Genomic DNA, 110,187 nt, shown 5'->3' on the forward strand with positions numbered 1-110,187 from the left:
GAGGCCGTCCAGTACGCCGCCGTGGTGGTCCCGTCGCCGACCGCGGCGCCGCCGGAGGTGCTGGGGAAGCTGCCGTTGAGGTGGTCGCCGCCCGAACCGGGGCCGGTGAAGTTGGTGGTGGTCACGCTGCCCCCGCTGATCGCGGCGCCGCCGCTGACCAGGTTCCCGTCGCCCTGGCCGCAGCCCACGGTCGCCGTCTGGCCGGTGCTGCCGGTGGTCGGGCCGCTGACCTCGGCGTAGCGGACCTTCACCGTGGCGCCGCTGACGTTGATGCCGCTTCCGCTGCAGATCGCGTAGGCGTAGGTGTAGTTGGCGCTGTTGGCGCCGGAGTCCCAGCCGACGGCCGACCAGGAGTCGGGGTTCGTCTCTGCGTCCGCCGCGGCCTTCGCGCCGAAGGCGTGCGCGGAGTTGTTGAAGGTGGGGAAGCTCGCGATCGTCTTGAGGCTGCCCGTGTTGCCGGGGGTGGTACGGGCTCCGCCGCCGAGGAGGCGGGTGTTGGCCGGGCAGGTCGCCGTGACGAGGCCCACGGTCGCTCCCGCGGTGGGTGCGTTGACCTTGTTCATGACGACCTGGGTGTGGTTGATCAGGTTGCTGGTGAAGCACATGGCGTACGGGGTGGTGGAGAAGGAGGCGTTGACCTGGCCCCCGCTTCCGCCGATGCCGAGCCAGTGCGTCACGTCGGTGCCGACGACGCCGGTGGAGCCGGTGTATTCGGTGGTGCCGTCGGAGCTGGGCGAGGTGCCGTTGACGTGGTTGCCGTTCACGCTCGCGCCGGTGCCGATCGCCTGGTTGATCCCGCCGCCGGAGACCAGGCCGCTGGAACAGTCCGCGTGGCTCGATATCTCGGAGTTGGCGGAGGCGGGACCGCTGGTTGCCCCGGGGGTCTTCACGGTCACGCCCACGGTGTTGGCGTAGGCGGTTCCCGGCACTGCCAGAGCGAGTACGGCACCGAGCATCAGCGTCCTGCCGGTGGCAAAACGGCGCAGAAGTCCTGCGTTCATGTGGATCTCCCCATCTGACGGGCGAAAGCGACGAGCGACGAGCGGTGAGCGGGCGATGGGCCTCAAAGGCGGCACGGGCGGTACGGAGCGGAAGAGGCGCACGGGCATCGTCGGTGCGGAATTGCCACGGCATCACAACGGCTGTCTGCCTCGCGGATGTACGCCGCACAGGGGCAGACCTGGGGGTTCGGACCGGCCATCTCGCCACCCTGTCCCGAGCAGCGCATGCGGACTCTAGCAGCCATCCAGTCATGCATCTACATAGGAATTTTGTACTTTCGAGTAGCAGATGCGTAGGTGAGCGAACGGCCTCCAGTGCGTCCGGAGCCATGGTGGTCGCAATGTGGTCGCACGTTCAGTCCGTGGCCGGTCGGCCATAGCGCCGAAGGCCGGCGGCGCGGGGGAGCGGCGTCGACAGCAGCGCCGGCCCGGCTCACCCGCGCCCTGCCGCCTCCGGCTCACGCGCGTTGGGGCCGGCTGCCGTCGTGCCCGTCCAGTGGCCGACGAGCTCCGCGTAGTGCGGGCTGCGTACGAGGAGTTCGGCGTGGGTGCCCAAAGCCGTCCGGTCGCCGTCGAGGAGCAGGACCCGGCGGGCCCGGGTGGCCGAGACGAGCCGGTGGGCGATGACGACGAGGGTGCCGGGGCGCTCGGCGAAGGCGGCCTCCGCGCGTTCCTCGGCGACCGGGTCCAGATGGCAGGTGGCCTCGTCGAGGACCACCACCGGGGCCGCGCAGGCATGGACCCGCGCCAGGGCGAACAACTGCCGCTCACCACTGGACAGTTCCGTGGCGGGGGAGCGGAGCCGGGCATCGAGCCCGCCGAGCCGGTCGATCACCGCGGAGAGCCCGACCGCCTCGGCGGAGCGCTCCAGGTGGGCCGGGTCGGCGCCGGGAGCCAGATAGGCCAGGTTGGCGGCGACCGTGCCCGGGAAGACGTACGCCTCCTGCGGGACGAGGGCGAACAGCCGGCAGCGCAGCGCCTCCTTGAGGTCCGTCACCGGGCGGCCGTCCAGGCCGACCGTGCCGGCGGTCGGGGGGATGATCCCGGTGAGCAGCGCGGCGAGGGTGGACTTGCCGATGCCGCTCGGGCCGACGATGGCGAGGTGGTCGCCGAAGGGGACGTCCAGGCTGAGCCGGCGCAGCACGGGCTCGGCGTGCGGGCCGTACGCGAAGTCGAGCTCCCGTACCGCGATGTGCGGAGCCTTCCGGTGCCACCGGGGCGCCGGCACCGGCTCAGAGGGCCCGGACGGCCCGGACGGCCCGGACGACGGGGACTGCTCCGATGGCTGGGACGGCCGGTCGGACCGGGACGGCTGAGAAGGAGGCTCCGGCACCGTGGCCGCCTCGGCCAGCCGGTGGAGCACCACGCCCAGCTGGCTCCAGTACCCGGACACCGTGCCGGCCAGCATCTGCAGGGCCGGCAGGAGGTGGGCCGCCACATAGGTGGCCGCGCCGACCACGGCACCGGGGCTGACCGATCCGTGCTCCACCAGGCCGGGGCCGGCCAGCAGCAGGAGCAGCAGCGGCAGTTGGCCGCCGAGCAGGACCACGGGGACCCGCAGCGCGGCCGCCAGTCCGACGGCGAGCTGTGCCCTGGCCGCCCCGGCCACCTCCTGCTCCACGACCGAAGCGGCGTGCGGCTCGGCCGCCAGCGCCGTGATGTCGCGGGACGCGCCGAGCGCCGCCCCGGCCCCGCCCGCGACCTTCTCCTCGGCGAGGACGAGCAGCCGCCGCCGCGTCGTCAGCCGGCGCATCGACCAGAAGAACACGGCCAGCGCCGGTACCAGCGGTGCCAGTACCAGCCCGGCGAGCATCGGGTCGAGCGCGGCCAGCCCGATCACGGCGGCCAGCAGCGAGACGCTGAGCGGCCGGGCGGTGCGCAGCAGTGCCCCGGTCAGGTTGCGGACGGTGTCCACCTGGCCGTTCAGCTGGGCGACGGCCGCGGATCCGCCACCGTGCCCGCCGGTTGTGGCCCGCTCCAGCACACCGCGCACCACGCGGCGCACCAAGGTGTCCCGCAGGTGCTCGACCACCTCGGCGAGGGGGGTGAACAGGGCGCGCTCGGCGGCGGCCCGGGCGAAGAACAGCCCGGCCAGCAGGGCGATCCAGGCCAGGCCGACACCGGGCCGGCCGGCCAGGAACCCGTGGTCGAGCGCGGCCGCGGTCACCCAGCCAGACGCCAGGGCGGGGGCGGCCTCCAGGACCGACCAGCCGGCGATCCGCCGCAGCGGTCCGCCGCTGCCGCGCAGCCCGTCGGCGAGCAGCCGCCCTGCGGGGGCGCTGAGCCCGAGGCCGATCCTCATCGGTGTTCGACGCGGCACCGCTCGTCCTCCTTCTTCATGGGTTCCGGCTCCTTCTTCACGGGATCCGGGCCGGCGAGGGAGCCGGTCGCGCCCGCCGGGCCGAAGACCGCCCGGTAGCCGGGGTCCGCCCAGAGCAGGTCGTGCGGGCCGAAGGCGCGGATCCGGCCGCCGTCCAGCCATGCGACGAAGTCGCAGCGGGCGGCGGTGGCGGCGCGGTGGGCCACCACGAGCCTGGTACGGCCGGCCAGCAGGTCGGTGACGGAACGGCTGACCTCGGCTTCGGTGGCGGTGTCCAGGCCCGAGGTCGCGTCGTCCAGGACGTGCACCAGCGCCGGACGCAGCAACGCCCGGGCGAGTCCGAGCCGTTGGCGTTCGCCGCCGGACATGGGGGTCTCCTCCAGCGGGGTGTCGTATCCGGCCGGGAGCCGTCGGACGAACCGGTCGGCCTGCGCCGCGCGGGCGGCCCGGACCACGTCCTCGCGGCTGACCCCGGGCCGGCCGAAGGAGATGGCTTCGTGGACCGTCCGCCCGTACAGCTCGGGCCGTTCGAAGGCGTGCACCACCAGGGTGCGCAGCCGGTCCAGGGGCAGATCGAGCACCGGGACGCCGCCGATCGAGATCTCGCCCTCGTCGGGGTCGGTGAGCCGGCCGAGCAGGCCGGCCAGCACGCTCTTGCCCGCGCCGGTGCGTCCGACCAGGGCGACGGCGGCGCCGGCGGGAAGGTTCAGGTCCAGTCGTTCCAGGACGGGTTCACCGGCGTGGCGGACGGTGACGCCGCGCAGCCGCACCCCGCCGTCCGCGGGCGTGGTGCTCCCCGCGCCCCCGGCGGGCGGCTCGTGCCGGAACACCTCGCCGAGGCGGCGGGCGCCGGCCCGGGCCTGGGCGATCCCGAGCAGGGCGTCGATCTGGTCGACCATGCCGGAAGCCAGGGCCAGGTATCCGGTGACGGCCAGCAGTCCCGCCGGGCTGAGCCGGCCGTGTGCCACCGCGAGGCCGGCCACCGCCAGGACCAGCACGTCGGTCAGGGGCAGCAGGAGTCCCAGGCGCCACACGACGTCCCGCTCGGTGCGCCACATCGCGCGTCCGGCGGCGGAGAGTTCGGGCAGCGGCTCCAGGACGCGGTCGGTCTCCGTGGCGAGGGTGCCCGCGGCCCGGATGGTGCGGACGCCGGCGAGCGCGGCTACCAGCCCGTCCGCGATCCGGGACTGGGCCCCGAGGTAGTTCTCCTGGGCCACGCCCGCCTCGTTCATGAAGCGCTGGGCGATCAGGACCGTCACCGGCATGGCCAGGGTGAAGGTCAGTCCGGCCTGCCAGTTCGTCCACCACAGGGCGGCCAGGGCCGCCACCGAGCACAGGAGCGACACCGCGCTCTCGGCGGCCCGGGCGGGCAGGCCCGCGGCCATCGGCGCCGACTGCACGACCTGGGTGACCGCCTCCCCGACGGCGTACGGGGACCGGGGCCCCAGCGCCAGGAGATGGCGGACCGTCAGCATGCGCAGCCGGTGGGTTCCGGTGGCGTTCGCGGAGGAGGCCAGCGGTCCCGCGGCCGCCTCGCAGAGCCCGCCGACGGCCAGCGCGGCCGCCAGGAGGGCGGCCGGGCCGCGGACGTCGGTGCCGTCGAGCACGGCGCCGACCGCGGTGGCGAGGAGTGCCGGCACAGCGACGACGACCGACATCCGCACCACCATGAGGACGGCCAGGACGGCCAGCCGCAGCCGTACGGGGGCCAGGGCGGCACGCACCGGCCGCCGGGCCGGGTGCGTGCGCCCCCCGGGCCCGGCGGCCGGTGCGGCGGCGCCGGTACGCTTCACTGGTCTTCCTTTCGGGGAGTTGACGCCCACCGGGCCGCCCCGGCGTGCGGGCGGCCCGGTGGTGGGACTGCGGCGGGGCAGGCCCGGCCGGGTCGGCGTGCCGCACTCGGCGGCCGCGGCGGTCGTGACCGCCGGTCCGGCTCCCGGCTCCGGCTGGGCCTGCCCACCGGCTGCTACTGGCCGGTGATGCCGCAGGTGTTCCGGCAGGTGGTTTCACAGGTGTAGCCGCAGACGCCGGCCTGCTCCTCTTCGGCGGGCAGCTGCTGCAGGGTGTCGAGTTCGAGCTCCATGACGGTGTTCCTCTCTGTTTGATCGCTACGGTCAGCGGGATTGCTGTCCGCGGGTTCGTGCGTGACTACCTGCCGGTGGCGGAGCAGGAGACGTCACAGCTGGACTTGCAGGAGATGCGGCAGATGGTCGTCTGCTCCTCTTCGGCGGGCAGCTGCTGGAGGGCGTCCAGGTCGAGCTCCATGGGTGATCACCTCCTTTCAGGGTGCGGCGGGGTGCGGCGGTGTCCCGGGGGAGGCGGCCGCGGCGATGGGACGGGAAGTCCCGTCAGCGGGCCGTCCTCACGACGCGGTGCCATGGCAGGAGGTGCAGCAACTCCAGCGGCAGACGGTCTCGGCCAGCGCCTCCTCGGCGGGGAGCTGCTGCAGGGCGTCGAGATCGAGTTCCATCAGTGATCACCTCCCCTCGCGTCCGGTGGTGCCGGTACGGACCCGGGTGGGGCGGGGTGCCCCTGCCCGGTGAGGAACCGCACGACCGATGCGACGACCGGATCGGCGGTTCCCGCCCCGAGCGCGGCGTGACCGCGGTCGGGAAGCTCGATGTAGTGGAAGTCGGTGCCGGGGCGGCGGCCGAGGGCCGTCAGCCGTGCGGCAAGGGCTCGTGAGTGGCCGACCGGCACCGAGTCGTCGCGGGCGCCGTGGACGAGCAGCAACGGCGCGGCCAGGGCGGGGGCCAGGCGCTCCACGTCCCGCGGGCCCAGCCGGTCCCGCACGGGGGTCAGCCCGTCCAGTCGCTCGATCATGCTGCGGACCTGCGCCGAGCCGTCGGCGTGCAGCCGCGGACCGGACAGGAACGGCGCCACGGCCGCACAGGCCGTCCAGCCGTCGGGCTCGGCAGCTGCGGTCAGCAGGGCCAGGAAGGCGCCGTAGCTGACCCCGTACAGGGCCGGCCGTTCGCGCTCCGCACCGCGCTCGCGGGTCAGGAAGCGTCCGATGGCGGTGATGTCGGCCAGGTCGGGACCGCCCCACATGCCGCTGATGGACAGCGTGTGGGCGGCGCCGTAGCCGGTGCTGCCGCGCTGGTTCGGCGCGACCACGGCCAGGCCGGCCGCCGCCAGCGCCTGCAGGAACGGATCGAAGCCGAGGGTCCAGCGGCTGTTGGGGCCGCCGTGCAGGGCGAGCACGACCTGCCGGGCGGTGCGCCAGTCGGGCCCGTACAGCACGGCCTCGACGGGACCGTCCGCGCCGGGGAAGGTCTCCAGGCGGGCCGGCCGGTGGCCGGACCGGGCCGGTTCGGGCAGTTCGAGACGGGTGCCGGCGGGCGGCACCCAGCCGAGGGTGCGCGGCCGGCCCGGGTCGGAGTGCGGCAGCCACAGCCCGTGCCCGGTCCACGCCGCGGTCGGCAGCAGGTCCCCCGGCGGCATGCCGATGTGACGGGCGGTGCCGGAGACCGGGTCCAGAACGGTGAGGAACGACCTGGCCCCGGAGGTGGTGAGCAGGGCCAGCCGGTCGCCGTCCGGGTCCAGCGCGAGCGGGTGGACGGCGCCGGGCAGACCGGTCTCGCCGTGGACCGCGCGCAGGGGCGAGTCACCGTCCAGGTCCGCCAGGGCGAGCCGGTTGCCCTCGGGGGTGAGCCGGGCGAGCAGCACCTGTCCGGCGGCCGCGGCCAGCACGTGGGCCGGACCGCTCTGCGCCGTCAGGTCGCGGAGCCCGCCGTCGCGCAGATCGAGCACGACCGGGCGCGGGACGTCGTCGAGCCGTCGGGTGAACAGGACCCGCCGGCCGAGCGCGATCCCGCCGAGCAGCGTGCCGGCCACCCGGGCCGTCACCTCGAACCGGGGCTCGTCCTCGCGTACCGCGACGACGAGGGTGTCGTCCGCCGCACCGCGGCTCACCCCGAGGGCCAGGAGCCCGGACCCTTCGGGCGCCGGGAGCAGCTGCAGCGGCCGCCCGCCGGGCACGGAGACGGTGTCCCGGTGCCCGTCGGGGGTCAGCCGCGCGAGCCACTGCGCGCCACGCGCCCCGTACCAGGAGGACAGCACGCTCGTGCCGTCGAGGGGGAGGAGCTGGGTCCAGGCGGGGTCGCTGCCCAGGCCGGTCCGCAGGTCCAGACGGGGACCGGACGGGCCCAGGCTCCAACTCTCGGCGAAGTCGCGCCCGTCGGTGCCGGTGGCCACGCACACGGCCCGCAGGCCGTCGGCGGAGAAGCGGAAGCTGCTACGGAACGTCACCTCGGCGTCGGTCGGTGCGGCCCGGCGGCCGTCCGGCGGCAGGACCGCGGTACGGGCGCTCACGGCCGCACCGCCGTACAGCCGGCCGGGTCGCCCTGCGCGGACGCCGGGGCCGCCGGACCGTCGGCCATCCAGGGCCGCGGGCCGCCGTGCCGCAGCCGGAGCAGGAAGCCGATGACGCCGCTCAGACCGACGTTCCAGTCGGCGGTGACGTCCAGCCCGCTCTCGTCGGCGATGAGCAGGCGGCCGTCCCGGACGGTGTGCCGGGCGTACAGCGCCGCCGCCAGCTCCTGCGCCCAGTCCCGGTACGGTCCGCCGACGGCGTCGGCGAGGTCGAGCAGGAACTCGCCGTTGCCGGCCAGGCCGTGGCAGGCCGCGGTGGGCGAGTTCCACCGCACGCCGCGGACCGCGACCGCGGCCTCCTTGGCGGCGAGCAGGTGGGCGGGGTCCTGGGTGTCCTGCCAGAGCCGGACCAGGAACGTACCGACACCGGACGCCCCGCTGCACCAGTGGTACAGCATCCCGCTGCCGGGCGCGTCGTCGCGGTCGGTGCGCCAGCGGGCCCCCCACGGACCCCGTTCGGCTTCGGCGACAAGGGTGTTGCCGGCGTCGACGGCGGCATCGAGGTACTTCCGCTCGCCGGTGGCCCGGGCTGCGGCCAGCAGCGTGTACCCGACGCCGGCGACGCCATGGGCGAAGCCGAGGTGCCGGATGCCCGCGAGGTCCGAGTCGAAGTCCTTGGGGACCGGCCAGTACACCCGGTCGCCGTCGTACTCGGCGGCGGCCAGCAGGTCGTCGGCGGCCTCGGCCGCCCGTCGGCGGAACTCCTCACGCCCGGTGGCGCGCCACAGGTGGAGCTGGGTGAGTGCGCTGCCGGCGGTGCCGTGGCAGACGTCCGGGTTGGGCCAGCGGACGGGGAGGTCGAGGGCCAACTCAGCAGCATGGTCGGCCAGTTCGGGATCGTCGAGGCGGCGCGCGGCGTCGTGCAGCGCCCACGCGGTGCCGGCGCGGCCGAAGTAGAGCCCGGGCAGCAGCCGGGGCACGTCGGTGCGGCGGCGGTCGAGCCAGCCGGCCACCTGCGACAGGGCGGCGCGCAGCTCGTCGCGGTTGCCGGCGGTGCCGGCGTGGGTGTCGGCGCGGGTCAGCAGGCCGAGCACGCCGGCGGCGCCGTGCTGCACGTTGCAGGCGTCGGTGCCGCTGCCGAATCCCGTACTGGGCCACAGGCGCGGGGTGTCGTCGCCCGGCTCCGGGAGGGTGGCCAGCAGATGGGCCAGACCGTCGTCGACGAGGAGCTGCTGCATCCGGGGGTCGAGCCGGTCGGCGGGCAGCTGCCCGTCCGAAGAGCCGTCACCCGAACCGCCGCCCGCGGGCCGGTCGTTCGCGGGCCGGTCGTTCGCGGGGCCGTCGACGTCGAGCCCGTCCAGGAACTCGCCCAGCCGGGCGAGGGTCCAGCGCGCTTCCGGCACGTCGCGGGTCAGTCCGAGCACGGCCGGTGCCATCAGACGGGCGGCCCGGTTGCGGACCCCGCTCATGGCGAGCAGGCCGGCGATCTGCGGCTGCCGGGAGGACGGCTCGGGGTGGTCCTCCGGGAACGCGGGTGAGGTGCCCACGACCAGGTAGAAGAGGGACGCGCCGAGGGCGTAGAGGTCCGACTCCAGACCGGGCGTCGGGCCGAACCGCGGCCCACGGGCCTGTTCGGGCCCGGCGAAGCCGTCGGTGTAGCCGCGCGTGGTCCACAGTCCGGGCCGGACCGCCATCTCGGGGTCGATCAGCCGCAGTCCGCCGTCGGGCCCCACGATGATGTTGTTCGGGGTGAAGTCCCGGTAGACCATCCCCCGGGCGTGCACCTGCGCCAGCAGCGCGGCGAGCCGGCGGGCCGTCTCCACCACCCGCGCCGGCTCCAGGCCCGCCTGGCGGTCGATGCGGTTCAGTTCGTCCTGCACCCACTGGGTGAGGGTGCTCCCGGGCAGGGACTCCTGGACGAGGAAGGTGTGGCCGTCGAGGTCGAACAGTTCGACGTGCCCGGCGGCGATCCCGTCGAGCTCCGTCAGTGCGGCGGACTCGCGGCGCAGCGCGTCCCGGGCGTCCTCGCCCGTCACCCGGGTGCCGACGTGCGCCCGGGCCTGCTTGACCACCACCTCCGCGCCGGTCCGGTGGTCGAGCGCCCGGTAGATGCCGCCCCGGGCCGAGTGCCGGATCGCCTCGCGGATCTCGTACCGGTCGACGAGCAGGGCCGGCCCCGGCGTCTTGGGCGCGGACGGTGCCGCGGTCCTGGCCGCGGACGCCGGCTCCTCGGGGAACGGCGTCACGGCCCAGGGCGGCGGGGTGAACCACGGCTTGCGGAGGTCCTCCACGGTGGTGCCGTCCGGCGCCTGGACCCGCAGCTGGCGGCTGCCGTCGTTGGTCAGCACCGGCACCCCGCGGTACACGCCGTAGCGGTAGTGCACCAGGCTGCCCGGGCGCAGCCGGCGGTCGGACAGGATGGCCGGGCCGGGCAGTCCGGCGGTGGCCTCGTCCAGGGCGGCGGCCAGCGTGCGCAACTGCTCGTCGTCCGCCGGGTAGCAGGTGACGATCTTGCCGCACTGGGCGCGGTCGTAGCGGTCCGAGGTCATCTCCTCGACCACCGCGATGTTCTTGGCGAACTTGAAGCCGCAGCCGGCCGCGACCAGGACGGTCGCCGCGCGGTGCACCACCTCGGGCGCCGACAGGCGGGTCGCGGACAGGTGCAGCTTCCAGCCCTGGATCCGCATCTCCCGCTCGGGCGGCATCACCCGGCACCAGACGTCGTCCTCGGTGACCGTCCAGTCGTGGGCACCGTGCTCGGCGAGGACCGCCTGTGCCAGGCCCTGCAGACGGAAACCGTCCGCCGCACCGGCCGTCGCGTGCTTCTCGCCCGCCCCTCCGACCTGCTGCACCTGCTGCCTCCCGTTCGTGTGCCGTCCCGGCGCTGCCACCGCGTCCGCCGGCCGGCGAGGCATGCCTTGCCCCGGCAGGTCAGCGTGTGGGGAGCCGTGTTACCCGGCGTCTGCCGGGCACAGGCAGGAAGCTAATGCGGCGGGTGCGCACCGCAGATCGTGGATTCCCGCAGCACGGACCCGTATTGGGCGGACCGCGGCGGGGGGTGCGGGAAACCACGACACGTACGTACGTGGGTCCGGGAAACGGGGCGGCCCCGGAGCGATCCCGCCGTGCTGCGGGAAGGCTCCGGGGCCTTGTGTGCCGGTCTGTGCGGTCCTCGGCGTTCTGGGCGGCTCTACGGCCGCTGCGCGGTCAGACGGAGTCCAGCGCCCGGGCGAGCGCTCCGCGCCGGGCGATGCCCAACTTGCCGTACACACGCGTCAGATGAGTCTCCACGGTGCGGACGCTGACGAACAGCCGGGCGGCGATGTCCTGGTTGGTGAGCCCTTCGAGGACCAGGCCCGCGATCTCGCGTTCCCGGGCGGACAGGACGTTGTCCGCCGGCCCGCCGGGCCGCAGAGCCAACGGGGGGCGTTCTGCTTGCCGTTCCTCGGCGAGGTGCTCCGCGCGGTCGGGCACGTACCCGTCCGGGCGCTGCGAGGGCGCTCCGGAGGGCGCGTAAGACTCCCGCAGCTGCGCCGCCGTGGCGCGCAGCCCGTGCGCGCCGGCCCGTTCGAACTGGGCCTCCGCAGCGGAGACCGTCCGGGCGAACCCCTCGGCGTGCCCCAGGGCGCCGGCGGAACGTGCCGCCACCAGGTACGCCTGGCCGGCCTTGACGGGCATTCCGGCCGCCGCCAGCTGGTCGCCGGCCCGGCCCGCGAGCTCCGTCGCCCACTCGTGCTCGGCGCGGACGCCCGCCAGCCGGGCCTCGGCGAGTTGCGCCACGGCGGCGGTGATCGCGAGCCCGGGCACCGGGACACCGGTGGCCTGCGCGACGTGCCCGGCGACCGCCTCGACGTCCCCCTCCCGGGCCCAGAACTCGGCTGCGAGCGCATGATGGTTCACGGACATCGGATCGGGCCGCCGCCCGTTCGGGGAGCCGAGGAGCCGGACCGCCTCGGCCGACGGGATCGGGGTGCCCAGGGCCAGTGCGGCCTCGATCCGGACGTGCCGGACGAAACCGGCCCACATCCAGGTCTCCGGCTCCGGGTAGCCCTCCAGCAGTGCCAGGGCCGGCGCGGCGGCCTCGGGGCCGGCTCCCCACAGGACGGCCCGCAGCCGCAGGCTCGCCGCCGGCGCCAGCATTTCCGTGGTGCCGAGCGCCTTGCCCAGTTCGAGGGCCGTGTCCGCGGCCGCCAGCGCGTCCTCCATCGGGCCGGACTGGGCCAGCAGGGCCGCGCGGACGACGTGCAGCTCCGGAAGCATGTAACGGTGCCGGTGGGTCTCGGCGAGCGCGATGGCCTCCTCGACCCGGCGCGCGCACCGGTTCGGACGCTCCAGCAGGATCTCCGCCCAGCACAGGTCGGGCAGTCCGCCCAGCAGTCGCAGCCGCTCGCTGCCCGTGAGGGAGTCGGCCAGACGCTCTGCCGAGTCGAGCGCGTCGGCGGCGCCCGTCACGTCTCCCTGGACGATCAGGCTGAGGCTTGTGAGGGCGTCGGCGGCCGCGGCGAGCTCCGGACGGTCCGACGGGACGTCGAGGGTGTCGAGTCGGCCCAGACATCGGTCCCACTGGGCGTTCATCATCTCCCGTCTGGCCAGGCTGATTTCGGTCTCCGCCGGGACGCACGTCCGAGCCGCCGCGGTCTCCTGCGCGAAGGCCGCCGGGCCTGCCGTACGCGGCCGCGGGCGCGAGACCAGGGCCGAGCCGGCCGGCGCGTCACCGGAGATGCCGGCCTCGCGCAGCAGACGGTAGGCGCGTTCGCCCCGGCCGCGCAGCCGCTCGCCCAGCGCCAGCAGGTCCGCCGCGGACGTCGAGCTCCCGCTCGAAGCGGAGAGCAGCGGGCGCAGCACCTCGGCGGCTTCGTCGAGCCGGCCGGTGACCGTCAGGCCTCGCCCCAACAGCACGGAGGCCCGCCGCAGTTGAACACTGTCACCCCGGTCGGCGAGCACCCGCAGCACGGAGCGCAGCCGCCGGATGCTGGTCTCGGGAGCCTGGTGCAGCTCGGCCCGGGCGATGTCGACGAGCCGGGCCAGCTCGTCCCCGGACGCCGTGTGCGCCAGGTGCTCGACGTGCGCGGCCCAGGCGGCCCCGGGCGCGGCGCCGCGCCGGTCGAGATGGGTGGCGGCCCGCCGGTGCGCCTCGACGCGCCAGGCCGGGCCCGCCAGACGGTAGCCGACGGCGCCCAGCAGCGGCCTGCCGAACCGGTACCACCCGGCGCTGCCGACCACGCAGCCGTGGTCGGCCAGCTCGTCGAGGGTGATGCCGACCCGGCGCTCCGGCAGGACGGCCACCTCCGCGACGAGTGCCGGGTCGAACTCCGCACCGGCGACGGCGGCGGCCTGCAACACCGCCCGGGCGCAGGCCGGCAGGCTGTCGAACTCGCCGAGCAGGTCGGGGTCCGGGTGCCAGCCGTCGAGGAGGCCCACCGGACGGGGGTCCCCCGAGGCCAGCTCGCCCGCCAGCTCGTCGGCCAGGTCGGCCGCGAGCCCGGCCGTCAGGGAGTGGAGGGCGCGCAGCTGGCGGGGGTTGCCGCGGCCCGCCACGACGAGCTGGTGCTCCCGGGCCGGCGGGGCCGCCGGCAGCAGGAGGGCGGCGTCGGGCGGGGCGAGCGGGCCGAGCACGATCCGCAGCGCGGCAGCGTCCCCGAGGGTCCGCGCCAGCCACGACGGGCAGCCCCCGGAACGGTGCGCCAGTACTAAGCCGAGGCGCTGGTCGCACGGCCCGCGCAAGAGGTGTTCGAGGAGTCGCAGGGACTCCTCGTCGGCCCACTGGAGGTCGTCCAGGACCAGGACCACCGGCGTACGGTCGGCGATCTCCAACAGGGCGTCCCGCAGCCTGCGGTGCCTGCGGTGGAGGTCGGACGGCCCCCCTGCCGGCTTCTCGCCGAACTCGTCCAGCAGGTCCAACGCCGGGGTGTGGTACAGGGCGTGCATCAGCAGTCCGTAGGGCATGTCGGTGTCGGCCGGCGTGGCCGCCGCCCGCAGTACCTCGCGTCCCGCCGACGCGGCCCGCTCGCCCGCTGCCGCGAGCAGCCGGGTCTTGCCGATACCGGCCGTCCCCTCGACCACCGCGACCCTGCTCGTCCTACGGCCTTCGGCCAACAGCCGTACGAGCCGGTCGAGCTCGGCGTCCCGCCCGACCAGCGGCACCGACGGCGCGCCAGCTGCGTCCGCCGTCATCCCCGCATCCGTCACCGCTCGAAACACAGGCATCTCCCTGATGTTGCGGGCACGGTGCCGACCGCCCGTCCAGGGCGATTGACACCAGACTTTCACGTCACGCCCGTAAGATCCCCCGAATCGAAGCTGATCATCGCTTCCGCCGCCCTTCCTGTCGAGGGGAGGATCAGCTACGGCTGACGGAGCCTCGTTGGGCAGGCAGCTGTGGAACGGGTCGGGCACCTGGTCCAGCGGCCGGCGGTCGTCGTGACGAGCTCCGCGGGCTGCCCCTCGGGACCGCTCACCGGCAACCGGCCTGATGGCCGCAAGCGCGTCGCCGAACCCCGGCGCCTTCTCCTCGCTCGCCTCCCGGCTGAGCGCGAGCCTGCCCTTCCGGGGCGGCGTCGCATCCGCCGCGCTCCCCAGCCGCGAGGGCCGGGCGGCCGTGCGGGGTCAGGACGCGCAGGTTCCGGCCGAGCCCCAGCGCAGGAACCGGGGAGCGCCGTCGTCGCCGATGACTGCGACCGCGTACTGGGCGTAGACCCACTCCTTGCCGGCGCGGGATTCGGTGAGGAGTGCCCGGCAGGCCACGTCAGCGGCGGCCTTGGCCCATTCCTCCTGTGTGTCCCGGTTCCACTCGGGCTTCGTGGCCCACAGGTACATCGCGCCCTCGTGCGGGGCGAACCCGATGCTGGTGTTCTCGTCGCTGATGTAGCGGGCGTCGTGGAAGAGACGGGAATTGCCGTTCCACTCCCCGAAGAGCCGGTGGACCGCATCGGTGGCCACACGGATCTCCGCCTTGTCGCTGCTGGGGATCCTCGCCGCCTCCAGGCCGGTTTCGGTGGGCTGCCAGTCCGGCGCCTGGCGGCCGTCGGTGACGTCGCGGTCGACGACCCGGGTGGCGCAGCCGGCGTTGGTGCGGAAGTTCCCCTCCCACACGACGGCGGGCGCGGCAGGGGAGGTGGCGTCCACCAGCACGTACTCGTCGTACGGGAGGCCCGCATAGATGTCCGCCATCATGCGGAGGGTGGTGCAGGCGTCCTTGGCCACCGCCTGGACGATGTACGGGGCGGGCGCGGCGCCGCTGATGGCGATGTAGACCTCCTTCCGCGGCGGGGCGAAGCCCACCTCGTACCGCCCGTCGTAGTCGTAGTCCGAGCCCACCCCCAGGCTGACGTCGTGGCCGAGTGCCGTCTCGGTTTCGAGCTCCGCTTCTCCCCGGGCGCGGCGAGCCGTGCGCCACGTGACGATCGTCGCCTCGGCGCTGTCCGCGGACGCCGGCTCAGGCCTTCCCGTACGCGTACCGGCCGGCCCCGCACCGGCGGAGGGCGTGGCGGTCGTCGCGGAACCGGCGGCGGCGCCGTGAGGGCGGCCGGAGGCGGGCGGGGAGGGCGTGTCCGCGGCGCTGAGCGCGAGCGCACCGCCCGCCAACCCGGCGATGACGGCCCCCGTGGCCAGGGTGATGCCGATGGCGCGACGGCCCGGGCGGGCGGGGGGACGCCACATCGGGTCGTCCGCGGCGGGTACGTCCCACTCGGCCCCGACGCGATCAACGGCCAGGGTCGGATCGGCGCCGGACGGGAGGATCCGTGTGGCCTGGGCGGCGAGGACCCCGGCGCACTCCTCGGCGATCTCGCGCGCGGCGGGGCGGCCTTCCGGGGCTTTGGCGAGGGCCCTTCCGACGACTGCGCGGAGTTCTCCGGGGAGGCCGACGAGGTCGGGGTCGGCGGACATGACGCGGTAGGCGACGACGTCCGGGGCTCCCGTGCCGAAGGGCAGGCGGCCGGTGGCGGCGTGCGCGACGAGGGTGGCCCAGGCGAACATGTCGCCTTCGGGGCCGACGGCGCCGGTGCGGTAGTGCTCGGGGCTGATCCAGCCGGGTGTGCCGGTCATCACGCCGGTCCGGGTGACGGACGTGCCGTCGGCCGCGCGGGCGATGCCGAAGTCCAGGACGCGGGGGCCGGCGGGGGTGAGGATAACGTTCTGCGGTTTGACGTCGCGGTGGACGACACCGGCGGCGTGGATGGCTGCCAGGGCCTGGGCGGTGCCGGCGGCGAAGGCGTACAAGGTGCCGCCGGTGAGCGGACCGTGGGCGGCGAGGTGCCGGTCGAGAGTGAGCCCCGGGGCGTAGGCGGTGGCCAGCCAGGGGGTGTCGGCGTCGGGGTCGGCTGCGAGCAGGGGCATGAGGCACGGCCCCTGGACGCGGGCGGAGAGCTGGACCTCGCGGCGGAAGCGGGCGCGGAACTCGGCGTCCGCGGCATGTGCGGCATGGACGAGCTTGACGGCCACCCGCAGGCCCCCCGGGTCGAGACCGGCGTGAACGGTGCCCATGCCTCCCGAGCCCAGGCGGCCGATGATCCGGTACGGTCCGACCCGCTTGGGGTCGCCCGGGCGGGCCGGCTGCACCCGTCCGTCAGAGCGAGCACTGCTCACAGGGTGTCCGTTCCTCTTCTGCGCCGGTGCGTGACGAGGCCGGAGGCATCCATCGCAGGAGTCCGCGCAAGCCCGCCGGCTGGATCGTATCCGCAGGCCGGTCAACGTGTGGCGGCAACCGGAGCATTGGTGCGCGCAGCGGTGCCGCTGCGCCTTCGGGTCGGCCATACGTTCCCACCGGTACCGATGCGGCCCCGGTCCCGGCCCGGCGACGCCCCTGCAGAGCCGTTCGCTCAGCGCGGGCCGGTGGCCGCGGCCGCGAAGGGGGCCGCGTGGGCCGGGGGGCTCGCGAGGACGGCGACCCACGAGCCGTCGGCGAAGACGATGTCCATGCGGCCCTTCTGGAGGATCCCCGTCGGATTGGCGCGCACGGCGGCCACGGCCGGGCGGGGGGCTTCCCAGTACTGCTTCAGCGCGGGCGCCGTCCGCCACAGCGGTGATACGTCGGTCAGGGCGAACAAGCGCCGGTCGGTGACGGCGAGTACGTCCGCTGCCGAGCCGCGGGCGCTCGCACGGCCGATGAGGAACCGCCCGGCCGCGCTCTGCCAGCCGCCCTCCATGCTCTTGCCGTGCATCAGCCGGGTGCCGAGGCGGTCTGCCAGGTCCGGCGCGCGGTCGACCGCGTTCGCGGCGGCGGCGAGCCCGGACTGCCGCGGATCGAGGATTCCGCCCGCCTTGAGCAACTGCCGCAGCGGGCGGGGGGCCTTCGCCTCGATCTGCCGGGCGAGTGCGGACGGCTCCGGCCGGGCGAGCAGGTTTTCGGGCGGATACGGCACTCCGGGGCCGAGTTCGAAGGAGCAGGCGGCGACGAGCCGCTCGCCCGGGTGCAGGAACTGCTGGGCCTGTTCGCGCCTCTCCTGGTTCAACGCGTTTGCTCCCGTTCTGTCGTGGGGTCGGCGGGGCCGGTGGGGACCGGGCGGTTCCGCCTCGGGCCGAGGGTGATTGTCTCCCGGAGGCGCTCGGGGCCGATGGCGGGATTCGGCCGTTCCTTGGGTGAGGGGTCCGGGGCCGTGGGCGGGGTGGTCGACGGGTGGAGAGCAAGCGCGGACTGCGTGGTCGGGGCTGCGCACCGGGCGTACCCGGCAGGCGGCGCGCACGGGTTTCGGCCAGATCGTGAAATGCCAACCGGCTTACCAGGCCCGGATGGTGACCTGTTGTCAAGAGACGCGCACATAGACGCTAAGATTCCGGGCCGTTGTCATATGATCATTCACTTTCGATCGTTTGAGGGTTCTGATGGTTCGCGTGGGATCGTCGCCCGGAAGTCCAGGGCCCACCTCACCCGTCGTTTGGGCGCTGCCCGCCCTGCTGACCGCCGCCGTCGCGGCGATCGCCGTGGCGCAGGTGTCCGCACCTGCCCGCACCCCCGTCGCCTGGGTCGGCGCCGTGGCCTTCGTCGCCGTCGCCCTCTCCTGCGGTGAGGCCGCCCGGCGCGGCAAGGTGGTCGCCGCGCTGCGGCTGACGGTCGCCGCGCAGGAGGCGGCCCTGCACCGACAGCAAACGGAGACCGTACGGCTCGCGCAGGAGCTGCTGCCCGATGTCGTGGAGCGCCTGCGCAAGGGGGAGTTCCCCGAGGAGGTGCTCGCCTCCCTGGAGGAGCTCGACACCCACGGGCCCGGCCTGTCGCCCGAGTTCAGGGCCGCCCACCATGCCGTGCTGAGCTCGGTGCTCGACGCCGTCGTCGCCGAGGAGGACCTGCGCGATTCCGCGCAGCGCGCCTTCGTCAACATCGCCCGCCGCGTCCAGGCCATCGTGCACCAGCAGGCCCAGGAACTGCGGGAGATGGAGGACCGGCACGGCCACAGCCCGGACGTCTTCGGCGACCTGCTGCGGCTCGACCACGGCACGGCCCTCATCGGCCGCCTCGCCGACTCCATCGCCGTGCTCGGCGGGGCCCGGCCCGGCCGCCAGTGGTCCAAGGCCGTCCCCCTGTACAGCGTGCTGCGCGGCGCCATGTCGCGGATCATCGACTACCAGCGCGTCGAGCTCCATTCGGTCTCGCAGGTCGCCGTCGTCGGCCCGGCCGTCGAACCGCTCATCCACGCGCTCGCCGAGCTGCTGGACAACGCCACCCGCTACTCCCCGCCCCAGACCAAGGTCCATCTGACCGCCGTCGACGTGAACTCGGGCATCGCCGTCGAGATCGAGGACGGCGGCGTGAGCATGAGCGAGGAGGCCCGCAAGCGGGCCGAGCGCATGCTGCGCCAGGCACAGCAGGGCATCGACCTCACCGACCTCGGGGAGACCCCGCGCCTGGGCCTCGCCGTGGTCGGCCGCCTCTCGCAGGCGTACGACTTCCAGGTCTCGCTGCGCTCGTCGGCGTACGGCGGCGTCCGCGCCGTGCTCGTCATCCCGCAGCAGCTCATCACCACCACCGCCGCCGCGACCGGCGTCGCCCACGGCATCGGCACCGCCTCGGGCCCCCGTGCCGCCCTGCCTGCCGGTACGGCAGACACCGGGACGGCAGGAGCGGCGGCCACCGTCACCGCCACCGCGACGGCCGGGGAACCGGCCGCCCGGCCGCAGCCGGCCCGCCCGGTCACCGGCCCCCGGATGCCGGCAGCAGCCGACGAGGTACCCGTCGTGACCGAACGGACCCCGAACGGCCTGCCCCAGCGCCGCCGCAAGATCCGCGCCGTGGCACCGGAAACGTCCGGTGCCGGGGTCGGCGGCGACCGGATCGTGGCGGCGGCCGAGGCGGCCGCCGACCGCGCCGGACACGGGTACGGATCAGCGCCCGCGCCCGAGCCCCGGCCCGAGGTGCAGCCCGGGATGTGGCTGGCCGCCTTCCAGGACGGCCTGTCCTCGGACAGCAGCAAGACCGCCGCGAGCCGGAGCGGCGCAGCAAGCCAGAACACAGACGCCTCGCCGGCCTCGGCGAGCAAGGGGGAACAGCCGTGAGCCAGCAGCAGACCAACATGGACTGGATGCTCAAGGACCTGGCCGAGAGCGTTCCGCAGACCCGCCACGTCATCGTCCTCTCCGCCGACGGCCTGCGCATGGCGCAGCACGGGGCGGAGACCGACACCGCGGACCGGCTCGCCGCCGCCTGCGCCGGACTGCAGAGCCTCGCCGGCGCCGTCGCCTCCGAACTCCCGGGCAGCAGCGGGCGGATGAGGCTGGTCGTGATCGAGATGGACGGCGGCTTCTTCTACCTGATGGCGGCCGGCGCCGGCGCCTTCCTCGCGGTACTGGCCGACGAGGGCGTCGACGCCGGACTGATGGGCCAGCGGATGCGCGACCTCGTCGCCCGGATCGGAGAGCACCTGAGCAGCCCGCCGCGCCGCGACGGGCAGCCGGCGTGAGCAACCCGGGCGGCGGGGACTGGGAAGACGGCACCCCCGAGCGGCTTTATGTGATCACCGGCGGCCGCAGTGGAGGGTCAACGCCCACCCACCTCGACCTCGTCACGCTGATCATCGCCAAGTCGGGGCCCAAGCCCGGGATGCAGCCGGAGCACGCGGCGATCATGCGGCTGTGCCAGTCGCCGCTCTCGGTGGCCGAGATCTCCGCGTATCTCGGCCTGCCGGTCAGCGTGGTCACCGTACTCCTCGGTGACCTGCTCGCCGACAAACACGTGCTCTCCCGCCCACCCGTCGCCCCCGCCAAACTCCCGGACCTGGCACTGATTGAGGCAGTCATCGATGGACTTCGAAAGCTCTGACCGGGCCACCGCGCCCCGGCGCGAAGACGCGCTGCCGGCCACGGCCGCCGCCGCAGTCAAGGTGGTGATCGTGGGCGGCTTCGGGGTCGGCAAGACGACCCTCGTCGGCTCGGTCAGCGAGATCCGGCCGCTCACCACCGAGGAGACGATGACCCAGGCCGGGGTCGGCGTCGACGACACGGCCGGCGTGGAACGCAAGACCTCCACCACCGTGGCCATGGACTTCGGCCGCATCAGCATCAACCAGGAGCTGGTGCTGTACCTGTTCGGCACGCCGGGCCAGGAGCGCTTCTGGTTCCTGTGGCGCGGCCTGTTCGAGGGCGCGCTCGGCGCGGTGGTCCTGGTCGACACCCGTCGGCTGGAGGTCAGCTTCGACGTGATCGGCCGGCTGGAGGAGCGCGGGGTGCCGTTCGTGGTCGCCGTCAACTCCTTCCCCGGCGCGCCCGAATACCCCCTGGAGGAGCTGCGCGCAGCCCTCGACCTGCCCGCGTCCGTGCCGCTCGTCTTCTGTGACGCCCGGCGGCGCGACTCCAGCCGCGACGTCCTGATGACGCTGATGCGCTACCTCCACTCCCTCGCCGCGACCCCGGAGGCACTGTGAGCACCACCCCCACCCCCCAGCCGGGTCCGGCCGCCCCGCCGCCCGGCTGCCCGGCCCACCGGCTCTACGGCCCCGAGGCCGAGGCCGACCCCATGGGCCTGTACGAGAAGCTGCGCGCCGAGCACGGCGCGGTGGCCCCCGTCCTGGTGCACGGCGACCTCCCCGCCTGGCTGGTGCTCGGCCACCGCGAGAACCTGGACGTGGCGCGCACCCCGTCCCGGTTCGCCCGTGACCCGCGCCACTGGCGGGACATGCAGGAGGGGAACGTCCCGGCGGACCACCCCCTGACACCGATGACCGCGTGGCAGCCGGCCTGCCACCTGGTCGACGGCGTCGAGCACGAGCGGCTGCGCGGGGCGATCACCGAGTCGCTGGAGCGCTTCGACCGGCGCGGCATACGGCGGTACGTCAAGCGCTTCGCCGACCAGCTGATCGACGCCTTCGCCCAGTCCGGGCGGGCCGACCTGGTCGACGACTTCGCCGAGCCGCTGCCGATGCTGGTGATGACCCAGCTCGTCGGGGCGCCGGAGTCCTACGGGCCGCGTCTGGTCGAGGCGGCCCGCGACATGCTCCGCGGCACCGAGACGGCCCTCGCCAGCTTCGAGTACGTCTCGGCCACCCTCCGCGAGCTTGTGGTGCGCAAGCGGGAGGAGCCCGGCCGGGACTTCACGTCCTGGATGCTGGAGCACCCCACGGCGCTCGGCGACGACGAGATCGTGGAGCACCTGCGACTGGTGCTGATCGCGGCCTTCGAGACGACCGCCAACCTCATCGCGAACACCGTGCGCATGGTGCTCACCGACCGTCGCTTCCGCGCGAACCTGTCCGGCGGCCACATGACGCTGCCGGACGCGCTGGAGCAGGTGCTGTGGGACGAGCCTCCGTTCATGACGATGCTCGGCCGCTGGGCCACCGGCGACACGGAGCTCGGCGGAGCGCAGATCAAGGCGGGGGACATGCTGCTGCTCGGGCTGGCGGCGGGCAACCTCGACCCCGAGATCCGGCCCGACACCACCGTTCCCGTCCACGGCAACCGTTCCCACCTGGCCTTCAGCAGCGGTCCGCACGAGTGTCCCGGACAGGACATCGGCCGGGCCATCGCGGACACCGGCATCGACACCCTGCTGGCCCGGTTGCCCGACCTGGAGCTGGCCGTCCCCGAGGACGAGCTCCGGTGGACGTCCTCGCTGCTGTCCCGTCACCTGGTGGCGCTGCCGGTCCGGTTCAGTCCGCGGGGCAGCACCGTCACCGGCTCCACGCCGGTGCCGCGTCCGGCCGTCCGGCCGTCCGGCACGGTCCCGTCGGCCGTCCCCGTTTCCGGGGAGCGGCCGACGGGCCGGGGCTCCTGGTGGGCGCGCCTGTTCGGCCGCCGCTGACCTCAGCGCGACGAGTCGTCGAGCTGCTGCCACCACCAGGCGAGAGCCGGTACGGGCAGCGGCTCGGCGCTCGGGTCGCTGGGCGTGTCGGTCCAGGTGATGTCGTACGAAGCCCCGTCGACGGGAAGTGCGTTGCGGTTGCGCGGACTGGCGTAGCGCGGCGCCCGGTCGTGGTATTGGGTGTCTCCCGCGATCCACTGCCCCAACGCGACGAGGTAACGCCCGAGCTGCTCGTCGGCGTCGCGCGCCACCTGCTCGCGCAGCCGGAAGAACAGCGTCACCGTCCGGTCCCGCAGCGCGTACGCGGCGGGCAGCGTCTCGCCGGGCGTACAGCCGTGCTCCCGGGCCAGCACGTTGAGCAGATTCTGCTCCGCCGGCTCGTGGTGATCGTCCTTGTTGTACGAGAACAAGTCGTTGTCGCAGGCCACGATGAACCCGGCGGCGTCGGTCAGGGCCTGGACGGGCGCGGAGTACAGCACCTCGGCCGGTACCTCGATGCCGTTGGCCGCTTCGCACCAGGTCAGCAGGAACCGGGTGCCGCCGACCCAGATCCGTGTCGCCGCGAAGTCGTTGAGGCTCGGCATCACGCCCCGCTCGGCGTTCGCGGCCTGCGCGGCGGCGCCGAGCACCCACTCCCCGACACCCTCGGTGAAGCGGCGCAGCTGGAAGGGGGTGAGCACCTCCCGGGTGCGGGCCACCAGGTCGTCCAGCGCGGCGGTGTGCGGCCCCGGCGGCAGCAGGCCGGAGCCGGGCGCCTGCAGGGTGCGGATGGCGCGGGTGCCCTGGTCGACGACGGACGCGGTGCGCGCCGCAGCGGTGCCGGAATCCTGCCAGTCGTCGGCGGCGAAGGCCCAGTAGCACCACTGGGCGAAGGGCAGCATCAGTTCCACGTCGCCGTAGGGGACGATCCGGCTGACGAAGTCGGCGCTGCGCGAAGCCAGACCCCAGGCGCGTTCGGTGGTGTTCGGGTAGAGGCCGAATGCGTCGATCCAGGCGATGGCCCGTTCTTCGATTTCGGCCGCCTTGGGATGGATCGGATCCCTTTCCCATGGCCAGAAGAACGGAGGCAGTTTCCAGCCGATTCGTGAGGGTGGCGCGTCTTCGCGGTACACGGGTGGCATCGGTCAGCCGCCCCCGCCGAGACGGAACAGCAGGAGCCGGGTCTCCAGGGCGTGGTCGCGCCATATGCGGAACAGCTTGCCGTGCGTGATGGTGGACTCCTGGAGCCGCTCGCGCGACCAGGCGGACGGGGCGCAGGAGCCGGAGCTCTCGACGCGGTCCAGCTCGGCGGTGTTCCAGGCCATGGACTGCACCCAGAACTCGGCGACCCGGTCGGTGACGTCCTCGTCCTGCTCCAGCTCGAAACCGGCCGCATCGGCGGCGGTGAGGTACTCGGTGAGGGTGCCCAGGCGCGTCTTGTAGTAGCCGTCGATGAACCCGGTCCACTCGGGCCGGCAGATGAAGTGCTCCTGGATGCCGAACCAGCCGCCCGGCTTCAGGGACCGGGCCACGACCTGGAAGAGCCGTTCGCGGTCCATGTAGCCGGAGCTCTCGTTGGCGTACGCGGCGTCGTACTTCCGGTCGGCCGTGAAGGTGTGCACGTCGGCCAGGAGGGGGGTGACGCGGTCGCCGACGCCGGCCTGGCGGGCGAAGTCCTCGATCACGGGTATGTGATCGGCCGCGACGGTGAGACCGGTGACCGTCGCGCCGTGCTCCTGGGCCCAGTAGAGCGATCCGCCGCCGACTCCGCAGCCGATGTCGAGGACGCTGCCCGGCGGGTTGGTGTACGCGCCCCAGCTGCGGGCCGCGTGTTCGACGATGGCCTCCTGGGACTCGACTATGCGGCGCTTGAGCGCGCGCTGGGCGACGGTGGTGTTCGGTGTCGCACCGGGGGCGAAAAGGCCCATGTGGAAGTGGACTCGGGGGCCTGGGCCGTACTTGTGGAGTATGTCCGCGGTCTTGCGGCTGTAATAGAGCGGTACTTGGCTGTCATCGAACCCCTGGCCACCAGCGGGGGTCTGGATGACTAGGTTTCTGTCCATCGGTTCTCCGGTCCTGCGGTCGCGTGGGGGTGTTTATCGGCCGCCCCACTCTGCCCAATTGTGATCGATAAAAGTCGTCAATCACTTGGGCCTTGAGCATAGCCACAGCTGAAACGGCAGCAATTCAGGCCATTTGATGCCACGTCAGGTATATGTGGGACGAGAACCGGACAGGAAGGAAGCGGAACCTGGCCGGACGCTCGCGCGTCAGCCGTCCAGCGCGGCCACCACCTCCGCGGTCGAGCTGACCTTGCCGATGCGCGGGAAGATCTTGCCGAACGAGTGGGCGTGGGACTCGGGGTCCGTGTCGGCGGTGGCGTCCTCGGCGAAGATGAGCGAGTAGCTGTGCTCCCAGGCCGTACGGGCGGTGGACTCGACGCCGACGCTGGTGGAGATGCCGGCGAGGACGATCCGGTGGATGCCGCGCCGGCGCAGCTGGAGGTCGAGCTCGGTTCCGGTGAAGGCGCCCCAGTGGCGCTTGGTCACGACGACGTCGCCGAGGGCGGCGAGCTCGGCGGGGATCTCCGAGAACGCGGCGGGCGGGGCGGCGGCCGGGCCCGGGCGGTCGACGTCGGTGGTGGGCAGGTCGCCGCCGTCGGGCGACCAGGCGACCCTGACCAGCACCACGGGCAGCTTGTGGGCGCGGAACGCCTCGGCGAGCGCGATGCCGTTCCCGAGGACCTCGGCGGCGGGCCGGGTGGTCGGCAGGGCCAGGATGCCCCGCTGGAGGTCGATGAGGACCAGGGCGGTGTCGTCGGCGAGAGTCAGGGGGGCGCGGTCGGCTGCGGCGGTCATTCGGACTCCTGCGGTCGGTCCGGGTGTCACGGGTCACCCCATGAAACCCGGACCGCGCGCCGCGGGCGGCCCGGCGGCCTCGACCGGCGTGGCGGTGACCGACCGGCCGCCTCTTTAGAATGGGAACGTGAGTACGAATATGAAGGAAAACCGCCCTGCCCCGACTCCGGCGCTTACCGGGGCGGAATTGCTGCGCTGGTACTGGACCCTGGCGGAACTGTCACGGCTCGCCCGGGAGATGGGCCTGTCCGCCGGGGGCGGCAAGGTGGCGCTGACGGCCCGGCTGGCCGCCGCACTCGACGGGGTCCGGGCGCCGGAGCCGGTCCGGGCGCCGCGCCGCGCCGGACGTCAGCTCGCGGCCCCCGTCGACGGCGACAGCGTGATCCCGGAGGGTCAGCGGTGCAGTCAGGTGCTCCGGGAGTTCTTCGTCCGGGAGATCGGGCCGGGCTTCCACTTCGACGCCTTCATGCGGGAGTACGTCGCCGGGAACGCGGGCCGCACCCTCGCCGAGGCCGTCGCCCACTGGCACGCCACCCGTGCCCGGGCGGCCGAACCCCAGGAGGTCGCCGCCCAGTTCGAGTTCAACCGCTTCCTGCGCGACTGGCACGCCCGCCACCCGGAGGGCACGAGGCAGCAGGCCCTGGCCGCCTGGCAGGCCCACCGGGCCCTCCCGAAAGACTGACCCGCGGGACCGCTCAGGCTGCCGGCGGTGCGGGCTCCGGGAGCCGCCGGGCCAGGGCCCAGGCCACCAGCGGGAGAACGGCCAGCGGGAGCAGGGCCGTCCGTACCGAAGTGGCGTCCGCGACGGCCCCGACGAAAGGGCTCGCCACCCCGCCGACGCTTACCGTGAGGCCGAGGGTGACCCCGCTCGCCGTGCCCATGCGGGCCGGCAGGTAGTCCTGGCCCAGGGTGACCTGGAGCGAGAACGGCACGTACAGGGCGGCGGCCGCCAGCGCCGCGCAGGCGTACACCAGGGGGAGGGGCAGGAAGAGCACCCCGGCGATGGCGGGCGCGGCCGCCGCGTACGCCCGGTGGACGGTGGTGCCCCGGCCCCAGCGGGAGGCCAGCCGGCCGCCGAGCAGGGTGCCGCCCGCGCTGCCCGCGAAGAGGGCGAACAGGGCCGCCGCACCGGCGGTTTCGCCGCCGCCGCGCTCGCGCACGTACAGCGCGATGAACGTGCTCAGCCCGATGAAGGCGACCGAGCGGACGACCACCACGAGGGAGAGCCGCAGGAAGGCCGGACGGTTCTCGGGGCCGGGTGCCGCATCCGGGCGCACCGCCCCGGAGACCCTCGTCGCCGTCGTGCCGGCCCCCCGGTCCCGCGCCGGCCGCGGGAGGTTCAGCAGGACGCCGAGTGCCGCGGGCAGGGCCAGCAGCCACCAGCCCGCGGGCCCGGACACCGACAGGGCCCCGACGACGAGCAGCGGCGCGCACGCGAAGCCGATGTTGCCGCCGAGCGCGAACCAGCTCATCGCCGTGTGCCCGGATCCGCCCGGGCCGGTGCGGACCAGCCGGGCGGCCGCCGGGTGGTAGGCCGCGACACCCAGCCCGGACAGGGCGACGGCGGCCACGGTGGCCGGATAGCCGGCGTCCGCACCGACCAGGGCGATGCCGAGGCCCGCGGCGGCCGTGCTCAGCGGGATCAGCCAGGGCATCGGCCACCGGTCGGCCAGCGCCCCGAACAGCGGCTGGACCACGGAGGACAGCAGCGAGGCGGCCAGCACGATGCCGGAGGCGGCGGCGTAGCCGTACGCGCGCTCGGAGACGAGGAAGGGGACGAGCGCGGCGACGGCGCCCTGGTACACGTCCACGCAGGAGTGGCCGGCCGCGTGGGCCGCGATGCGGCGGCGCCGCACGGAAGGGGTGTTCGTCGCGGAGAGCTGCTCCGGAGCGGTCTTCGATGGGTTCACCGGTCGAGAATCGCCCGTGCGGCCTGCGGCCCGCTTCCGATAAATTGCCGGGTGATGCAGAAAATCCGCCACACTCCCCGGGCCGCGACCAGCATCCGCGAGCTCGACACCAACGTCGGGATCGATCCGCACCGGCACGACGACCACCAGATCGCCTACGCCGGTTCCGGCGTGCTGTCCATCACCACCGACGCCGGTACCTGGGTGGCCCCCACGACCCGCGCCCTGTGGATCCCGGCCGGGACGGTGCACGAGCACCGCGCGTACGGGCGCACCGACCTGCACTCGGTGGGCCTGCCGACCCGCCTCAACCCGCTGTCCCTCGACACGCCCGCCGTGATCGCCGTCGGACCGCTGCTGCGGGAGCTGATCCTGGCCTACACGCGGGCCCCCGGCGACGGCAGCCCCCAGCGGCGCCGGATGCTCGGGGTGCTGCTCGACCAGCTCCGCGCCTCCCCGCTGCAGCCGCTGCACCTGCCCGCCCCCGCCGACCCCCGGCTGGCTGCGGTGTGCGCCCTGCTGCACGCCGATCCGGCGGACTCCCGCGGGCTGGCCGCGCTGGGCGCCGCGGCCGGGGCGGGGGCCGGCGAGCGCACGCTGAGCCGGCTGTTCCGCGCCGAGCTGGGCATGACCTTCCCGCAGTGGCGCACTCAGCTGCGGCTGCACCAGGCGCTGCGGCTGCTGGCCGTCGGCACCCCCGTCACCGCGGTCGCGCACCGGTGCGGCTGGTCCTCGGCGAGCGCGTTCATCGACGTCTTCCGGCGGGCCTTCGGGCATACGCCAGGAGCCCACCCCCGCCGTCTGCCGTAGGCGCGGACCCCGGGATGCGGGCCCTACGGGCGTGCGTACGAGAGCCGCACCACGCCGGTGCCGAAGGTGAGGGTGCCTTCGAGCCGGAGCGGCACCGGGGCGGCGACCGGCGGGAACAGAGGTGTGCCGCTGCCGATGCGCACCGGGTGCACGTAGATCCGGTACGCGTCCACCAGGTCGTGGTGCAGGAAGGCGGCGGCGATACCGGCCCCGCCCAGGACCAGGTCGCCGCCGGGGGCCGCCTTGAGCGCGGCGACCTCCGCCGGGACGACGTCCCGCACGAGCGTGGAGTTCCAGCCGAGGTCGGCCTGGCGCAGCGTGCGCGAGTACACGTACTTCGGTGCTTCCAGCCAGATGTCCGCGAACTCGGCCATCGGGCCGGTGATCGCCGGGTCGGCATGGGCGGTGGGCCAGGAACGGGCCATCAGCTCGTACATGACGCGGCCGTGCAGGAAGCCGCCCGCCGTCCGGAGCTCGTCGTTCATGTGCCGGTGGAGTTCGTCGTCGACTCGATGCCAGTCGATCTGCCGTTCGGGCCCCTCGATGAAGCCGTCGAGGGACACCGACATCATCAGAATGATCTTCCGCATGTCCGGCCACGCTACATACTGGCCGGTGTGAAATCCGAAGATGCCGTCGACGACACGGTCCTGCTTGCGGTCGAGGGCCGGACGGGGCTGATCACCCTCAACCGCCCCAAGGCCCTCAACGCCCTCACCCACCCCATGGTGCTGCGGATCGACGAGGCCCTGCTCACCTGGGAGCGGGACCCGGCCGTCGATCAGGTCCTCATCCGCGGCGCAGGCGAGCGCGGCCTGTGCGCCGGCGGGGACATCCGGGCCATCCACGACGACGCCAAGGCCGGAACCTCGGCCTCCGCCGACTTCTGGCGCGACGAGTACCGGCTCAACGCCCGGATCGCGCGCTTCCGCAAGCCGTACGTCGCCCTCATGGACGGCATCGTGATGGGCGGCGGCGTCGGCGTCTCGGCCCACGGCAGCGTCCGCGTCGTCACCGAGCGCTCCCGCGTCGCGATGCCGGAGACCGGCATCGGCTTCGTGCCGGACGTCGGCGGCACCTACCTGCTCGGCCGCGCCCCCGGCCAGCTCGGCACCCACCTCGCGCTCACCGGCGCCGCCGTGGGCGCCGCCGACGCGCTGCTGTGCGGACTCGCCGACCACTTCGTCCCCGCCGACCGGCTCCCGGAGCTGACCGCCGCCCTCGCCGGATCGCCCGCCCACGAGGTGCTGCCGCGGTTCGCCGGCACTCCCGCCCCCGGTGAACTGGCCGGGCGGCGCGACTGGATCGACCGCTGCTACGCGGCGGACACCGTCGAGGAGATCGTCGAACGGCTGCTGACCGAGGGCGACCCGGCCGCCAAGGAGACCGCCGAGACCATCCTCGCCAAGTCCCCGACCTCGCTCAAGGTCACCCTCGCCGCCGTCCGCCGGGCCCGCGGCCTGGGCCCGCTGGAGCAGGTGCTGGTGCAGGAGTACCGGGTGTCCTGCCACGCCCTGCGCGCGCCCGACCTGGTGGAGGGCGTACGTGCCCAGGTCGTCGACAAGGACCGCGATCCACGCTGGTCCCCGCCCGCGCTGGCCGACGTGTCCGACGAGGACGTGGAGCGGTTCTTCGCCCGGCTCGGCCCCGACCGCGAGCTCAGGCTGCCGTCCACCGCGGAAGCGGCGCACTGACGGGGGTCCGTGCGGCCCCGGCGGCCGGTGCGGCGCCCGCGGGGCCGGTCAGCGGTAGCCGGTGGTGTCGGCCGGGCGGCCCGGGTCCTGGACCTCGACCATGTACCGCCACGCGTCCGGCCGGCTGCCGTCGAGGTCCGTGAAGCCGTAGACCCGGGCCAGCTGCCCGCTGGAGAGCGAGCGCCCGTTCCAGCGCGCCACCTCCGGGTCCGCGGCGAGCGCCGCGACCGCCCGCCCGACGTACGACGGCGTCTCGGAGATGGCGAAGTGAGGGACCTTCTCCAGCGCGTCCCGCCAGTTCGCCTCGGTCACGCCGAAGGTGTCGAGCATCATCTCCGAGCGCAGCCAGCCCGGTGTCAGCGCCACCGCCGTCGCACCGCGGGTCCCCAGCTCGTGCCCGAGCGCGAACGCCATGCGCAGGACCGCCGACTTGGCGATGTCGTAGAAGAACGACACCCGGTACCGGGTCGCGTTGTACTCGGCCGTGCCGTCCGTCATCTCCACCACCAGCCCGCCCGGCTCGCGCAGCAGCAGCGGCAGCGCGAAATGACTGGTGACGGCATGGGTCTCCACCGCGAGCCGCAGCAGCCGCAGCCCCTTGTCCAGGTCGTGCTCCCACACCGTGCTGTCCCACTCGAAGAGCAGCTCGCCGCCCCAGATGTCGTTCACCAGCACGTCGAGACGCCCCTGTTCGGCGTCGATCCGTCCGACCAGCGCCTCCACCTGCCCGGGCACCAGATGGTCCGTGACCACCGCGATACCGCGCCCGCCCGCCGCCGTGACCAGCTCCGCCGTCTCCTCAACGGTCTCCGGCCGGCCGTACTCCGAACGGCTGCCGCGCGTGCTGCGCCCCGTCACGTACACCGTCGCGCCCTGCGCGCCCAGCTGGACCGCGATACCCCGGCCCGCGCCCCGCGTCGCCCCGGCCACCAGGGCGACCCTGCCTCCGAGAGGCAGCCGTGCTTCCGCCATGCCCCGACCCTACGCCGACACCGGCCGCCGGCCGGGCCCGTACACGTGCCGGACCCCTGAACGTGTCCCCTGAACGGACTTGTACAACCCGCCCTTCAGACCGCACTGTTGGCCGAGATTCGTCCAAACGGTCAGGAGACCCGGCTTGTCACCCGACAACACACACACGCCCGCGCACGTCATCGACCCCGCCGGCGGCTGCCCGCACGCCCTCAACGCCCGGCTGCGCGCCCAGGGCCCAGTGGCGGACGTCGTCCTGCCCGGAGGGGTGCCCGGGGCGGTCGTCCTCGGACACGAAGCGCTGAAGGAGTTCCTCGCCCACCCCGACGCCGCCAAGGACGCCCGGCACTTCCCGCCCCTGCACGACGGCACCATCCCCGCGGACTGGCCGCTGCGGGTGTTCGCCAACGCCCAGGGCATGCACACCGCCGACGGCGCCGACCACCGCCGGCTGCGTTCCCTCGTCGGCAACGCCTTCACCGCCCGCCAGGTGGAGCGGCTGCGGCCCCGCATCGAGGAGCTGACCGCCGGACTGCTCGAAGACCTCGGCCGGGCCGCGGCCGAGGCCCCCGACGGCGTCGCGGACCTGCGCACCCACTTCGCGCTGCCGCTGCCGATGAGCGTCATCTGCGAGCTGCTCGGCGTGGACCCCGAGCACCGTGGCCGGCTGCACCACCTGTCCAACACCGTCATCATCGCCACCGACACCACGCCCGCGGAGGCCATGGCCGCCGTACGGGAGCTCGTCGAGCTGATGGGCACCATCGCGGCCGCCCGTCGCGAGGCCCCGGGCGACGACCTGACCAGCGCGCTGATCGCCGCCCGCGAGGGCGACGGAGACCGGCTCAGCGAGGCCGAACTCATCGGCACCATGCGCCTGATGCTCGTCGCCGGCCACGAGACCACCCTCAACCTGATCAGCAACGCCGTCCGCGCCCTGTGCACCCACCGCGACCAGCTCGCCCTGGTCCAGGAGGGCAAGGCCACCTGGTCCGACGTGGTGGACGAGACCCTGCGCTGGGACGGACCCGTCAGCTGGTTCCCCTTCCGGTACCCCACCCGCGACCTGACCGTCGACGGAACCGTGATCCCGCAGGGCACCCCTGTCCTCGCCGGCTACACCGCGGCCGGCCGCGACGAGGCCTTCCACGGCCCGGACGCCGACCGGTTCGACGTCACCCGCCCCACCGCCGCCCGCAACCTCTCCTTCGGGCACGGCGCGCACTACTGCGTGGGCGCCCCGCTCGCCCGCCTGGAGGCCACCATCGCCCTGGAGCGGCTCTTCACCCGCTTCCCGGACCTCGACCTCGCGGTGGCCGAGCCCGAACTCCCGCACCAGCGCAGCTTCATCGGCAACAGCGTCGAATCCCTCCCGGTCCGCCTTTCCCGGGGCTAGGGCGCGTCCCCCCCTCCCGGCACCCCACGTGGTGGGGGTCTGGCGAGCGCTGGACGTACCGTTCCTCTCAGGCCGGGCGGACCAGGCGGTTGTCGTGGGCGAAGACCACGGCCTGGATCCGGTCGCGGAGTTCGAGCTTGTGCAGGATCCGCCCCAGATGGGACTTCACGGTCGCCTCCGCGAGGTACAGTGCGGCCGCGATCTCGGCGTTGGACAGGCCGCGGCCGACCTCGACGAGCACCTCGCGCTCACGGGCGCTCAGCCGGTCCAGCCGCTCGTCGCGGACGGCGGCGCCGCCGTCGGGCAGGTGCGGACGGAAGTCCTCCAGCAGGCGCCGGGTGATCCGCGGGGAGAGCACGGCGTCGCCCGCCGCGACGTTGCGGATCGCGGTGAGCAGCTCCTCCGGCCTGGTGTTCTTCAGCAGGAAGCCCGAGGCTCCGGCGGCGAGACCGGCGAAGGCGTACGCGTCCAGGTCGAAGGTGGTCAGGATCAGCACTCTGCTCTGCGGGGAGACCTCGACGACCTGTCGGGTCGCCTCGATCCCGTCCGTACCGGGCATCCGGACGTCCATGAGGACGACATCGGGCCGCAGCTCCCGGGCGAGGCGGACGGCCTGGGCGCCGTCCGCGGCCTCGCCGACCGGTGTCATGTCGGGCTGGGCCTCCAGGACCGTGCCGAAGGCCATCCGGAGCAGCGCCTCGTCGTCGGCGATCAGGATGCGGATCGTCATGCGGAGGCCGCCCCGCCGCCGCCCAGGAGGAGTCGGGTACGGACGCCCCAGCCGCCGCCCGGAAGCGGTCCGGCCTGCAGCGTCCCCCCGTAGGCGGCCGCGCGCTCGCGCATGCCGGGGATGCCGTGGCCGGGCGGTGCGGCGGCGGGCCGCGCCGGGCGGGGGCCGCTGTCGGTGACGTCCACGCCGACGGCCTGGGCCGAGCACTCGACCAGGACCGTCGCGCGGGTGCCGGCGGGTGTGTGCTTGAGGGTGTTGGTCAAGGCTTCCTGCACCAGACGGTAGACGGTGAGTTGTGCGGTGGCGGGGACGTGGGTGTGGCCGCCGCGGACCTCCAGGCGGGTCGGCAGCCCGGCGGCGCCCATCTGGTCGGCGAGGGCCTCCAGCTGGGAGATGCCGGGCGGCGGGTGGCGCTCCGCGTCCCGCTCGCCGGTCCGCAAGACGCCCAGCGAGCGCCGCATGTCGGTCAGCGCCTGCCGGCCCGTCTCGGAGATCTGCAGCATCGCGGCGGCGGCCCGGTCCGGGGACCTGTGCTGGGCGTAGACGGCGGCGTCGGTGAGCGCGACCATGACGGACAGGTTGTGGGTGACGATGTCGTGCATCTCGCGGGTGATCCGGGCCCGCTCCTCGGCGACGGCCAGCCGTGCCTGCTGCTCCTGGTGCAGCGCCAGCCGTTCGGCCCGTTCCTGCACGGCGGCGAGGTAGGCCCGGCTGGTCCGCACGTTCACCCCGAGGACGGCGGCGGCGACGACCGTCGCGGAGAGCGCGACGAAGGGGGTCAGGAACGCGCCGTCCGGTACCCAGCGCAGGCAGGCCAGCACGGCTCCGCCCTCCACGACGGCACCGGCGAGGAGCGTGCCGCGCCGGCCTGTGTGCGCGGCCGCCGTGCAGAGGGCCACCAGCAGGGCGACGTCCGCGGGCAGTTGGACGTCCATCAGCCACTGGACGAAGGCCGCGGCCGCCACGGCGCCGAACACCGCGAGCGGGGCCCGGCGCCGCCACAGCAGGGGGAGCGCCAGGGCGGCGGTGAGCGCCGCGGCCACCGGCAGCTCCCGCGCCGGGTAGGCGGTCATGACGTTGAGGAGGAGAAGGATCGGCAGCGCCGCGTCCCACACCAGGGGCGGTACCCGGTCCCGGTGGCGCACCGTCACATCTCCCCGTCGATCGGTCGTCGTGGCGGCCCGACCGGGACCGTCAGCGCGTACAGCCGGAGCCTAGGCCGCGGGGGCGGCGGCGCGCATGAGCCCACCGTCCGACCGCACCCTGCCGGGGTACGACCGCAGGAGGAGGCCCACCACCTCCCGCGGTCGCAGAGCGGCCGCCGGACGGGCGTGACCGGTTGCCACTCCGGTCGCACCGCGGCCCGCCCGGGTTGCGACCGGAGTGGCAACCGGCGGCGACCCGGGACCGATGCGGCGGCGCGGACCCGGCGTCGAGCATGGCCGGGTGACCGAAACCATCACGGGGCTGTCGATGTCCCTTCCGGAAGTCCTCGTCCTGCTGGGTGCATTCGCGCTGGTGGCGGCGCGCTGGCTCCCCCCGGCCGCCCGCCGGCCCGTCACGATCGGGGCGGGGGCGGTGCTCGTGGCGTCCGCGACCGTGCTGGGCGTGGTGGGGATCCGCTGGCAGCTGCTGCCGGTCCTGGCCGGCGCCGCCCTCGCGTCGGCGTTCGCCCTCCCGCCCCTGCTGCGACGCCGTACCGGCCGACCGGCGTGGCGGGCCCGCTGGTGGCTGGCCCTGCCGGGATCGCTGGCCTGCGCCGGCCTGATCACCATGGGCCCGGTGGCGGCCTGGGCCTTCCCCGTGCCCGAGTTCCCCGAGCCGTCGGGCGGCTTCGCGGTCGGCACCCGGGTGGTGCAGTGGACCGACCCGCTCCGCCCCGAGAGCTTCACCGCCGATCCGGACGACCGGCGCACGGTCGTGGCCCAGCTCTGGTACCCCGCGCAGAAGAGCCCCGCCGGCACCCGGCGGGCCCAGTACCTGGGACGCACGGAGCAGGAGGCGCGCACCGTCGCCGAGGCCCTCGCCGACGGGGTCGGCCTGCCCGGCTTCCTGGTCGACGGCGTCCCGCGGGCTCGCAGCCGTGCGGTCGTCGACGCCCCGGTGGCCGGTGGGGGAGAACGGTTCCCGGTCGTCCTGTTCTCCCCGGGGTCGGGCGGGGTGCGGACCCAGAACACCGCCTGGGCGGAGGAGCTGGCCAGCCACGGCTACCTGGTCGCCGCCCTCGACCACCCGTACGACTCCGCCGTCGTCGTCCTCGCCGACGGCCGCACGATCCGCACCACGACCGCCTCCAGCGGGGACCGGGACCGGGACGAGGAACTGGCGGCGGGCTGGACCGCCGTCCGGGCCGCCGACCTCGGCTTCGTCCTCACCCAGCTGGAACGGCTGGACCGGGGCGAGACCGCCGACCCGCTGACCGGACGCCTGGACACCGGCCGCGCCGCGGTGGCCGGCCACTCCCTGGGCGGTGCCGCCGCCCTGCAGGCGGCCCGGCAGGACCGCCGGTTCGACGCCGTCGTCGACCTGGACGGCTACCCCCACGGCCCCACCGCGACCGCCCTTGAGCAGCCGGCGCTCGCGCTCACCCAGGAGATCGCCGCCGGCACCGACCCGCGCTACCTGCCCCGCCTCACCGACGCACTTGAGCACAGCACCGCGACGAGCTACCGGCTTGCCGTCCCCGGCGCCGGGCACCTCACCTTCATGGACGGCCCGCTCTACCTGCCGCCGGTGCCCTCGATCGTCGGCACCCTGGGCCGCACCGAGAGCCCGCGCGTCGTCGCCGGAGCCACCCTCGCCTTCCTGGACGCCGTCCTGCGAGGCCGCCCCGGCGACCCGGCCGAAACCCTCCGGGCCTACGGGAAGGTCTGCACGGTCTCACCATCAGGGGCTCGTCGGGGCACCTCCCGGCCGGAGGCTGGGGGAGAACTGCGAGGCTGACCCCGTGATCGGCCGAAGGTTGATCAATTACCCGACACTTTCTCAGCCGCGGCCGTCGGCGGGCGGTGAGAGCTCCGTGCTCAGCCAGCCCAGTGCGTCCGGGTACATCCCGGTCCAGGTCTGGAAGTTGTGGCCGCCGGCCGGGCGGACGAGGGTCTTGACCCGGACCCCGCTGCCCACCGCGGCCCGGCTGAAGGCCTCCAGCTGCTGCGGCGGGCTGTCCTTGTCCTGGGCGGAGGTGGCCAGGAACAGCCCGACGTCGGCCCGCTTGGCCTGCCGGACCAGCCACAGGGGGCTGTTCCGCTCCCGCAGGGTCTGATCGGCCAGCACGTCGGGGTCCCCGGCCAGCGGGTCCGGGTCGAGGGCCGCGCCCGCCCGGAACACCTTCGGGTACTGCAACGGCAGCTTGACCGCGCAGAACGCCCCGGTCGAGACGCCCATCAGCCCCCAGCCCCTGGGCTCGCGCAGGGTGCGGAAGTTCTTCGCCACCAGGTCCGTCACGTCCTCCGCGAGCCAACTGGCCACCTTCCGTGTCGGCGTGTTGCTGCAGTCGGTGTTCACCCCGCCCGGATAGATCTCCGGGATCACCAGGATGAACGGGCGCGCCGCGCCCAGCCGGATCAGCTGGTCCAGCGTCCCGGGCATGCCTCCCAGGTCGATCCAGGTCCGCGGCGATCCCGGATACCCGTGCAGCAGCATGAGCACCGGGAACCGGGTCTTCTCCGCGCCCGGTGCCCAGTACTCGGGCGGGGTCCACACGATCACCTGCCCGGCGAGCTTCGAATGCGAGCCGCGGAAGTAGGCGCTCTGCGTGCCGTCGCCGCCCTGGGTGAACCGGGCCCGGCCCAGCGGCGGCCCGGTCATCGCCGAGGAGTTCTGCACGTTCTCCATGCCCAGCAGGTCCCGCCACGAGGAGTAGAGCCCGTAGCTGCCGTTGATCCAGGTCGCGATCACCGCGATGGAGGTCAGCTGGCACAGCACGATCATCAGCACCCGCGTGGGCCAGCGCACCCACCCGGGCCCCGGGATCCGGTTCCACAGCAGCAGCGCGGCGAGCACGGCGAGCGCGGTGACGGCGATCAGCGTGACGAGGAACGACGTACTGGTCAGCTCCACGAGGGCCTGCTCCTGACGTACGGGCCGGATTCCCGCGAGGCCGCCATCATGCCTTCCTCCCGGGTCCGGGGCGGACACGCACGGTCACCGAGTGCCATCCGGTCGCCCCGTCGGGGACGGTCCCGGTCCGCACACCCGTCTGGACGGCGCCCGTACCGTCCGTGGCCCGGACCTCCAGGGTGTGCCCGCCGGGGGTCGCCTCCCACACCCACACCCACTGCCGCCAGGTGTCGTTGCCGTCCGCCGCCCCGAGCCGGGCCTCCTGCCACGGGCCCCCGTCCACCCGTACCTCCACCCGGGAGATCCCGCGGTGCTGGGCCCACGCCACCCCGGCCACCGCCACCGGCCCCTCCTGCGGCTCGGCGGACGGGCGCGGGGTGTCGATCCGGGACTCCGTCTTGACCGGGCCCTGCGGAGCCCACGACCGGCGCACCCAGTACGCGTCGTACGCCGCGAACGTCGTCAGCCGCAGCTCGCTCAGCCACTTGCACGCCGAGACGTATCCGTACAGGCCCGGTACGACCATCCGTACGGGGAAACCGTGCGCGAAGGGCAGCGGCTCGCCGTTCATCCCGACGGCCAGCAGCGCGTCCCGGCCGTCCATCACCGTCTCGACGGGCGTGCCGAGCGTCATCCCGTCCACGGACCGCGCCACCAACTGGTCGGCCGGACCGCCCTGCGAGGGCGGCCGGACCCCCGCCTCGCGCAGCAGGTCGGCCAGCCGTGCGCCGAGCCAGCGGGCATTGCCCACGTACGGGCCCCCGACCTCGTTCGACACGCAGGCGAGGGTGATGTCGTGCTCGACGAGGGGGCGGGCCAGCAGCTCGCTCAGCCCGAACTCCAGAGGGGTGGTGACGCCCTCCCCGTGGATGCGCAGCCGCCAGGTGTCCGCGTCCACCCGGGGGACCACCAAGGCGGTGTCCACCCGGTAGAAATCGCGGTTGGGAGTGATGAACCGGGAGATCCCGGGCACCCGTAGCTGCGCGCCGGGCGGGACGGGCGGCGCAGGCACGGCCGGCTTCGGCAGGACCAGATCCGCCCGGGAGGCCGTGGCCCCGGCCGAGCCGTACGCGCCCAGCCGGCGCCCGGCGTAGCCGATCCCGGCCGACGCCGCGAGCGTCGCGGCGACCAGCCGGCCGAAGCCGCGCCGGTCCATCGACCGGGCCCCGCCCGGCGGCGCGCCCACAGGGCGGGCCCTGGTCAGCGCGCTGACCAGCAGATACAGCACCCCGGCCGCACCCAGCCCGGCCGCCAGGGACGGCAGCGCGTCGCGCCAGGTCGCGTCCGGCCGGCTGAGCGCGGCCACCGCCCCCACCAGTCCGAAGCAGCCGGCGAGAGCGATCCCGGCCGGCAGGTGCCGTACGGCGAGCACCCCGGCCAGCGCGGCGACGGCACCGAGTACGACGATGATCCCGAGGGCAAGCAGCAGCTTGTCGGCGGTGCCGAACTCCTGCACCGCCCATTCCTTGACGCCCACCGGTGTGAGGTCGACGACGGCCCCGCCGACCGCCGTGACCGGGGAGGCCTCCGGCCGGACGGCCGCCGCGGCCAGTTCTGCCAGGGCCAGTCCGGCGAACGCGGCGACCAGCCCGCAGACGGCCCCGCCCAGGATGCGGCGCCGTCGCCCCAGGTCTGCCTTCACACGGGTCATGCGCAGTCACCGTCCGCCGCGAAGCCGGATTCCGGATGCCGATCGGAACGGGCCCCGCCCGCCGGATCCAGTGTGACTCCGACCGGGGCGGCCCGGCGCCCGGCCGGGCCCGGTTGGCCCCGTTCGGATCAGTGCGCCGGCGCCGGCGGCCCCTGGAGGGCGGCATGAGGCGCCTTCACCCCGTCCTCCGTACGGGTGAGCGGCCAGGATCCGCCCGGGCGCCGGACGGTGCGCTGCTCGAAGCCGGTGCGGTCATGCCCGGGGGTGGCCTTCGGCGGCGACCCGCTCGGCGGCTCGCCGGGCCATGGTCTCCAAGTGGTTCACCGTGCCCGCGTCCGACGGGCGGGCCGTCAGCTCACCGCGCTTGCGCAGTTCCACGACCCCGTCGGCGAGCCGGTCCCGCAGGTCGGAGCGGAGGGGTGCGTCCTGGGCCCGGTCGGCGGACTGCCGTAACCGGTCCAGGGCGAAGTCGGCGACCCCGGCGGCGAGGAGCGTCAGCAGCTCCAGGGGCACCGGCGGTGTCCGGTCCGCCGCGGGCGAAGTGTCCTGCGCGGGGCTCCCCGGCCCGGGCTGTGCGGACGGCCCGGGCCGTCCGGGCCGTCGGGGCTGTCCGGGCTGTCCGGGCCGTTCGTGTCCGGTCTGCGACATGCTCGGTGCACTCCTGGTGGCGTCGTGCCGTCACGGCGTCGGAAGGGGCGGCCGCCGGGCGTTCCGGCGGCCGCCCCTGGTCGTTCCGGGCCAGTGAACCGAGTACGTGTACCGCGCGTCGAACCACCGGAGAGGTTCTCCCTCGCACGAGTGCCACGATTCCCACGGGCGGGTGACGATCAGGACAACGGCCGATCACCACTGTGCCGGGTGGTGTATTCGGTCAGCGGGCAGCCCCCGCCGAGGACTTCAGGGCCGCCGCGATCGACGTCGCCAGGGTGTACGGATCCCCCTTCGGGCCGTTCGCCCCGCTCGGATGCCGGGTGGTGCGCCGGGCCCAGTCGTCTTCGAAGGCGTGCCAGTCGATCTCCCGGGGCGCCGCCCGCCGGACCAGCGACTCCTCCAGCGTCTCGAAGTAGGCCGCCCATCGCGGCGCGTACAACTCGCCGATCAGGCCGGCCCATTCGCGGTTCGCGTAGTCGTGCAGGAAGCCGCCCTCGCTGGTGCTGCGCCGGCCCCACACGCTCAGGATCGAGCGGGCGTCGTACTCGTACCGGTCCTGCTCGGCTTCGTCCGCGCCCCAGGAGCGGGCCGCGGACAGCCAGTTGCCGAGCAGGAAGTTCGGGTCGGAGCCGGTGACGACGTCCAACTGCCGCTCCCCGTCCCGCCATTGCGCGGTCAGCTCGCGGAACCGGACCAGGTCCTTGGCCTCGTAGGCCGCCTTGATCTTCGGCAGCAGCACCCGCGAGTGGTTGGCGAGGGCCTGCCGGGCGGTGTCCACCAGGTCGAAGCGGTAGGCGCTGGAGCCGCGCAGCTTCGGATCCACCTTGAGCAGGTGGTCCAGGGCCCGGCGGACCGAATCGGCCGGATACCGCATCGACTGGGGGCTCCAGTACGCGGCCCCCACCGCCGTGAGCGCCGGCCGCGCGGTGAACAGGCTGTCCTGCGACTCCGACCACAGGCCCGAGGAGGTGCTGTACGGGCCGGTGCGCAGCTCCTCCCAGGCGGCAGCCGCCTCCTTGTCGGGACGCCCGTAGCGGCGGCCCGCGAAATCGGCGAACCACTTGCGCTGGTCGATCGGTCCGGGCTCCCAGGCGAGATCGGTGAACAGGTCGAAGGCGGCCGGATTGGTCCCGGTGGCCTCCGGCAGGTAGGCGATGCCCTTCAGCGCACTGCCGGACTTGGCCCGCCAGGATCCGAACCGGTCGATCCACACGGAGGTGTTGGCACCGATCGTCGTGTGTCCGCCGAAGTTGTAGATCGTCCCCATCGCGTACGGGACGCCTCCCCAGCGGGTCTCGCGGTCCAGGCGGTTGTACCGGTCGGACAGTCCGTCGAGGACCAGCAGTTTCGAGGTGTCCACCCCGGCGAGCAGTTCCGCCTTCGGGCTGTCCTGCCAGCCCAGCACCGCCCACATTGCGCCCGGGTGCGCGGCGTGCAGCGCCGACTGCACGGCGCCGGCTGCCGCCTTCACGTCGACGGTGCCCGCCGTCCCGCCCTCGTGCAGCGGGCTCATCCGGTACATGGTGCTGTCCCCGAACACGGCACGCTGCTCCGCGTAGTACGCGGCGGCCAGCTTCCCGAACACCGGCGAGGACGGGTCCAGCCAGTCGGGCCGGTCGAAGCCCGCCCAGTCGCCCTGCGCCACCGTGCTCGCGCCCGGATTGCGGGCGGCGAAGCCGGGCGGCACCGTGCCGAAGCAGCCGGGCAGCACCGGGGTCATCCCGAGCCCGCGCAGCTGCTCGGCGATCCGGCCGCCGAGCTCGGCGCGCTCCCGCATCAGCCGCTCGGAGACCGGGCCGCCGAAACCGCTCAGGTTCTGCAGCAGCCACCAGCTCTGGTGCCCGGGGCCGGGGATCCACTCGCGCAGTTCGGCGGCGGAGTACCCGAAGCCCTGCAGCGCCCGGTAGTACGGGTACTCGGCGCCGACCTGTACGAACACCTCGTTGATGCCGTGCAGGGCGAGCAGGTCGATCTGCCGCCGGCGCTGTTCGAAGGTGCGGTAGGCGCCCGAGTAGCCGTCGTCGGTGTCGTTGAGGGCGTACCGGTGCGGGACGAGCGCGCTGCGGGTGACCGGCGCGGGTACGGCGGGGAGCCGCGCGGGCAGCATCCCGATGCTGTCGCCGGGCCAGCCGATGTCGGCCCCGGCGACGTGCTGCAGGTACCAGCCGACGCCGGTGAGCAGGGTGGCGCCGGTGGATCCGCGCACGGTGATCGCGCCGGCCCGGCCGGACACGGTGAACGTGTCGGCCCCGGTGGCCGGCTCGGGGACGAGGGTGAACTGGGTGGCGTGGCGCGGCAGCAGCCGTCCCAGCGCGGCCCGCGCGGGACCGGTGTCGAAGGTCCGGGGCCGCGGCGCGCCGGGAGCGCCCGGCTGCGCGGCCGCCCCGCGCGCGTCGTTCCGTACGGGCGCCGGCGCACCGGCCTCCGGTACCGGCGCGGGCGCGCGGCCTCGTACGCCGGCCACGTCGGCCAGTGCGGGGGAGCCTGCGCCGAGCAGGGCCACCAGGGCGGCGAAGGCGACCCGGCGGCGCAGCTGCGCGCGCCGCCGGCGCCGGGGCGGGAAGTTCGTCATCCGTCGAGTCACCGATCCGTGGTCTGAGGTGGGCCCCTGCGGGACCCGTGGCTGGGTTCGGTACCGGGTTCCGCGGCCGGGCCCCGTGGGGTCCCGTGGCCCGGTTCCGTGGCCGGGCTGCGGTGTCGGGCCTGGTGGGGGCCCGGGCCCTGTGGGGTCCCGTGGCCGGGTTCCGTGGCCGGGTTCCGTGGCCGGGCCGCCTGGCCGGGCTCGGCGGACGGGTCCGGTGCCGGGTCCCGCGGCCCGCGTACGGGGTCCCCGCCCGCGGGCCGATCCGTGGGCGGGGGCGCCGGCGGGGCGTCAGACCGGCAGGGACCAGGCCTGGTCGACCCGGTGGTCGCCGCAGTCGGTCAGTCGCAGCCGCTCGGCCGGGGCGTCCGCGGCCGCCGCGGCGGGAGCCGTCAGGCACATCCCGCTCACGTCCTCGACCAGGGCCCCGTCCCGGCGGTGCGTCCAGCTCTGGCCCGGCTCCCCGGGCGCGCAGCCGGCCAGTTCCACGACGCCGCTCTCGCCCGCCGAGAGGCACTCGCCGGTCAGGCGCACGCTCGCGTCGGGCCCGAGGACCCAGCGCTGGTCGGCGGCCGCGGTGCACGGCGCCAGGACCACCGCGCCGACTCCGGCGGTGTTGGCCCCGTCGGCGCACCTTGCGCCGTCGCCGGTGACCTGCCCGGTGGGCACGGCGTCGCCGCACCCCTTGCGCGGGGTGAGCCGCCAGACCGCCGTGTCGTGCGCGGCCAGCTTCCCGGTCAGGGAGGTCGAGACCTCCGTGGTCCTGCCGCTCCACAGGTCCTTCGCGCCGACCGTGCAGGAGGACAGCCCGATGTCGGCGAGCGGTACGGAGACGTCCCGGGTGCTGCCGGACCGGTTGAGCACGGCGACGGCCCGGTCGCCGTTCGCCAGCGGCCGGGCCAGCACCTCGAAGGTGGCGTTGGCGGAGACCACCGCGCCCTGGCGGCCCATCGGGTCCTGGTCCAGCGCGACCAGGTCGGTGTTGCCCAGGGCGGCCAGCCCGCCCGGCGTCAGCTTGGAGACCTCGGAGGACAGGATGAACGGGGCCGCCATCATCGCCCACAGGCCGATCTGGCTGCGGCTCTCGGCCTCGGTGAGCCCGGGAGAGCCCGCGATCAGGAAGTCCGGGTCGTTCCAGTTGCCGGGGTGGGCGTACCGGCCGAGCCAGCGGTTGTACCCGTAGTTGCCCAGCACCGAGCTCCACCGCGAGGTCGCAGGCGACGCGGGGTCGTAGACCTTGATGTCCTTGCCCTCGCGCCACAGCTGGCCGGTCTCGCCGACCCAGCCGAGGACCTTGTGCCAGTCGGAGCCGCCCCACTCGCCCTGCTGGAAGTAGGCGGGGGCCGAAGCCGAGAGCACCATGTCCCGGCCGCTCGTGCGCAGTGCCTCGGCCACGGCCCGGTACGCGTCGCGGTACGCCTGCTCCTTCGTCGTCCCGGGCGGCACCCACAGGTTGCAGCCGTCCATCTTGACGTAGTCGACCTTCCACGACGCGAACTGCCGGGCGTCCTGCGCGTAGTGGTCCGGCCCGCCGCCGTCGGGGGAGCCGCTGCCGGGGTAGCGCTCGCAGGTGAGCGAGCCGGCGTCCTCGTAGATGCCGAACTTCAGGCCCTTGGCGTGCAGATGGTCACCGAGCCAGGCCATGCCGTGCGGGAACTTCTGCGCGTCGACGCCCAGGTTGCCCTCGGCGTCCCGGCTCTTGGCCATCCAGCAGTCGTCGACGGTCACCGTGTCGTAGCCCTTGGCCGCGAGGCCGGTGGACACCAGTGCGTCGGCGTTCGCGACCACCTTGGCCTCGTCGATGTCGCACATGTAGTGCGCCCAGTTGTTCCAGCCCATGGGAGGGGTGAGTGCGAGCGGGGTGTCCGAGGTCGCGTGGGGCTCGGCGGCCGAGGGGGCGGGGACGAGGGCGAGGCAGAAGGCGAGCACGGCGGCCGCGGTCAGGCAGGGGAGTGACGCACGCAGGCGAGGCGGCACGGAGACTCCTTGACGTGGGGGCGGGCGTACCGGCGGTGCCGGCTGTCGGTGCGCTCAGTGCAGCGGTGCGACTACCCTCTGTCAACATAAGTCGATGGTTATGGCCCAATGACCAGCAATATGGCCCTAGTCGACGTCACACGATCGGCGTGGCGTCCGTGAGATACGGCGTATGTTCCGTCGTCTGATACGGTGTATCTCATGCCGAGGAGATCAGCAGCCCTGGATCGTGCGACGCCCGAGACGATCGCCGTCGCCGCCCTTCGCCTCCTCGACGAGGAGGGGCCGGCCGCGCTGAGCTTCCGCGCCCTCGCCGACCGGCTCGGCGTTTCCCACGCCACCGTCCAGCGCCGCTGCACCGACCTCGCCGGACTGCTCGACCTCTGCACCGAGCACCTCGCCGGCCAACTGCCCGAGATCCCGGCCGGCACCGGCTGGGCCGAGGCCACCGAGGTGCGCTTCACCGCCCTCTACCGGCTGCTCACCGCACACCCGGGGCTGCTGGTGCTCCGCGGCGGCCGCCCCTGGCTCGGCCGCCAGCTGCTGGCCCGGCTGGTCGAGCCCGCGCTCGCCGACAGCACGGCAGCCGGGATGACCGCCGCCGAGGCGATGACCGCGTACCGCCGGATGTACCTGCTCACCCTCGGCAGCGCCGCGTTCGTGGACCACCGGGATCCGGCCGGAGCCACCGCCGCCTCGCGGGCGGCCCTGGCCGCGCTGGACCCGGAGCGGTTCCCCGTGCTCTCGGCCGGGCTGGCCGACGTACTGCCCGCCCTGACCGACCACGAGGTGTACTACGGCGCCCTGCGCCAGCTGATCGAGGCCAACCGGCCCGCCGCCGCCTGAAGGGATCCCCCGTCATGGAACAGCAGCTCGACTACGCCGCCGTACGCGCCGCCGCCGACCGGATAGCCGGGTCGGTCCGCCCGGCGGCCGTGGTGCCCGCCGCCGAGGGTGTCTGGTACGCGCTGGAACACCTCCAGCACACCGGCTCCTTCAAAGCCCGCGGTGCCCGCAACTTCCTGGCCGCCCACCGCGAGGCCGGCACCCTGCCGGATGCCGGCGTCACCATCGCCTCCGGCGGCAACGCGGGTCTCGCCTGTGCCTGGGCGGCCCGCGCGCAGTCCGTCCCGGCCACCGTGTTCCTGCCCGCCAACGCGCCCCGCGTGAAGGTGGAGCGGCTGCGCGGCTACGGGGCCGAGGTGCGGCTCGTCGGCGACCGGTACGCCGAAGCGCTGGCCGCGTGCGAGGAGTTCGCGGCGGCCGGCGGCGCCCTGAGCAGCCACGCGTACGACCACCCGCTCATCGCCGCGGGCGCGGGCACCCTGCTGGACGAGATCCGGGCCGGGCTGCCCGGCCTGGACACCGTGGTCGTCGCGGTCGGCGGCGGCGGGCTGTTCGCCGGCGTCGCCGCCGCGGCCCGCGAACACGGCGTACGGGTGGTCGCGGCCGAGCCGGAGAACTGCCGGGCCCTGAACGCGGCGTTGGAGGCGGGCCGGCTCGTCGACGTGGCCGTGGAGTCGGTCGCCGCCGACTCGCTGGGTGCCACCCGCGTCTCGGCGGCCGCGCTGGCCGCCGCGCAGGAGAAGAACGTCCGGTCGGTGCTGGTCCCGGACCAGGCGATCACCGCCGCCCGGCGCGCGCTGTGGGAGGAGCACCGGATCGTGGTGGAAGCGGGCGCGGCCACGGCCCTGGCGGCCGTACGGTGCGCTTCGGAGCCGCTGGGCGAGCGGGTGGCCGTCGTCCTGTGCGGCGCGAACACCGACCCCGCGGACCTGACCGCCCCCGCGCACTGACGGCCGCGGCGGGCGTTGCTGCCCGAGTTCACCGGCGGGCCCGCAGTCCGGGGCGGTGCCTCGTGATCAGTACGTTCATGTCGCTGACGTGAACGGTCACGTTCCGCCTGTGCCTGGAAGCGGGCGGAAGCGTGTTCGGCGCACTCGGAGCCCAAGACGGTCAGAGGCACGACGGGCCGTTCCACCCGCGGTGAATTCCGGTCTCACGTCGAACGACGATCGTTGCGGGCGGTGAAGACTTTGGAGGACGGCGCGCGGTCCCCGCGCCTTGCGAAGGTCTGGGTGTCAACAGATCCGCAAGGTACGGAGGAACGCACGTGGCACAGCGCAAGGGCTGTCTGATCGGCTGCGGAGTGGTGCTGGTGCTCGGCCTCGCGGGCGTCGCGGCACTCGTCTTCGGCGTCGGCAAGGTCGTCGACGCCGCAGGCAAGACCCTGCTGGAACCGGGCGTCTACCAGTCCGTGAAGGTCGGCGACCCGGAGGACGCGGTCCGCGCCAAGATGCCGTCCGGCGAGAGCTTCATCAAGGACGCCCTGAAGTCGGGCGGCCCGGCCGAACCAGCGGGCAGCGTCTGCTCCTGGTACCTATCGGCCGCGGACGGCAAGGGCGGCGACGAGACCGTGTACCGCTTCTGCTTCAAGGACGGCAAGCTGGCGGAGAAGGTCGAGTACCTGATGAAGTAGCGGCCAGACGGAGCCGGGCGACGGCGGGCGTGAGCCGGGCCGAGGCGACTGTGCAGGTCGGTGCTCTGGCTGCTGAGCTACACGCCGTGGCCGGAAACCTGACCGTTCGAACGTCCCGCACACAACCGGGTTCCGACGGCGCGTATGAGATAAAGCGCATTAGTGCACGGACCTCCCGAACCGTCCATAAGAAGTCAACATCTGACGTCGGAACAGGTTGTTATCGAATCGATATCACGCCGGACAGCTCATGTGCTAAAGCGCATTAGTGCAGGTCGCTGCGGTGTTGACCCGGCGGCTCCCGTCTGCCTGTACATCCAGCGCAGGCATTCCGGACCCGCGGATACCCGCCCATCGGGACTTCGGCCGCATTGACGCGATCCGGCGTTGGGGTCAGCGTGGGCTGCGCGCTCCGGCAGCGAGGCCGGAACTCCCCCGAAGGCGGCGACGATGACCCGTTCGAACGCGACCCGTACCGCCATCGCCACACTCGTGGCGGGCACGCTCCTCTCGGTCTCCGCCTGCGGGGTGAGCGGTGGCGCCGCAGACGTGCCGGAGGCCAGGAAGAGCGGCAAAGTGGCCGGCGAGATCACCTTCCGCACCCTCCAGCTCAAGCCCAAGTTCACGGCCTACGTCCAGGGTGTCATCGACGCCTTCGAGGAGAAGTACCCCGAGGCCAAGGTCAGATGGGAGGACGTACCCGGCGACGGCTACAACGAGAAGCTCGTCGCCGACGCCCAGGCCGGCGCACTCCCCGACGTGGTCAACCTCTCCACCGACTCCTTCCAGCTCCTCGGCGACCGCGGGCTCCTCGCCGATGTCGCGGGGCTCGACCCCGAGGTCGCCAAGGAGTACGTCCCCGGTTCCTGGGATCAGTTCAAGCTCCCCGGCAAGGGCGACGGCGTGTACGCCTACCCCTGGTATGTGACCCCCGAGATCCTCACGTACAACAAGGAGCTCTTCGAGAAGTCGGGCCTGGACCCGGCCAGGCCGCCGACCAGCGTCGAGGAGTTCTTCGACTGCGCCGACAGGATCGCCGCCGCCTCGGGCGGCCGGTACTCCGCCTTCATGGCCGACCCCAAGGGCCGGCTGCCCGGGGACTGGCAGAAGATGGGCGTGCCGATCCTGAGCGAGAAGCAGGACCGTTTCGTCTTCGACACCCCCAAGGCCGTCGAGTGGGTCGAGCGGATGAAGGACCTGTACGCCAAGGGCGCCATGCCCAAGGAGTCCCTCCTCAAGTCCGACGACATCAACCAGCTCTACGGCAGCGGAAAGCTCGTCTTCGGCCCCGGTTCCCCGGGCTTCGTCAAGGACATCAGGCAGAACGCCCCGCAGGTCTATGCCGGCACCCAGGTCGCGGGGGCCGTCACCGGCAAGCTCGGCCACATCGGCATCTACGCCCAGTCGCTCGGCATCAGGAAGGACACCAAACACCTGGACGCGGCCACGGAGTTCGCCAAGTGGGTCACCAACGGCCCCAACCAGGTGGAGTTCTCCAAGAAGGCGACGATCTACCCGTCCAATGCCCGGGGCCTGGCCGATCCGCGCTTCGCGGACCGGGGCGACGGCAAGGACGCGGAGACGGTCGCCCGCGCGGTCGGCGCCGAGCAGCTGAAGAGCGCCGCACTCGACGCCAACACCCCGGTCCAGTGGACCAACCAGGTGGGCGACGCGGTCGTCCGCGAGATGCAGAAGGCGATCCAGGGCGAGCAGGACCCGAAGACGGCCGTACGCAAGGCCCAGGAGGAGGCGAACAGGCTGCTCGCCAAGTCGGCGCAGAAATGACGCGCGCCGCATACGCTGTGGAACCGGCAGACCGCGTCAAAAGCCCTGCCGGCCCCGCTGCCGCCGGCGACCGGGCCGCCCGCAGGCGGCGCCGCAAGGCCCTGGCGGCCATGGAGGCCGACACCGGGCTGAGCCACCGCACATGGTGGACGCCCTACCTCTTCCTCGCCCCCGGCCTGGTGATGGTGGCCCTGTTCAGCCTCTGGCCGTTCGTCAACACCGTCATCCTGTCCCTCACCGACGCCCGGATCCTGCGCGGCGGCCGCTTCGTCGGCTTCGACAACTACACCCGGGCCTTCAACGACCCCGACTTCTGGGCCGCCACCGGCAACAGCGTGCTGTACCTGGTCGTCGTGGTCCCGTGCCTCGTCCTCCTCCCGCTCGCCCTCGCCGTGCTCGTCCAGGCGGAGATCCCCGGCATCGGGTTCTTCCGTTCCGCCTTCTACACCCCGGTGATCGCCTCGGCCGTGGTCGTCGGCCTGATCTGGCAGTGGGTGCTGCGCAGCGACGGGCTCGTCAACACCGTGTTCCGGAAGCTGAGCATCGTCGCGGAGCCGGTCCCGTTCCTGACCGACAGCACCATGCTGCTGGTCTCCGCGATGATCGTGACTGTGTGGAAGGGCCTCGGCTACTACATGGTGTTCTACCTCGCCGCCCTCGGGAACGTGCCCGCCTCCCTCCACGAGGCGGCCGCCCTCGACGGCGCCGGCCCCGTCCGCCGTTTCTTCAGCATCACCGTCCCCCAGGTGAAGCCGATGATGCTGCTGGTCGGCACGCTCTCCGCCATCTCCGCGCTGCGCGTCTTCACCGAGATCTACATCCTCGGCGGCGAGAGCGGCGGCCCCGGCGGCGGCGCCCGCACCCTGCCCTTCCTCATCCGGCAGGTCGGCCTCGGCTTCTCCGGCGAGACCGGCTACGCCTCGGCCATCTCGATCCTGCTGTTCCTGCTCACCCTGGTCTTCAGCCTGCTGGGACGCCGCCTGTCCAAGGGGGACGAGAGTTGAGCACCGCGACGCGCACCGGCGCCGACCGCAGGCGCCGCCGGATCGGGCTCGCCGGCCGGTACGCCACGCTGGTCCTGACGCTCGTCGTGATGCTCGGGCCGATCGTCTGGCAGTTCCTGACCTCGATCCGCGGGCGCACCGAGAACGTCTACGACGGCCTGCTGCCCTCGCGGCCCACCCTCGACAACTACGTCCTCGTCGCCGACTCGTTCCCGCTGCTCCAGTACGTCGGCAACACCCTGGTGGTGGCCGCCTCGGCGATCACTTCGAACATGCTGTTCGCCGCGATGGGCGGGTACGCCCTGTCCCGGGCCGGGTGGAAGGGCCGCAAGACGGTCTTCACGGTGCTGGTGGCCACCCTCATGTTCCCCTTCGAGTCCGTGATGATCTCGATGTTCCTGACCATCCGGGAGATGGGCCTGGTCGACACCCTCGTCGGCGTGTGGCTCCCCGGCGCGGTCTCCGTCCTCAACATCATGATCATGCGTTCGGCCTTCCTCGCCGTGCCCAAGGAGGTGGAGGAGTCCGCCGTCCTGGACGGTGCGAACGAGTGGACCCGGTTCACCCGGCTCTTCCTCCCGGCCGCGAAGGGAGCCCTGGCCGTCGTCTGCATCACCAGCTTCATGGGCGCCTGGGACGACTTCCTCTGGCCCCTGCTGGTGCTCACCGACAGCGACCACTACACCCTCCAGCTCGGCCTGAAGACCCTGGCCGGCGCCACCACCACCAACGACCAGCGGATCATCGCCGCCGGTGCGATGGCGGCGCTCCTCCCGATGATGCTGCTCTTCTGCGCCCTCCAGCGTTACTTCTTCAAGGGAGTGGGCGAGGGAGCCGTCAAAACCTGACCCGTCCGCCCGTCCGCCCGTCCTGCCCGTCACACGACCCCTCCCTTGGAGCAGCCGTCATGCATGACGACCGCAGCATCACCGAACACCGCCTGCGCCGGGTCCTCAAGGAGCGCATCAAGCCCGCCGTGCACTCCCACTCGGTCCCGCTGGCGATCGAGCGCTGGGAGGCCCCGGGCGAGCCCGTGCCGGTCGCCGAGGGCCTGGCGGCCCCGTACGAGCCCTGCGCGATCGGCGAGGCGTGGGGGCCGGCCTGGGGCACCACCTGGTTCAAGGTCACCGGCACCGTCCCGGCCGGCTGGGCGGGCCGTGCGGTCGAGGCCGTCCTCGACCTCGGCTTCGACCGGATGATGCCCGGCTTCCAGTGCGAGGGGCTCGTCCACCGGGCCGACGGCTGCGAGGTCAAGGCGCTCAACCCGTACAACGACTGGGTGCGCGTCGCCGACTCCGCGGCCGGCGGCGAGCGGGTCGAGTGGTACGTGGAAGCCGCCTCCAACCCCGTCCTCGTCGACCACCGCGCGACCTACGAGGGGGACCGGCAGACCAGCGGCGACCAGCCGCTCTACCGGCTCGCCCGGATGGACCTCGCCGTCTTCGAGACCGAGGTCTGGGAACTCGTGCAGGACCTGGAGGTCCTCCACGACCTGATGATGCAGCTCGACGAGGCCGACGCCCGGCGCTACGGGATCCTGCACGCCGTCGAAGCGGCCCTCGACGCCGTGGACCCGGGCGACGTCCCCGGTACGGCGGCCGCCGCCCGCGCGCGCCTCGCCGGGGTGCTCGCCGCCCCCGCCAACGCCTCCGCGCACCGCATCAGCGCGGTCGGCCACGCGCACATCGACTCCGCGTGGCTGTGGCCGCTGCGCGAGACGGTCCGCAAGGTCTCCCGGACCGCCTCCAACATGGTCAACCTGATGGACGCGCACCCCGAGTTCGTCTTCGCCATGTCGCAGGCGCAACAGCTGGACTGGATCAAGACCCACCGGCCCGAGCTCTTCGAGCGGGTCAAGAAGAAGATCGCGGACGGGCAGTTCGTGCCGGTCGGCGGCATGTGGGTGGAGTCCGACACCAACATGGTCGGCGGCGAGGCGATGGCCCGCCAGTTCCTCTACGGGAAGAAGTTCTTCCTGGACGAGTTCGGCATCGAGACCCACAACGTCTGGCTGCCCGACTCCTTCGGGTACACCGCCGCGATGCCTCAGATCGTGAAGCTCTCCGGCTCGAAGTGGTTCCTGACGCAGAAGATCTCCTGGTCACAGGTGAACACCTTCCCGCACCACACCTTCTGGTGGGAGGGCATCGACGGCACCCGCGTCTTCACCCACTTCCCGCCCGTCGACACGTACAACAGCGACCTCGGCGGCACGCAACTGGCCCATGCGGCCCGCAACTACCGGGAGAAGGGCCGTGGTTCACGCTCCCTGGTGCCCTTCGGCTGGGGTGACGGCGGCGGCGGACCCACTCGCGAGCACCTGGCCCGGGCCCGGCGGCAGCGGGACCTCGAAGGCTCCCCGCGCGTCGAGATCGAGCGGCCCGACGCGTTCTTCGAGAAGGCGCACGCCGAGTACCCGGACGCCCCCGTATGGGCCGGCGAGCTGTACCTGGAGCTGCACCGCGGCACCTACACCTCGCAGGCCAGGACCAAGCAGGGCAACCGGCGCAGCGAATCACTGCTGCGCGAGGCCGAGTTGTGGGCGGCCACCGCCGCGGTCCGGGTGCCGGGGTACGGGTACCCGTACGAGGACCTGGAGCGGATCTGGAAGACCGTGCTGCTCCACCAGTTCCACGACATCCTGCCCGGATCGTCCATCGCCTGGGTGCACCGCGAGGCGCGCGCCACGTACGCGCAGGTACGCGAGGAGCTGTGCGGGATCACCCTGGCCGCGCAGTCGGCCCTGGCGGGGGAGGGCACCGCTGAGCTGGTGTTCAACTGCGCCCCGTACGCCCGGCGCGGCATCCCGGCGGGCGGAGCCGGACTGCCGCGGGCGTCGGGTCAGCCCGTCACAGTGGAGGAGCGGCACGGCGGCGGACACGTCCTCGCCAACGGGCTGCTGCTGGTGGAGATCGACGGCCGGGGGCTGATCGTGTCGGCGTACGACCTCCGGGCGCGCCGCGAGGCGCTGGCTCCGGGGCAGGCCGCGAACCTGCTCCAGATCCATCCCGACTTCCCGAACATGTGGGACGCGTGGGACATCGACGCCTTCTACCGCAACAGCGTCACCGACCTGGTCGGACTGGACGCGCTGGAGGTCACGGAACCGGGCCCCGAGGCGGCGACCGTCCGGGTGAGCCGCTCCTTCGGGTCCTCCCGGGTGGTCCAGTCGATCACCCTGCGGGCCGGGGCCGGGACGGTGGACATGGTCACGGAGGTGGACTGGCACGAGACGGAGAAGTTCCTCAAGGCCGCGTTCCCGCTGGACGTGAAGGCCGAACGCTCCGCCGCGGAGACCCAGTTCGGGCACGTGGACCGGGCCACCCACACCAACACCTCGTGGGAGGCGGCCAAGTTCGAGATCTGCGCGCACCGGTGGATCCACGTGGAGGAGCCGGGGTGGGGCACCGCGGTCCTCAACGACTCCACGTACGGCCACGACGTGACCCGCACCGTGCGGCCGGACGGTGGGCAGACCACCACGGTCCGCCTCTCCCTCCTGCGGGCCCCCCGCTACCCGGACCCGGAGACCGACCAGGGCTCCCACACCCTGCGGTTCTCGCTGGCGCCGGGCGCGGAGATCGCGGACGCCGTGCGCGAGGGCCATGCGCTGAACCTGCCGGAGCGGGTGGTGACCGGCGCGGGCCCGGTCGCCCCGCTGATCGCGGTGGACGACGACGCAGTGGTGGTCGAGGCGGTGAAACTGGCCGAGGACCGCAGCGGTGACGTGGTCGTCCGCCTCTACGAGTCCCGCGGCGGCCGCGCCACGGCCACCCTCGCACCGGGCTTCCCGATCACGGCGGCGGTCGAGAGCGACCTCCTCGAACGCCCCCTGGACGGCTCCGCGGTGGGCGCGCCGGCCCCGGACGGCACCACCCCGCTCACGCTGCGCCCGTTCCAGATCGTCACGGTCCGCCTGTGCCGCCCCCGTGAGTAGGCTGTTCGGATGAACGGGATCGAGATCGTCCCCGACCGGCACGCGTGGCGCAGCGGGTTCGAGGCCCGGGTACTCGACGGGTACCGGGCCGCCGGCTGCTCGGAGCCGCTGGCCCGGGCCCTGCTGGAACGGGCGGTACGGGGGATCGAGGGTTGGACGGTGGCCACGGACGGCACCGGCTGGATCGCGGTCGAGGTGACGCAGGACAACGGGGCGACCGTCGGGCGGATCCACGACCTGACGGTGCCGCGGGGGCGCGGGTGGGCCGAGCAGTGGTGCGCCGAGCGCGGCGCGAAACGGGTGGAGGTGCGGCTCACCGGCGGGCCGGGGGTGTTCGCCGACTACCCCGTGCGGGGGCAGAACCGGATGTGCGCCGTGACCGGGCGGCCCGAGCTGCCGGCGGGCCTGACGGTCCGCCGGCTCACCGAGGAGGAGTACCCGGCCTGGTACGCGGGGGAGGAGGCGGCGTACGTCGCGGACATCGTCCGTGCCGGGGCGTTGACCCCGGAGCAGGCCAGGGCGAAGTCCGACGAGGACTTCGCCCGCCACCTCCCGCAGGGCTACCGGACGCCGGGCCACGCGTTCTACGCGATGGAGGTGGACGGGGAGGTGGTCGGCACCGGCTGGGTGAACCACGGCTTCCTGCCCGGCGTGACCTTCGGCTTCTCGCTGGAGGTGTACGAGGAGCACCGCGGCAGGGGCTACGGCCGGGCGGCGATGGCCGTCGGCGCGTGGGCCACCCGGCAGGGCGGCGACGAGGCGATGATGCTGAACGTCTTCGGGGGCAACGAGGTGGCGATGCGGCTGTACGACAGCACCGGCTTCACGGTGCTCGACGAGTACCGCTCGATCGACCTGTAGCGCCCGCGCCGGTGCCCAGGGCGCCAGCCGCTCGCGGTCGTTGCCGAGGACCCAGGGCCAGGGGCCGGCCGTGAACTGCGCCACAGGGGGCGGTGACCCGGGCCCGGGGTTACGGGCCCCGGGTGGGGATCGGCGATCGCACGGACCCGCTCCTGGTTATGCACCTAGTTGCAAAACCCGGGTCTCCTCGCTACAACAGGGACCATCCACCCCCGCGCGAGGAGGCGCCCCTCATGAGTTCCCAGAGCCGGTACCCGCACCTGCTGAGCCCCCTGGACCTCGGCTTCACCACCCTGCCGAACCGCGTGATCATGGGCTCGATGCACACCGGCCTTGAGGAGCACGACGGCGGCTTCGAGCGCCTCGCCGCCTTCTACGCCGAGCGCGCCCGCGGCGGCGCCGGCCTGATCGTCACCGGCGGCATCGCCCCGAACGACGCCGGCCGCCCCTTCGAGGGCGGATCCCGCCTCACCACCGAGGAGGAGGCCGCCGAGCACCGGGTGATCACCGAGGCGGTGCACGCCGAGGGCGGGAAGATCGCGATGCAGATCCTTCACTTCGGCCGCTACGCCTACCACAAGGACCTGGTCGCCCCCAGCGCCCTCCAGGCCCCCATCAGCCCCTTCGTCCCGAACGAGCTGACCGACGCCGAGGTCGAGCGCACCGTCGAGGACTTCGTCCGCGCCGCCCGCCTCGCGAAGCTCGCCGGCTACGACGGCGTCGAGATCATGGGCTCCGAGGGCTACCTGGTCAACGAGTTCATCGCCGCCGCCACCAACAAGCGCACCGACCGCTGGGGCGGTGCGTACGAGAACCGCGTGCGCTTCCCGCTGGAGATCGTCCGGCGCACCCGGGCGGCCGTGGGTGAGGACTTCATCCTCATCTACCGCCTCTCGATGCTCGACCTGATCCCCGGCGGCTCCACCCTGGACGAGGTCGTCCACCTCGCCAAGGAGATCGAGGCCGCAGGCGCCACCATCATCAACACCGGCATCGGCTGGCACGAGGCGCGCATTCCCACCATCGCCACCTCCGTTCCGCGCGGCGCCTACACCTGGGTCACCAAGCGGCTGATGGGCGCGGTCTCCGTCCCGCTCGTCACCAGCAACCGCATCAACACCCCGGAGATCGCCGAGGAGCTGCTCGCCGACGGCCGCGCCGACCTCGTCTCCCTGGCCCGCCCCTTCCTCGCCGACGCCGACTTCGTGGCCAAGGCCGCGGCCGGGCGCTCCGAGACCATCAACACCTGCATCGGCTGCAACCAGGCGTGCCTCGACCACACCTTCAGCGGCAAGATCACCAGCTGTCTGGTCAACCCGCGCGCCTGCCACGAGACCGAGCTCGTGCTCTCGCCCACGCAGCTGAAGAAGCGCGTCGCCGTCGTCGGCGCAGGCCCGGCCGGACTCGCCTGCGCCGTCTCCGCCGCCGAACGCGGGCACACCGTCACCCTCTTCGAGGCCTCCGGCCACATCGGCGGACAGCTCGACATCGCCCGCCGCATCCCGGGCAAGGAGGAGTTCGAGGAGACCATCCGCTACTTCGGCACCCAGCTCGCCGCCCGCGCCGTCGACGTCCGCCTGAACACCCGCGCCGACGTCGAGACCCTGCAGGGCTACGACGAGGTCGTCGTGGCCACCGGCGTCACCCCCCGCACCCCCGACATCGAGGGCGTGGACCACCCCAACGTCGTCAGCTACCTCGACGTGCTGCGCGACGGGGCTCCCGTCGGCGAGCGCGTCGCCGTCGTCGGCGCCGGCGGCATCGGCTTCGACGTCGCCGAGTTCCTCACCGACAGCGGCGAGGGCGCCTCGCAGGACCCCGAGACGTACTTCCGCCACTGGGGCGTCGACACCGCGTACACCGGTCCCGGCGGGCTCACCGCCCCCGAGCGGCCCGCGCCCCCGCGCCAGGTCCACCTCCTCCAGCGCAAGACCACCAAGGTCGGCGCCGGCCTCGGCACCACCACCGGCTGGATCCACCGCGCGGAGCTCAAGCACCGGGGTGTGGTCTCGGTCGCGGGTGCCACGTACGACCGGATCGACGAGGAGGGCCTGCACATCACCGTCGGCGGCGAGCAGCGGCTCGTCCCCGCCGACACGGTGGTGCTCTGCACGGGCCAGGAGCCGCGCCGCGACCTGTACGAGGCGCTGCTCGCGGCCGGCGGCCGGCCGCACCTGATCGGCGGTGCCGATGTGGCCGCCGAGCTGGACGCCAAGCGGGCGATCCGCCAGGGCACGGAACTGGCCGCGACCCTCTGACCCGCCGGGGAGCCGCGAGGTTCACCTTCGACAGCAGCGACGGCAGCACCGTGACCGTGCACGCGCGGCTCCCCGCACCGGCCGGACCCGCTCTGCGTCGCCGGCCTGCCCGGAGCGGGTACTGCCCTGACGGATCAAAGGTGTTGTGGCGGGCCGGGACGGGCCGCCACAATCTCCGGGTGACGCTGACCCCCGCAGACGCAGACAAGATCCTCGCCGACAACTTCGCCCCCTGGGTGCTCGCCCTCGGGCTGACCGTCCGGGAGACGGGCGAGCGGCACGCCGTACTGCGGCTGCCCTGGTCCGAGGCGCTGGCCAGGGACGGCGGCGGCCTGTCCGGGCAGGCCCTGATGGCCGCCGCCGACACCGCCACCGTCATCGCGATCTCCGCCGCGCGCGGGGCGTACGGGCCGATGACCACCGTCCAGCAGTCCACCAGCTTCCAGCGGCCGGTGCTCGGTACCGACGTGCTGATCGAGGTGCGGGTGACCAAGCTCGGCAAGCGGATGGCCTTCGCCGACATCACCATGACCCCCGAGGGCGCACAGGAGCCGGCGGCGACGGCGTCCACCGTGTACGCCCTGCTGGGCTGAGCGCGGGTGCCGGCCCGCCACCCCTCGCTCTGGCGCAACCGGGACTTCAACGTCTTCTGGCTCGGCCAGGCCCTGTCGGTCCTCGGCGGATCGATCTCCCTGCTCGCGCTGCCCCTGCTGGTCCTCGACGCCACCGGGTCCGTCGTTCAGATGGGCCTGATCACGGTCGTCACGGGCGTCACCGGCATCGCGACCGGGATGTTCGCCGGACACCTGGTGGACCGGACGGACCGGCGCCGCCTGATGATCGCCTGTGATCTCGTACGGGGGCTGCTGCTGGGCGCGGTGCCCCTCATCTGGCTGGCCGGGCCGCGGATCTGGGTGCTGTACGTACTGACGGCGCTGGTCACCGCCCTGAAGACGCTGTTCGACGTGGCGTACGTGACGGCGGTGCCCAAGCTGGTGCGCGCCGAGGACCTGACCGCCGCCAACGGGCGGCTGATGGGCACCTTCGCCGTCGGGACCCTCTGCGGGCCCGCGGCGGCGGGGTTCATCGCCGCCGGTGTGGGCGCGGACTGGGCCCTGGGGGTGGACGGCGTGACCTTCCTGGTCTCGGCCGCGAGCCTGCGGTGGGTGGCCTTCGGGCGGGACGGCGCCGCCGGGACGCCCGCCGCGCGGCTGCGTGCCTGCGAATCCGGCAAGCTGCGGGAGATGTTCGTGGTGGGCTTCCGCTTCCTGTGGACCCATCCCGTGCTGCGCCCGCTGACCGTACTGCTCACGCTCCTGACCTTCGTCACCATGGGCGCCACGGACCTGCTGGTCTTCCGGGTCCGGGAGGAACTCGGCCAGGACGCGGCCACCGTCGGCTACGTCATCGCCGTGAGCGGGCTGGGCGTCGTCGGCGCGGCCTTCGCCGCCGGGCCGCTGCGCCGGACGTTCGGCTTCGGCGCCTGCTGGCTGGGCTCGGTCGCCATGATCGGTGCGGCGGTGGCGGGGACCGGCATCAGCCGCAGTCTGCCGGTGATCGCCGTACTGGCCGCCGTGTTCATGTTCGGGACGACCCTCGGCGGGGTCTGCTCGATGACCCTGCGCCAGGAGGTGACCCCGGATCCGCTGCTCGGGCGGGTCACCTCCGCCTTCTGGACCGTGCACAACGCCTCGGGCCCGGTGGGCGCGGCCGCCCTCACGGTGCTGGCCGCCCGGCACGGGGTCCCGGCGGTCAGCGTGGCCGCCGGGGTCTTCTGCCTGCTCATCGTCGGCGCGGGGCTGCTGACCCCGCTGCGCGGCAGCCGCATCGCGGCTGCCCCGGACCGGGGCGCCGTGGCCGGGTCCGCGGCCCCGGACCAGGTCAGCCGCCCGCGGCGGCCGCGGCGGTGACACCCGTGGCTGCCGGCCCGCGCAGGGCGCGACGCCCCCGACTTCGGCCGCCGCATCAAGGCCGCCGTGGAGGCGTCCTGAGCGACGGCCGGAGCCAGGGGTCAGGGCCGGGGTTCAGGCCCGGGGCGTACGTCCCGGGTCAGAACCTCCGGTCGGTGAGGGCCGGGAAGCGCTGCGGCGACTGCGGGGCGATCTCCGCCCTGCGTTCCTGCGCGCCCGGCGCGGTACGGCAGGTGATGTCCTCGGCGGGCAGCGTTCCCGTCGTCAGGTAGGCGCTGACCGGGGCGTTGGCGCAGGAGTTCGGGTCGGCGAGGTACACGCCGTGGCCCTCGCCGCCCTGCGCGAGCACCATACGCGAGCCCGCCAGCGCCCTGTGCAGGCCCTGGCCGCTGACCAGCGGGGTCTGGGAGTCCCACTCGTTCTGCACGGTCAGTACGCCGGTCTTCGCCTTCATCGCCGTCGGGGGCTCGACCGGCCGCTGCCAGTAGGCGCACGGCTTGATGTTGGAGGCGAAGTCCCCGTACAGCGGGTACTTGACCTTGTCCTGGGCGGCCTCCCGCGCGTACTGCTCGGGGTAGCGGGGCCATTCCGTGTCCCCGCACACCACGGCCAGGAACACGGCAGTGCCGTTGTCCGACGCCGGACCGGCGGCCGGCTGCAGCAGCTTCCGCTGGGGCGCGGTCAGCGCGGCGGGCTTTCCGCCGGCCGCGTCCTTGAGGGCCTTGACGAGGGGCGCCGCCTGCGCGGGGTAGAAGAACACGCCCCGCGCGGTGCGGATGTCATCGCCCGTGAGCTTCATGCCGTCGAGCTCGACCGGCTCCTTGTCCGCCCGGGCCACCAGGTCCCAGAACGTCTTGGAGACCGCGTCCGGGGTGTCACCGAGCTGGTACTCGGCCGCGCGCTCGGCCGTCCACTGCGTCCACCGCTTGAACGCCGGCTCCGCCTCGGTCGCCCACACCTGGATCATGCCGCGCCAGGCGCGCTGCGGGTCCACGCCGCTGTCGAGCACGATGCGGTCGCTGCGGTTCGGGAACATCTGCGTGTACACGGCGCCCAGGTACGTGCCGTACGAGTAGCCGAGGTACGAGATCTTCTTCTCGTCCAGCGCGGAGCGGATCGCGTCCATGTCGCGGGCGGTGTTGCGGGTGGTGACGAACGGCAGCACCGGGCCGGCCTTCTCACGGCACTTGTCCGCGACCGTACGCGCCCAGGCCACGTCCGACTGGAACGTCTCCTCCTTGTACGGCCGGTCGATGTTCTCCTCGGCGGCGGTCAGCCCGCAGGTGATCGGGCTGGAGGCGCCGACCCCGCGCGGGTCGAAGCCAATCAGGTCGTACTGGTCGCGCACGTCCTTGGGCATCGACTCGTTCATCATCAGCGGCAGATCGAGCCCTGAACCACCCGGCCCGCCCGGGTTGAGCAGCATGACGCCGTGCCGCTTGGCCGGGTTCTCGCTCTTCATCCGCGATATCGCGAGGTCGATCGTGCGGCCCTGGGGGCGCCGGTAGTCGAGCGGGACCTTGATGGTCGCGCACTCGTACGCGGCGGGCTGGTCCGCGCTGCAGCGCTGCCATGCGGGCTTCTGTGCGGTGTATTCCGCGGCCGGGGCGGCGGCGGCCCCGGTCGCGGAGAGCAGGGGGACCGTGGTCGCGATGAGACCGGCGGCGGCGAGCATCGGCGCGAGGCGTTTCATGTTCACGAAGAGCCGTTTCCTTCCGTGAATTCGATGGCCTCACCACCCTGTTGCACGCAGGCTCCGGGCGAATCATCCCGAAGGGTCGGTCCGCATGCTCCTCACGAACGAGCCGAAATCCGGACAACTGGCCGACACGCGGGAGCAGTTGACGCCGGGCCGGACGGTCGCCCACGACGGTCGGGGTCTGCGGGCGTCGGCAGCCGCGGCGCGGCACGGCACGGCACGGCGCAGCCGCGGCGCTCCGCGTACGGGAGGGCCGGGCAGGGTTACCGGGTCAGGGACGGCCGGTGACGCGTTCGATGGCGACCATCGCCGCGTCGTCGCCCAGGCTGCCGCCCGGCGAATGGGCCAACAGGTCGGCGCACAGGTGGCGCAGCAAGGCGTCCGGGCCGTCGCCGGGCCAGCCGGCGGCACGCTCCGTCAGGGGGTAGAAGTCGCCGGCGGCGGATCGGGCCTCGATGACGCCGTCCGTGTACAGCAGGATGACGTCGCCCGGCTCGAAGGAGAAGGACTGCGCGGCGAAGCCGGTGTCCACGTACTGCGTCAGGCCCAGCGGCGGCGCCGGGTGGTCCACCTCAAGGGGGACGACCCGGCCGCCGCGCAGCAGCAGGGGCGGCGGGTGCCCGCAGCTGATGAGCCGGACGGTCATCTCCTGATCGGGGATGTCCAGTACCGCCGCCGTGGTGAACGCCTCTCCCGGCTCGCCGGGCGGCTCGCCCGTGCCGTCCGGGTCCGCGGCGACGGCGGCCTCCAGATGGGCGACCAGCGCCGCCAGGCCGGCCTCCTGGTGGGCGGCGGCCCGGAACGCGCCGAGGACGAGGGCGGCGTCCCCGACGGCCTCCAGGCCCTTGCCGCGGACGTCGCCGATGATCAGCCGGGTGCCGTGCGGGGTGCGGGTGGCGGCGTACAGGTCCCCGCCGATCTGGGCCTCGGCCTCCGCGGCCAGATAGACGGAGGCCAGGCGTAGCGGGCCCATCCGGTCGCGGAGCGGCCTGAGGACCACCTCCTGCGCAGCCTCGGCGACCGAGCGCAGCTGGATCAGCTGTTTCTCGTGGACCTCGCGCAGGTGCGCGAAGAGCGTGACGAAGATCGAGATCAGGACCAGGGCAATGATCTGGAAGGTGTGGTTCAGGTCGGTGACCGTGGTCCGCGCCACGGCGACCCCGACCTGCGCCAGGACGGCCACCGCCCCGACGAACCCCGTCATCCGGGGCCCGGCGAACGAGGCCGTCAGGGCCGGGGCCGCCACCAGGAACGGGCCCAGGTGGACATCGGGCGGCACCAGGACGTCGACCACCGTGACGGTCGCGATCAGCGCGAAGGGGACCGCCAGCAGGGCCGGGCGCGGGCCACTGCCGCGGCGGTGAACCGGATGCGGCAGCCGATGGTCCATGACTCCTACATACACCGCGCTCCCTGTTCCCGCGCACCGGTCGTTCCCGCACACCGGCCGGGCCGCCCCGGTCCGCCGCCGGGATCCGTCGTACGGCCGTATCGGGAGGCGGCTGCGCTGCCGGTCCGGGGGAGTGGAGGGAGGATGGGAGCACCCCGGGGGCGGACCCGGGGCGTGGAGAGCGAGCGGGCCGGTCCACCGCCCTTGGGGCAGTGGACGGGAAGGAGCGGCCGGCATGAGTACGGCGGACGCCTTCCCGGCCGGTCCGGAACCGGCCGGCACCGGTCCCTCCACCGGGCCCGGCCTGCTCGACGTGCTCGGTGTCGCAGCCGTGGTCCTCGACGCCGAGGGGCGGATCGCGCTATGGAGCCCGCAGGCCGAGCAGCTGTTCGGCTACACCGCCCGCGAGGCGCTCGGCCGGTTCGCCGCGCAGCTGCTCGTCGGAGAACAGCACCTCGGCGTGGTCCTCTCCCTCTTCGAGAAGGTGATGGCCGGCGGAGGGCCGTGGGCCGGAGTGTTCCCCGTACTGCACAAGGACGGCAGCACCCGGCTGACGGAATTCCGCAACATGCGGCTGGAGGACCGCGAGGGACGGCTCTACGCCCTCGGCATGGCCTCCGACCAGGCCACCCTGCGGCGCCTGGAACGCGACCTGGCCCTGTCGATGCGGCTGGTCGACCAGTCCCCGATCGGCCTGGCCGTCCTGGACACCGAGCTCCGCTACGTCCTGGTCAATCCGGCCCTGGAAGACATCAACGGCCTCCCCACCGCCCGGCACATCGGACACCACGTCCAAGAGGTCCTGCCCCGTTTGGACGCCGTGTCCATCGAGTCGGCCATGCGCGAGGTCCTGGCCACCGGCCGGCCCCGGCTGAACCTGCTCACCACCGGCCGTACGCCCGCCGACCCCGACCGGGACCACACCTGGTCGGTCTCCCTCTACCGGCTCGACGACCCGGGCGGCCGACCGCTGGGGATCGCCGTCTCCGTCGTCGACGTCACCGAGCAGCACAAGACCTCGCTCGCCGTCGCCATGGCCCGCCAGCGGCTCGCCCTGATCGCCGATGCCTCCGTACGCATCGGCACCACCCTCGACCTCTGGGTCACGGCCCGCGAACTCGGCGACATCGCCGTGCCGCAACTCGCCGACGTCGCCACGATCGACGTCCTCGACTCCGTCCTGACCGGCGACCACCCGCCGGGGGACCTGACGGACCAGACCGTGCGGTTCCGGGCCCTCGCCGTCAAAGCGGCGCACCCCACCCCGGCCACCCGCGCGGCCGACCCGGTCGGCTCGATCGCCCGCTACGACGCCACCCGGCTGGTCACGCAGTGCGTACAGGCCGCCCGCCCCAAACTCCTGGCGCACGTCACGCCGGGCGATCTCGGCAGCGTCGCCCGGGACGCCGAGGCCGCCACCCTCCTCGCCGAGGCCGGACTCCACTCGTACCTCGCGGTGCCGCTGATCGCCCGCGGCGAGGTCATCGGCGCCCTCGGCCTGCAACGCACCGCCAACCCGCTGCCGTTCGACCACGACGACGTCCTGCTCGCCGGTGAACTCGCCGCCCGCGCCGCCGTCTGCATCGACAACGCCCGCTGGTACCAGAACCAGCGCCGCGCCGCCCTCACCCTCCAGCGACACCTGCTGCCCCACCACCCGACCCCCACCCCCGGTCTGGAGATCGCCTACCGCTACCAGCCCGCCGCGGCGGCCGGCGAAGTCGGCGGAGACTGGTTCGACGTCATCCCGCTGCCCGACGACAAGACCGCCCTCGTGGTCGGCGACGTCATGGGCAGCGGCATCAACGCCGCCGCCACCATGGGCCAACTGCGCACCGCCGCCCGCACCCTGGCCGAGCTCGACCTCGACCCCGCCACCGTCCTGACCCGGCTCGACCACACCACCACCGGGCTCGGGCACACCATGGCCACCTGCGTGATCGTCGTCTACGACCCCCACCGCAACCGGTGCCGGATCGCGACCGCCGGCCACCTGCCCCCCGTACGGACGAGCCCCGGGCGGTTGCCCGAGCTCCTCGACCTGCCGACCGGCGCGCCGCTGGGGGTCGGGGGCGTACCCTTCGAGGCCATCGCCCTGGACCTGGCCGTCGGGGACCAGCTCGTCCTGTACACGGACGGACTCGTCGAAACCCGCGACCAGGACATCGACACCCGCCTCGAAGCGCTGACCGCACTGCTCGGAGACCCGGACCGTCCCCTCGAAAAGACCTGCGACGTGCTGCTGGGCGAACTGCGCCAGCCGGACGAGCGTGACGACGTGGCCCTGCTCGTAGCCCGCACCCGGCCCCTCTCGGAGACCTGAGCCGTCTCTGAGGGCCAGGGCGCGCCCGTGCGGTCGCGCCCGGCACGGTACCAGCCTTTCGAGGCGTTGCCCGGATGTTTGTCCATTCGTGATGGTCCTTCCAAACAGGCACCACAACTGGCACTAGCGTCCCGAGGCACCCGGGGAGCGCGGGCGCCACGGCACGGTCAACTGCCGTAGCCCGAGCGGCCGCAGCCCCTCCCGGTCCGCGCAGCAAGGAGGCACAGTGCTGACATTCCGTCGGTCGGCCGTCGGCAGCATGTCGGTGGCATCGAGACACGTGATGGCAACCGGCGTCGTGATCGTCGCCCTCGCCTTCACCCTCATCGCGTTGCTGATCCCCGTGCAGAAGTTCGGCGGGAGAAGCGCCGCGGCCGCCACGGTTCAGGGGGCCGACGACGACGGCGCCGGCATCCAGAGCACCGCCTTCGGGCCGCTCACCCCCCAGGACCGGGACTTCGTCCGCAAGGTGAAGCTCGCAGGCCTGTGGGAGATGCCCGCCGGCCGGCAGGCCCTGCAGCGCAGCAACCGTCCCGCGATACGCACCGCCGGGGAGCATCTCGTCGAAGGCCACACCGAACTGGACCGCAGGGTCACGGAGGTGGCCCAGGCCCTCGGCATGGAGCTTCCCAGCCAGCCCAGCGCACAGCAGCAGGAATGGCTCGCCCAAATGGACGGGGCCCAAGGCCAGCAGTACGAGCGGCTGTTCGTCCAGCTGCTGCGCAGGGCGCACGGCAAGGTGTTCGCGCTGGTGGCCCAGATCCGCGCGCAGACACGCAATTCCATGGTCCGGCAGCTTGCCACGGACGCCAACACCACCGTCCTGGACCACATCACGGTCCTGGAGGCCAGCGGGCTGGTCGACTTCGACGGCCTCGCGGACAGCCCGACGGGCACCCCCTCCGCACCTCCCCCGGCCTCTTCCCCCGTTTCCCGACCGACGAAGTGAAGTGATCGCATGAGCCAAAAGGGCCACAAACGCCGCCTGAAGCCGTCGCACAAGATCCTCGCCGCGATGTCCGCCCTGGTCCTGGGTGGCGGCGGCGTCGTACTCGTATCCCAGGGCGCCTTCGCCGGGCAGGATTCCCGTAGGGCGCCCGTGACCGCCACCATCGACTGCCCCGACGTGGGCGACAAGCTCAACAACGTCCCCGACCAGGCCCGGGGCGAGGTGGACAAGAACCTCGCGCAGCTCGACACCCAGGTCGCAGACGCCTACAAGCAGCTCTCCTCAGGGCAGGCCAAGAGCGGCGTCCTGCTCGGCGGGCTCAAGCAGCAGCGCGGCAAGACCATCACCGCCCTGTCCGACACGCTCGGGAAGGCAGGGGCGAAGCCGAGCGGACTGGACGCGCTCAGCGGATGCGTGATGAAGGAGGCAGCGGCCGCCGACCCGGCCGACGAAGCGGCCCAGGCGAACGCCGCCCAGGGCGCGGCGGCGCAGGGCGCGGCGGCGCAGGCCGCTCCCCAGCTGGCCAAGGGCGGTCCGGCGCGCAGCGACTTCGTCGCCATCGGCAAAGTGAAGCCCAACGTGAACAAGCCGGCGGCCGCCGCGGGCGCCTCCACCGGCTCCTTCGCCGTGCAGTGCGGGCGCAACGAGAACAACCACTTCAATCCTGACAACGTCATCGTCGCGCCCGGCGTGAGCAACGGCGCCCACCACATGCACGACTACGTCGGCAACAAGACCACCGACGCCTTCTCCACCAACAACAGCCTCGCCCAGTCCGGGACCACCTGCACCAACGGCGACCAGTCGGCGTACTACTGGCCGGTCCTGCGGCTGCGCGACGGAAAGGCGGAGAAGGACGCCAAGGCACCCGGCGGCGGCCAGGACGCGAACGTCGGCACGATCCTGAAGCCGAAGCAGGTGACCATCGATTTCAAGGGCAGCCCGGTCAGCAAGGTGACGGCGATGCCCCGCTTCATGCGGATCATCACCGGTGACGCGAAGGCCCTCACCAACGGCAACGGCAACGCCAACGCGTCGTGGAGCTGCACCGGCTTCGAGAACCGCCAGCTGAAGGACAAGTACCCGGTGTGCCCCAAGGGCAGTGACGTCGTACGGACGTTCAACTTCCAGAGCTGCTGGGACGGCAAGAACATCGACAGCGCCAACCACCGCACGCACGTGGACTTCGCCGACGCCAACGGCAAGTGCAAGAAGGGCTTCAAGGCCATCCCGCAGCTGGTGCAGCGGATCGTCTACAGCGTGCCGCCGGGCTCCCAGTTCGCCGTCGACAGCTTCCCCGAGCAGCTGCACAAGGCGCAGACCGACCACGGAGACTTCATCAACGTCATGTCCAACGGCCTGATGGCCGGCGCGGTGCGCTGCATCAACGACGGGCGCGCCTGCCGCTAGACCCTCGGGGCGACGCCCGCCCTCCCACCTCCCCAGCGTCGCCCCGAGAGCGGTGCCGGCCCGAAGCCGACTTCGGACCGGCACCGCGTTCGTGCCTGTGCCACTGCCCCAAGGGGCCCGCGGGCCCTGCGACCCTCACGAGGAGTGCCATGTCCGGCTCTCGTCACACCACGCCCGGACCGCAACGCGGCACCGGGCCTTCGGACCGGGACCTCATCCGGCAGCTCAGGGAGACCTACGCGGCAGGCGACGGTGATCCGGCAGTCTGCGAGCTCCTGTACCGGCGGCACAGTGCCGCCGCTTTTGCATGTGCGCGCCGTTGCTGCCGGGCCCCGCAGGACGCCGAGGACCTCGTCTCGGAGGCGTTCATCCGCACCCTCCAGGCCGTCCGCTCCGGCGCCGGGCCGCGGGAAGAGTGGCGCCCGTACCTCCTGTCGGTGGTCCGCCACACGGCCATCGAGTGGCGGGCCGGAGCCGGCCGGACCGTCCTGACGCCCGACGTCGAGGCGTGGTGCAGCCCCGGCCCCGACGGGGACGACCCCCAGCGCCGACTGCTGGACAGCGAGGACCGCCGGCTCGTCGCCCGCTCCTTCCAGGCACTGCCCGAACGCTGGAAGGCAGTCCTCTGGCACACCCTGGTCGAGGACGACTGCCCGCACCACGTTCCCGTGCTCCTCGGCATCACCCCCAGCGCCGTGACCTCGCTGGCCTTCCGGGCCCGCGAAGGACTGCGCGAGGCGTACCTGCGCGCGCACCTGGACACGGCCGCCAACGACCGCTGCCGCCACTACGGCCGGGTGCTCGGGGCGGTGATCCGCCGCCGCGGGGTGCCCCGGGGCCGCGGGCTCGTCCGCCATCTGGCGGCCTGCCGGTCCTGTTCCCGCGCGTACGCCGAACTGCTGGACCTCAATGCCGCGCTGCGCGCAGGAGCGTCCGCGGTACTCGTCGGCCTGTAGCACGCGGCGGCCCCGGTCCCTCCGCCCGCTTGCACGGGGAGGGGACCGGGGCCGATTCCGTATATAGGGGGTGGGCGGGTCGGGGGGTGGGGGTCTGAGGGCAGGGGCCGGGGGTTACAGGCCGTTGACGCGGGCCATGCGCCCGACGCCCAGCGGCCGGAAGTCGGTGGTGGCCACCCGCGCCTTGCGGCCCACCCGCGTGTTCTGGCGGCGTACCTGGGCCATCAGGCGGCGGCTGCGCAACGCCATTTCGAGCTCGAAGCGGGTACGGGGGTCCCGCAGTCCGGGGCCGAAGAGCTTTTCGAGCTGGCGCATGCGGTAGCGCACGGTCTGGGGGTGCACGCTCAGCGCCTTCGCGGCCTCGGGTGCGCCACCGCCTTCCAGCCAGGCGAGGAGGGTCACTTCGAGCCGTTCGCTCTGGCGCGGGGTCAGGTTCGCAAGCGGCCGCAGCCAGCGTGCGGCCAGTGCGTGCGCCAGGGGCTCGTCCTGGAGCAGGAGGAGGGTCGAGAGGTGGTCGTCGACGAAGAGGGCCCGACCCTCCAGGCCGGTGCGGTTGGGGGTCAGGGACAGCAGCCGCAGGGCCCACCGCAGGGAGGAGGCGGTGTCCCGGGGGGCCACGGGGTGGCCCACGGCGGCGAACCGGCCGCGCAACAGGGCCTCCAGAGAGGCGCGGGTCTCCGGGTCGGGGCTCGGGACCAGCAGGCAGGGCTGGCCGCCGACCATGCCGGGGAGTCCGTCGTCCAGGACGGCCGCGAGCTGCTGCGTCTCGCCCGGTGTGGCCAGGACGATGGCGCGTATCTCGGCCGGGAGCGGCCAGCCGGCCGCCGCGGCCAGTTCGGAGAGAGCGATTTCAGCCATGGGCATGTCACTCGTAAGGGCGGAGAACAGCTCTCGCCGGGCACGTTCGGAACGTGTCCCGAGGCCCTCGCGGGGGACGACCGTCAGGGGGGCCAACTGCCTTCGGCGGCGGGGGTCCCGGAGCCGGGGCGGCGGGTTGCGGTGCTCTGCATACTCCTCTTCCTCCTCGTCCTCGTAGGGATGGCCGAGTTCGGCCGCGTAGTCGTCCTCGTCCTCTTCCTCGTCGCCGCCCCGGACCGGGTCGGGGTCGGGGTCGGGGTCGGCGGCGGGATGCGGGACTGCGGGCCGGGCCTGCTTCTGCGGGGGTTCGCGGTACCCGAGGGCGGTGAGCAGGGCCACTTCGAGCCGCTGTCTGACCACCTCCTCGTCAAGGCCGTCGACGAGGGCGGAGAACCCGGGGAGCTCCTCCCTCAGCTCCTCCACCATCCCGGCGGTCAGCGCGGGGAGTTCCCTGCGCAGGGCGCGGGTCCATTCGCCTCGGGGACGGGCCCAGATTCGGTTCAGAAGTTCGCACATTGTTACCTCGTTCATGCCGGGGTACGGCCTGCCACATGGGAGGGTGACAGGCCTGCCGAGGAGGCCGTCCTCCCCGTCGGCGTCAGTGCGGACGGGGGAGTTGAGCACCTCGTACACCCTCCAGGAGAGTGCCATCCACTTGTGGTCCCGCGACTTTGCTTCTTCTTTGCCGTCGGGGAGGTGTGGTGGTGGAGAAAGCGTCTAGGGGGTGCCACCGCACCGTTGGAAGGGAATCTTCCGCGGACGTTTGGCGTGACGATGCCACGCGCGCAAGAACTTGTCACGATTAGATAAATACTGTGGAGGGATTGCGAACCTCCACGATGCTTCTGCACTCCGGCCCCCGCTCCCGGTCGGTGAGACCTGAGACCTCATCTCCCGCCCGCCGCGGAGCAGTTCCGTCGACTACCCCGGGCGCCGAGTGCGCGGTGGAGTGCCTCGGGCCTGGGCGTATGGGAGAACTAGATGCCCCTGTCCCAAACCCGTACGCCCCGTTCACACCGGGCCCGCAGCACCAGGCGCCATGCCGGCATGGCCGCTGCTGCTGCGGCCGGCCGGCGTGCTGTCCGCAGGCCGCCCCTGCTGTCCCCCGCCGGAGGCGTGCGTCCCGCCACTCTCATCGTCGTCGCCCTCGCGGCCGCGCTCTCCCTGGGCGTGGCGGCCGGAGTGGGCGCTTTCAGTCATTTCGCGGAGTTCCTCGACTTCGGGGCGGGCGTCCTCTCGCTCGTCTCCCTCACCTCCGCCGTCCTGTGGGGCCTCGCCGCCACGGACCGCAAGGTCCTGACCTCCGGGTACCGGCTCGTCGCCCAGGGCGCGCACCGCGGCCTCGCCGTCGCAGGGCTGGGCTTCCTCGCCCTGCACATCTGGATCAAGGTCACGGAGGCGCACACCAGTGCGTCCGCCGCGCTCCTGCCGTTCACCGACCGGGACAAGCCCGTTCTCGTGGGCCTGGGCACCATCGCCGGATACCTCTTCGTCTCCGTGGCGGTCTCCGGTGCGGTCCGCAGCGCCTTCGCCACCAAGGGACGCTCCCTGTGGTGGCGGGCCCTGCACGTGGGTGCCTACCCCGCGTGGGGCGCGTCCCTGGTGCACGGACTGAAGGCCGGCCGGGCCGCCAACACCTGGGTGACGGTGTCGTACGCGCTGTGCCTGGTCGGGGTCGCGGGCCTGCTGGCCATCCGCCTCCGGGCCAGGCTCCGGGCGCAGCCCGTCCGCCCGGTGGCCGCACAGTCGTCCACCGCCCAGACGAAGCCCCGTCCCAAGGACACGCAGCAGCGGTTCGTCCGGCAGCCCGCCGAGTGGGCCGCCGAACGGCTGACGGCGCGCCTGGCACGACAGTCGGACCGGCGCTCGGCCGGGCGGCAGCCCGATCCGGATCCCGCACCGGCGCAGACCGGGTCGGTGCCCTCGCCCCGGTCGCCCCTGTCGGCGACGGCCGAGGTCGCCCCGCCGTACGGCACGGCGCCGTACGGTGCGTCGTACGGCGCCCCGCCGTACGGCGCCGACCAGTACGACACGGTGGTCATCCCCAGCGGCATCGGGGTCGGACTCGGCAACGACCGGTCCGGTGGTCCGTTCGACGGGATGCGGGGACGTCAGTGACCTCGACCGTCGATCCCGCCCTCGGGTGCGTCGGCCAGCCCAGGCTGCTGGCAGGACTCGACGTGCTGCAGCGGCTCGATCGCGCCAACCACCTGGTGGTGCACGGCCCGCTGCCGCAGTACAACTCGGGCGATCTCGTGGAGCTCGCCGAGGGTATAGACCTGAAGGGCCGCGGGGGAGCGGGCTTTCCGTTCGCCCGCAAGCTCAAAGCCGTCATCCGCTCCGCCCGGACCAAAGAGGGGCGGAGCGCCGTCGTCGTGAACGGCACGGAGGGCGAGCCGAGTTGTCTCAAGGACGCCGCCATACTGCTGCACTCCCCGCACCTCGTGCTCGACGGCGCACTGCTGGCGGCCGACGCGATCGGCGCCGAGGAGGTGGCCATCGGAGTGACCCGGGACGACGTGGAGCAGTCGCTGCGGGCCGCCGTCGCCGAGCGCGGCGCGGCCGGCAGCCGCGTCCGCGTCGGCAGGCTCCCCGAGCGCTTCGTCAGCGGAGAGGGGACCTCCCTCGTGAACGGCCTCAACGGGGGGGCCGCCGTCCCGAACGGGCAGAAGGTCCGGACCAGCGAGCGGGGCCTGAGCGGCCTGCCGACCCTCCTCTCCAACACCGAGACGTACGCCCAGCTCGCCGTCGCGGCCCGGCTCGGCGTGACGGGATTCCGCTCGGTCGGCCTGCCGAACGAGCCGGGCACCGTCATGTTGACGATCAGCGGTTCGACGGTCGTCGAGGCGCCGCTCGGGACGTCCCTGGCGTACGTCCTGGAGCTGTGCGGCTCGTCCCCCGGCCAGGGCGTCCTGGTCGGCGGGTACCACGGCAAATGGCTGACGCCGGCGGCGGCGCGGACGGCACTGCTCTCCCGGGAGTCCCTGACCGCGTACAAGGCCACGCTGGGGGCGGGTGCGGTCCTGCCGCTGCCCGAGGACACCTGCCCGGCCGGCGAAGTGGCCCGCGTGATGCGCTGGATGGCGGACGAGACCGCCGGCCAGTGCGGCCCGTGCGTCAGGGGTCTGCCCTCGCTCGCCGACGCCGTGGAGGCCTTGGTCGCCGGGGGAGGCCGGTCCGCCCTGGAGGCGGTCGAGGCGCGGATGCGGGGGGTGCTGCGCCGCGGCGCGTGCAGCCATCCCGACGGCACCTCGGCCTTCATGGCCTCCGCGCTCGCCGTCTTCCCCGACGAGATGCGCGACCACGCCCTCGGCAGCGGCTGCGGGCGCCGTGTCCTCGGGGCACTGCCCCTGCCCGAGGACGAGAACCCCGAACGGCTCGTCGTGGACTGGACGCTGTGCAAGGGCCACGGGCTCTGCGTGGACGTGCTGCCCGACGTGGTGCGCCTCGACCCGGACGGCTACCCGGCCGAGGCCGTCATGTCGGTCCCCGGAAGGCTGCGGCCGAAGGCCCTCCGCGCGGTGCGGCGCTGTCCCGCGCTCGCGCTGCGCATTCAGGAATGAGCCCGCGGTAAACGGCCGCCGGTGGCAGGAGTTCAACCGTTAGCGTGATCTGATAAATTCCCGCTCATTCGAATTCGGCGAACCCGTCAGGCCTTATGAATAAGGCAGTAGACGAACCCCCCGGGTTCAACCCGAAGGAGTGATCGTGAACAAGATGCGTCGCATGACGAGTGTCGGATCGGTGGCCGCGGTTCTGCTGCTGGCGGCGGGATGCGGAAGCAGCGACAATGCCGCGCGCAATGCGAATTCCGTCCAGCCGGCGGGCGCCGGAAAGCCCATCGGGGGCGCGTACGACACGGGCTACGGAGCGGGCGCCGCCGGCTCCGGTTCGGGCTCGGACGTCGGATCGGGCTCCGGAAAGGCCGGGGCGTCGGCGGGGCAGCTGTCCGTGCGCGACATCGAGAGCGTGGGCAGCGTGGTCACGGACAGCGCCGGGATGGCCCTCTACCGTTTCGACAAGGACACGCCCCAGCCCCCCAAGTCGAACTGCGACGGGGACTGCGCCACGACGTGGCCGGCGGTCCCCGCGGACGACGCGTCGGCCGCCGCCGGCATAGACGCATCCCTCCTCGGCTCGGTCGCCCGGACCGACGGCAGCAAGCAGCTGACCCTCGGAGGCTGGCCGGTGTACCGCTACGCGAAGGACACCAAGGCGGGTGAGGCGAAGGGCGAGGGCGTCGGCGGTACCTGGCACGCACTGGCACCGGACGGCAAGAAGGCGGTCGACAAGAAACAGAAGGCGGATGGCAATGCCGGAATGGGAGGCATGGAAATGAAGGCGGGCACGGAACTCTCCGTGGCCGACAACGAGAAACTCGGAAAGATCCTGGTGGACGGCCAGTGGCGCACGCTCTACCGGTTCGACAAGGACAGTGCGTGGCCCATGAAGTTCGGCTGCCTCGGGGCCTGCCTGGACACCTGGAAGCCCGCCGCCGCCGTGGACAAGACAAAGGTCGAGGGAATTGCCGGGAAGCTGGTCGGATCGGTGAAGCGGCCCGACGGAAGCGAGCAATTGACGATCGACTGCTGGCCGGTCTACACGTTCACCGGAGACACCCAGCCCGGCCAGGCGAACGGTCACAACAAGCAGGGCCTGTGGTTCGCGGTCACCGCCGAGGGCAAGAAGGTCCCGCCGACGTCCTAGCCCGAGCCCGTGCACAGGGCCCGACCCCCGACCCCGCACCCGACCCCCGTGAGGCAGTCAGCCATGCCCCGTTCACCCCGTATCGCCGCCGCCGTGCTGCTCGCGACGCTGCTGTGCGGCGGCTGCGCTGCCCGGGTGGCGGCCGGTCCGCAAGGGCCCGCCCCGAGTCCCTCCGCCCCGGCCTCGTCCGCCCGTCCCGCCCCGCTCCAGCAGATCGCCGACGCCCTCGGCTGCACCCCCGAGATCACGGTCGACGCGGACGAGCTCCGGGAGGGCGCGTGCGGTGCGGGCCAGGAAGGCTTCCGGATGGCCACCTTCACCAGTGAGCAGGGCCGGCAGACCTGGCTGACGGAGGCCCAGATGTACGGCGGCACCTACCTGGTCGGACCGGACTGGGTCATCACAGCGGCATCCGCCGAGGCCCTGGCGCCCGCCCACACCCGTCTCGGCGGAACCATCCAGACCGTCGCCGGTCATGGTTCCTCCCCCCACGACCCGGCCCACGACGCCTCCCCTGACCCGGCCCACGACCCCACCCACGACGCCTCCCACGGCTCCCCCCACTCCGGCGGGCACGACTCCCCGAGTCCCGCCGCCTCCTGAGGGGGCGTCCGGCCCGGCCCGCGAACAATTGCGGTGCCGGGCCGCTGTCGTCTCACTACACTCGCTCTCGTGCCGCCACGGGGACGTGGTGCGCACGTCATCTAGCGAGCCGGGCGAGTCGAGAGCGACTCGTGTGAATCCAGTGAGGGGAGCCAGGCCATGTGTCACCGCATCGCCGTCTTCGTTCCCCGGTCCCGGTACGACGTGATCCCGGTGTCTACGTCTTCCCGATGACGGCTGCGCGGCCGCCATCGGATGTCCGCGACGAAACCACGGCCCTCGGTCCGGCAGGCGAGCCGGCCGCGCCCGCCCGGGTGTGACCCGGGCGGGTCCCGGCCCCGTGACCGACCTGCCCTCCCCGAGCCCCGCATCGTCCGGAAATCGCGCTGCCCTCTTCTCGACCTTCCAGAAAGACCTCGGGCCATGCGCACCCACCTGCACACCTCGACCACCGTCCGCAATCTCGGCATCCTCGCGCACGTCGACGCCGGGAAGACGACCGTCACGGAGCGGATCCTCTACACCACCGGGACCACCCACAAACGGGGCGAGGTCCACAACGGCACGACCGTCACCGACTACGACCCCCAGGAGCGCGACCGCGGCATCACGATCTTCGCCGCAGCCGTCAGCTGCACCTGGGACGGCCACCGCGTCAACCTGATCGACACACCGGGACACGTCGACTTCTCCGACGAGGTGGAGCGCTCCCTGCGCGTACTCGACGGGGCGGTCGCGGTGTTCGACGCCGTCGCGGGCGTCGAACCGCAGAGCGAGACGGTATGGCGGCAGGCCGACCGCCACGGCGTGCCGCGCATCGTGTTCGTCAACAAGATGGACCGCGTCGGCGCCGATCTCGACCGGGCGGTCGCGTCCGTACAGGAGCGGCTCCACGTGGTCCCGCTGCTCGTCCAGCTGCCCATCGGGCAGGAGGACGGCTTCCGCGGGACGGTGGACCTCGTCCACATGCGGGCGCTCGTCTGGGACGCCGGGCAGGACTCGTACGAGGCGGGTGCCGTACCCGATGCCCTGTACGAGGAAGCGCGCAGCCGCCGCCGGCTGCTGGAGGAGCGGGTGGCGGAACTCCACCCGGCCGCCCTGGAGGAGTACTGCGCCACGTCGGCGCTCTCCGCCTCCACGCTGACCGCCGCGCTGCGCGACCTGACGCGGAGCGGCGAAGGGGTCGTCGTGCTGTGCGGCTCGGCCTACCGCAACCGCGGGATCGAGCCGCTGCTGGACGCCGTCGTGTCCTACCTCCCCTCGCCGGCCGACATGCAGCCGGTACGGGGAACACACGGCGCGGCGGTGGAGGAACGGGCCGCCGACCCGTCGGCGCCCTTCGCCGGGCTGGCCTTCAAGGTGAGCGCGACGGCGACCGGACGGCTGACCTGCCTGCGTGTGTACTCGGGAACGCTGAGGAAGGGGGAGACCGTGCTGGACGCGGGCACCGGCCGGACCGAGCGGATCGGACGGATCCTGCGCGTCCAGGCCGACCGCCACGCCGAAGTGGACCGGGCCGAGGCCGGGGACATCGTCGCCGTGGTCGGACTCAAGGGCACCCGCGCCGGGTCCACGCTGTGCGCACCGGACGCCCCGCTCGTCCTCGAACCGCCCAAGGCCGCCGCACCGGTGGTGTCCGTGGCGGTCGAGGCGGGCAGCAGCACCGAGGCCGGCCGGCTGTCCTCGGCGCTGGCCGCACTGGTCGAGGAGGACCCGTCGCTCGTGGTCCGGACGGATCCGGAGACGGGCCAGACGGTCCTGTCGGGGATGGGCGAGCTGCACCTGGAGGTCGCGGTGGAGAAGATCCGCCGCAGCCACGGACTGCACGTCACCGTGGGCCGCCCGCGGGTGGCCTACCGGGAGACCGTTGCGCGCGGGGTGTCGGGGCTGGTGTACCGGCACGTCAAGCAGGACGGCGGCGCCGGTCAGTTCGCCCATGTGGTCCTCGACGTCGAGCCCCTCGACGGGGCCGCGGGCGGCGACGACGCGTTCGACTTCCGGTCGGCCGTCGTCGGCGGGCGGGTGCCGCAGGAGTACGTCCGCGCGGTGGAGTCGGGCTGCCGGGACGCGCTCGCCGAGGGCCCCCTCGGCGGGCATCCGGTGACCGGGCTGCGGGTGACCCTGACCGACGGGGCCACGCATCCCAAGGACTCCTCGGAGATGGCGTTCCGGGCGGCGGGCAGGTTCGCGCTCCGCGAGGCCCTGCGCGCCGCCGCGATGGAGCTGCTGGAACCGGTGGTCGAGGTCGTGGTGACCGTACCCGACGACTCCGTCGGCGGGGTGCTGGGCGACCTGGCCGCGCGGCGCGGCCGGGTCTCGGGCTCGGCCGCGAGGACGGGGACCACGGCGGTCACCGCCACCGTGCCGCTGGCCGAACTCTTCGGCTACGCGTCCCGGCTGCGCAGCCGCAGCCAGGGCCGGGGCACGTTCACCACCCGGCCCACGGGCTACGCCCCCGTACCGGTGGCGGCGTACCAGCGGGCTCTGGCGGACTAGTCGGTCCGGTCACGCAGGCCCGTGCCCCCGGCCGCCACGGCGGCCGGGGGCACGGGCGCGGGTTCAGCCGGAAGGGGCGCCGGCAGCGGCGTCCGCCGCCTCCAGGAACCCCTCGGGGAAGGGCTGTCCGGCCCAGATGGTCTTGCCCCGGGCGTGGTAGCGGGTACCCCAGAGCTGCGCGAGCTGAGCCACCATGAACAGCCCCCGCCCTCCCTCGTCGGTCTCCTCCGCGCGCCGCACGTGCGGGGAGGTGCTGCTGCCGTCCGAGACCTCGCAGATCAGCTCGCGGTCGCGGATCAGCCGCAGCTGGATCGGCGGACTGCCGTAGTGGATCGCGTTGGTGACCAGCTCGCTGACCACCAGCTCCGTGGTGAACCCCAGCTCCTCCAGGCCCCACACGGCCAGCTGCCGCGTCGCGAGGGTCCGGGCGCGGCCCACGACCGCGGGCTCGGCCGGCAGGTCCCATGTGACGTGGTGCTCCGCCACCAGCTCGTGCAGGCGCACCATCAGCACCGCCACGTCGTTCTGCGGAAGCACCGGCAGCAGCCGGCCGATCACCGCGTCGCAGGCCTCGTCCAGCCCGGTGCCGTGGCGCCCGGGGCCGGTCGCCGGGGCGGGCGCGATGTCCGACAGCGCCTCCGGGAGCCGTTCGAGGCCGAGGTCGACGTCCCGGTCCGGCGCCGCGACCAGGCCGTGGGTGTACAGGACCAGTACGTCCCCGTCGTTCAGCGTCATCTCGGCGCTCTCGAACGGCGACCCGCCGAAGCCGAGCGGCGGCCCGGCGGGCAGGGCGACGATCGCGGGCTCCCCGGCCACCGGGGCGAGCACCGGCGGCGGATGGCCCGCGCAGGCCACGGCGCACTGCCGCGAGATCGGATCGAAGACGGCGTACACGCAGGTCGTCCCGACCGCCCCGCCGGGGTGCGCCCCGCTGCCGTCGCCTTGCCCGTGCTCGTCCACGAACCGGTGGATCTGGTCGTCCATGTACGAGAGCAGCTCGTCGGGCGAGAGATCGAGGTCCGCGAGGGTCCGCATCGCGGTCCGCAGCCGGCCCATCGTCACCGCCGCGTTCAAGCCGTGCCCCTGCGCGTCGCCGACCACCAGGGCCACCCGTGCCCCCGAGAGCGGGATCACGTCGTACCAGGCCCCGCCCAGCTCCGCCTGACCGTGGGCCGGAAGGTAGCGGGTCACCGCCTCCAGCGCGCCGAGCACGGGAAGCCGCTGGGGCAGCAGGCTGCGCCGCAGGGCCAGGGCCGCCGTCCGCTCCCGCGAGTAGCGGCTCGCGTTGTCGATGCACACCGCCGCGCGCGCCGCGAGCTCCTCGGCCAGCAGGACGTCGTCCGGCTCGAACCCCTGGGCGCGCGCATGGCGTGCGAACACCGCGGCGCCCAGCACCGCCCCGCGGGCGGACATCGGCACCAGCAGCCACGAATGGACTCCGTACGCACGCACCAGCTCGGCCTGCCGGGGGGCGACCGGAGCGACCTCCGCGATCAGCTCCTCGCCCGTCAGCAGCAGCGGTTCGCCGCCGGCCATGGCACGGGTGAACAGGGAGCCGGGACCCGAGGTGAAAGGGTCGGCCTCGCCCGTCGCGACCGCCGGGCCGCCGGGCATCGGGGAACTCGCCGCGCGCAGCAGTGCCACGGCCTCGCTCACGGCGTCGGCCACCGGCTCCTCGCCGCCGAAGAGAGGGGCGACCAGGTTGACGTAGGCGTGGTCGGCGAACTCCGGGACGGCCACGTCGACGAGCTCCTGCGCGGTCTGCAGGACGTCCAGCGTGGTGCCGATGCGCGTGGTCGCGTCGTTGACCAGCGCCAACCGTTCGCGGGCCCGCACCCGTTCGGTCACATCGGTCACGGCGTGCGCCAGCGCGATCAGATCGCCGGAGCTGCTCCGCAGCGGAAGGATGGTCTCCGACCAGACGTGGTGCCGGTCGGGATCACCGCGAACGAGGCCGTGCACCTCGGTCTGGACCATGGCCTCGCCGGTCTCCAGGACACGGCGTTGCCGCGCTTCGAGGGCCGCCATGTCCAGCAGATCGGGCGGTGCCACCTCGGACATCGTGCGCCCGACGAACTCCTCGTTCGAGAAGCCCGCGCCGCGCAGCAGGGCGTCGTTCTGCGCGATGAAGCGCAGTTGCGTGTCGAAGACGTCGATGAGGAAAGGGGACTCGGTGAACAGCCCCCTGATCAGGGCCTCGCCGAGTTCGCGCCGGCGCGTGGCGTCGGTGTCCGTCGCCTGGATCAGCCACTGCCGCTCACCGGTCGTGCTCACCATGGGACGCGCGTGGAGCGCCACCTCGACCCCGTGCCCGTTCCGGTGCCGCAGGACCGCCTGACCGAGCTCCGAGCGCGCGACCAGCAGATCCGCCCCGCGCCGCCCGTGCACCTCCCGGGCCGTGTAACCGAGCAGCCGCTCCGCCCCCGGGCCCCAGCCGATCACCACGCCGCGCGCGTCCAGGAGGGCGTAGGTCTCGTCGCCCGGTTCCGCAAGCACGCCGGAGGCATCGTGGAACACCGGGTCGTGCATCGCTGAGCCCCACTTCCGGATCTGCGGACCGGCTCTCTCCGTACGGGTGCAATTATCGCTCTGCGTCACTGCTTGTGCAGCGTGGGTCGAGCCGCACCGGGGCCGCGCCCCTTCCGGGCCGAGCGGACCGGCCCGGGCCGGGCGACGGGGCGGCTGCCTGGGCCGGGCCCGCCCCTGCACGGCGCAGAGGCGGGGGTACGCGCGAGAAACCGCCCTCGACCTGCACGGCAGGCGGGGAGCTGATGCCCGGGAGCCCTCCGGCGCTGCGCACCCTGTCCTCGTGGCCGCGCCGGCTCAGCGCGGGGTTTTGGCGGCCTGTACCTGGACGGGGCAGCTGTGCCGCCCGGTGCGCGGGGGCCGACCACTCCTACCCCACCCGTGGGGACATCCGCACCGCCCACAAGCAGGGTCTGCGCCTGGTCACACCCGCCGACTTCCTCGCCGCCCTACGAGGCACCGGCGCCGGCTGTCCGAGCGGCACCACCCGCTGACCTTCGTCGACCGCGTACAGGCCGTCGCCGGACCGGGGCCCGGGAACGGTCGCGGGTGATCCGATTCCTTCACCGGCTCGGACGCGACATGCCACGCACGGACCAATGGGCGGGTCGAGCAGACAGTCGTGTGACGCTGTGGTCCTGTCGATCGCTGTTCGTGTCAGGGGGCCGAGTGCACTGCTCGCGCAGGTGGTCCCATGAGCGGATTCGCCGCCACCGCCAGGCGGATCCTGTGGCGTCGCCGCGGACGCGGGTTGCCGGGCGGCGGTGATGGCGGAGCAGTCCAAGCGCCCGTGGCCATGGCGCGGCCGTGGGCTGAACCACCGCCTGGAAGCCGAGCTGGAGCGGATCGACGAGCAGCTGCGGCAATCGGCCAGAGCCAAGGACCAGCTGCAGGGCCTGCTGGATGCGGTGCTGGCCATCACCCAGGAGTTGGAACTTTCCGAGGTGCTGCACCGTATTGTCACCACTGCCATGGGTCTGGTGGGCGCTCGATACGGAGCGCTGGGCGTGCTGCACGAATCAGGTGAGCACCTCGACCAGTTCATCACCGCCGGGTTGTCCGAGTCCGAGCGGTCCGACCTGGCCGGGATCGACTTTCCGCGTGGCCGCGGCGTGCTGGGACACCTCATTCACCACCCCGAACCCATGCGGGTCGAGGACATCCCTTCCCACCCTTCCTCTGTGGGCTTCCCTCCCGGCCACCCGCACATGCGCACCCTCCTCGGGGCCGCTGTCAGGGTCCGCGGCACGATCTACGGCGATCTCTACCTGTCCGAGCGGCGCGACGGCCGGCCTTTCGACCGTGCCGACGAGGAGATCGTCGTCGCACTGGCCGGCGTGGTCGGCATCGCGATCGAGAACGCCCGCCTGTTCGGACAGATCCGCGCCGGCGCCGAGCACTTCCAACGCCTCCTCCTGCCGACCCTGCCCGACCTGCACCCCTTCGCCTCCGCCGCCATCTACAGGCCGGCCTCCGAACCCGACCACATCGGCGGAGACTGGTACGACGCCATCATGCTGCCCGACGGCGTCTGCACCGCCGTCATCGGCGACGTCGTCGGCCACGACCTGCGGGCGGCAGCCTCCATGGCCCAGACGCGCAGCATGCTGCGCGCCCTGCTCTACGACCGCCGCACCCCGCCGAGCGGGGTCCTCACGCAACTCGACCGCACCCTGGAGGCCACCACCGACAACCCCGTCACCACTGCCTGCCTGGCCCGCATCCAATACGAGGGACCGGGCTGGAGGATGCAGTGGAGCACAGCAGGCCATCTGCCCCCACTGCTGCTCACCTCCGACGGGCGCGCGGAGTACCTGCAGGCGGAGCCCGGCGTGCCGCTCGGGGTGAGCACCGAACAGCACCGCCCGGACCACTTCTGCTCCGTGCCTGCGGGGGCCACCGTGGTGTTCTTCACCGACGGACTCGTCGAGCACCGCGCCCGGCCGGTCGACGAATGTCTGGACGCGCTCGCCGAACTCGCCACGGCTCACGCGGCGTTGCCGCTGCAGGACTTCGTCCGGGCACTGGCCGATCGCCACCCCAGCGACGGCCACGACGACATGGCGATCCTTGCCCTGCGCGCCCCCGGCGACGGCTGACCCCGACGTTGCGCCGGCGATGCGGCACGGCGAGCCCGGCGCCGGGCCCTCATCCCGAGACGGCCTCGGCCCAGTTGCGGTTGACGGTCTCTCTCGCCTTCTCCCGCTGCGCCTCCGTCGGAAACGTCGGCGTGCCCTCGACCGTCGGCAGATTCTCCGCCGCAGCCTTGTCGAGGGTGCCGTCCTCCGCCATGGCGTTCATGAGGACGGGGCGTGCATAGGCGCCGAGGCGGATGTTCTGTCCTTCCGGGCTGAAGACGTACTCCTGCCACAGACGTGCCGCCGCGGGGTGCGGGGCGTCCTTGTTCACCCCGTTGGCGTAGTACTCGGCGAAGCTGCCGTCGAAGGGGATCGCGGTCCGCCAGTCGACGTCCGCGCCCTTCTTCCGGAATTCGTCGGCGTATCCGAGGTTGAGGAAATCCCAGTCGATGCTGATCGGGGTCTGGCCCTTCTCGATCGTGGCCGAGGTGGATTCGACCGGGATGAAGTTGCCGTTCTTGCTGAGCTCGGCGAAGAAGTCGATGCCGGGCTGGATGTCGTCGAAGGAACCCCCGTTCGCCAGGGCCGCCGCGTACACGCCGGCGAAGGCGGAGTTGGACTTCCTCGGGTCGCCGTCGAGCGCGACCTTGCCCTTGTACTCGGGCTTGCGCAGATCGGCGAAGGTCGCGGGGCAGGTCTTGACGCGCTTGGCGTCACAGCCGATCGAGATGTAGCCGCCGTAATTGTTGTACCAGCGGGCGTGTGGGTCCTTCTGTTCCTCGGGGATGCCGTCCCACGCCGCGACCTTGTACGGCGCGAGCAGGCCCTGCTTGGCCGCGGAGTGGGCGAAGGAGCCCCCCACGTCGATCACGTCGGGGGCACGGCCCTCGCCCCTGTGCTCCTTCAAGGCGTTGATCTCGTCCTGGCTGGTACCCTCCGGATTTTCCACCGCGACCTTGATCCCGTACTTCTTCTCGAAGCCGTCGATCAGTGCGCCGTAGTTGGCCCAGTCGCTCGGGAGCGCGATCGTGTTGAGCGAGCCCTCCTTCTTCGCCGCTGCGGTCAGCGCCGCCATGCCGCCGGCGTCCGCGGCGGAGGTGGCCACCGCGGGTGCTCTGGGCGCGGTGGTGGGCTTGCCCCCGCAGGCGCCGAGGGCCGCCGCCGCGAGGGCCAGGCAGACGGCGACGGCGGCTGTCCGGAGACGAGGTGCGGGCACAAAGGCTCCATGGCGGGCGGTCGCGTACCGGTCGGGACCAGCGTACGTTCGATGGCCTCGGCGGCGCAGTCCGAGCCCGCGGTGTCCGCTGCCGTTCCCGCGGCTGCCGTACCGGTGCGTTCTCAGAGCGGCTCGTCGTCCCACCCGGCCAGGAGTGCCTCCCCCGGAACCGTCACAGGCGGCGCCTCCCCGCCATGGAGGGTCTGCTCGCTCCAAATGATCTTGCCGCGAGCGGTGTAGCGGGTGCCCCAGCGCTGGGCGAACTGCGCGACGAGGAACAGGCCGCGGCCGCCCTCGTCGGTGTCCGCGGCCTGGCGCAGGTGCGGGGAGGTGCTGGACCCGTCGGAGACCTCGCAGATCAGGCTGCGGTCGTACAGCAGCCTCACCCGGATGGGCTCGGTTCCGTAGCGGATGGCGTTGGTGATCAGTTCGCTGAGGATGAGTTCCGTGGTGAAGGCGATGTCCTCAAGGCCCCAGTCCGCCAGTCGGCGGGCGCAGGCGCTGCGCACTCGGGACACGGCCGCAGGGTCGGGGGGCACGTCCCACTCGGCGATCCGTGCGGGGTCCAGTCGGCGGGTGCGGGCCACCAGCAGCGCGACGTCGTCGCTGGGCCTGGTGGGCAGCACCGCGTCGATCACCGCGGTGCAGGTTTCCTCCGGGGTGCGGGCGGGCCCGGCAAGGGCGGCGCGCAGCGCTGCCAGGCCCGCGTCCGGATCGCGGTCGCGGCTCTCGATCAGCCCGTCGGTGAAGAGCGCCAGCAGGGAGCCCTCGGGCAGGGCCAGCTCCGCGGTCTCCATGGGCAGACCCGCGCCCAGCCCGAGCGGTGGGGAGACCGGCACCTCGGGGAAGGACACGGTGCCGTCGGGGCGGACCAGAGCAGGGCCCGGATGCCCGGCGGTGGCGGCCGTCACCTGCCCCGAGACGGGATCGTAGACGGCACACAGGCAGGTGGCTCCGGTGATTCCCGGCCACTCCTGCTCGTCGGTGTCGATGTGGGCGACCAGCTCGTCCAGGTGGCTCAGAAGCTCGTCCGGAGGCAGGTCGAGGGTGGAGAAGTTGTACACGGCGGTGCGCAGGCGGCCCATGGTGGCGGCGGCGTGCAGACCGTGGCCGACGACGTCGCCGACCACCAGCGCCACCCGGGCGCCGGGCAGCGGGATGACGTCGAACCAGTCGCCGCCCACACCGGCCTGGGCGGCCAGATAGCGGTGCGCGACCTCGACGGCGGACTGCTCCGGTACGCCCCGGGGCAGCAGACTGCGCTGCAGGGTGTCGGCCACGGTGTGCTCGCGGGTGTAACGGCGGGCATTGTCGACGGACAGTGCCGCCCGAGCGGTCAGCTCCTCGGCGAAGGTCACGTCCTCCTCGTCGAACGGCGGGGAGTCCTGCCCCCGCCAGTAGCCGGCCATCCCCAGCACGACGCCCCGGGCCCGCAGGGGCACGGCGATCAGGGAGTGGATGCCGCGGTCCAGGATCTTCAGGGCGTTGGCCGGGTCCTGGGCCCGCCAAGGCTGCGCGGTGCGCAGGTCCGCCTCCAGGACCGCATGGCCGCCCGCCAGCCCGGCGGCCATGGGGCTGGTGGGAACGAACCGGATCAGTTTGCCGACGGGGTAGAGCGGGTGGTCGCCCTGAAGGCCGACGGCGGCGGCGCGGCGCATCTCGGTGTTCAGTTCGGGCGGCTCCTCGCCGCGCAGTACCGGGTCCAGCAGGTCGACCGTGACCACGTCGGCGAACCGCGGGACCGCCACCTCCGCCAGTTCCTCCGCAGTGCGCTCGACGTCCAGTGTCGTTCCCACCTGCACCCCGGCGTCGTAGAGCAGCTTCAGGCGCTCGCGGGCCACCTCTGCCCTGCCGGACAGCGCCCGCAGCTCGGTGGTGTCGCGCAGCGTGACGACGGTACCGGCGGACCCGTAAGGGGCGGTGGGCCGGATGTTCACCGCCAGTAGCCGATCGGCTGCCATGTGCACCTCGTCGGTCGCAGAACGGCCCGATGCGATCGGCTCGGCGATCCCCTCCTCCAGTCCCAGGTCCGTGACGGGGCGCCCTTCCGCGTCCACCGGCAGATCCAGCAGCCGGCGCGCCTCGTCGTTGGCCAGCAGCAGTCGTCCGCCGTCGCCGACGATCAGCACGCCCTCCCGGACCGCGTGCAGCACCGCGTCGTGGTGCTTGTACATCCTTGTCATCTCGGCCGGTCCCAGGCCATGGGTCCGGCGCAGCAGCCGGCGGCTCACCAGAGCGGTGCCGCCCGCGGACAGGGCGAGCACCGCGGCTGCGCTGCCGAGGACGACCGGCAGCTGCCCGTTCACCATGCTCTGGACGTTCTGGACCGTGACCGGGGAGGAGACGACGGCGATGACGTTGCCGTCGGCGTCCTTGACGGGGACCACCGAGACCACGGACTGCCCCAGGGACCCGGCGAACGTCTCGGTGAAGGACTTGCCGGCCGCTGCCTTGGCGAAGGGGCCGACGACGCGCTTGCCGATCTGCCGCGGGTCGCTGTGGGCGAGGGTGACCCCGTCGAGCGTGTACACGTTGATGCCGTCGACCCCGGAGATCTTCCGGGCTGCCTGGGCGCTCGGCTGGAGCACCGCGCTGGGGTGGGCGCTGCGCAGGGCGGCGACGATCCCCGGAGACTCCGCGAACGTTCCGGCGGCGGCGAGGGTGCGGTGCCGTGCGTCCAGCATGGCGGAGCTCCGGGCCTGCACCACGAGGGCCGCGACCGCGGCGGCGACGAGAAGGACCACGACGGCCAGCTGGAGGAGGAACACCTCGCCGGCCACGCTGCGGGCGCTCAGGAGGGCGGAGAGACGCTGCGGCCGCCGCGCCCCCGTCCTGGGGGGCGGGGCGTGCTCCTGGCGCTCCCGGTGGTGTCCTGAGCGGGAAGGCCAAGGGGGAGCGGAGGGACTCGTGGCCGAGCCGAGCAGCCAGCGCCGGAGGTCTCCCAGGTAGTTGCTCATAATCCATCTTCTAACCTCTGCGGGCCGTCGGCAGCGGGCAGCGACGGTCCGCAGATGCAGCGCGAAGCCTGACGGACCTGCGGACGGCCGACCGGGACGTGCAGACCGTTGCAGCGGCGCCGGGAGTACACGTCGCCCCTTCATGAACGATCGCGGTTAGCCGTCATCACTTCTCGCAGCCGGAATCCAGCCACTTCCTCACATGCCCGGTGATCGGCAGCAGGCCGAATACGGTGACTCGGAAATGGAAAAGAACAACCCAGGCCGCCGCGATTCCCCGGATTCCGGTGAGCGCCTTGATCATCGGACGCCCAGGTATACTGCCGGCCTCAGGCATGAGTAATTCCAAGTTCGAGCGATCTCAGCCCGTGAGCCGTCCGGTAGCCGGGGACCCGCACGCCTGGTTCCCGAGTACCGGTGGCTTCAGCCACTGAGTTCTGTGCCGTCGTCGACAGCGGGGTGGGCAGCGTCTGCCGCCGCTCCTTCGGCGTCGGTGCGCAGCGGCCTTGAGATCAGGCGCCGGCCGTCGCCCACCAGGCATTTGCCGGTCGCGAGGTCGAACTCCCAGCCGTGCATCTGGCAGGTCAGGATCCCGTCGTCGACCGTGCCGAAGGCGACCAGATCCGCGTCCATGTGCGGGCACTTGCGTTGGATGACTCGGTCGCCCGCCCGCGCGAAGTCCTTGCTGCCCGCCGACTCCTCGAAGCAGCTCTCGACGAAGGTCATGCGCTCGGTCGACAGGCACTGGAAGAACGTGAAGACGAACTCGTTGTAGCCGTCCTTGCGGGAGGCCTCGAACCGGCAGGACAGGAAGAGTTCGTTCGCCCAGTCCGCCACCCGCCGCCGGACCAGGTCCTCCACCAAGGGCCTGGCCACCCGGAACCGGTCGCGCCACTCCTCTCCTGCGTACCGCGCGATCCGGCGGTCGAGAAAGTCGAAAATCATCTGCTCGCAGCCGTCATCGTCCACGACCTCCAGCAGCACGCGTCCGTTGATCTCGGCGCAGATGTTGCCGGCGATCGCCAGGAGGGGTTCCACCCATTCCTGGAGCTGACCGAGCAGGTCGCTGCGGTCGGCCGGCAGCGCGGCCTTGCCGGCGTCGATCAGCGGTTGCACCTTGTGCTTGTAGTCCAGGAGGTAGCCGCGGCGATCGTCCCTGATCCGGGCGATCTCGGCCTCCGGGACCTGCTCGACGTCCGCGGTGCCGTCCGGCGCGAGGGTGACGACCGTGCCGGGCAGGAAGAGATGGCCGTGCTGATGGCCCTGCTCCTGCATGAAGCGCAGGAAGACGAACTGGTCCGGGAAGACATTGGTGTCGTCGTCCGCCAGGTCGTTCAGATCGAACAGGTCGTCGTCCAGGAAGGTGGTCGGGCCGGCGAAGGGGAAGATCTGGGCGGCGCCGTACTGCTCGATGAAGTTCACCGCTCGGGCCATGCCGTTGTACCGCTTGCGGCGTCCGACGGCGGCCATCTCCTCGTCGGCGAAGTCGTACACCACGGGATACCAGTTCGCGCCGGTGAACTGCACGAAATGTCCGTGGAGCGGACCGAGCTGGGCAATGGGCACGGTCTCGACGGGACGGGAGTCGTTCTGGTTGTAGATCCGGACCCGGCCGTCGTCGACGACCAGCCCGGAGTCGCCGACCGGGCTCTTGGCCGGCTTCGTCAGGGCGTTGGTGAGGATGCGCAGGCCTCCGTCGAGCTCGACGACCTCGTTGTTACGGGTCTGGACGAAGTTCCGGAACCCCAACGACTCCAGCTCGTGGCGCAGTTCGGGCACCGGGTAGTCGGGCAGGAGGACGGTGGTGTCCTTGGACATGTGCTCGCGCAGGAACTTCGCATCGAAGTGATCGCGGTGCAGATGGGAGACGTACAGGTACTCGGCGTCGGCGAACTCCCGCGGGTCGATGCCGCTGTTGTCGGGGAACGGTATCCACGACTCGTAGAAGGCCGGGTTGAACCAGGGGTCGCACACGATCCGGCCGCCGGCGGTCTCAAGAAGGAGCCCGGCGTGGCCGAGCGAGGTGATGCGCACGTTCTTCTCCTCACGGGTGGTCGTCCCGCGGATGGGGAGCGGGGATTGCCGGGTGCCGGTGACGGCCCGGTCAGAGAATTTCGACCTGCGAGCCGTGCGTGCGTCGGCGGCAGTCGAAGACGTAGCCGGCGTGCTGGACGACCTCGGCGAAGTCGAAGGAGTCGTGGTCCTCAAGCACGACCACCACGTCCGCGCCGGCGAGTTCGGCCGGGGTGGCCTCAACCTGGCGGGCCCCTTCGAGGGCCTCGCGCGTGCCGGGGGCCTCGGCGGGCACGTGCGGGTCCGCGACGTACACGTCGGCGCCGAGCCTCCTGAGCTCTCGGATGACCCGGGCGGTGAGCGACTCCCGCACGTCGTCGGTGTTCCGCCGGGCCAGGCCCAGCAGCAGCACCCGTGCTCCGTGGACGGACCGCGCCCGGGAGTTCAGGCCTTCCGCCACGCGCCTCGCCACGTACAGCGGCATGTCGTGGTTCACGTCGTACGCGGAGTCGACGATCCGGAAGCGCCGGCCGACGCCCCGCTCGACCCACCACGAGAGGTAGTGGGGGTCGATCGGCAGACAGTGCCCCGCGACTCCCGGCCCCGGGGTGAACTTCATGAAGCCGAAGGGCTTGGATGCGGCCGCCTCGATGGCCTCCCACACGTCGACCCCGAGGGCGTGGCTGTGGACGGCGAGTTCGTTGACGAGAGCGATGTTGACGAAGCGGAACGTGTTCTCCAGGAGCTTGGCCAGTTCGGCTTCCGCGCAACCGGACACCCTCACCGTCTGGCCCACCACTGTCCGGTAGAAGGCATCCACGGCATCAAGTGACGCTTCGTCGATGCCCGAGACGAGCTTGGGCGTGTTGTGCAGGCCCCACTCGGGCTGCTGCGGGGCCATCCGTTCCGGGCTGAAACCCAAGTGGAAGTCCCGGCCGGCCACCATGCCCGACCGGGATTCGATGAGGGGGCCCACGACGCCCGTGGTGGTGCCGGGGTACGTGGTCGACTCCAGCACGATCGTCGCGCCCGGGCTGAGGACGCGGGCCAGCATGCTCGCGGCGCTCTCGACGCTTCCGAGGTCCGGCGTCCCGTCGCGCAACGGGGTCGGGACGCTGATCACGGCGATGTCGAAGCCTCTGAGCTCGTTCTCGTCGCTGGTGGGCCGATAGGTTCCGTTGGCCAGGAGAGGCGCGATGTCACCGCCCGGAATGCTGTTGATGTACGACTCCCCGTCGGCCAGCCGCTTCACCTTCCATTCGTCCGTGTCATAACCGATGACCTGGTGTCCGGCCTCGGCCGCGCGGAGCGCGAGCGGGAGTCCCACATATCCCTGGCCGACGACGACTACACGCACTGATGGCTCCTCTGACTCGGGTGGATCTGCCGTGTGGCGTTCCGTTAGATGCGTCGGAGTACGAAGCAGCTGTTGAGGAGGCGCCCCTCCACACCGCGCCAGCAAAACTCCGTTTCGGGTTCCCGGGGCCACTTGAGGTAGTGCAGGTTGCCCACAACCCCGGTACGTCCTCCATCCCGGAACACGATCTTCGAGGACTGGCCTCCGTCCAGGTGATGGGCATCGCGCAGGGCGATCCCCTCCCGGCCCAACAGGCCGGCCACTTCGGTGGGGGAGACACCGCGAAAGGAATCGGTCAGCGGGGCGCCGTCGTAGATCCGGAAGACGATCTCGCGCCCGGTTGTCCAGACGAGCGTGCGGGAATTCCGCACGTCGCGGAACGGGGAGACTCCCAGGGATCCGTCGTACGCCGGGACGGTGCCGGCCGCCGCGTCGGCAACGCTCGGGCCCAGCGAGACGCCGCTCGACAGCCGGTCGGCCGGGAGTCCGGCGATGGTGGACAGGTCCACTCGGGCGCCCGCACGGAGCTCCCGTGCATGCGCCGCCCCGGCCCGCAGTATGAAACTCCCGGCGAAGAGTTCCGCTCCTCCACCGGGGTGGACGCTGCTGATCACATGGTTGCCGACCGCGGTGCGTGACACCACCGCGTCGACGACCCCCCGGGCCTTCGGGGTGGTGTTCTCCTCGGGCAGCACGAAGCGGATGAAGCCGGTCCGCGGGTGGTCGGCGTACCTGATACGGCAGTTGGCGGCGCCGAAGACGGCCAGCGTGCCGTTTCGGACGGCGGCCGACGCCCGGGGCTCCTTGGATCCGATCCAGTCGAACAAGCGGTCGTCGATGCGCAGGGTCCCGGTCGCGGGCAGTGTCCGCACTGTCAGCCGGCCGCCGTGCACAAGGAACGCGGGCTTCGTCACGGTCGGCAGGCTCACGGTCGTTCCCGCGCGGCAGCAGAAGTCCAGGCACGGTTCGGCGGGCTGATGGGCCGGATCGTCCGAGATGTAGGAGAAGGAGCCGTTCACGGCCGCGACGACGCCGTCCGCGGCGCACTGGTCACGCAGATGGAAACCATCCGCGTCCGAGACCACGTCGACACGCACCGATTCCAGGTCGAGGCTGAGGGTGTGGGCGTTGGTGAACGCTCCGCCGCCGAGTTCCACCGTCTCGGACGTGAAGTGCACTCCGGGAGTGAGGACCCGCCGCCGGGAGGACAGACGCACGGCGAACGCCCGCTGATCGCGGGCGATCTCCTGGATGTCCTGGATCTGGTAGCCGAAGGCGCGCAATGCCTCAAGCGCATGTCGGGTCTCGTCGTGCAGCGGCTGGGTCCCGACACGGTTCATGCCGCACCCGCCACCGCGTCGTTCAGGCTCTCCGGCGTGACGGCGTCGCGGTCCAGCAGGTGAGCCACCCGGCGGCGGAGCTGCCGGCCCTGCACCTCCGAGGTGGTCAGGCGGTACGGAACCGTGGAGTTGTCGAGACGGTAGAAGATCACCCCGGCGGCCACCGTCGCCACCAGCGTCCGTGTGCGGATGCTGGGCGGCCGGTCGGCGTAGTAGGCGTCGAGCAGCGCGGACACGAGTGCCGGAAGGTGTTCCGGCCGGTTGATGTGGTGCAGCAGGATGTGTGCCAGCAGGTACCCCAGGTCGAAGGCCGGCCGGCTGCGGTGCACGTTGTCGAGATCACAGAACGCGACCCGGCCGTGCGCCAGGCTGAGGTTCTTCGGCGCCAGGTCCCCCAGCACGAGCCGCTGCGGCACCTGGGCGCGCAGTTCCCCGCAGACCCGCTCCAGCACGGGGTGTCCGCTCGCCCGCAGGCAGTAGTCGAAGGTGTGGTCCCGAAACCAGAGGTCGTCCTGGGAGCGGATGGGAACGCGTACGTCCTTCGTCGCCTCGTGGACGTGACGCACTGCCGCGCCGAGGCGACCGAGTTCGTCCGGGGTGCCGGACCTCTCGTGGAGGTGATCCTCGTAGTTGCGCCGGTCAGGGAACACGTCGGTCATGACCATGGCGTGCGCGTGCGGGTGGAACGCCAGGACCCTCGGGAACATCGAGGGCACCAGCGCGCCGTACACCTCAAGGGCCCGCCGTTCGTCGGCGATGAGGGCGGGGTCGGTGCGCAGTGACGGGATGCGGGCGAACGTGGCAGCGCGCACCTTGAGCACGACGCTGCCGCGTGCTCCCTCCACACGGAAGACATGGCTGACGTTGCCGCCCGTGAGCCGCGTGATCGCGCCGATGTCTCCGACCTGGACCCGGCAGTCGGCGAGTACGGCGGGCAGGGCGTCGCCCAGCAGCTCCTCGGGAGCGGGCATGGCGAGGGCGGAAAGATACCCGGTGGCCCGGGTCACAGGAACACGTCCATCAGGGCGCATGCGCCCGGGCCGGCCGGATGGCCGGCGGCGCCCGTGCAGCCCCCGCCGTGCGGCCGGAAGTCGAGCCGGGCCACGGGGGGTCCGTCGACCCACTGCTGGGCCGCCGAGAGGTACGTGCCGGCCATGAGGGTGGCGCCACGCCGGTGGTCTGTGAGCTCGGAAGACATCTCCTCCCTGGCCCGGCGGCCGTTGACGTACTCCAGGAACTCCTGCACCGCCCGGCGGCGGGAGGCCGACTGCGTGGGCTCCTCGGGCCCGGACTCCGAGACTGTGGTGAGGGCGTCGTAGTCGAGCGTCTCGTACTTCTTCCAGCGCGTGTCGAAACTGCTGTTGCGGAAGACGTGGACCTCGATGTGCCCCCGCCCGCCGACGTGGTGGGGGTCGGCTGAGTCGGTGTCCTGGTCGCCCAGCGTCTGCAGCGAGTGGTAGTGGATCGCTTGGAAGGGACCCTGCTGGATGATGTGGCTCTCGTGCCGGACCCGGCCGTTTCCCTTGTAGAGATTGGCATGCACGGGCCTGAATCCGCCGCGCTGGGAGAATCCGTTGTGCACGAGGTTGACGCTGCCGAGCGTCATGGTCCGGCCGCCGCTCTTGTAGGCCATGGAGACGAAAGCGTCGACCTCGCCGAACCGCTCCGTGGCGGTGAGCAGTTGTGCCTGTGTGTAGGGGTTGGCCGCCTCGAACTCCGGAAAGAGGCGCGCGTAGTCCTTCACGTCCAGTTGGGCGAGGAAGTCGCGCGGGCGGCTGAAGTTCGCGTGGATGTCGACACTGTCGAGTTCCTTGCCCGTCGTCTCACCGGCCCGCAGGAGCCAGGGCACGATGTCGAAGAAGTGGTAGCCCGAGTGGGAGCACTTGCCGTACCCCTGGTCGAAGGAGTGATAGGAGATGTCGATGAGTTCGTTCGGCATGCGCCACTGACCGTCGCTGTGGAAGGACTGCATCGACGTGACCGGGCAGTTGGTCGCCTCCGCCACCTCGGCGATCAGCCGGCGCATACGGAGGAAGGCGGGGTGGTGGCGACGCTGGCACTGCACGGCCACCAGTACCGCGGGACTGATGCTGCGGACCGCCTCGTAGTGGTCGAGGACCTCGTCGAAGTCCGTGAGGATGGCGGACGCCCGGAAGGGGTCGACGGAGCAATTGGCGTGCACGCTCAGAGGCTTGTCGAGCAGCACACTCAAGCCGCGCTCCAGCGCCCAGTGCGTGTAGACCATGTGGAACGACGGTTCGGTGGAGATCACGACCGCGTCGACGGCGTGCTCCCGCACCAAGGAGTCCAAGGTCTCGCGCACCTGAGCCGGCAGCGTGCGGCTCAAGGCGTCGAACGGCTCGATGAAGGTCACCGGCAACTCGGGTGTGCCGGCAGTCGAATTGAAGGCGGCGATGTCGCCCTGCGCGTCGGCGAGATCCACGCCGATCACGGTGCCGACCAGGCCGGCTGACCGACCGGCCCACAGCGTCGGCAGATGGTTCAGGCGCGCGTGTGGACCCACGCCTATCACGAGGAAATTCTTCACTTCGCCTTCCCTGCCCTACGACTCGCGCCCGGTCAGTTCGAGGTTGCGGATCTGGGCCATGACCCGCCCGGCGGAGTCGGCCAGGGTCACGCTCAGGTTCTCGTCGCCCGTGTCCACCACGGCCCAGCCCTCGGAGTGGCTGCCGCCGAGCTCCGTGAGCACGACCATTTCCTCCACCGCCGTGGGAAGCCCTCCGTTGCGGGTCGCCGGGTGGAAGACGAGTGTCTGGAGCGCGAGATCGAGCAGGCCGATGTCGAAGAAGGACCGCCCCCGCACGTCCGCGTCCCAGCCGGCGCCGGAGCGCACCTCGGCCAGGTGGAGAGTGCCGTCACGCCGACAGGAGACGATCTCGCGGAAGGCCGGTCCGTAGACGATCCGGTTGGCGGCAAACCGCTCTGCCAGGTGGGCCACGGGGACGGGCTCCGACCGATCGAGCGGGATGTCGATCCGGGGTGCCGGCTTCTGCCCGGTCAGGGGTTCGATCTCGGCGCTCGCATGCCGGAGGGTGACGGGCACCCAGCTGTGGTCGGGGCGGACGGGCGAGCTTTCCACGGTGACCCGCAGGGTGCCGTCTGCCGTGCGCGCGATCACGGCCCGCAGTTCCCTGGGGCGATCGGGCGCCAGTGTCAGCGGCTGGTGCATGCGCAGTGCGCGCACGGTGAATCCTCCGGGGTCGCCGAGGCAGGCGGAGGCGGTCTGGCACACCAGCTCGATGAAGAAGGCGAAGGGCACACGGACGTTGCCGTCCACCTGGTGATCGGCCAGGGCCGCGTCCAGTTCGGGCTGGTAGGTCCACCGGACCTCCCAGCGTCCGGGGCCCGTCTCGTAGCACAGGTCCACCAGGTGGCCGCGGTTCGCGCGAGCGGAGCCCCACGGCGCCGTGTCGCGGGTGGCGGTGGATTCCGGCGGCATGCCCTCGTACCCGATGCTGACACAGGTCGGGACGCGACTCGGGCTGCGCAGCAGGGCACCGGCCCAGTCCAGGCCCTCGGACACCTCCATGAACCGGACGTCGCGCTGCTCCAGGGCAGCCCGGGAGGAAGGCCGGACCGCCATCCCCACCTCGGCCCAGGCGGGCCAGGCCACCGAACGCACGCGGGCTGCCGGGAAGTCGGCGGCCAGGCGGTACGCCGCGGTCGTGAGGAACTCGCTGGCCCCGGCGTAGTCGATCTGACCGGGATTGCCGTACGTTCCCGCGGCCGAGCCGAAGAGCATGATCAGCTGGGTCTCGTCGCCGAGGGCCGGGCTCAGGTTGTACAGACCGGCGGTCTTGACCGCCACGGTCCGTTCCCAGGAGTCCCGGGTCTTCCCGCACAGGTTCCTGCTCGTCTCCACCCCGGCGCCGTGCAGCAGCGCTTGCACCGGCCCGGTGGTCCTGACCAGGTCCTCGGCGAAGCGGCGAGAGGCGTGGGCGTCGGTGACGTCCAGGCACCTGTATTCGGCGCGGGCGCCCAGGTCACGCAGACGGGTCACGGTCCGCAGGACATCCAGTGAATTGCTGATGCGGGCCCAGTGGCGTTCGAACGCGGGAGGCAGCAGCGCCGGATCGTCACGGCGCATCGCCGCGAACTGGCGCCGTTTGTGCTCGTCGAGCTCTTTGGCGGACATGCGCAGGAGTTCGTCGCGGTCCCCCACTCCGAGCGCCGCCCTGACATTGACCAGCTCGGTGGTGCCCAGCAGCAGGTAGCGGCACGGCACCTCCTCGGCCATCATGCGTACGACACGAGCGGTCACCCCGCGCCCGCCGCCGGTGGCGAGGACCGTGTCACCGCGTTCCAGCGGCAAACGGCCTCCGGCGCCCGGGACGTCGGCGGGCTGCTCGAAGGCGGGCACGAGTGTGGTCGCATACGCTTGGTTTCCGGCGAGCCCCCTCTCGACGTGTCCGTGAGAGGAGTCCGACACGAGGTCGAGTAATCGGTCGGCGACGGCGGCGACGGACACCGAGGGGCCGATGTCCAGTATCACGGTGCGGATCAACGGAAGTTCGGCGTGCAGTGCGCGTACGGTGCCGTGCAGAAGCCCGGCGAGCGGGTCACCGGGGCGGGCACCGGACAGCCCGAACCTGCCGTCCGCTCGGGTGACCACGGCGAAGCCGCCGGCGCCCCTCTCCAGCCAGCGCCGCCCTAGACAGGACAGCGTGTGGAACAGCGTCCGTGTCATCCCACCGGCGTAGAGCCCCTCTTCCGGGCGGAAACCCTGGTCGGGGCGAGCCCGGGCCGTGAATCCCGGCAGGAAGAACACCCAGTCCGGAAGCAGCCCCGAAGCCAGGCGCTCCGACAGTTCCTCCGCTGTGAGCAACGGCGCGTGATGTTCCGAGGCGTAGGGGCGTACGGTCTCACGCACCGTCGCCACCTCGGTGTGGGCTCCGGCCGCACCGAGCCGGGCCAGCGTCTCGCCGGCGAGCCCGTCTCCGTCGCCGATCACGAGAACGCGCCGACCGGCCAGGTCGTGCCTGACCTCGCGCAGGGTGACGGGTGTGGCGGTGGGGATCATTCCAAGCATGTCGCCGCCTTTCGGACAGTCACGTCGCGGACTGGCTGAACATCGGTCAGGCCGATGGCCCAGAGCTGCGCGGCGGTTCGGCGCACCTGCGCCAGTTCTCCCCCCTTGGGGTGGAGCAGGGTGACAGTGCGTACGTTCGCCGGGGTGCCGAGACACTCGCCGACCAGGGAGGACAACGCCCGCTTCGGGCCGACCTCCACGAAGACCCGCGCTCCACGGTCGTACGCGTCATGCACCATGGTTTCGAAGTACACGGGGAGCACGAACTGTTCGGCGAGGCTCTGCCGGATCCTGTCGGGCTCCGCGTCCCGTGGATACGGCCGCGAGGTGAGCGTCTCGTACACCGGTGCCGACGGTGTGGTGAGAGGTACCGAGTCGAGAAACGCGCGGTAGGCGGGTACGGCGTCACGCAAGAGCGGCGAGTGGAACGCACGCTCGATGGGCAGCATCCGCGCCTCGATCCCGTCGGCCGTCGCACGATCGAGGACCTGTGCGAGCGCTTCGGCGCGTCCCGCGAGGACGATTTGGCGGCGGCTGTTCCGGTTGGCGACGACGACGTCGTTCGCGGCCTCGCCGATCAGACGAGTCGCCTCCGCGGCGGACGTGAACAGCACGGCCATCCCCTGCCGGGATCCGCCACGCCCCTGGGCGGCGATGGTGCCGCGGCGGTGAGCGGTGCGCAGCGCGTCGGGGAACGGGATCGCGCCGGCGGCCGACAGCGCGGACACCTCACCGAAGCTGTGCCCGAGATGGAAGTCGGCGGCCACACCGAGGCCGTCGAGCCAGTCCCCCAGGGCGGTGCTCACCACCAGGGTGGCAACCTGGCAGTTCTCCGTGCGGGACAGCCACCGCTCGCCGGCTGCGGGGTCCCCGCGCCAGAAGTCTTCAAGCATTCCCGGTACCTCTGTCGCGAGTACATCGGCCGCGGCTCGTACTGTGTCCTCCGCACCGCCGATCGCCGAGGCCGCCTCGCGCAGCATGCCGGGGTACTGGCTGCCCTGGCCGGGATAGAGCCGGCAGACGCCCCCGGGCGGAAGATCCGTCCGCCCGGCGAACACCCCCATGGCGTCCCACTGTCCGGGGGTGAGCTTGTCCGGGCCGGTGGTGAGGTACCTGCGGACCTTGTCGCGCAGGGCCCGAGCCGTGTCACGGCCTGCGCCCCCGTCGACCGCCACGCGGTATGCGTGGCCCGGGACGGGCGGCGGCGGAGCCTCGCCGTGCTCGGCGAAGGCGGCCAGGGCGCAGTCCAGCTCTGCGCGGCCGGGCGCGGTCCAGATCGCGATGTTCTGCTCCGGGCCCGCCTCGCGCGGCGCGGTCCGTGCCGCCCTCGGCCGCTCGGTCCCGGTGGGCGCGTACTCCTCCAGTACGGCGTGGTAGTTGATGCCCCCGAGCCCGAAGGCGTTGACGGCCGCGCGGCGCGGGGCACCGTCCTGCGGGGCAGGCCAAGGCCGCGTCTCAGTCAGCACCTCGAACCGCCGCTGCTCCAGTTCGAGGGCCGGATGCGGGTTCTCGTATCCCGGCGTGGGCACCAGTTCACGGTGGTGGAGGCAGAGGGCTGTCTTGATCACCGAGGACATGCCGGAGGCACCCTTTTGGTGACCGACGTTGCCTTTCACGCTTCCGAGGAAGACCGTCTCCTCGTTGCCGAGGACGCCGGACAGGGCTTCGACCTCCGACCGGTCGCCCAACGCCGTGGCGGCTCCGTGGCCTTCGACATAGTTGATGTCCGAGGGAGTCAGCCCGGAGTCGCGGTAGGTGCGTTCCATGGTGAACCGGCGCCCCTCGACGTTGGGCGCCAGCAGACTGCGTCCCTTGCCGTCGCTGCCGCCCCGCACCTCGCGTACGACCGCGAGGACCGGGTCGCCGTCGCGTTCCGCGTCGGGCAGCCGCTTGAGACAGAGCAGTCCTGCGCCGCCTCCCATGATGAAGCCGTCGCCCTTTTCGTCGTACGGGCGACCCAGTCCGCTGCCGCTCAGGGCCCGGATCGCGGCCAGTGCCGTGTGGTTGACGAGGCCCACCCCCATGCCCACGGCTCCACACAGTACGAAGTCCAAGGTGCGCTGCCGCAGTTCCTGCACGGCCAGGGACAGAGCGGCCAGTCCGGTTGCGCAGGCGGCGCGTACCGCGTAGCTCTTGCCGCGCAGGTCGAAGGCGCTGGCCAGGGTCGAGGACAGGGTGGAGCCAAAGCCTGCGACCGAGGTGTCCTGGCTCACGGTGCGGAGCTCAAGCGTGGGGTCGCTCCACAGGTCGTCCCGGAGCGCGGCCCATGGAGCCTCGACGCCGCGGGCCCGGGCGAGCCTGCGCAGCCGGCGCAGCCAGGGCACGAACCGTAGCGACTGATTCAGTTCGAATTCTCGGTCCGAGTCGGGAAGCTGCCCCACGATGCAGCCGGCTCGCGTCGGATCGACGCAGGCGCTGGCACGTTCGACGGCGCTCGCGAGGTTGGCCGCACAGGACAGCAGGACGAGGTATTCGTCGGTGAGTCCGGGCACCTGGTTGGGCAGGATGCGGAACCGGGGATTGTCCACGGTGTCGGGTACGTCGACGAGCGCCGCGTTCTGCAGGTAGTCGGACTGGCGTCGCAGGCCCGCGTCCGCCAGGTCCAGGTCGCGGCTGGGCACTCGGACGCGCAGGTCCTGTCGGCTGGCCAGCCCCTCCCTCAGATTGCGCCAGAACGCGGTCGCGTCCGTGGCGTCGGGCTGAACCGCCTCCAAGCCGATGATGGCGATGGGGGTCCGGTCGCGTCGGCGTCGCGGGCGGCTCCGGTGGGTGGTGACACCCTCGGTTCCGGGCTGCTCCAGCAGGAGGTGGTAGTTGATGCCTCCGTAGCCGAAGGCGCTCACTCCCACGCGGCGCGGTCGCCCCCCGGCCGGGGCGAGGACCTCGCTCGTCTGCTGGAGCCGCAGGCGACTCACGGCCGCGACGAGCTCCGGGCGCACGTCTTCGACGTTCACCGTCGCAGGGAGGGTGCCGGTTTCGAAGAGGAAGAGTCCGCGCAGCATGCCGACGAGGCCGGCGCTCTCCACCGTGTGACCGATGAGACTCTTCACGGAGCCGAACGGCAGGGGACTCGTGCGCGTCACCGAGCCGTAGGTGCGCAGCATCGCGTCGAACTCGGCCCCGTCTCCCGCTCGGGTCGAAGTGCCGTGCGCCTCCACGTAGTCGACATCCTCCATGCCGAAGGGCATGCCGTCGAAGGCTCTGCGGATGGCACGCTCTTCCGCCTCGGCGGAAGGAGCCCAGGTCGAGGTGGTCCGGCCGTTGGTGCTGTACCCGATGTTACGGATCACGGCGAGCACCGGGCGCCCCTGCTGCCGGGCGTCCGCCAGTCGCATCAGCAGCAGGCCCACCCCGCCCTCGCCCGGCACCAGGCCGTTGGCGGCGGAACCGAAAGGGAAGCTGCCGTCCTTCGAGAGGGTCCGCGCGGCGCTGTTCACGACGAAGATGTCCGGGGTGAGGATCCCCACGGCGGTCACCAAGGCGGCGTCGAACTCCCCCTGGTGCAGCCCCATGCAGGCGGAGTGCACCGCTGCGAGCGAGCTGCCGCACGCCGCGTCGATGCCGTAGTGGGTCCCGCGCAGGTCGAAGTAGTTGGCGATCCGGCCGCCGATCGTGCCGGACTCCCCGTTGAGGGCGAGGTCCTCGCGTTTGTCCGGGTACCGCACGTGCTCGTTCTTCTGATGCTCGTCCAACACGTCGGCAAGGCCCGGCTCTCGACGGCGCAGCGCGCCGGCCCAGCGTTCGGACTGCACCTTCATGTTCGCGTTGATCCGGCTGGTCGAGCCGCCCGCGACATTGGCGACGATCACCGCCGTCTCGTCCCGGGGCAAGGGCCCGCTCCGCTCGGCCTGACCGATGACGCGGTGCGCCATTTCCAGGCCCAGGGCGTGGGTCGGGTCCATCCGCTCAATGACGCGCGGCGCGATGCGGAAGGCGCTGCGGTCCAGTTCCCAGGGGCCGAGGAACCCGCCGAGGTTGGTGTACGAGGTGTTGAGGTGCCCCCCGTCGTTCTTGTCGTAGACCTCGCAGCCGTCCCAGAAGGCGTCGGCCGCCTCACTGATCGAGCAGGTTCCATCCTGAACGTTCCGGAAGAATTCCTGCAGGTCGGCTGCGCCCGGCAGTCTGCACTCCGCTGCCACGATGGCGACCGGTTCGAATTCCATTCTTTCCACTCCCAGGCCGGGGCGTTGAATGTCGGCTCAGTGCGGGATCGGGCCGACGCCGGCGTCGGCCCCTCGGGCGCGCAGCACCGAGGTCAGCCAACCGCCGTCCACGTTGAGCATCTGTCCGGTGATGTAGCCTGCGGCCTGCGAACAGAGCAGCAGAATCGTTTCTGCAACCTTCTCCACCGGTGGTGGGCCCAGTGGGGACTCCCGCTCGCACATGTCGAGCCAGTCACCGCTGCTGGAGAAGTAGCGCAGTGAGACACTCGGGAAGGCTGTGGTGCGCAGTCCGTTCACGGTGATGTCCAGCGGAGCCAGTTCGAGTGCGAGCGAACGCACCAGGGCCTCGCTGGCCGCCTTGGCGGCGCCCACCACGCCATAGCCGTGCGATGCCCGAATCGCACCCATGCTGCTCATGTACACGAACCGTGAGCCCGCGGGCATCAGCGGGGACAGGTGCCGGGCCAGGGTGACCATGGAGTAGGAGTTGACGCTGAACGTCCGCTCGAACATGGGGAGGGTGGCGTCCATGACGCGTGCCTCCGAGCCGCCGGCCGCGCAATGCACCGCGATGTCCAGGCGACCGAACTTCTCCCCGATCAGGTCGGCCATGGCGGCGACCTGGTCCTCGCTGGCCACGTCGGCGCAGACGTAGTGGGCCTGTCCGCCGTTCTTCCTGATGGTGCGCGCGACGTTCTTGCCGTCCACTGCGGTCGAGGCGGAGTTGACGATGACCCTCGCGCCCTGGCCGGCCAGCAACTCGGCCACGTGCCGCCCGAGGCCACGGCTGCTGCCGACGACCAGCGCCACCTTGCCGGTGTATCCGGGCAAGTCCTCTCGCACGGGCTCAGGTCTCCTTTTCCAGGCGACCCACGATGTAGTCGGCCATCTTCCCGATCGTGGCGTAGTCACGCATGAGGAAGTCCTCATCCATCGGCAGGCCGTACTCCTCGCGGACCTTGACCAGCGTTTCCACCTGTTTGATGGAGTCGATGCCGAGGTCGACCTCAAGGTCGAGGTGGTCTTCGAAGACATCGGCGGGATAGCCGCTGACTTCGGCAATCAGCTCCACCAGGCGGGCCTTGACCTCCTCCACGGTGACGGTCCGGCGTACCGGTTGGGACCCGTCCTCGTCGTCGGGGTCGAAGAAGTCGAGCGGTTTCGCCGTCCCGGCGGGGGCGGGCGTCGCACGAGGCCTCGGCCGGGGAGCCGGCGGCGCCGCGGCCGCCGGTGACTCGGCAGCAGTCTCCGCCCGGTCTGGAAGCGCCGGAGGCTCGGGCGCCGCGATCTCGACCCGGCCTGCGGAGGACGGCACCTCGTCGCGGACCGCATCGCGCCCTTCCCGGTCTCCTGCTTCCTCTGCCTCTTCTCGGGGAGCGATCCGCGTGACGGTGGCGCTCACCGCTGGTGAGGCCGCCCGTCGGGCACGGATTCCTGCAGGCGCACTCCGACCGCCGAGAGCGGTGAACGTCGTCCAGGTATCGAGGATCAGGCGACCCCACGTCTCGGGATCGTCCTGCAGCGAGCGAAGCAGTTCGTGGTCGACGTCGTGGAGCGACTCTCCGCCGAACAGCACGCTCCAGGCGAGCCGTGTGGATGCCGAGACATCGTCGAGTGTTTGCGTTTCGGACATCGTGTCCTCCTGTAACGCGGTCTTCTAATTGGCCTTCCATTGCATGCGGGAACCGGAGAACCAGAGGGTGATTCCGGTGAGCGCCAGCAAGACGAGCAGGTCGAGCCAGATGTGCCCGGTCACCGGTCCGACGAGTACTTGCCGTATCGCCGAGGCCGCATATGTGGTCGGACTGACGTGGCTGATGGTCAGCAGCCATCCCGGAAGACGATTCGCAGGGATGATCACCGGTCCGAAGAACAGCAGGATCATCGTGACCAGCAGGGTGAGCGAACTCGCCTCTTCCTGGGTTCGGGTCACGATCCCGATGACCGCCCCGATACCCGCGAGAGACAGCACGCAGAGCGGGATGACGAGGACGACCAGCCAGTTCACCGAGAGGTGGACTCCGAGGATCAACGATCCCAGGAGCAGGGTCATCACGAGCGCCGGCGCGGAAAGCGCGAAGAACGCCAGAACCGTGGCCAGGATGACCATATATCGACGTACTGGAAGAGTGCCAAGAAAGTCCAAGGTCCCCATGGCCTTCATGTAGGCGAAATTCTGGGCAACCTTGTTCTGGTTCTCGAACATGAGGGACAGCAGAATACTGCCGGTGAGCACGTAGACGAGAGACTCCTGCCCCCGCTCCCTGGCGAATGCCCCGAGCGCTGCGACGGTCATGAGGGGGGTGATGATTCCTGTGACCATCATGGCGCGCCAGGACCATCGCCAGTTGGAGAGTTGCATGAGCCACAAGTCGATGAACTGGGCTGCCAGCCCCGGGCGTTCAGTCTGAATTCGCATAGTGCAGGTACAAGTCTTCCAGGGTCGCCGAGTAGAGTCGGTAGTCAATCGATTCGTGCAGCCTCAGCTCGGACAACAGCGCAGGCGCACGGTCACGAGGAATCGAGAGGACGACGTTGTCGTCTGATTTCCAGTACTGCGGTATGTCGGCCGGGAGTGCGGGTACTTCACCGGGAGGCAGCCACACTTCGAGCCGCATGTGATCCAGCAGCTTCCGTTTCAGCTGAGCCGGCTGGCCGATCGCGAGAAAACTTCCCTTCCGCATGATGCCGACACGATGGACGATGCGTTCCGCCTCGATCGCGTCGTGCGTGATGAAGAGGATCGTCGTGCCGTACTCGGCATTGAACTTCCGCAGTACTTCCCAGACGTGCTTGCGGTTGACGGGGTCCAGGTCGTTCGTCGGCTCGTCGAGTACCGCGACGGGCAGGCGGCCCGCCGTGGCCAGGGCGAGCTGGAGAAGACGCTGCTGGCCGCCTGAGAGACGGGAACTCGACTTGTCCCGGACCGGACCGAGCTGCCACGTCTCGATCATCGCGTCGCGTTCGCGGGCGGCATCCCGGCGTGACATGCCGCGCAGGTGCGCGGCGAAATAGATGGCCTCCTTCACCTTCAGACGGTTGAGCGCCATACTGCTCTGCGGCATGTAAGCGACGGTCCGGCTCACGAACAACGGATTCCCCAACACCGACTGGCCGAAGAGCCTGATTTCGCCGGACGTCGAGCGCAGCAGGTTGACCATCTGTCTTACCAGTGTGGTCTTTCCCGCTCCGTTGTCCCCCAGAATTCCGAACACCTCGCCGGCGCGGATGTCCAGGGAGACGTCATTGGTCGCCGCTTCGGTCTGGCGTGGGTAGATCTTTACGAGATTCTCAATCTCGTAGGCCACTTCGGTCAATTCACTCTCGTTTCGTGCACGAGCGACGTAGCTGATATCGAATCAGAGTTCGTAATAGACGCTGTGTGTCCTGTCGAGGGCCAAACGGTCCTCAAGGACCTGCCCGCTGTATCTGCGCGACTGTTTTTCGTAGTAGTCGTACTTGCGATCCATGTCGAGGTTCTCGGTGGCCACCATCCCGAAGATCTGGTTCGGGGTGACCGACATCAGATCGATGTCCATGCCCAGCAGATCGAAGCGTTCGAGGGCCAATGTCTCCTCAACCTCGGGATTGAAGTAGTACTCCGAATCGAGCAGGCGGGTTTCGCGACTACCGAAGTCCATCATCCAGGTACGCTCGTCCAGGGACATCTCCATGGCAATGTGCGCGGTGGAGGGTGTGAAGCCCGGAACCCTTCGCTCGTGGTAGACGATTGTCGGCTGGATCCCATGGCTCTGGAGCACTGCGGAGGCCACCAGTGTCCGGTCGGGACACGGCCCGAAGGCCATCACGTCCCCGTCGGCCAGGATCATGGGAACGGTCCGATTGCCGAAGGCCGTCCTGAGGCGCTCCGTGTCCCATACGGTCTTGGGCACGCTCTGATGGATGAGATCCACCACTGAGAGCAGAAGATTGGCCCCTGTTTCACAGAATGTGGGCATCCTGAGTTCATCCGGCATGCGTCCCCCTTCCTGGAGTCTTCTTCGCACGGGTCATGTGGCCATACCCGGCGTCGGCGCGATGCCGCGACGGCGCAGTTCCGGCAGCACACCCTCACCGACCCAGTAGGTCTCCTCCAGATGCGGGAAGCCGGAGAGGATGAACTCTTCGATGCCCAGGGCCGCGTACTCCTCGATGCGGTCGGCCACCTCCATGTGGCTGCCCACCAGCGCCGTGCCCGCTCCGCCCCGCAAGAGACCCACGCCGGCCCAGACGTTCGGGTAGATCTCGAGGTCGTCGTGACGCCAACCGTCACGGAACGTCTCGTGCAGAGCACTCATGCGCGCCTGACCGGTGGATTCACTTGCCGCCAGCACACTCTGCACCTGCGTCACATGTGCGGGGTCCAGGCGGTCCAGCAGCCGTGCGGCTGCCGCCCACGCCTCCGTGGATGTGTCGCGGGCCACCACGTGAAAGCGGATCCCGAAACGGAGGGTGCGCCCCGCTTCGGACGCCAGCTTTCTCATCCATGCAAGTTTCCCGGCCACTTGTGCCGGAGGTTCCCCCCACGTCAGGTAGGTGTCGACGTGGCGGGCGGCAACCGGACCGGCGGCTGCCGACGAACCGCCGAAGTAGATCGCCGGCTCCGGGTTGGGGGGCGCGGCGACGGTGGCGCCCTGGACGTCGTAATACTCGCCCTTGAAATCGAATGGGCTACCGCTCCACGCTCCTCGAAGCACGGTCAGGAACTCTGCGGTTCTCGCGTAGCGCTGCTCCTTGGAGAGGTGGTCGCCGAAGCGGGCCTGCTCGTCACGTTCGCCGCCGGTGACCACGTTCAGCAGGAGCCTGCCGCGGGAGAGCCGCTGGAAGGTGGAAGCCATCTGCGCCGCGAGGGTCGGTGAAATGAACCCGGGCCGGAAGGCGACCAGGAATTTCAGCCGCTCGGTCTCCCGGGCCAGCGCAGCGGTGACCAGCCACGCGTCTTCGCACCACGTTCCGGTGGGAGTCAGAATCCCATCGAAGCCCTGATGCTCAGCCGCCTGCACGACCTGCGCGAGGTAGGCGATGTCGGGTGCCCTGAACCGGTCCGCCCCGCCTTCGGGGGCGTGATCACTGCCGGCGGCCGCGCCGTGTGTGCCGTGCGTGCCTACTGCGAGGGACCGCCCGTCGCTGGCGGTGGGGAGGAACCAGTGAAATTTCGCAGCTGATCGTGCTGTCATTGCGCCCCCATGAATAACGGCGAAACATCAGTCGGATGCGAAGTCGCCGGCGGCTCGCGCTTCCAGTCTGCGGTAGACGGATTCAGGTATGTCCAACTTCCCGGAAGAGTTGACAGCATGCAGGTGCGCCTGGCTCCGACGTCCTGGAACCCGAAACGGCTGCGAGTCTCGTGTATCGACGCATTCCATCATCTGGACGAGTCTTGAATTGTTCTTCGTGAAATCGCCGAGTTCCCCACCGAAGGAGGGGTCGATCGCGATGAACGTGTACCCGGTGGTCCACGTAGACTCAACGTCAGGCCCCATGGGGAAGCCGAAGAGGGATCCGGTCATGATCTGGATCAACAACGAGACGGCAAACCCCTTGTGGCCACCGAAAATCATGGCCGATTCGGCAGCATGAGGATCGGTCGTAAACTTACCGTCAAGATCGACAAAACTTTCGGGTGGCAGCTCGGCGACACCGCGCCGCGCTTCCCAGAGCACGCCCATTGGTGATTTCGTGGTGGACATGTCTACCACAAGAGGCTCGTCGTCCGTCGGCACGGCATAGCTGATGGGGTTGACGCCGAGAAAGGGCGTTCGAGCCCCCTCGACCGTACTGTCAGCGCGGGACGTGTTCATCACGATCCCCAGGAAACCGGCCCTCGCCAGGTACTCCGCCCAGGGTGACAGCACCCCGTATCGCTGCGTGTTGATCATTCCGACGATGCCCGCACCCAGTTCGCGTGCCCGGTCGGCCGCAACCCGAACTGCATAGTCCGCACTGACCGGGCCGATCTCACGTTGGGCATCCACGACGGCAAGCGCACCGTGCTCACGCACCGTGCGAGGCGGCCCCTGTCGCTCACCAAAAAACTGGGATTCGAAGCAGAATTTCGCCACGCCGTGTGAGTGCTTCCCTTGGGTTTCCCCGAGCAGGTAGTGATCGACGACGAGATCCACAGAATCTGCCGGCACTTTGCTCCGCCGGCATGCCTCGACCATCAGAGCGCGCACCTTGTCGATCCCAACCTTCATTGGGCATCCCCCGAACAGGTAGGCCGATGTCGACCGTACTTCATTTCGATGACTGATCCACTCGGCGGTCCCACGCATGGCGTGACACCTGCCTGCTCTTCTCCTCTCCCCGGGTTTGGAACGCAGCGGCGAATTTCCTTGCGTTCTCAATCTCTGGCTCGATCAAGAGCGTTGCATCTTCAAAGATCCTGGCACAACCATGCGAGCCGGTGTTGACTGGAAGTGGCCCTCAAGGATTCGTCATGACATCACCAAGGGGACAGTCGGAAGGTACTGGAAATTCACAGGATTCCGTCACTCAGCGTGACAATTCCGGTGTGGGATCGCTCGGTTCGGTCACCTTGCGCATCCCTCCCCTTTACCGGGAAGTCAGCCGTGATCACCCAGTTGGCAACCCGGTGACCGAAAACAGCGCTCCCGCTTCCGCTGCCGCCTACAACCGACGCCGAGACTTCGTGCCGAGGCACGGCGGCCCGCTTGGCCTTGATCTGCTCGAAGACCTGGTGCTCGTCGCGAGCAGCCGGCCCGGGTCCGCGTCGGGGCGAGGTAGGCCGGGTTGGCGGCGCTTCGGGCACCGTGGCCGCCTCGGCCAAGCGGTGGAGCGCCATGCCCGGTTGGCACCGGTATCCAGCCGCCGCGCCGGCCGGAATCTGCGGGGCCGGAAGGAGATGGGCCGTCACAGAGGTGGCCGCGCCGACGACCGCCCTGGGCGCCCTGTGGTCATCGGGCCGCACGTCGTACTCAGTCGCCGAGCATGCCCCGAAGTCCGTCCAACGCGAGACGCGTCTCCTGAGTGGCGGCGCCTGCGTCGAAGCGGACGCCCTCGGCTGCCAGGACGGCGGCGGGAGAGTCCGTGCGTGTGGCGTCGGTCCAGCGGAAGCCGGGGCTGACGCGGCCCGCTGCGTTGAGGACCCGCCAGGTATGGGGGCACTGGCCGCAGGTTGCCAGGTGGGTGCCGACCGGGACGGCGTGGCTGCCGATCACGGTTGCCACGTCCCCGTAGGTCGTCCACCGTCCGGCGGGGACGGCGTTCAAGAGGGTGTGCAGGCCCGTCCAGTCCTTGCCGGTGCCGCCCAGCCGTTTGGCCAGGCGCGCGAGGTCGACACCTGCCAGGGCCGCCCACTCATCGGGGTCGACGGTGTCCGGGACGTGATCGGTGTCGATGTCCCACCAGGTCGTGCCCTGAATGCCGTCGGCCTTTCGGCCGGTCACGCTGATGAAGATGTGGTCGGCCGGCCCGGTCGGCGGGTACGGGCTGCCACCGGCCTCCCAGGTCAGGGGCCGGCAGTGTGGTTGCGCCACGAAGCGGTCCCACGGCTGCTGTCCTCGCCCACCCACGCGCGGATGTCTTCGCGGATGGACTCACCCTCCGTATCCCTTGGCGCTTGGCGGGTGAGACGGTCAGAGCCCGTGCTGGTCGAGAATGGCCATCAGCTTGCGCTTGCGTTTCTGGTCGGCGCGCAGGGCGGCGAGGTAGGCGGCGAACTCGCCTTCGGTACCCAGCGCGCGATGACAGGCGCGGGCGCTGAGCAGCAGCTCCGCGAGGCGTTCGTACGTATGGTCACCGGTCTGCTTGCGCAGCGGCTCGATCCAGCGCAGGTAGACGGCCACCGCGTCGGCCGGTTGCCGGTCGCGGATCCGGTCGGCCAGGGCGAGCCACTGCCGCTGGTCTGCGTAGCCGTCGGTGGCGGCCTGCCAGGCAGCCTGGAGGTCGTTGTCGTCGATGAGCGCGTCGACCAGCGGGGAGCCGTCGTACCACCGGCCCTTCTTGGGGTTGGAGACGGCCTTCAGGACCTCCAGGGCGCCCGTGCGTTCGGCACCCTCCCAGACTCCGGCCGCACGGGCCGCCGTACGCAGGTGCCGGTAGGCGGCCAGCGAGGGGCGGGCGCGCAGCAGGTCCCGGCGGACAGCGACTACGTCGGCCGGGCGGCCGGCCCGCTCATAGCGCTCGCAGACGAAGGCGACCAGATCGTCGTCCGGTCCCCACTCCGAGACGGTCTCCCGCAGGCCGCGTTCCGCCCACTCCAGGGCCTCGCCCTCGCGGCCCGCCGCTTCGAGTTCCCTGGCGATCACCAGGTGGGTGCGGCCGTCGGGGGCGAGGTCCGCCGCGTGGACCTCAACCAGCGCGTCCACGCTGTCGCCGCCGGCCTTCAACAGGCGCTCCATGAGGTGCTTCTCCGCCCACCCCTTCGGGTTGGCCCGCCAGGCGGCCACGCCCAATGCGCGCGCCCGGGCCAGGCCCGGGTCACCGAGCACCTCCCGGTAGTCGAAGAGGTCGATGCCGATGGCGTCGTTCGCCTCGTCCAGCAGATACGGCACCAGCCACTCGGCGGTCTCCACCGGGTCGGGCCGGGCGGTGCGGCAGGCTTCGAGACGGGCTTCGGCCAGCCCGGTGGCGACCTGCCCGACCAGGCCGTCCGAGTCGTCGATCTCGCCATACGTGCGTCCCAGGGCCCGGAGGGCCTCGCGGGCGACCTCCATTGCGACCGCCGACCGGCCGCTCGCCGTCAGCGCCCGCAGTGCGGTGACGGCCTCTGCAGCCTGCCGGCCGTAGGCGTGGGCGTCGGCGTACTCGACGTACCCGTAGCGGGCGAAGGGGCGGGTGTCGAGGAGGCTCAGGACGCGCTCCCGGACGATGCCGGTGTCCTCGCCGGCGGCTGCCGCCCGCAGCTCCAGGCGCCGCCGTAGGTCACGGTCATCGACGAGCTGCTCCCGCACCAGGGCAAGGAGTTCCTCCCGAGTGCGGGACTCCAGCCAGCCGTCGAGCAGCCGGGTGCGCGAGGCGGCGGCCGACCGCTGCTGCGGTACGGAATCGGCCTGCCCGAGGACGACCAGGCCGACCGCCACGCAGTGCTTGCAGAAGTTGCCCTCCTGGCCGTAGGGGCAGTCGCACCAGCCGGTGAGCCCGCAGTCCTTGTCCTCGGCCAGCTCCACCTCGTAGGCGTCGCTTCCGTCGACGGTGGCGTTGATCGTTTCGTCACCGATCTCCAGCTGTGAGACCGCGGACAGATAGCCGAGCCCCCGCTCGAAGGAGCGTGCTCCCGCCAGCCGGCGCAGGTCTTCCTCGGTGAAACGCAGAGCATGTGTCACGGCACCCATTCAATCCGACGGGAAGCCCGCGCGACCGTGCAATGCGCAGGGTTCAGGTCGTCGCCGGCCAGGTCGCAGCGGAGCCCGTAGGTGGGTACAGCGTCATGACACCTTCCTATGAGACCCGGCGACTGGCCGTCTTCCGTCCGTCGACCCGGCAGACCTTCTTCGCGGACCTTCCCGAACGGACGTCCACCTACAAGGCGAAGTTCCTCCAGGAAGCCCACGGCTGGGATTCAGTGAGCATCCCGGTGAGCGCCCTGGACAGCGAGCCGGGCCAGGAGCTGTCGTCGAACGGCCGGCACACGCTGAGGTGGCGCGTGTCGGCCACCGGGTCTCGGTGTCACGGCAGATGGCATGAGCGGACTGAGGCTGCCCACGGTGACAGGAGGGCCTGGCTTCCATGCAGGGTGACTTCCCACGGCTCAGGCGGACGCTTTCACTGTGGTGCGGCATCGGCGCAGTGCTCAGCGGTTCACTCGGCCCGGCTGCCCGGAGCGCACACGCGCTCACGGCTGATTCGGCCGACTACCCCGGCGGCGCGGCCGCGTTGCCGGGCTCCGGTATCCGGCTGGTCGCGGTGCTCGGACCGACCGGCACGGAGGTCAACGGCCTCAGCGACGTGCCGGGCACGCTGCGGGTCCTGGGCGCGGCCGGTGTCACTCGCGGCGTTCTGCGGCTCACCGGGGCGGACCGTCCGTTGCGCGAGGTGCTCGTCGGCACCGCGTACGGCGCGATGTTCCCGGCCGAGGACCGCCGTATGGTGGAGGCGGCCATGCCGCGCGAGCACTGGGACGAGTTCCGTCCCGGCCACCCTTCCCACCGAGGATCGTGGAGGACGCGGAGCGCGAGCTCCAGGCCCTCGCAGAGCTGTTGGAAGAGCTGGAGTGTCGGGTGCACCGTCCGCGTGCGGTCCCGTGGTCGCGGCTGGGCGGGTACTCGGCGGCCATGCCGCGCGACGCGCTACTCGTGATGGGTGATGCGATCGTCGAGGCGTCCAGGGCCTGGCGCAGTCGGCGGCACGAGCAACTGGCGTACTGGCCACTGGTGCAGCAGTGCCGGCGGGACGGGGCCAGGTGGCTGCCGTCGCCCGTCGCCCGTCAACTTCGACGTCGACCCGGTCGGCGCGGGGCGCCGTCGGCCCTTGACGACTGGGTCATCGGCGACGCCGCCCATCCGGCCTGGGACAACCCGGACCGGATCGCTCCGGCCGCGTTGGCCGGCACCCCGATGGCGGACCGGGAGCTCGTCCCCGCCCCACACCCCGAGCCGCGCATCACACCCCCGCTCTACATGACGAGCGCCTGGGTGAGCATGAACCTGCTCGTCGTCGACAGACATCACGTTCCACTGCGCCACCCTGGACCTGCGTCGCGACCGCCGTGCGCGGCTGCCGTGTCCGTGAGAAGTCGCGGTCCGTCCGGGTGACGAGGGATCGTTCCTGCGTATCGGTCGGGGCAGCGGGAGCCGGGAGCCGCATCGGTTCACGGCTAGCGTCTGGTTGCCCAGCAGGCCGGAGCCGGGCTTTCAGCCCACGACCGGGCCGGGCGAAATCCGTCCGCGCACTGCTTCGTGGAGGGCCTCACGCACTACTCACCATGGCCGGGAGAGAAGCCGTGTCCGTACCGTCGATGATCGACCACACCGCCAAGAAGCACAGCCCCCAGCTCGCGTACTGGATGGTCCAGGCCGCCGACCTCGCCTACAAGGACGAGGCCACCATCGACGCCAAGGCCTGCGGATGGGGTTTCGACCGGGTGCGTCACCACCACACCCGGTTCACCCCGCCGTTCCCGCTGGAGGACACCCAGGCGTACACGATCGCCAGCGACAAGATGATCATCATGGCATTCCGGGGCACCGAGCCCGCGCAGATCCGGGACTGGCTGTCGGACGCCACCACACCCCCGTGGCCGGGACCGGGCAAGACCGGCTACATCCACTACGGCTTCGGCCAGGCCCTCGACTCGATCTTCACCACCGTCAGGGACGCGCTCGCGGACTTCCGCGACAACGACCAGAGCGTGTGGTTCACCGGCCACAGCCTCGGCGGCGCACTCGCGATGCTCGCCGGCTGCCGCATGTACCTGGAGGAGCCGCGCCTGCAGGCCGACGGCATCTACACCTACGGCCAGCCCCGCACCTGCGACCGGCTCCTGGCCGCCTCCTGCAACAACGGCTTCAAAGACCGCCTGCACCGCTACGTCAACAACAACGACATCGTCCCGCAGCTGCCGCCCGAGCCCACCTACACCCACGTCGACACCCTGCACTACATCGACGCAAGCGGGCGCATCCGCTCCTCCATGCCGCTGATGAGCGCACTGACCGACCGGGTCAAGGGCGCCACCGCCGATCTCCTCGCCCCCGCCAGCGACGCCCTGCGTGACCACCCCATCAAGAACTACGTCGCAGCCATGGAGAAGAACCTCGTGTGAGGGATCGAGAAAGCCTTCCGCGACGGGAAGGCCGCGGAAGGCATCCACCGCACCGGTCGAGTGTGCCCACGTGGTGGTCGCCGTGGTGTGGCGGGTGCTCGCTCATCATCAAGCGCGGAGGTACTGCGCGCGTTCAACTGACCAAAAATGCAGGCTGATTGGGCATCGTCGGCCGGTGTCGGAGTGGCGTGGCACTATGGCGTGTCACGGAACCAGCACACCGGACGGGGATGCGTTTTGCGTGAGATCGCTTGTCTATCGGAGGGCAAGCTGTGGCAGTTCGCGCCCGAGGCCCGCCGTATGCCGCGGACGAGCGGCCTTCGCCTGACCACGCCATTCGGCGGCATCGACATCCCGGGACCAGCCGACAGCCGCCGACTTGCACGGGCGAGGCGTCCAGGCATTGCTGCGAGCCCTGGACGAGGAGGACACCGGGATCGACGCATCTACGACGATGACCGGATGCGCACGTGAGGACCGCGCCAAGCACGTTTCCAGACGTCCTGCGCGTAACGGGAGCTCAGCCTGCCCTGGACGCCGGCCTCTGGGAATCGGCCTGACACGCCCCTGGAAGTCGGTTCCCACGTAGAAGCTGGGAGCCGGCCGAGGCTGCCCCGGCGGCAGGGGCGGACGAGCAGCTGGAGGACCTCACGGCGGTCCGGGTACGGCAGGCGTCGGGAACCTTGGTGCGTCCGACGGTGCAGCCGAAGACGTGGCTGGGCTTGACCTTTCCGTCCAGGAGGCCTGGGCGGCCGTACGGCGATGTAGGTGTGGACCGTGTGGACGTTCAGCCTGCTCGATGGCACCGACAGTGGCGACGGTCGAGCGTAATCCACCAAGATCTGCGAATGGCAGGTACCTTTTGATGAGCCCTTTCCAACCTGGCTGTGGCGTCGGGGTGTTGGTGGGCATGGGTTGTACGGAACGACGAAGCTCCTGGTAGACGGGTTCTCGACCAAGATCACCCGTGTCCGCCAGGAGCTTCGCGTGCTTGTCTATCCGTCGTC

Annotated in this window: 80 protein-coding genes (1 of these 80 running past the window's edge); 33 read left to right on the forward strand and 47 right to left on the reverse strand. The window is 72.1% G+C overall.

All coding sequences use genetic code 11. From position 1 onward, the window contains the following. The 11 genes from ABTY04_RS01240 to ABTY04_RS01290 all read right to left on the reverse strand — a co-directional run. Positions 1-1,001, reverse strand: the 5' portion of a protein-coding gene (locus ABTY04_RS01240; protein WP_352211211.1) for a hypothetical protein. It extends 76 nt beyond the left edge of the window; the window shows 1,001 of its 1,077 coding nt (coding positions 1-1,001); the start codon lies at positions 999-1,001; its stop codon lies off the left edge, out of view. 433 nt (positions 1,002-1,434) lie between these two features. Next, complete coding sequence (locus tag ABTY04_RS01245) at positions 1,435-3,321, reverse strand: ATP-binding cassette domain-containing protein (RefSeq protein WP_352211212.1); 1,887 nt, start codon at positions 3,319-3,321, stop codon at positions 1,435-1,437. Continuing rightward, complete coding sequence (locus tag ABTY04_RS01250) at positions 3,300-5,114, reverse strand: ABC transporter ATP-binding protein (protein ID WP_352211213.1); 1,815 nt, start codon at positions 5,112-5,114, stop codon at positions 3,300-3,302. The genes ABTY04_RS01245 and ABTY04_RS01250 overlap by 22 nt, the downstream gene beginning before the upstream one ends. A 173-nt stretch (positions 5,115-5,287) precedes the next feature. Further along, a complete protein-coding gene (locus ABTY04_RS01255) occupies positions 5,288-5,404 on the reverse strand; it encodes an ALQxL family class IV lanthipeptide (protein ID WP_352211214.1) in 117 nt (38 codons plus the stop codon). 65 nt (positions 5,405-5,469) lie between these two features. Continuing rightward, complete coding sequence (locus ABTY04_RS01260) at positions 5,470-5,586, reverse strand: ALQxL family class IV lanthipeptide (protein ID WP_352211215.1); 117 nt, start codon at positions 5,584-5,586, stop codon at positions 5,470-5,472. Positions 5,587-5,683: 97 nt separating this feature from the next. Next, positions 5,684-5,791: an ALQxL family class IV lanthipeptide gene (locus tag ABTY04_RS01265; protein WP_352211216.1), complete on the reverse strand. Its 108-nt coding sequence runs from the start codon at positions 5,789-5,791 to the stop codon at positions 5,684-5,686. Continuing rightward, entirely contained in the window at positions 5,791-7,635 is a 1,845-nt protein-coding gene (locus ABTY04_RS01270; protein WP_352211217.1) for a prolyl oligopeptidase family serine peptidase, read from the reverse strand. Before ABTY04_RS01270 ends, ABTY04_RS01265 begins: the two co-directional genes overlap by 1 nt. After that, complete coding sequence (lanL, locus tag ABTY04_RS01275; protein ID WP_352211218.1) at positions 7,632-10,487, reverse strand: class IV lanthionine synthetase LanL; 2,856 nt, start codon at positions 10,485-10,487, stop codon at positions 7,632-7,634. The genes ABTY04_RS01270 and lanL overlap by 4 nt, the downstream gene beginning before the upstream one ends. 355 nt (positions 10,488-10,842) lie before the next feature. Next, positions 10,843-13,842: a helix-turn-helix transcriptional regulator gene (locus ABTY04_RS01280; protein WP_352211219.1), complete on the reverse strand. Its 3,000-nt coding sequence runs from the start codon at positions 13,840-13,842 to the stop codon at positions 10,843-10,845. Positions 13,843-14,241: 399 nt separating this feature from the next. After that, positions 14,242-16,221, reverse strand: coding sequence for a serine/threonine-protein kinase (locus tag ABTY04_RS01285; RefSeq protein WP_352211220.1), 1,980 nt, complete (start codon positions 16,219-16,221; stop codon positions 14,242-14,244). Between the two features lie 233 nt (positions 16,222-16,454). Next, a complete protein-coding gene (locus tag ABTY04_RS01290) occupies positions 16,455-17,087 on the reverse strand; it encodes a hypothetical protein (RefSeq protein ID WP_352211221.1) in 633 nt (210 codons plus the stop codon). A 370-nt stretch (positions 17,088-17,457) separates the two neighbouring features. Here ABTY04_RS01290 and ABTY04_RS01295 point away from each other — a divergent pair, with 370 nt between their 5' ends. Genes ABTY04_RS01295 through ABTY04_RS01315 form a run of 5 tightly spaced genes read left to right on the forward strand, consistent with a single transcriptional unit; the run spans position 17,458 to position 21,862 of the window. Further along, a complete protein-coding gene (locus ABTY04_RS01295; protein WP_352211222.1) occupies positions 17,458-19,122 on the forward strand; it encodes a sensor histidine kinase in 1,665 nt (554 codons plus the stop codon). A 17-nt stretch (positions 19,123-19,139) separates the two neighbouring features. Then, positions 19,140-19,526, forward strand: coding sequence for a roadblock/LC7 domain-containing protein (locus tag ABTY04_RS01300; RefSeq protein ID WP_352211297.1), 387 nt, complete (start codon positions 19,140-19,142; stop codon positions 19,524-19,526). Then, positions 19,523-19,885: a DUF742 domain-containing protein gene (locus ABTY04_RS01305; protein WP_352211223.1), complete on the forward strand. Its 363-nt coding sequence runs from the start codon at positions 19,523-19,525 to the stop codon at positions 19,883-19,885. Before ABTY04_RS01300 ends, ABTY04_RS01305 begins: the two co-directional genes overlap by 4 nt. Next, a complete protein-coding gene (locus ABTY04_RS01310; protein ID WP_352211224.1) occupies positions 19,866-20,486 on the forward strand; it encodes a GTP-binding protein in 621 nt (206 codons plus the stop codon). Before ABTY04_RS01305 ends, ABTY04_RS01310 begins: the two co-directional genes overlap by 20 nt. Next, complete coding sequence (locus ABTY04_RS01315; protein WP_352211225.1) at positions 20,483-21,862, forward strand: cytochrome P450; 1,380 nt, start codon at positions 20,483-20,485, stop codon at positions 21,860-21,862. Before ABTY04_RS01310 ends, ABTY04_RS01315 begins: the two co-directional genes overlap by 4 nt. Before the next feature lie 2 nt (positions 21,863-21,864). Here ABTY04_RS01315 and ABTY04_RS01320 read toward each other — a convergent pair whose 3' ends face one another. The 3 genes from ABTY04_RS01320 to ABTY04_RS01330 form a co-directional block, all read right to left on the reverse strand. Then, positions 21,865-22,983 carry a terpene synthase family protein gene (locus ABTY04_RS01320; protein WP_352211226.1) on the reverse strand — a complete coding sequence of 373 codons (1,119 nt, stop codon included), beginning with the start codon at positions 22,981-22,983 and terminating at the stop codon, positions 21,865-21,867. A gap of 3 nt (positions 22,984-22,986) precedes the next feature. Continuing rightward, a complete protein-coding gene (locus ABTY04_RS01325) occupies positions 22,987-23,904 on the reverse strand; it encodes an SAM-dependent methyltransferase (protein ID WP_352211227.1) in 918 nt (305 codons plus the stop codon). Between the two features lie 207 nt (positions 23,905-24,111). Next, positions 24,112-24,699 (reverse strand): hydrolase, encoded by a 588-nt coding sequence (locus tag ABTY04_RS01330; RefSeq protein WP_352211228.1) that lies wholly within the window; start codon positions 24,697-24,699, stop codon positions 24,112-24,114. Between the two features lie 127 nt (positions 24,700-24,826). Here ABTY04_RS01330 and ABTY04_RS01335 point away from each other — a divergent pair, with 127 nt between their 5' ends. Beyond that, entirely contained in the window at positions 24,827-25,381 is a 555-nt protein-coding gene (locus ABTY04_RS01335; protein ID WP_352211229.1) for a DUF6434 domain-containing protein, read from the forward strand. A 13-nt stretch (positions 25,382-25,394) separates the two neighbouring features. Here ABTY04_RS01335 and ABTY04_RS01340 read toward each other — a convergent pair whose 3' ends face one another. After that, positions 25,395-26,555 (reverse strand): MFS transporter, encoded by a 1,161-nt coding sequence (locus ABTY04_RS01340; RefSeq protein ID WP_352211298.1) that lies wholly within the window; start codon positions 26,553-26,555, stop codon positions 25,395-25,397. Between the two features lie 108 nt (positions 26,556-26,663). On the opposite strand from ABTY04_RS01340, the gene ABTY04_RS01345 reads away from it, so the two are divergent. Beyond that, positions 26,664-27,419, forward strand: coding sequence for an AraC family transcriptional regulator (locus ABTY04_RS01345; protein ID WP_352211230.1), 756 nt, complete (start codon positions 26,664-26,666; stop codon positions 27,417-27,419). Between the two features lie 23 nt (positions 27,420-27,442). Here ABTY04_RS01345 and ABTY04_RS01350 read toward each other — a convergent pair whose 3' ends face one another. Continuing rightward, complete coding sequence (locus ABTY04_RS01350; protein ID WP_352211231.1) at positions 27,443-28,009, reverse strand: dihydrofolate reductase family protein; 567 nt, start codon at positions 28,007-28,009, stop codon at positions 27,443-27,445. A gap of 18 nt (positions 28,010-28,027) precedes the next feature. Here ABTY04_RS01350 and ABTY04_RS01355 point away from each other — a divergent pair, with 18 nt between their 5' ends. Continuing rightward, a complete protein-coding gene (locus tag ABTY04_RS01355; protein WP_502996531.1) occupies positions 28,028-29,113 on the forward strand; it encodes an enoyl-CoA hydratase/isomerase family protein in 1,086 nt (361 codons plus the stop codon). Positions 29,114-29,161: 48 nt separating this feature from the next. Here ABTY04_RS01355 and ABTY04_RS01360 read toward each other — a convergent pair whose 3' ends face one another. Then, positions 29,162-30,085, reverse strand: a complete 924-nt coding sequence (locus tag ABTY04_RS01360) for an SDR family oxidoreductase (protein ID WP_352211233.1) — start codon at positions 30,083-30,085, stop codon at positions 29,162-29,164. Positions 30,086-30,230: 145 nt separating this feature from the next. Here ABTY04_RS01360 and ABTY04_RS01365 point away from each other — a divergent pair, with 145 nt between their 5' ends. Beyond that, positions 30,231-31,481 carry a cytochrome P450 family protein gene (locus tag ABTY04_RS01365; RefSeq protein WP_352211234.1) on the forward strand — a complete coding sequence of 417 codons (1,251 nt, stop codon included), beginning with the start codon at positions 30,231-30,233 and terminating at the stop codon, positions 31,479-31,481. Between the two features lie 67 nt (positions 31,482-31,548). Here ABTY04_RS01365 and ABTY04_RS01370 read toward each other — a convergent pair whose 3' ends face one another. Next, positions 31,549-32,211, reverse strand: a complete 663-nt coding sequence (locus tag ABTY04_RS01370; protein WP_352211235.1) for a response regulator — start codon at positions 32,209-32,211, stop codon at positions 31,549-31,551. Next, entirely contained in the window at positions 32,208-33,362 is a 1,155-nt protein-coding gene (locus ABTY04_RS01375) for a sensor histidine kinase (RefSeq protein ID WP_352211236.1), read from the reverse strand. Before ABTY04_RS01375 ends, ABTY04_RS01370 begins: the two co-directional genes overlap by 4 nt. A 259-nt stretch (positions 33,363-33,621) precedes the next feature. On the opposite strand from ABTY04_RS01375, the gene ABTY04_RS01380 reads away from it, so the two are divergent. Further along, positions 33,622-35,154, forward strand: coding sequence for an alpha/beta hydrolase family protein (locus ABTY04_RS01380; RefSeq protein WP_352211237.1), 1,533 nt, complete (start codon positions 33,622-33,624; stop codon positions 35,152-35,154). Between the two features lie 42 nt (positions 35,155-35,196). Here the strand turns inward: ABTY04_RS01380 and ABTY04_RS01385 are convergent, their stop codons facing one another. The 5 genes from ABTY04_RS01385 to ABTY04_RS01405 form a co-directional block, all read right to left on the reverse strand. Beyond that, entirely contained in the window at positions 35,197-36,270 is a 1,074-nt protein-coding gene (locus tag ABTY04_RS01385; RefSeq protein ID WP_352211238.1) for an alpha/beta hydrolase, read from the reverse strand. A gap of 46 nt (positions 36,271-36,316) precedes the next feature. Beyond that, positions 36,317-37,921, reverse strand: a complete 1,605-nt coding sequence (locus ABTY04_RS01390; RefSeq protein ID WP_352211239.1) for a molybdopterin-dependent oxidoreductase — start codon at positions 37,919-37,921, stop codon at positions 36,317-36,319. Positions 37,922-38,173: 252 nt separating this feature from the next. Then, positions 38,174-38,569 carry a hypothetical protein gene (locus ABTY04_RS01395; RefSeq protein WP_352211240.1) on the reverse strand — a complete coding sequence of 132 codons (396 nt, stop codon included), beginning with the start codon at positions 38,567-38,569 and terminating at the stop codon, positions 38,174-38,176. 223 nt (positions 38,570-38,792) lie between these two features. Continuing rightward, positions 38,793-41,144 carry an alpha-N-acetylglucosaminidase gene (locus ABTY04_RS01400; protein ID WP_352211241.1) on the reverse strand — a complete coding sequence of 784 codons (2,352 nt, stop codon included), beginning with the start codon at positions 41,142-41,144 and terminating at the stop codon, positions 38,793-38,795. Positions 41,145-41,444: 300 nt separating this feature from the next. Next, positions 41,445-43,130 (reverse strand): ricin-type beta-trefoil lectin domain protein, encoded by a 1,686-nt coding sequence (locus ABTY04_RS01405; RefSeq protein WP_352211242.1) that lies wholly within the window; start codon positions 43,128-43,130, stop codon positions 41,445-41,447. A 201-nt stretch (positions 43,131-43,331) separates the two neighbouring features. Between ABTY04_RS01405 and ABTY04_RS01410 the strand changes: the two genes are divergently transcribed. From ABTY04_RS01410 to ABTY04_RS01460, 11 genes are all read left to right on the forward strand, one after another. Next, on the forward strand, positions 43,332-43,976 hold the full coding sequence (locus tag ABTY04_RS01410; RefSeq protein ID WP_352211243.1) for a TetR/AcrR family transcriptional regulator: 645 nt from the start codon (positions 43,332-43,334) through the stop codon (positions 43,974-43,976). Between the two features lie 14 nt (positions 43,977-43,990). Beyond that, on the forward strand, positions 43,991-44,926 hold the full coding sequence (locus ABTY04_RS01415) for a serine/threonine dehydratase (protein WP_352211244.1): 936 nt from the start codon (positions 43,991-43,993) through the stop codon (positions 44,924-44,926). A 317-nt stretch (positions 44,927-45,243) separates the two neighbouring features. Next, entirely contained in the window at positions 45,244-45,609 is a 366-nt protein-coding gene (locus ABTY04_RS01420; protein ID WP_352211245.1) for a hypothetical protein, read from the forward strand. Between the two features lie 450 nt (positions 45,610-46,059). After that, a complete protein-coding gene (locus tag ABTY04_RS01425; RefSeq protein WP_352211246.1) occupies positions 46,060-47,394 on the forward strand; it encodes an ABC transporter substrate-binding protein in 1,335 nt (444 codons plus the stop codon). Beyond that, on the forward strand, positions 47,391-48,398 hold the full coding sequence (locus ABTY04_RS01430) for a carbohydrate ABC transporter permease (protein ID WP_502996526.1): 1,008 nt from the start codon (positions 47,391-47,393) through the stop codon (positions 48,396-48,398). The genes ABTY04_RS01425 and ABTY04_RS01430 overlap by 4 nt, the downstream gene beginning before the upstream one ends. After that, positions 48,395-49,246 carry a carbohydrate ABC transporter permease gene (locus tag ABTY04_RS01435; RefSeq protein WP_352211247.1) on the forward strand — a complete coding sequence of 284 codons (852 nt, stop codon included), beginning with the start codon at positions 48,395-48,397 and terminating at the stop codon, positions 49,244-49,246. The genes ABTY04_RS01430 and ABTY04_RS01435 overlap by 4 nt, the downstream gene beginning before the upstream one ends. Before the next feature lie 59 nt (positions 49,247-49,305). Then, on the forward strand, positions 49,306-52,335 hold the full coding sequence (locus ABTY04_RS01440; protein WP_352211248.1) for an alpha-mannosidase: 3,030 nt from the start codon (positions 49,306-49,308) through the stop codon (positions 52,333-52,335). Between the two features lie 9 nt (positions 52,336-52,344). Further along, positions 52,345-53,196 (forward strand): GNAT family N-acetyltransferase, encoded by an 852-nt coding sequence (locus ABTY04_RS01445; RefSeq protein WP_352211249.1) that lies wholly within the window; start codon positions 52,345-52,347, stop codon positions 53,194-53,196. Positions 53,197-53,429: 233 nt separating this feature from the next. After that, positions 53,430-55,454 carry an oxidoreductase gene (locus tag ABTY04_RS01450; protein ID WP_352211250.1) on the forward strand — a complete coding sequence of 675 codons (2,025 nt, stop codon included), beginning with the start codon at positions 53,430-53,432 and terminating at the stop codon, positions 55,452-55,454. A gap of 179 nt (positions 55,455-55,633) precedes the next feature. Beyond that, complete coding sequence (locus ABTY04_RS01455; RefSeq protein ID WP_352211251.1) at positions 55,634-56,047, forward strand: PaaI family thioesterase; 414 nt, start codon at positions 55,634-55,636, stop codon at positions 56,045-56,047. Between the two features lie 6 nt (positions 56,048-56,053). Then, positions 56,054-57,364 (forward strand): MFS transporter, encoded by a 1,311-nt coding sequence (locus ABTY04_RS01460; RefSeq protein WP_352211252.1) that lies wholly within the window; start codon positions 56,054-56,056, stop codon positions 57,362-57,364. 139 nt (positions 57,365-57,503) lie between these two features. Here the strand turns inward: ABTY04_RS01460 and ABTY04_RS01465 are convergent, their stop codons facing one another. Both ABTY04_RS01465 and ABTY04_RS01470 read right to left on the reverse strand, forming a co-directional pair. Next, positions 57,504-59,057 (reverse strand): alpha/beta hydrolase, encoded by a 1,554-nt coding sequence (locus ABTY04_RS01465; protein WP_352211300.1) that lies wholly within the window; start codon positions 59,055-59,057, stop codon positions 57,504-57,506. Positions 59,058-59,334: 277 nt separating this feature from the next. Then, entirely contained in the window at positions 59,335-60,453 is a 1,119-nt protein-coding gene (locus ABTY04_RS01470) for a PP2C family protein-serine/threonine phosphatase (RefSeq protein ID WP_352211253.1), read from the reverse strand. 235 nt (positions 60,454-60,688) lie between these two features. Between ABTY04_RS01470 and ABTY04_RS01475 the strand changes: the two genes are divergently transcribed. The 4 genes from ABTY04_RS01475 to ABTY04_RS01490 all read left to right on the forward strand — a co-directional run bounded on the left by ABTY04_RS01475 (position 60,689) and on the right by ABTY04_RS01490 (position 66,091). Then, positions 60,689-62,776: a SpoIIE family protein phosphatase gene (locus ABTY04_RS01475; RefSeq protein ID WP_352211254.1), complete on the forward strand. Its 2,088-nt coding sequence runs from the start codon at positions 60,689-60,691 to the stop codon at positions 62,774-62,776. Positions 62,777-63,059: 283 nt separating this feature from the next. Beyond that, entirely contained in the window at positions 63,060-63,725 is a 666-nt protein-coding gene (locus ABTY04_RS01480) for a DUF4142 domain-containing protein (protein ID WP_352211255.1), read from the forward strand. A gap of 9 nt (positions 63,726-63,734) precedes the next feature. After that, entirely contained in the window at positions 63,735-65,135 is a 1,401-nt protein-coding gene (locus ABTY04_RS01485; protein WP_352211256.1) for a DUF1996 domain-containing protein, read from the forward strand. A 149-nt stretch (positions 65,136-65,284) separates the two neighbouring features. Continuing rightward, the gene (locus ABTY04_RS01490) at positions 65,285-66,091 is read left to right on the forward strand and encodes an RNA polymerase sigma factor (RefSeq protein WP_352211257.1); all 807 of its coding nucleotides are present in this window, start codon (positions 65,285-65,287) and stop codon (positions 66,089-66,091) included. A 114-nt stretch (positions 66,092-66,205) separates the two neighbouring features. Here the strand turns inward: ABTY04_RS01490 and ABTY04_RS01495 are convergent, their stop codons facing one another. Beyond that, positions 66,206-67,465 carry a PucR family transcriptional regulator gene (locus tag ABTY04_RS01495; protein WP_352211258.1) on the reverse strand — a complete coding sequence of 420 codons (1,260 nt, stop codon included), beginning with the start codon at positions 67,463-67,465 and terminating at the stop codon, positions 66,206-66,208. A gap of 531 nt (positions 67,466-67,996) precedes the next feature. Between ABTY04_RS01495 and ABTY04_RS01500 the strand changes: the two genes are divergently transcribed. From ABTY04_RS01500 to fusA, 5 genes are all read left to right on the forward strand, one after another. Further along, entirely contained in the window at positions 67,997-69,067 is a 1,071-nt protein-coding gene (locus tag ABTY04_RS01500) for a hypothetical protein (RefSeq protein ID WP_352211259.1), read from the forward strand. Further along, on the forward strand, positions 69,064-70,512 hold the full coding sequence (locus ABTY04_RS01505; protein ID WP_352211260.1) for an NADH-ubiquinone oxidoreductase-F iron-sulfur binding region domain-containing protein: 1,449 nt from the start codon (positions 69,064-69,066) through the stop codon (positions 70,510-70,512). Before ABTY04_RS01500 ends, ABTY04_RS01505 begins: the two co-directional genes overlap by 4 nt. 154 nt (positions 70,513-70,666) lie before the next feature. After that, complete coding sequence (locus ABTY04_RS01510) at positions 70,667-71,656, forward strand: SCO0930 family lipoprotein (RefSeq protein WP_352211301.1); 990 nt, start codon at positions 70,667-70,669, stop codon at positions 71,654-71,656. Between the two features lie 63 nt (positions 71,657-71,719). Next, positions 71,720-72,259, forward strand: coding sequence for a hypothetical protein (locus tag ABTY04_RS01515; protein ID WP_352211261.1), 540 nt, complete (start codon positions 71,720-71,722; stop codon positions 72,257-72,259). A gap of 423 nt (positions 72,260-72,682) precedes the next feature. After that, positions 72,683-74,755, forward strand: a complete 2,073-nt coding sequence (gene fusA, locus ABTY04_RS01520; protein WP_352211262.1) for an elongation factor G — start codon at positions 72,683-72,685, stop codon at positions 74,753-74,755. A 63-nt stretch (positions 74,756-74,818) separates the two neighbouring features. Here the strand turns inward: fusA and ABTY04_RS01525 are convergent, their stop codons facing one another. Next, on the reverse strand, positions 74,819-77,284 hold the full coding sequence (locus ABTY04_RS01525) for a SpoIIE family protein phosphatase (protein ID WP_352211263.1): 2,466 nt from the start codon (positions 77,282-77,284) through the stop codon (positions 74,819-74,821). 764 nt (positions 77,285-78,048) lie between these two features. Here ABTY04_RS01525 and ABTY04_RS01530 point away from each other — a divergent pair. Further along, the gene (locus tag ABTY04_RS01530; protein WP_352211264.1) at positions 78,049-79,380 is read left to right on the forward strand and encodes a PP2C family protein-serine/threonine phosphatase; all 1,332 of its coding nucleotides are present in this window, start codon (positions 78,049-78,051) and stop codon (positions 79,378-79,380) included. A gap of 49 nt (positions 79,381-79,429) precedes the next feature. On the opposite strand, the gene ABTY04_RS01535 is transcribed toward ABTY04_RS01530, so the two are convergent. From ABTY04_RS01535 to ABTY04_RS01625, 19 genes are all read right to left on the reverse strand, one after another. Then, positions 79,430-80,575, reverse strand: a complete 1,146-nt coding sequence (locus ABTY04_RS01535; protein ID WP_352211265.1) for an ABC transporter substrate-binding protein — start codon at positions 80,573-80,575, stop codon at positions 79,430-79,432. 122 nt (positions 80,576-80,697) lie between these two features. After that, a complete protein-coding gene (locus tag ABTY04_RS01540; RefSeq protein ID WP_352211266.1) occupies positions 80,698-83,532 on the reverse strand; it encodes a SpoIIE family protein phosphatase in 2,835 nt (944 codons plus the stop codon). Between the two features lie 166 nt (positions 83,533-83,698). Next, positions 83,699-83,836, reverse strand: a complete 138-nt coding sequence (locus ABTY04_RS01545; protein WP_352211267.1) for a hypothetical protein — start codon at positions 83,834-83,836, stop codon at positions 83,699-83,701. 119 nt (positions 83,837-83,955) lie between these two features. Then, a complete protein-coding gene (locus ABTY04_RS01550; protein ID WP_352211268.1) occupies positions 83,956-85,566 on the reverse strand; it encodes a Rieske 2Fe-2S domain-containing protein in 1,611 nt (536 codons plus the stop codon). Positions 85,567-85,636: 70 nt separating this feature from the next. Beyond that, a complete protein-coding gene (locus ABTY04_RS01555; RefSeq protein ID WP_352211269.1) occupies positions 85,637-86,902 on the reverse strand; it encodes a nucleotide sugar dehydrogenase in 1,266 nt (421 codons plus the stop codon). A 44-nt stretch (positions 86,903-86,946) separates the two neighbouring features. Continuing rightward, a complete protein-coding gene (locus ABTY04_RS01560) occupies positions 86,947-88,242 on the reverse strand; it encodes a hypothetical protein (RefSeq protein WP_352211270.1) in 1,296 nt (431 codons plus the stop codon). Next, the gene (locus tag ABTY04_RS01565; RefSeq protein ID WP_352211271.1) at positions 88,239-89,249 is read right to left on the reverse strand and encodes an aminoglycoside phosphotransferase/kinase family protein; all 1,011 of its coding nucleotides are present in this window, start codon (positions 89,247-89,249) and stop codon (positions 88,239-88,241) included. The genes ABTY04_RS01560 and ABTY04_RS01565 overlap by 4 nt, the downstream gene beginning before the upstream one ends. Beyond that, positions 89,246-90,790: a Gfo/Idh/MocA family oxidoreductase gene (locus ABTY04_RS01570; RefSeq protein ID WP_352211272.1), complete on the reverse strand. Its 1,545-nt coding sequence runs from the start codon at positions 90,788-90,790 to the stop codon at positions 89,246-89,248. The genes ABTY04_RS01565 and ABTY04_RS01570 overlap by 4 nt, the downstream gene beginning before the upstream one ends. Positions 90,791-90,805: 15 nt before the next feature. Beyond that, entirely contained in the window at positions 90,806-93,292 is a 2,487-nt protein-coding gene (locus ABTY04_RS01575) for an SDR family NAD(P)-dependent oxidoreductase (RefSeq protein ID WP_352211273.1), read from the reverse strand. Continuing rightward, positions 93,280-97,455: a beta-ketoacyl synthase N-terminal-like domain-containing protein gene (locus tag ABTY04_RS01580; protein WP_352211274.1), complete on the reverse strand. Its 4,176-nt coding sequence runs from the start codon at positions 97,453-97,455 to the stop codon at positions 93,280-93,282. The genes ABTY04_RS01575 and ABTY04_RS01580 overlap by 13 nt, the downstream gene beginning before the upstream one ends. A 36-nt stretch (positions 97,456-97,491) precedes the next feature. Further along, on the reverse strand, positions 97,492-98,298 hold the full coding sequence (locus ABTY04_RS01585; RefSeq protein ID WP_352211275.1) for an SDR family NAD(P)-dependent oxidoreductase: 807 nt from the start codon (positions 98,296-98,298) through the stop codon (positions 97,492-97,494). 4 nt (positions 98,299-98,302) lie between these two features. After that, entirely contained in the window at positions 98,303-99,088 is a 786-nt protein-coding gene (locus ABTY04_RS01590) for an acyl carrier protein (protein ID WP_352211276.1), read from the reverse strand. A 24-nt stretch (positions 99,089-99,112) separates the two neighbouring features. Further along, positions 99,113-99,817 carry an ABC transporter permease gene (locus ABTY04_RS01595; RefSeq protein WP_352211277.1) on the reverse strand — a complete coding sequence of 235 codons (705 nt, stop codon included), beginning with the start codon at positions 99,815-99,817 and terminating at the stop codon, positions 99,113-99,115. A gap of 40 nt (positions 99,818-99,857) precedes the next feature. Beyond that, entirely contained in the window at positions 99,858-100,763 is a 906-nt protein-coding gene (locus ABTY04_RS01600) for an ABC transporter ATP-binding protein (protein ID WP_352211302.1), read from the reverse strand. Positions 100,764-100,814: 51 nt separating this feature from the next. Beyond that, on the reverse strand, positions 100,815-101,432 hold the full coding sequence (locus tag ABTY04_RS01605; protein ID WP_352211278.1) for a hypothetical protein: 618 nt from the start codon (positions 101,430-101,432) through the stop codon (positions 100,815-100,817). Between the two features lie 33 nt (positions 101,433-101,465). Further along, positions 101,466-102,632 carry an LLM class flavin-dependent oxidoreductase gene (locus ABTY04_RS01610; RefSeq protein ID WP_352211279.1) on the reverse strand — a complete coding sequence of 389 codons (1,167 nt, stop codon included), beginning with the start codon at positions 102,630-102,632 and terminating at the stop codon, positions 101,466-101,468. Positions 102,633-102,659: 27 nt separating this feature from the next. Then, positions 102,660-103,652, reverse strand: coding sequence for an Ldh family oxidoreductase (locus ABTY04_RS01615; protein WP_352211280.1), 993 nt, complete (start codon positions 103,650-103,652; stop codon positions 102,660-102,662). 741 nt (positions 103,653-104,393) lie between these two features. Beyond that, positions 104,394-104,864: an MGMT family protein gene (locus ABTY04_RS01620; RefSeq protein ID WP_352211281.1), complete on the reverse strand. Its 471-nt coding sequence runs from the start codon at positions 104,862-104,864 to the stop codon at positions 104,394-104,396. Between the two features lie 189 nt (positions 104,865-105,053). Next, positions 105,054-106,742: an SWIM zinc finger family protein gene (locus ABTY04_RS01625; RefSeq protein WP_352211282.1), complete on the reverse strand. Its 1,689-nt coding sequence runs from the start codon at positions 106,740-106,742 to the stop codon at positions 105,054-105,056. 831 nt (positions 106,743-107,573) lie between these two features. Between ABTY04_RS01625 and ABTY04_RS01630 the strand changes: the two genes are divergently transcribed. Both ABTY04_RS01630 and ABTY04_RS01635 read left to right on the forward strand, forming a co-directional pair. Beyond that, on the forward strand, positions 107,574-108,170 hold the full coding sequence (locus ABTY04_RS01630) for a hypothetical protein (RefSeq protein ID WP_352211283.1): 597 nt from the start codon (positions 107,574-107,576) through the stop codon (positions 108,168-108,170). Between the two features lie 170 nt (positions 108,171-108,340). After that, complete coding sequence (locus tag ABTY04_RS01635; protein ID WP_502996527.1) at positions 108,341-109,180, forward strand: lipase family protein; 840 nt, start codon at positions 108,341-108,343, stop codon at positions 109,178-109,180. The last annotated feature ends 1,007 nt before the right edge of the window (positions 109,181-110,187 follow it).

It is taken from the genome of Streptomyces sp. NPDC097981 (assembly GCF_040302565.1).
GTDB lineage: Bacteria > Actinomycetota > Actinomycetes > Streptomycetales > Streptomycetaceae > Streptomyces.

Coding starts and splice junctions, on each gene's coding strand:
- ABTY04_RS01490 (WP_352211257.1), top strand. CDS start 65,285: ATGTCCGGCTCTCGTCACACCACGCCCGGACCGCAACGCGGCACCGGG.
- ABTY04_RS01350 (WP_352211231.1), bottom strand. CDS start 28,009: ATGCGGAAGATCATTCTGATGATGTCGGTGTCCCTCGACGGCTTCATC.
- ABTY04_RS01310 (WP_352211224.1), top strand. CDS start 19,866: ATGGACTTCGAAAGCTCTGACCGGGCCACCGCGCCCCGGCGCGAAGAC.
- ABTY04_RS01325 (WP_352211227.1), bottom strand. CDS start 23,904: ATGGACAGAAACCTAGTCATCCAGACCCCCGCTGGTGGCCAGGGGTTC.
- ABTY04_RS01415 (WP_352211244.1), top strand. CDS start 43,991: ATGGAACAGCAGCTCGACTACGCCGCCGTACGCGCCGCCGCCGACCGG.
- ABTY04_RS01530 (WP_352211264.1), top strand. CDS start 78,049: ATGGCGGAGCAGTCCAAGCGCCCGTGGCCATGGCGCGGCCGTGGGCTG.
- ABTY04_RS01470 (WP_352211253.1), bottom strand. CDS start 60,453: ATGGACCATCGGCTGCCGCATCCGGTTCACCGCCGCGGCAGTGGCCCG.
- ABTY04_RS01510 (WP_352211301.1), top strand. CDS start 70,667: ATGCGTCGCATGACGAGTGTCGGATCGGTGGCCGCGGTTCTGCTGCTG.
- ABTY04_RS01515 (WP_352211261.1), top strand. CDS start 71,720: ATGCCCCGTTCACCCCGTATCGCCGCCGCCGTGCTGCTCGCGACGCTG.
- ABTY04_RS01480 (WP_352211255.1), top strand. CDS start 63,060: ATGGCAACCGGCGTCGTGATCGTCGCCCTCGCCTTCACCCTCATCGCG.
- ABTY04_RS01425 (WP_352211246.1), top strand. CDS start 46,060: ATGACCCGTTCGAACGCGACCCGTACCGCCATCGCCACACTCGTGGCG.
- ABTY04_RS01260 (WP_352211215.1), bottom strand. CDS start 5,586: ATGGAGCTCGACCTGGACGCCCTCCAGCAGCTGCCCGCCGAAGAGGAG.
- ABTY04_RS01545 (WP_352211267.1), bottom strand. CDS start 83,836: ATGATCAAGGCGCTCACCGGAATCCGGGGAATCGCGGCGGCCTGGGTT.
- ABTY04_RS01465 (WP_352211300.1), bottom strand. CDS start 59,057: ATGAAACGCCTCGCGCCGATGCTCGCCGCCGCCGGTCTCATCGCGACC.
- ABTY04_RS01295 (WP_352211222.1), top strand. CDS start 17,458: ATGGTTCGCGTGGGATCGTCGCCCGGAAGTCCAGGGCCCACCTCACCC.
- ABTY04_RS01450 (WP_352211250.1), top strand. CDS start 53,430: ATGAGTTCCCAGAGCCGGTACCCGCACCTGCTGAGCCCCCTGGACCTC.
- ABTY04_RS01445 (WP_352211249.1), top strand. CDS start 52,345: ATGAACGGGATCGAGATCGTCCCCGACCGGCACGCGTGGCGCAGCGGG.
- ABTY04_RS01255 (WP_352211214.1), bottom strand. CDS start 5,404: ATGGAGCTCGAACTCGACACCCTGCAGCAGCTGCCCGCCGAAGAGGAG.
- ABTY04_RS01580 (WP_352211274.1), bottom strand. CDS start 97,455: ATGGAATTCGAACCGGTCGCCATCGTGGCAGCGGAGTGCAGACTGCCG.
- ABTY04_RS01265 (WP_352211216.1), bottom strand. CDS start 5,791: ATGGAACTCGATCTCGACGCCCTGCAGCAGCTCCCCGCCGAGGAGGCG.
- ABTY04_RS01280 (WP_352211219.1), bottom strand. CDS start 13,842: ATGCCTGTGTTTCGAGCGGTGACGGATGCGGGGATGACGGCGGACGCA.
- ABTY04_RS01395 (WP_352211240.1), bottom strand. CDS start 38,569: ATGTCGCAGACCGGACACGAACGGCCCGGACAGCCCGGACAGCCCCGA.
- ABTY04_RS01605 (WP_352211278.1), bottom strand. CDS start 101,432: ATGCCGGATGAACTCAGGATGCCCACATTCTGTGAAACAGGGGCCAAT.
- ABTY04_RS01560 (WP_352211270.1), bottom strand. CDS start 88,242: ATGAACCGTGTCGGGACCCAGCCGCTGCACGACGAGACCCGACATGCG.
- ABTY04_RS01540 (WP_352211266.1), bottom strand. CDS start 83,532: ATGAGCAACTACCTGGGAGACCTCCGGCGCTGGCTGCTCGGCTCGGCC.
- ABTY04_RS01500 (WP_352211259.1), top strand. CDS start 67,997: ATGGCCGCTGCTGCTGCGGCCGGCCGGCGTGCTGTCCGCAGGCCGCCC.
- ABTY04_RS01610 (WP_352211279.1), bottom strand. CDS start 102,632: ATGACAGCACGATCAGCTGCGAAATTTCACTGGTTCCTCCCCACCGCC.
- ABTY04_RS01400 (WP_352211241.1), bottom strand. CDS start 41,144: ATGACGAACTTCCCGCCCCGGCGCCGGCGGCGCGCGCAGCTGCGCCGC.
- ABTY04_RS01440 (WP_352211248.1), top strand. CDS start 49,306: ATGCATGACGACCGCAGCATCACCGAACACCGCCTGCGCCGGGTCCTC.
- ABTY04_RS01495 (WP_352211258.1), bottom strand. CDS start 67,465: ATGTGCGAACTTCTGAACCGAATCTGGGCCCGTCCCCGAGGCGAATGG.
- ABTY04_RS01410 (WP_352211243.1), top strand. CDS start 43,332: ATGCCGAGGAGATCAGCAGCCCTGGATCGTGCGACGCCCGAGACGATC.
- fusA (WP_352211262.1), top strand. CDS start 72,683: ATGCGCACCCACCTGCACACCTCGACCACCGTCCGCAATCTCGGCATC.
- ABTY04_RS01300 (WP_352211297.1), top strand. CDS start 19,140: ATGGACTGGATGCTCAAGGACCTGGCCGAGAGCGTTCCGCAGACCCGC.
- ABTY04_RS01475 (WP_352211254.1), top strand. CDS start 60,689: ATGAGTACGGCGGACGCCTTCCCGGCCGGTCCGGAACCGGCCGGCACC.
- ABTY04_RS01485 (WP_352211256.1), top strand. CDS start 63,735: ATGAGCCAAAAGGGCCACAAACGCCGCCTGAAGCCGTCGCACAAGATC.
- ABTY04_RS01595 (WP_352211277.1), bottom strand. CDS start 99,817: ATGCAACTCTCCAACTGGCGATGGTCCTGGCGCGCCATGATGGTCACA.
- ABTY04_RS01345 (WP_352211230.1), top strand. CDS start 26,664: ATGCAGAAAATCCGCCACACTCCCCGGGCCGCGACCAGCATCCGCGAG.
- ABTY04_RS01360 (WP_352211233.1), bottom strand. CDS start 30,085: ATGGCGGAAGCACGGCTGCCTCTCGGAGGCAGGGTCGCCCTGGTGGCC.
- ABTY04_RS01590 (WP_352211276.1), bottom strand. CDS start 99,088: ATGTCCGAAACGCAAACACTCGACGATGTCTCGGCATCCACACGGCTC.
- ABTY04_RS01380 (WP_352211237.1), top strand. CDS start 33,622: ATGCGGCGGCGCGGACCCGGCGTCGAGCATGGCCGGGTGACCGAAACC.
- ABTY04_RS01320 (WP_352211226.1), bottom strand. CDS start 22,983: ATGCCACCCGTGTACCGCGAAGACGCGCCACCCTCACGAATCGGCTGG.
- ABTY04_RS01390 (WP_352211239.1), bottom strand. CDS start 37,921: ATGACCCGTGTGAAGGCAGACCTGGGGCGACGGCGCCGCATCCTGGGC.
- ABTY04_RS01615 (WP_352211280.1), bottom strand. CDS start 103,652: ATGAAGGTTGGGATCGACAAGGTGCGCGCTCTGATGGTCGAGGCATGC.
- ABTY04_RS01330 (WP_352211228.1), bottom strand. CDS start 24,699: ATGACCGCCGCAGCCGACCGCGCCCCCCTGACTCTCGCCGACGACACC.
- ABTY04_RS01525 (WP_352211263.1), bottom strand. CDS start 77,284: ATGCACGACCCGGTGTTCCACGATGCCTCCGGCGTGCTTGCGGAACCG.
- ABTY04_RS01430 (WP_502996526.1), top strand. CDS start 47,391: ATGACGCGCGCCGCATACGCTGTGGAACCGGCAGACCGCGTCAAAAGC.
- ABTY04_RS01370 (WP_352211235.1), bottom strand. CDS start 32,211: ATGACGATCCGCATCCTGATCGCCGACGACGAGGCGCTGCTCCGGATG.
- ABTY04_RS01635 (WP_502996527.1), top strand. CDS start 108,341: ATGGCCGGGAGAGAAGCCGTGTCCGTACCGTCGATGATCGACCACACC.
- ABTY04_RS01575 (WP_352211273.1), bottom strand. CDS start 93,292: ATGCTTGGAATGATCCCCACCGCCACACCCGTCACCCTGCGCGAGGTC.